Below are 113,311 nucleotides of genomic sequence, written 5' to 3'. Positions count from 1 at the left end.
TGCCTAAAGTCTTTAGGCAAATGCCTTTGAAGATTAGGTACGAGGGTCGGGGCGAGCCTCCTTGGCGAGGCGGGCGAGCCGCGCCCAGGCGTCCTGGTCGTACGGGCAGCGGGGGCGCAGGCTCACGCGCTCGCTCAGGAGCGTCCGCGCCAGGTCGTGGCGCCCGGCGCGCAGAGCGGCCTCGACCAGCGTCTTCTGCACGGCGTCCCGCTGGGCGTGGCTGCCGCCGAACGTGTGCAGACGGCGCCGCAGCGGCAGCAGCAGGTCGACGGCGTCCGCGTAGCGCCCCTGGCCGTAGGCGACGAGCGCGCGGCACACCGGCAGGCCGATCTCGGCGGTCATCGCCACGTTGGACAGGTCGGGGCGGCCGGTGCCGGTGGCGCGCAGCCAGGCCTCGCGGTCGCCGATGAGCCGTTCGGCGTCGGCGACGCGCCCGGCGCCCACGTGGGCCATCACGGCGTGCACGTCGTTGAAGGCGTAGTGGGCGCCGTCGCCCCGCCGCGCCCAGGCGTCGGCGAGGGCGGGCCAGCGCTCCCCGGTGTCGGCGCCCGCCAGGTAGAGCCGCCACAGCAGCGCGGCGGCGTCCAGGAGCTCCATGGCCGCGTCGGACGACTCCTGGTGGTGCACGGCGGTGTCGTACACGGCCAGGACCCGGTCCGTGCGGCCGGTCTCCAGGACGTAGAGGGCGTAGTGCCACCAGTTGTGCACGTTCAGGTAGTTGCCGCTCGCCCAGTCGTCGGCGCGGTCGTCGAGGAAGCGGATGCCGTCCTCGTACCGCCCCCGCATCTCGTAGGAGTGCACGACGGCGTGGATGCCCCACACGTCGCGGGGGTTGCGGCCGACGGCGTCCAGGCCCGCCTGCTCCGCCTCGGCGTAGTGCCCGGCCTCCTCTAGGCCGAAGGCGTACATGCCGCGCAGCAGGCCGTAGTGCGGATCGTCCGGGTCCCAGGCGGACAGGGCGCCGCCGACGCGGTCGCGCAGCAGCACCGCGTCACCCGTGAAGAAGTCGAGCTGGTGGCCGACGGCGAGGGCGAGGGCGTCCCTCGGGTACGCGACGGCGAGGTCGGCGAGGACGTCGGCCGCCCGGTGCAGCTCGCCGTCCAGCCAGTGCGCGGCGGCCGTGACGTGCAGCCGCTCGCGCGGGGTCAGGTCGGCGTCGGGCACGTCCGCGCGGTACGCCGCGAACGCCCCGGCCGCCTCGGCCGCGTCCTTCTCCTCCGTGCCGAGCACGCCCAGGTACGCCTGGAGGACGTGGCCCATGGCGGACCGGGGCGAGGCCGCGAGGACCGCACCGGCCTCCGCGACGACCTCCTCGCGGAAGAACAGCAGGTGGTCCAGGGCCTTCTCGTAGTGCCGCGCGGCGTCCGCGTCGGTGTACGTCATCGTCTGCGCGTGCCGGTCCGTGGTCACGGTGTCCTCCCGCCGGGTCGCTGCGTGCCGTGGTGATCCCTGCCCCCGCGCGGGACGCGGGACACCGGGGCGGCCGCCCGGCCCGGAGGCGGGCCCGGCGCGGGTCCTACGATGGCACCTGTCATCGATGTCAGGTTCCGGCGGCGAGGTGGACGATGCGGATCGGCGAACTGGCCCGGCGCACCGGGGTGAGCGAGCGCTCCCTGCGCTACTACGAGAAGCAGGACCTGCTGTCCTCCGAGCGCACGCCCGGCGGCCACCGCGAGTACGCGGAGAGCGCCGTTGACCGGGTCATCCGCATCCAGGAGCTGTACGCGGCGGGCCTGTGCAGCTCGAAGATCGCCGAACTCCTGCCGTGCATGCGGGACGTGGACGGCGGGCCGTCGGAGATCGCGACGCCGCTGCTCGTGCGGGAGCTGACGGCGCAGCGGGAGCGCATCAACCGGATGATCAGCGACCTGGTCCGGTCCCGCGAGGTCCTCGACGACGTGATCGACGCGGCGTCCGAGCGCTCCGGGAGGACCGTCAGCGCGGTACCAGAGCGCCCCGAAGAGGCACGGGGAACCGCGCGCTCAGCCACAACGTCGCCGCAGCTGTACGACGTCACGGCCCCGCACGGCCGACGCAGCGCTTAGGCGCCCCCGCGGCTAGGGGCCGCCGTCACCCCCACAGGGGCGCGGGGAACTGCGCGACCAGCCACGACGGCGCCGCAGCCGGACAACGGCACCGCACCTGCGGCGAAACGCTCAGAGCACCGGCGCCCGAGGACCGTCGGGCGCCGCCCGGCGGCGGTCCACCACGGACCGCGCGACCTCGGCGACCTCCTCCTGCGGCAGCTGCCGGTAGCCGTCCTCGGTGACGAGGGCCACCAGCGGGTACAGACGGCGCGTCACGTCGGGGCCGCCCGTGGCCGTGTCGTCGTCGGCCGCGTCGTACAGCGCCTGGACGGCGGCGAGGACGATGTCGCGCTCGGGCATGTCCTCGCGGTAGAGCTTCTTCAAGGAGCCGCGCGCGTACACCGAGCCGGAGCCGGTGGCGGCGATGGTCCGCTCCTCGCTGCGGCCGCCCGTCACGTCGTACGTGAACACCCGGCCCACGCCCCGGTCCAGGTCGTACCCGGCGAACAGGGGGACCACGGCGAGGCCGCGCATCGCCATCGCGAGGTTGCCGCGGACCAGCGTGGTCAGCCGGTTGGCCTTGCCGACCAGGGACAGGGCGGTGCCCTCGATCTTCTCGTGGTGGCGCAGTTCGAGCTGGAAGAGCTTGACGAGCTCCACGGCGAGGCCCGCGGTGCCCGCGATGGCGATGGCCGAGTGCTCGTCGGCCGGGAAGACCTTGTCGTACTCGCGGTGGGCGATGACGTTGCCCATCGTCAGCCTGCGGTCGCCCGCGACGAGCACGCCGTCCGCGTAGCGGGCGGCGACGATGGTGGTGCCGTGCGGCGCGTCGAAGCCGTCGTGCGGCGCGGGCGGGGTGCGGTGGGCGGGCAGCAGATCCGGCGCGTGGGCCGCGAGGAAGTCGACGAAGGACGAGGTCTCGGGCGCCAGGAAGGCGGGCGGGAGACCTCCGGTGCCGTGCGGACCGTTGCGCATGTTCCCTCCCGGGCGGGGCGGCGGACGACGGATCTTGAGGCGCACCCTACCCCCGGCCGCCAAGTGGCTAACCCCGGCGCCGAGTTGCGGGCCGCCCCACCCACGGCGGCGGACGGCGCACCCCCGACCGCCGCCGCACCAGCGCCCCGCGCCCACCGCCGTACAACCCTCCCGCCCCGCACGGCGTCGAACACAGGACCGGACGGCGACCGGGTCCCGCACCGGGCACCCCGCGCCGCCGTTCTCCACGGCGTCAACTCCGCACACCGTCAACAGGAGCCTTCCTTGCGCAAGAACCGATCGGCCGCGCTCACCGCGGCCTCCTTCCTGCTGCTGACCGGCGCGGCGGTCGCCGCCGCGCCCGCCGCCGTCGCGGGCACGCCGGGCAGCACCCGCGCCGACGACCGCAACAGCGACTTCAACGGCGACGGGTACGAGGACAGCCTGGTGGGCGCCCCCGACGCGACCGTGCGCGGCCACAAGGGCGCCGGGCTCGTCACCGTCCAGTACGGCTCGCCCACCGGCCTCGGCACCCGCGAGGTGGCACGGCTCAGCGAGGACAGCACCGGCGGCGACGGCACGCCCGAGGCCGGTGACGGGTTCGGCACGGTGGTGGCGAGCGGGGACCTGAACTCCGACGGGTACGACGACGCCGTGGTCTCCGCGCCGGGCGAGGACGTCGACGGGGTGCCGGACGCCGGGCGCGTCACCATCTTCTGGGGTACGAAGCAGGGCCTCAGGGCCGGTCTCAGCGACTGGCTGGAGGCCGAGGAGCCGCGCAGGGGCGAGCGGTTCGGCACCGCCCTCGCCGCCGCCCGGTTCAGCGGCGCCACCGAGGGCGACGTCCTCGCCGTGACCGACCGGGACGAGCTGGACACCTACACGTACGGCGACGGGCCGCACATCCCCGACAACGGCGCGGCGCCCCTGAAGCGCCGGTCCACCCACCGCCTGACCGCGCCGCCCGCCCGCGCGGCGGCGGCGCCCCGCACCATCCTGCCCGTGTCCCTGACCACCGGCGACTACGACAACAACGGCTACGCCGACCTCGTCGTCTCCGGCGTCACCGCGGGCGCCGAGCCCGGCCACGGCTGGTCGACGTACCTGTCGGGGCACAAGGAGGGCCTGACCAAGGAGCGGGACCTGCGCGGCGGGCCCGTCGCGGCCTCCGGCGACCTGAACAACGACGGCTACGACGACCTCGTGACCGGCGAGCCCGCCTCCCCCGACGACGGCGGCGAGACCCTCACCGGCGGCCTCGTGGGCGTGCGCCTCGGCGGCGCGAACGGGCCCTCGGCGGCGGTCAAGTGGTGGACGCAGGGCTCCGCGGGCGTGCCCGGCGCGGTCGAGAAGGGCGACCGGTGGGGCGCCGACCTGTCCGTCGCGGACACCGACAAGGACGGGTACGCGGACGTCGCGATCGGCGCCCCCGGCGAGGACGTCGGGTCGGTCGCGGACGCGGGCGCGGTGTGGGTGCTGCGCGGCGCGGCCGACGGGCTCACCACGCGCGGCGTCAGGTCCTGGACGCAGAACACCACGGGCGTGCCCGGAGTCGCGGAGCGCGGCGACCGGTGGGGCGCCCAGGTGCGGCTCGCCGACCCGGACCGCGACCGCCGCTTCGACCTGCTCGCGTCGGCGCCGGGCGAGAACGGCGGCGACGGCGTCGTGTGGTTCCTGCCCTCGGGCACGGGCGGCGTCGGCACGGCCGGGGCGTGGACGTACGGCGTGAAGTCGCTGGGAGTGCCCGTGGACGGCGCGGCGTTCGGCGCGGCCATCGACGAGTAGCCGAGCCGGCGGGAGGGGGCGGGCGGCGCGTCCGCCGGAGTTCCGACGCGCGGGGGCCGTGGGGCGGTTGGTCCGTACCGACTGCTTGACGGCCCCCTTCGGCTGCCGTAAGCCAAGTAGAGGCACCTCGGGTCTGTGAGCGCTCTCAGCGTTCACTTTCCGACGCCCACTTGTCATGCACACCCCCCACGCGAAGCGATGTGATGACCGTGCAGACGCTCCCCCGCTCCCGCCCGCTCCCCCGCTCCCTGTGCGGCGCCCGCCTCCCGCGCCGCCGCGCGCCCCTCGGCGCGGCGGCGCTCGCACTCGCCTGCTGCGCGCTCGCGGTCACCCCCGCCGGGGCGTCGGGCGCGGGCGCCCCGCCCGCGCCCGTGTCGCGCCCCGCCGCGTACGCCTTCTTTGACGACTTCGACGGCCCGGCGGGCTCGGCCGTCGACGGCGCCAAGTGGCAGACGGAGACCGGCGACAACGTCAGCAACCACGAGCGGCAGTACTACACCCCGGGCACCCGCAACGCCGCGCTCGACGGCCGGGGCAACCTCGTCATCACCGCGCGCAAGGAGAACCCGGCCGACTACCCGTGCTGGTACGGCCGCTGCGAGTACACCTCGGCGCGCCTGAACACCGCGGGCAGGTTCACGCGGACGTACGGCCACGTCGAGGCGCGGATCAAGGTGCCGCGCGGGCAGGGCATGTGGCCCGCGTTCTGGATGCTGGGCGCCGACATCGGCGGCGTCGGCTGGCCGGACTGCGGCGAGATCGACGTGATGGAGAACGTCGGCTTCGAACCCGGCACCGTCCACGGCACGCTGCACGGCCCGGGCTACTCCGGCTCCGGCGGCATCGGCGCCGGATACACGCTGCCCGGCGGCGAGGCGTTCGCCGACGCGTTCCACACGTTCGCGGTGGACTGGTCGCCGAACAAGGTCACCTGGTCCGTGGACGGGCACGTCTACCAGACCCGCACCCCGGCCGATCTCGGCGGCAGGAAGTGGGTGTTCGACAAGCCGTTCTTCCTGATCCTGAACCTGGCGGTGGGCGGCTACTGGCCCGGCGACCCGGACGGCTCCACGGCCTTCCCGCAGCGGTTGACCGTGGACTACGTCCGCGTGAGCTGACCCAGGGCCCGCCCAAACCCGCCATGACTTGGCGAAACACCCCGTCCAGTGCAGGATGCCCGCATGAAGAGCGACCTTTTCTCCAAGCAGCACCTGGCCGAGCCCGCCGTCTCCCCGGGCATGACGGTGCAGAACTCCAAGACCCTGCGGTACGTCGTGAACGGCGAGATGATGGCGCGTCAGGGCGCGATGATCGCCTTCCGCGGGAACCTCCAGTTCGAGCGCAAGGGCCAGGGCGTCGGCGGGATGCTCAAGCGGGCGGTCACCGGCGAGGGGCTGCCGCTGATGGCGGTGCGCGGGCAGGGCGAGGCCTGGTTCGCGCACGAGGCGCAGAGCGTGTTCGTCGTCGACCTGGAGCAGGGGGACGCGCTCACCGTCAACGGCCGCAACGTGCTGTGCTTCGACGCGTCCCTTTCGTACGAGATCAAGACCGTGAAGGGCGCGGGCATATCCGGCGGCGGGCTCTTCAACAGCGTGTTCTCCGGGTTCGGCAGGCTGGGCCTGATGTGTGAGGGCGAGCCGCTGGTGATTCCGGTGACCCCGCAGGCCCCGGTGTACGTGGACACGGACGCCGTGGTCGGCTGGAGCGCGAGCCTGGACACGTCGCTGCACCGCTCGCAGTCGTTCGGCTCGATGATCCGCGGCGGCTCCGGCGAGGCGGTCCAACTGATGCTCCAGGGCGACGGCTTCGTCATCGTGCGGCCGAGCGAGGCCCAGCCGCAGAAGCCGCAGCAGAAGTGAGCGGGGGTGGCCGGGCGCCGCGCGCGCCCGGCCACCGCCGTGCCGCCGGTCAGCAGGTGACGGCGTCCGGCGCGGTCGCGGGCGCGCCGGACGCCACCGCTCCGCGCTCCGCCCGCTCCAGGCGGCGGCGCAGCATCGGCAGGGCCCCTACGGTGAGCGCCAGCGCGAGCGCCCCGGCGCCGATGGAGACCGTCACCCCGGCCGTGGCGCCGAAGCGGTCGTAGACGACGCCGGTGACGGCCGCGCCGATGGCGACGCCGCTCTGGAGGCCCGCGATCATCCACGTCATGGCCTCGGTGAGGGCGTGCTCCGGCGTCGTACGCTCCACGATGCCCATGACGACGACCATGGTCGGGGCGAAGAACACCCCGGCGGCGAACACCACCGCGACCATGCCCGCGACGCCGTCCACCAGCAGGAACGGCAAGGTCGTCAGGGCCGTCCCGGTCACCCCGACGAGCAGCAGGCGCGGCAGCGGGACGCTCAGCCGCCGGGCGCCGAAGACGAGTCCGGAGACGCCGCTTCCGATGGCGTAGACGGCGAAGACGAGCCCGGCCAGGGACTTGTCGCCCGCGCGCTCGGCGAAGGCGAGGCCCATGGTGTCGACCATGCCGGGGATGGCGCCGCCGCACAGCAGGATCAGCGCGAGCACCAGGACGGGCGGCGACAGGATCGCCGACGCGCCGTCACCGTCGTGCACGCGCGGCTTCACCGGCGGCTCGGTGCTCTTCTGCGGGACGAAGAGCGCGACCCCGACGAGCAGCAGCAGTCCCGCGGCCAGGGGCGCGGCCTGCGGGAACAGGGCCGTGGACAGCACCACGGCGAGCGCCGGGCCGATGACGTACGTCAGCTCGTCGACGACCGACTCCATGGAGTACGCGGTGGTCAACTGGGGCGTGCCGCGGTAGATCTCGGTCCAGCGGGCCCTGACCATCGCGCTCATGCTCGGCATCAGGCCGGAGAGCAGCGCGAAGAGGAAGAGCGTCCAGGAGGGCGCGCCGGTCGAGGCGCACAGCAGCAGCCCGGCGAGGCCGAGCACGCTGACGCCGGTCGCGACGGGCAGCACGCGGCTCTGGCCGCGCCGGTCCACCGCCTTGGACACCTGGGGTCCGAGGAACGCCATGGAGAAGGTGAAGGTGCCCGCGACCAGTCCCGACAGCGCGTACGCACCGGTCGTCTCGGACAGCATCGTCAGGATGCCCATATGGGTCAGGGGCAGCGGGAGCCGGGCGAGCAGGCCTGCGGAGCTGAAGGCCCTGGTGCCCGGGGCGGAGAAGATCTCGCGGTACGCGTTCGGCATGACCTGTCCTGTGAGTCGCGTCGGCCCTGCGCCCGTGCGGGCAGGCGCGGCACCCCGGCGCGCGCCCGCCCGCACGGACAACAACTGGGACTATCGTTCCACTTTCTATCACGTCGGCGGCCGGACGCCGAGGCGCGGCCCGCGGCGGGCCGCGCTCCTCCGCTCCGCGCGCGGCACTCCACCTCGTACGCCGCGCTCCGCCTCGTACGCCGCGCACCACCTCGTACGCCGCGCACCGCCTCGTACGCCGCGCACCGCCTCGTACGCCGCGCACCACCTCGTACGCCGCGCACGCCGCCCGCCCTCGCGCGCACAGGCCAGGTCGCGTCGAACGCGAGGGCGAAAGGTCACCCATAGGGGCCCTCTCGGGGCGTGGGGCCTAACGCGTCGGTATCGCCGCACGACTCAGCGGGCGTGAAAGGACGAGAATTCACGCCTGTCCTCGGATGGGCGCCGAGCGCACTGCTGATCGCCGCCTACGGACTTCCGTGGACCGGCCTGTTGACGTGGGGGGCTGTGCTGGTGGTCGGGATGACCGGGGCCGAGTGGCAGCGGCGCCGCACGCTGCGATCGGTCCTTCAGGCGGCCCCGCCGGGCACCGTCGTCGACCTGGGAGCGGGGCCGGGAGGGCCGACCCTGCGCGTCCGGGTCGGCGCCCACGGCGACCCGCGCGCGCGGCGGCGGTGACGCGTGGCCGAGAAGCTCAGCCCGGAGGACCGGGACGGGATCGCCGCGCTGTTCGACGCCTGTTACGAACGGCTGTGCGCCTTCGTCTCCTGTCTGCCCGGCGGGCCCGAGCTGTCCGAGAGCCGGGACGTGGCGATGACCGCCTTCCAGGAGGCCATCAGGAACTGGCACACCATCGGCACCTGGGACCGGCCCCGCCAGCTGGCCTGGCTCAAGGCCGTGTGCCGCAACCGGCGCGTCGACGAACTGCGGCACCGGGTCGGCCTGGAGAAGCTGCTGCCGAACCTGTGCGACGCCGATGCGCGGATCGGCGATCCGGAGGAGATCGCCCTGGACCGCCTCGCCCTGGAGGCGTGCGCCGCCGCCCTGCGGCGCATGACCCCCTCGCAGCGCCAAGTGGCGGAGATGGCCTGGCTGTTGCAGCTGGCCCCGAAAGACATCGCCGCTCTGCTGGAGAAGAACGAGGGCACGATCCGCGCGCGCCTGTACCGAGCACGCGGGAAGCTCAGACGGGAGATCGGCCGCCAGCTGAGGTTCAGGCTCGCGGACGCGCCGCCCGGGCAGGACGACGAGGACGGACAGGACGAGCAGAGGAGGGAAGCGTGAGCCAGACGCCCGACGAGCGCGGCACCCTGCCGCTCGGTCCGCCGCCGCCCCCGACCGGTGAACGCCCCGCACCGCGGCCCGGACCGGACCGGACGGCCGAGGACCGGCGCACCCGGCCCGTGACCCCCGAGACGCTGCTGAGCCAGGCCGCCGAGCGCCTTGGCTCGCGCCCCACTCCGGAACAGACCGCCCAGGACCGGCGCACCCTGCTCGCCTGGCTGGACGACCCCGCGACGATGGCGGACACGGTCCACGACGCCTCGGCCGCGACGCTCCAGGCGACGGCACCCCAGGCGACGACATTCCAGGAGGCGGCGCCCCAGGAGGCAGCTCTCCAGGAGGCGGCACCCGTCCACGCGGAGGCCACCCGTCAGCCTGTGGCGCGCCGCGCCGCCGCCCGGTCCGGGACGCCCGCGGGAGGCACCGGCGCGGGGCCGGTGCTCCTCGCCGCCGACCGCCCGGCCCCGCCTCCGCCGCCCGCCGCCGGGGGCGGCGCGCGACCGCCCGCGCCCTCGTCACTGGACGAGCTGTGGCGGTCGTACAAGGCGACGGGTGACGGGCGGCTGCGCGAGCAGCTGATCCTGCACTACTCGCCGCTGGTGAAGTACGTCGCGGGCCGCGTCAGCGTGGGCCTGCCGCCCAACGTCGAGCAGGCGGACTTCGTGTCGTCGGGCGTGTTCGGGCTGATCGACGCCATCGAGAGCTTCGACATCGAGCGGTCGATCAGATTCGAGACGTACGCGATCACCCGGATCCGCGGCGCGATGATCGACGAGCTGCGCGCGCTCGACTGGATCCCCCGCTCCGTGCGGCAGAAGGCACGCAACGTCGAACGGGCCTACGCGACCCTGGAGGCGGAGCTGCGGCGCACCCCGTCCGAGAGCGAGGTGGCCGCCGAGATGGGCGTCACGGTGAGCGAACTGCACGCGGTCTTCAGCCAGTTGTCCCTCGCCGACGTCATCGCCCTGGAGGAGTTGCCGCACGTCGGCGGCGAGGGCGGCGACCGGCTGAGCCTGATGGACACCCTGGAGGACACCGCCGCGGACAACCCCGTGGAGCTGGCCGAGGACCGCGAACTGCGGCGGCTCCTCGCCCGCGCCATCAACACGCTCCCGGAACGCGAGAAGACCGTCATCACCCTGCACTACTACGAAGGGCTCACACTCGCCGAGATCGGCAACGTGCTCGGGGTGACCGAGAGCCGGGTGAGCCAGATCCACACCAAGTCGGTGCTCCAGCTGCGGGCCAAGCTGGCCAGCTTCGGGCACTGACCACCGGGCGGGCGGTACCGCGCCCGGCCTCACCCGCATGGCCCGGCCCGGATGCCCGCCGGTCCCGGGCCGCGCAGGATGGTGCACCCGACCCGGCGGAGAGGTGGGCCACGGCATGGGGACGCACGCGCGGCGCGCGCGGATGAGCGGCGTGCGCGAGGGCACGGCCGCGCGACTGCTGGCGCGCCTGGCCGTGCTCGCGGCGCTCGGCACGGTGGTCGTCCTGGTGCTCGCGCTGCGGGTGGGCGGCCTGGTGATCCTCGGGGCGGGGCTCCTCGGGCTGGTCGTCTGCGCCGCCGGGGCCTGGTGGTTCCTCGCGCACCGGGGCGTGGTGCGCCTCCTGGGGGCGCTCGTCGCGGTCGCCGCGCCCATCGCGGTCCTGGTGTACTTCGCGTACGACGGCCTGTGGCTCGCGGCGCTGGTCCTGATTGCCTGCTGGGGCGCGACGCTGCTGTGCGCGCGGGCCGCGCTGCGCCGGGCGGCTCCCCAGCCGCCCCGCCGGGCCCTCGCCGCGGCCCGGCCCCAGCACCCAGTGCTCATCATGAACCCGAAGTCCGGAGGCGGGAAGGTCGAGCGCTTCCACCTCGCCGAGCGGGCCGAGGAGTTCGGCGCGCGGGTGCTCCTGCTCGACCCGGCCGAGCCCTCCGACGTCGCCCTCCTCGCCCGCCAGGCCGTGGCCGACGGCGCGGACCTGCTCGGCGTGGCGGGCGGCGACGGCACCCAGGCGCTGGTCGCGGCGGTCGCCGCCGAGCACGGCCTGCCGTTCCTGGTGATCTCCGCGGGTACCCGCAACCACTTCGCCATGGACCTCGGCCTGGACCGGTCCGACCCGGCCCGCTGCCTCGACGCCCTGGCCGACGGCGAGGAACTGCGGGTCGACCTCGGCGACGTCGCGGGCCGGGCCTTCGTCAACACGGTCTCCTTCGGGGTGTACGCGGACGTCGTGCAGCGCCCGGAGTACCGCGACGACAAGGCGGGCACGGCCCTGAACCTCATGCCGGACCTGCTGGGCGGCGAGGGCACGCCCCCGCTCGACGCGCGCGCCGACGCCACCGAACTCACCGGCCAGCAGGCGCTGCTGGTCAGCAACAACCCCTATGGCTCCCCCGACGAACTCACCGGCGGCCCCCGCAGGGCCCGGCTCGACGGCGGTGAACTCGGCGTGCTCGGCCTGCGGGTGGAGGGCGCCGCGCAGGCCGCGGACCTCGCCGTGCGGGGGTCGCAGTCCGCGGGCCTGACCGTCCTGACCGCCCGGCGGGTCGAGGTGACCGCCGACGCCGACGAGATCCCCGTCGCGGTGGACGGCGAGGCGCTGCGGATGCCCACGCCGGTGGTGTGCACGCTGCGGCCGGGCGCGCTGCGGGTCCTGGTGCCGCGCGACCGCCCGGGCGTCGTACCGCCCGCGCCGCCCGTGAACTGGCGGCGCCTGCTCGGCCTCGCCCTCGGCCGCCCCGTGCGGACCCCCGGGCACCGGTCCCGCGACGGACGGAAGGCGCTCCCCCATGACTGACCGCGACCACGACCACGCGAACGGCCGGGGCTCAGGCCAGGAGCCCCTGACGGGCCGGGAGAACAGGCACGGGACCCCCACCGGCCAGCAGCCCGAGCCCTCCACCGGCCGGAGTTCCGGCGGGCCGCTCGCCCACCCGGTGGTCCGGGCCGCCGCCGCGGCCCGGGACGTCGTGCCCGCCGTGCTCAGGGACCTCCGCGCGGTCGACGGCGCGCTGTACGCCGCGGTGGCCGCCACGCCCACGCCCACGCTCGACCGGGCGCTGCGGCGGCTCTCACACGCGGCCGACCACTCGAAGATCTCGTTCGGCGTGGCGGCGGGCCTGGCACTGCGGCCGGGGCGCACCCGGCGCGCGGCGCTCACCGGGGTCACAGCGGTCGCGCTGGCGTCGGCGGCGGCGAACCTCTTCGGCAAGCGCATGGTCCGCAGGCGGCGGCCGGACCGGGAGCGCGCCCAGGTCGTCGTGGAGCGGCACGTGCCGATGCCGCGGTCGGCGTCCTTCCCCTCCGGGCACACGGCGTCGGCGACCGCCTTCGCCACCGCCGTGGGCGTGACGCTGCCGCTGGCGGCGGTGCCGCTCGGGGCGCTCGCGGCGGCCGTCGGCTACTCCCGCGTCCACACGGGCGTGCACTACCCCGGCGACGTCGCGGCGGGCGCGGTCCTCGGCTTCGCGGCAGCGGCGGTGTCCCTGGCCGCCGCGCGCGTCCCGCGAGGGGGTACCGTCGGCGGGTAGGGCGCGCGCACGCCGTGGGCGCGCATGAGCGCGGGAGAACCACCCTGAACGAGCAGAGCGGCGCACCGGCCACCGGCACGGTGCGCGAACCGGTCACCGACGGCCGCCGGGCCAAGGGCGAGCGCCGCCGCCGGGCGCTGATCGAGGCCACCGTGCGCGTCATCGCGCGCGAGGGCGCCGGGGGCGTCACGCACCGCACGGTGGCCCGGGAGGCGCAGCTGCCGACGACGGCGACGACGTACTACTTCAGCAGCATCGACGCGCTGTTGACGGCGGCGCTCACGGAGTGCATGGAGGAGGACTCCGCGCGCATCGAGGCGCTGGCCGCGGCGCCCGTCGGGCCCGCCGAGCGGCGCCGCTCCCTGGCGCTCCTGATGGCGGAGATCCTCAGTCCGCCGGGGCATCTGCTGGCCGAGTTCGAGCTGTGCCTGCTCGCGGCGCGCCGCCCGGAGCAGCGGGCGGCGACCCGGCGCTGGCAGGAGGCGCTCGCCGCGTTCGCCCGGCGGTTCACGGACGAGCCGCTGCGGGTGAAGCTGTTCGCGCACGCCTACGACGGGCTGCTGCTCCAGGGGCTGCTCGCCGACCGGCCGCCCACGCCCGACGAGTTCGAGGCGCTGCTGCGGGAGCTGCTGCCGGACCCCGAGGGCGGCTGACCGTCAGGCGCGGACGCCGTAGCGCAGGTACGCCGTGCCGTTGCCGAAGCGGCGCTCGTCGAGCAGGTCGAGCGCGAGCCGGACCCCGGCGGGGAACACCGGGTTGCCGCCGCCCACCACGGCCGGGGCCAGGTAGAGTCGGCACTCGTCGACGAGCCCGGCCGCCAGGGCGTGGGCGGCGAGGGTGGGGCCGCCGATGATGAGGTCGTGGTCGAGGTCCGCCTTCAGGCGGGCGACCGCCTCCGGGTCGAAGGTCCGCTCGACGCGGGTGCGCGCGGTGACGGCCCGCTCCAGCGTGGTGGAGTACACGACCTTGTCGGCGGCCCGCCAGATCTCCGCGAAGTCCCGTGCCACGGCGGGCTGTTCGGGCCCCGGCGGCTCGGTCTCCCAGGCGGTCATCATGGCGTACGTGCGCCTGCCGTACAGATGCGTCCCGAACGGGCGCATCGCGTCGTTGACGAACGCGTGGACCTCGTCGTCCGGCACGGCCCAGCTGAAGTCCCCGGCCTCGTCGGCGACATAGCCGTCGAGCGACGCGATCGACGAGTAGACGAGCCTGCCCACGGTGCCTCTCCCTTGCCTCCGCCCGGTCATGTGCCGCGCGGCACTCAGCCGTGCGCCGCAGTGGACCCTACCGGCCAGCGCAGCCACACGTAGGCCACCGGCTGGCGCGTGTTCCAGGCGGCGGCGTCCGCGGCGGGCACCGGGGTGAAGCCGACCGAGCGGTAGCAGCCGAGGGCGGCGGCGTTGTCCGGGTGGACGCGCAGGAACACCTGGTCGCAGCCCGTGCCGAGGGCTTCGGTGAGCAGCGCGCGCACCAGGGCCCGGCCGAGGCCGCGGCCCCGGGCGTGCGGCGCGACCACGATCCGGGCCAGCTCGATCTCGCCCTCGTGCTCGTCCCGCCACAGTTCGCCGTATCCGACGGGGTGTTCACCGCACAGCAGCAGCCGGGCCCGGACGTCGTCGTCCCGCTGCCAGGAGGCGACCGTGGCGGCGGGCACGGGGTGTTCGCGCACCCCGCACCACAGCACGGCCTCCTCGGCGGTCCGCGCCCAGCCCGCCACGGCGTGGGCGTGCCCGGCGGTGAAGGGGACCAGGGCGACGCTCAGGGCCGCACGCTGACCGTCACCCGCTGCGAGGCGCGCCAGCCCTCCGAGGTGCGGCCCACGAGATAGCTCACCTGCGCCGTGCAGGGCGTGGGCTGCTCGACGCTGAAGAGCTTGGCCCGACCGGCCTCTTCGGCTCCGATCGTCTGCCGGTCGACGCGCGACGTGCGCAGGACGCCCGTGTCCCACCTGAGTTGGATCTCGTCCCCCGGGGCCATCCCGGGGTAGGGAGCGACGCTCACCAGCAGTTGGCGGCCGTTCCCGTTCAGCGTGACAATCCCGTCCACCCCCGCGGCCTCAACTGACGGTGCCGCCAATGATTCTGACGTTGTGTCATTCACCTTCCGGCCCTCACCCGAATCGGCGTCCTGCCACCCGGCGGCGGCGACGCGCCGCACAGTATCCGGCCTCCATTCTTGGCGACGCACCCGCGACACACACTGCGTGCGGCGCACGTTTGCCCACTGTTTACCTCGAACGTGGGTCGCGGGCGCCGTCCGCGCGTGCCCGCCACCCTGGCGACGGCGCACGCGCCGGTCACGCGCGCGTGGCGGTCATGTACGCACGGCGGTCATGTACGCGCGGCGGTCACGCGCGCGTCGCGGTCCGGCGCTCGTCCAGGTACGCAGGGCCCTCAGGTGCGCGTCGCGGTCCCGCACTCGTCCCGGTCGGCCTGTCGCAGGCGGGCGTCCAGGGACCGGCTCCGGTCGTAGGGGTCGACCTCGGGGCCGTCGCCGGACCCGGTGTCGGCACGGTCGTCGGCGAACTGGGGGACGAAGTAGCCGGTGTCGTTGTCGCAGCCGCCGTTGGTGGCGTCCGACTTGTAGGACAGCAGCGTGAGCGTGCCCGGCTCGGTGCGCACCCGGGCCGGGTCGTCCCAGCTCATCACGGTCTCCCGGCGCACGATGGTGCGCGCGACCTCGTCGCTGCCGCCCTCGGCGCGGACCAGCGGATAGACGTACGTGACGTCGCTGACGACCTCGACGGCGCCGCGCCTGCCCTCGCGGAAGGTGATCCGGCCCCGGGTCTTGACCACGTCACCGGCGAGCCGCACGTCCGCCTTCGCGAACCGGCTGAACAGCAGCAGCGGGTCGTTCTCGCGGCTGGGCTCGCGGAACGCTGCCGCCACGTAGTCCTGGACGTCCCGCTGGTGCGGGTTGAGCAGTGCCAGGGCCCGTGTGGGCCGCTGGCCGCGCAGCACCCCGGGGTCGAGGTTGGCGGCGACGAGGAAGTCGCGGCTGCGGGTGAGCGTCCGCGCCACCTGCGCGCGGCTCATCCAGCCGGTAGCCCGGGCCTCGGGCAGGTGGATGCCCGCCGCCCCGTCGGCCCAGCGCGCCGCCGGGGAGCCGCGGAACGGATGCCGCACGGTGGGCCGCTGGTCCGCCGCGCCGGACGCGGGCGGCGCCGTCGGCCGCGTGGACTCGGCGGCGAGGGGGGTGCCGTCACCGCCGGAGCCGTCCGCGCCGCCGAACCATCCGGCGACCCGCCCCGGCGCGAGCGCGACGACCAGCAGGGCGGCGGCCGCCAGCGCCCCGGCCCCGTACCAGGCCTTCCTGCCCTTGCGCGGATCGGGCGGCCGGTGGGTGCGCCAGCCCTCCGGCCGCCCTGGGTCCTCCTGGAGCCGCCGCGCCACCATCCGCGCCCGCGCCGACGGCTCCTTCGGCGCCTCCCGCGACCCCGCCCCGGCCTCGCGCAGGAAGCGCTCCCACTCCTCGTCGGATATCGACCCGCCCTTGCTCACGACGCGCTCCCGTGCCTCTCGTCTCCTCGGCCCCCCAGGCCCTCGGCCGCCTACTCCATCACATGCCCGAGCGGCCGCGGCAGGCCCCCCGGCGGCTCTTCCCGCAGGCCACGGCCGGACCGCCGGGCGCGCCCCCGTGGCCGGGCGGCGCCGCCGTCCCCTCTGCGGCCACTTCCCCGAAACGGGCGCGGCGGCCCGCCGCGCCCCGGCAGGATCCCTCCATGACCATGGCGGACCTCGGCGCGCTCGCCGCCCTCCTCTCCCTGCCCGTCACCGTCCTCGCGGCCTGGTGGGCCAGGCGCGGCGACGAGCGGGCCACGGACGCCGTGCTCAGCACCGGGCACGGCCAGGCCGCCGCGTCCCTGACCGCCGTACGGCTCCAGGGCGAACTCCAGGGAGAAGGCGAGCGCGAGCGCTGGCACCGGGCCCAACTCCACGACGCGGCCACGGTGTTCCTGCGCGCCGTGGACGCCTTCGTCCGCACGGTGCGGGCCCTGCCGGGCGTCGCGCACGACCGGCGCCAGGCGCTGCTGGACGAGCACGCCAGGGCCGTCGACGACGCCTTCGCCGCGGTGGAACTCACGGCCCCGGCGCGTCTGCTGCCGCTCGCCGAGCAGGTGCGCGCCCGGTGCCGGGCCCTGGAGCGGCGGGCGCTGGACCGGGCCGTGCTGCGCTGCGCGCTCGCCGCCCTGGAGGAGGGCTGGTGCCAGGGCGACGACTCGCCGGAGACCTGTACCGACGAACGCCACGGCTCCGCCTGGGTCGCGTGGGACCTGCTCTCCACCTGGGCCGACAGGACGGACGAGGAGCGGCGGGCCGACCGGGACCTGCTCGACTTCTGCCTGCGCGACAGCGGCGCCCTCAGCGACGAGCAGGCCGACCTCGCCCTGGCCCTGGCCGACCGCTGCCCCACCGGCTGGGACCGGCTCGTCGGCGGGCTGGTCCGCGATCCCCTGCTCGACGACGCGGCGGCCGTGCGCGCCGCCTTCGTCGGCCCGGTGCGCTCGGAAACCCTCCCCGCCACGGAGGTGAACTCGCGCTGAACCGGCCCTGAAGAAACCCGCGGGGGACAACCAAGGGCGGATCCCGCAGGTCACATCTGGTTGTTGGGATCACATAACTTCTTGTCGGAGGTCCTCATGTCCTCTCGTTTCGGCACCGTGCGCGCGGTGGGCGCCGCGTCCGCCCTGTCCCTCGCGCTCGCCGCGCCGCTGCTGCTCCCGGGCGTGGCCGCCGCCGCGCCGCCCGCCGCCACCGCCTCGGTCGACGGCAAGCAGGTCACGTACCGGGCCGCCGACGGCCAGGCCAACCACGTGACCGTCACCGCGTCGAAGTCCGGCGCGGACGCCATCACGTACGTCATCGACGACGCCGTCACCATCACCGCGGGCGACGGCTGTTCCCACCCCAGCGCCGCCGACCGCACGAAGGTCACCTGCACGGTCACCACGCTGGAGAGCCAGGACCCGTACGCCACCCTGGAGATGGGCCTCGGCGACCGCGCCGACACCGTCACCTACACCAACAGGACCGACCAGGCGTACTACCACGCCGCCATCGACCTGGGCTCCGGCAAGGACAAGCTGACCGAGTCCAGCGGCACCCAGGGCAACAGCGTCAAGGGCGGCACGGGCGACGACACCCTCAGCGTGGGCCGGGTGACCGTGGTGTCCGGCGGCGACGGCAAGGACACGATCCGCGCGGCGGGTGGCAGCATCGCCCTCGGCGGCGCCGGGAACGACACCATCACCTCCACCGGCGCGGACAGCGCCGCCGAGGGCGGCGCGGGCGACGACGTGATCCGCGGGGGCGCGCACCGGCAGAGCCTGTCCGGCGACGACGGCGACGACACCGTCAACGCCGGTGCGGGCGACGACTTCGTGTACGGCGGCAAGGGCCGTGACGTGCTGTACGGCGACAGCGGCGACGACAAGCTGTACGGCAACAGCGGTGACGACAAGCTGTACGGCGGCCCCGGCCGCGACACCCTGTCGGGCGGCCCCGGCCGGGACGAGGTCCACCAGAGCTGAGGCGCCGGTGCCGCGGCCGCGTCCCGTCAGACGGTGGCGACGCGGGCGTAGCGCCGGGTGAGGTCGGGGTCGCCCGGCCCCGCCTCGCCGTGGTCGACGACCAGGGCCAGGTGGCCGCGGCTCGCGTGCAGCAGATAGCGCTCCCCGTGGGCGTGGTACGCCGTCAGGGCGCGCCGGAACTCCCGCGCCGTGCCGATGACAACGTCCGCCAGGTACGCCTCGGCGCCCTCCGCCGACAGGGGGTCCGCGCCGAGGCGTCCGAGCGTCGGCCCGTCCACCCGCGCCAGGGCCTCGGCGAAGAAGTCGGCGTACTCCTGGGCGCGGTGGGCGTCCGGCGCGATGATGTGCACCCCGCCGTAGAGGCGGGGCCGGTTCGCGGCGCTCCGTGCCGTGAGTCCGTACAGATGGCTCACCAGGAACACCGCGGCCAGCTTGTGCCGACCGCTCAGCGCCCGCGTCAGCTCCTCGTCGCCCCGGCACAGGCTGAGCGCGGCGGCCAGGACCGGCTCCGGCGGCGGATCGTCCTGGCCGAGGACGGCGGCACCGAGGGCGATGGCCTCCGTCCGCAGCTTCCCGTCGAAGTCGTCCTCCGTCAGCGTCTGGGCGTGCGCGGGCAGGCGCACCGAGGTGAGTCCCGCCACGCCGAGCGCGACCTGGCGCTCCCCCATCAGCCGCTGGAGCGCCGCCTCGGCGAACGGCCCGCGCACGTCCAGCTTCGTCGTCACACCGACGAGGACCTTCCCCAGGCCCCGCACCGCGCTGGACACCTCGTCGCGGAGCGGCACGTCGTGCCAGGCATGGGTGACGCTGTCCCCGTCCACGACCTCCACGGAGATCCGGTCCTCGTCGATCGTGGCCCTCAGGGCCGGAAGGGCGTCCAGGGTGAGCGACGCGGAGACCAGGGAGAGCCCGAGGCGGAGGTAGGGGTCGAGGGTGGCCGTGTGCCACTCTCCGCCGCCGTCCTTGCGGAGCAGGGCGCACTCGTACGACGGGTTGACCAGGAAGACCGGCAGCGCGCTCACGGCGGGCAGCCGCGCGCAGCCCGCCCGCCACGTCAGCCGCGCGCGCCCTTCGGGGCTGTCGAGCAGGTGGTCGTGCCATGCCGGGGGGCGGCAGCGCGGATGGTGCAGCGAGGCGGTGGCGAGTCCGTCCTCCTCCCCCACGTCGAGGGCGGGCGCGCTCCACCGCCCCAGGGGCCCGCCGCAGGTCTGGCAGTCGACGGCCCAGAGGTCGGCCTTGAGACCGGCGATGACGGCCGGGCCGAGCCGTGACCGGGTCGTCGCGTCGGTCCGCAACCGGGAAACCGCCATGGCTTCGCTCCCTCCGGGTGGGTCGGCTGCCGCGCGCCGGTCTGCGCGCATGCGGACACAGCGTCCCACGAGGCGCCCCGAAGCGACCCCCGTCACTGCCAACTACCCGCTCCCTGAGGCCTCTTGGCGCGCTCCCGGCGGCGGTGACGCGATCGTGCCGGTCAGCCGGTCACCGCCGGGCGCAGGACCTGTTCGCACCAGGTGCGGAACGTCGTGGGGCTCACCCCGGCGTCCGTGCGGCGGGCGCCCTCGTCGAGGCCCTCGTCCTTGGCGCGCATCATGTCGACCATGCCCTGGACGTACGCGGGACCGGCGCCGTAGCCGGTGAGCGCGGCGGCGAGGTCGTCGTACGACTGCCGTTCGTAGCGGACCGGCCGGTCGAGGACCTCGGACAGGACGCGGGCCATGTCGTTCGGCGAGAGGTCCTCGGGGCCGAGGACCGGGACCTCGTCCGTGCCGGTCCACGAGCGGTCGCTCAGCAGGCGGGCGGCGACGGCGGCGATGTCCCGGGTGCAGGCCGCCGGGGCCCTCAGGTCGGGGGCGAGGGTGCCGGTGAAGACGCCCCGGTCGCGGATCTGCTCCACCTGGCGCAGCAGGTTGTCCATGAACGAGGTGCAGGCGAGGGCCCGGTAGGCCGCGCCGGTGCTCGCGAGCAGGTCGTCCATGGCGAGCGACGCGGTGACGAACCCGGCGCGTCCGGCGACGGGCGTGCCGCGGCCGAGCGCCGACACGCCGACGACGTGTCCGACGCCGTGGGCGGTGAGGGCCCGCGCCGCGGCGCGGGTGAATCCGGTGTACGGGTCGTCGAGGGTCGGCATCTGGGGGTTCGGCGGGACGATCCACAGGACGGCGTCCGCTCCGGCGAAGGCCCGGTCGACGACCTCGGGGTCGCGGTGCGAGCCGGGGACGACGTCGACGCGCTCGCGCAGCGCCTCGGGCAGCCGGGCGGGGTCACGCAGCACGACGCGGAGCTTCTCGCCGTGGGCGAAGGTGTCGGGGGTCGCGGAGGTCGCGGGGGTCGCGGAGGTCGCGGAGGTCGCGGGGGTTCCGGACGCCCCTGGAGTCGCGGGGGTGTTCGGGGTCTCGCCGAGGAGGGTGAGCAGGACCTGGTGGCCGATGTTTCCCGTCGGCGCGGTGATGACGATCATGCGTTCAGTCTCGGCGGGCGCCGAACGCGCCGTCCAATACCCTTCCCGGCCGATTGATGCCCGCCGGACATCAGTGCGCGCCGGGCATTGATACGCTCCGGGCATGGATCTTGACTTGCGCAAGCTCCGCTACTTCGTCGCCGTGGCCGAGCACCGGCACTTCGGCCGGGCCGCCGAGCGGCTGTTCATCGCGCAGCCCGTCCTCAGCCGCCAGATCCGGGCGTTCGAGCGGGAGTTGGGCTGTGCCCTGTTCGTACGGACCACCAGGAGCGTGGAGTTGACGGCCGCGGGCGAGCGGCTGCACGAGGAGGCGCCCGGGATCCTGGCGGCCGTCGACGCGGCGGTGAGCCGGGTGCACGACGCCGACCGGGGCGTGCGGCGGCTCGTGATCGCCTTCTCTCCGGGTCTGTACGTGTCCGAGGCGATCGTCGCGTTCACGGCGAGCCACCCGGAGATGGAGATCGGCCTGGTCCCGTCGCGCTGGTGGGAGGGGGACGCGCCGCTGCGCGACGGCCGGGCCCAAGTCGGCTATCTGCGGCGGCCGTTCGACTCCTCGGGCCTGCGGACGATCCCGATCGGCCGTGAGCCGAGGGTCGCGTGCGTGCCGGTCCGGCACCGCCTCGCGCGCCGCCAGGAGCTGCTGTCGGCGGACCTCGAAGGGGAGCCGGTGCTCGACGCCCAGCGGCGGCGGACGTCGTCGGTCGAGGAGAAGTTCGAACTCATCGCCGCCGGGCACGGCATCGCGCTCGTCCCGCTCAGCGTCGCGCGCGCCTACCCGCGGCCCGACCTCGTCCACCTGCCCGTCACCGACGCCGAGCCGGTCGAGACGTGCCTGGTCGCCCTGAAGGAGCGGCGCGACCAGCCGCTGCTGGACTTCCTCCGGATCGCGGCCGGGGCGCTGCGCGGCCCGGGGCAGGAGAACTGACCCCGGGCAGCGCAGCGCCCCGCCGTGCCGCGCCGTCGGCCGGTCAGCCGGTCAGTGCGTGATCTCGGCGAACATGCCCGGCGCGTAGGAGCCGCCCCGGTTGTGCACGATCACGCCGAGCCGGTTGGCCGCGTTGATCTGGGCGACCAGGGCGACGAGCGCGGCGGTCAGGTCGTCGTCGTAGTGCGCGCGCACCTGCGCCCAGGTCGCGTCGGACACGCCGGGGTGGGCGTCGGCGATCCGGGTGCCCTCCTCGGCGAGCGCGAACGCGGCCCGCTCGGCCTCCGTGAACACGGTCGACTCGCGCCAGGCGGCGACCAGGTTGAGCCGCACCGCGGTCTCACCGGCCGCCGCGGCCTCCTTGGTGTGCAGGTCGACGCAGTAGCCACAGCCGTTGATCTGGCTGACGCGCAGCGCCACCAGCTCTTGGATGGACTTCGGCAGCGCCGACTGGAGCACGACCAGGCTCGCGGCGGCGAACCGCTTGCCGAACTTCGCGCCCAGTTCGTTGGCCATCAGGTCGAAACGGGGTTCCATGACTGTTCCCTCACTCGTGATGTGGTGTCACACGTGATGCGGGGTCACACGTGATGCGGGGTCATACGTGGTCTGGTGTGACCCGTGATCTGGTGTGACCCGTGGTGTGCTGCCGCACAGGACGACCAAGAGATGCCGCCGGGCCGGGCCGTGTGACGACCCCGCCGTGTGACGTACGCCACCGGGCCCGGCCGTCACACGGCGGCCGTGACCGGCGTCCTGTGTGCGTCAAGAGCGGCAGCGAGACACAGTCGGGAGTCGGCCATGGACGGACACGGCGAGCGGGACACGGACACGGACACGGCGGGGCCGGACGCGGCGGCGGCACCGGACGCCGCCGAGGGCCCCGGCGCCCCGCGCGGCGCCCGGACCGACGCGGCCACCGAGGCGTTCGTCGCCCACCGCAACCTGCTGTTCACCGTTGCCTACGAGATGCTGGGCTCGGCAGCCGACGCCGAGGACGTCCTCCAGGAGACCTGGCTGCGCTGGTCCGGCGTCGGCCTCGACGCCGTGCGCGACCGGCGTGCCTACCTCGTCCGGATCACCACGCGCCAGGCCCTCGGCCGGTTGCGGACACTCGCCCGTCGCAAGGAGTCCTACGTCGGGCCCTGGCTGCCCGAACCGCTGCTGACCTCGCCCGACGTCGCCGAGGACGTGGAGCTGGCCGACAGCGTCTCCACCGCGATGCTCCTCGTCCTGGAGACGCTCGCGCCCACCGAGCGGGCGGTGTTCGTGCTGCGCGAGGTCTTCGACCTGCCGTACGACGAGATCGCGGAGGCCGTCGGCAGGAGCGCGGCCACCGTGCGCCAGATCGCCCACCGGGCGCGCGGCCATGTCGCCGCGCGCCGCCCCCGCGCGACCGTCTCGGCCGCCGAGACCCGCGGCGCCGTCGACGCGTTCCGGCGCGCCGTCGAGACCGGTGACCTCCAGCGGCTGCTCGACACCCTCGCGCCCGACGTGGTGTTCCTCGCCGACGGCGGCGGCATCGCGCGCGCCGCGCTCGCCCCGGTCGTCGGCGCCGCCGAGGTGGCCCGCGTCCTGGCGCGGATCAGGGACACGATGGCGCTGGTCCCGGCCGAGGTCAACGGCTGCCCCGCGCTGCTGTTCCGGCAGCGCGGCGCGGTCGACACGGTCCTGACGCTGCGCGTCGCCGAGGGCCGCGTCACCGGCCTGTACGCCGTGCGCAACCCGGAGAAGCTGTCCCGTATCGAGCGGGAGCGGGCCCTGAGCCGCTGAGGAACCGCCCCGGTCACGAGATCGAGGTTGCCTCATTCGCTACCGCCTCAGCCCGCGCGCGCGGCCCTACGGTGTGGAGGGCGGCCAGGCGGGCCGCCATCCACACGTGCGGCCGGGACCCTGGAGGTGGCGTGACAGATTCCTGTGCGACGGGGGCACAACGTCTGCTGGACCAAGGTACGTTGACGGTCGGCGCCGAGGAGGAGTTCTTCCTGGCGGACGCGGTCACGCGTCAGGCGGCGCTGCTGGCGGGCTCCGTGGTCAAGGCCGCCAGCCGCATCGGGGGAGCCGTCATGTCGTACCGGAACTGGCGCAGACGCAGATCGAGACCATCGGCGGGGTGTGCGCCGACGCGCGGGAGCTGCGCGCGGAGACCGACCGGCTGCGGCAGTGCGCCGCGCGCGCCGCGCGGGAGGTCGGCTGCCTGCTGGTGGCCTGCGGCACGGTGCCGCTGGGCGACCCGGGCCCGCCGCCCGTCCTGGACCGGCCGCGCTACCACACCATCGCCGCGCGGTTCGGGTCCGTCCTGAACCACCTGTGCGTCAACGCCTGCCACGTCCATGTCGGCGTCCCGGACCGGGAGGAGGCCGTCCAGGTCGTCAACCACCTGCGGCCCTGGCTGCCGCTGCTGCTGTCCCTGACCGCCAACTCCCCCTTCGTACACGGCCGTGACACCGGCCACGCGAGTTGGCGCACCATGCTGTGGGACCGCTGGCCGACCGCGGGCCCGCCGCCCCGGCTGCGCTCCGTCGACCACTACGAACAGCTGGTGGCCACGCTCGTCGACAGCGGCGCCGCGGTCGATCCGGCCATGGTCTACTGGTCCGCCCGGCCCTCGCGGCATGTGCCGACCGTCGAGGTGAGGGCGGCCGACGTGCTGCCGGACACCGCGGACACGGTGGCGTTCGCGCTGCTCGTGCGGGCCCTGGTCGCCTCGGTCCTGGCCGACGTGCGCGGCGGCGTGCCCGCCCCGGGCCCGGAGGACGCGGTGCTGCGCGCCGCCGTGTGGCGCGCAGCCCGGCACGGCATGTCGGGCCGGACGCTGGCCCTGCCGCTGCCGGATCCCACGCGGTCGGTGCCCGTGTGGCAGCTGGCCGAGCACCTCGTCGGCCGGGTCGAGGAGCACCTGCGGGCCGCCGGGGACCTCGACACCGTACGGCAGTGGTTCGCGCGGCTGCGCGCCCAGGGCACCGGCGCCGACCGGCAGCGTGCCGCCTTCCAGCGCCACGGCGGCCTCCAGGGCGTCGTCGACCTGCTGGCGGTCCCGGTGCGCGAGGCCGCCGACCGCCCCGCCGACCTGGTCGGGGGCGACGGGCCGCCGGGGGCCGCGCCGCCCTCGACTACAGTGGTGCGCGGGCCGTGACTGGCGCTGAGGTGGAGCACCACCGGGGAGCGGCCTGACGCAGATGTCGATGCCGTGCGCCTGGGCGACTGGTCAACCACGCCTGGAGGCGGCCATGTCCCCGACCACTTCGACGTCCTCGGCCCAGCTCATGGACGGCACCGCCCTCGCCCGGCGCGTCGTCGAGGAGACCGCGGCCCGCGCCGCGGAGCTCACCCGGCGCACGGGCTCGGCGCCCTGCCTGGCGACGGTGCTCGTCGGCGAGGACCCCGCGTCGGTCACGTACGTGCGGATGAAGCGGAACCGCTGCGCGAAGGCGGGCATCGTCTCGCGGCACGTCGCGCTGCCCGCCGAGACCACGACCGGGGAACTGGTCGCCACCCTCGACGCGCTGTCCGAGGACCCGACGGTGCACGGCATCCTGCTCCAGCACCCGGTGGGGCCGCACATCGACGAGCGGGCGGCGTTCGAGGCGATCGCGCCGCACAAGGACGTCGACGGGGTCACGCTCAGCTCGTTCGCGGCGATGAGCTTCGGGCGGCCGGGCTTCGTGTCCTGCACGCCCGGCGGGATCATACGGCTGCTCGACGCGTACGACGTCGACCTCGCCGGGAAGCGGGCGGTCGTCGTGGGCCGCAGCGCGATCCTCGGCAAGCCCGTGGGGATGCTGCTGCTCGCCCGGGACGCGACGGTCACCTACTGCCACTCGCGCACCGCCGACCTGTCCGCGCACCTGCGTGAGGCGGACGTCGTCGTGGCCGCCGTGGGCCGCCCCGAGCTGATCCGCGGCGAGGACATCAAGCCGGGCGCGGTGGTCATCGACGCCGGGTACAACCCGGGCAACGTGGGCGACGTCGACTTCGACGGCGCCGCGCGGCGGGCCCGGCTGATCACTCCGGTGCCCGGCGGCGTGGGCCCCATGACGATCGCGGTGCTGCTGGAGCAGACGGTCCAGGCGGCTCAGCGGCAGCTCGGGGCGGCTTTCACCGGTCGTTGACCGGGCTTTGAGCCAGCGGGGCTACGGTCGTGGAGAAGGGTGACGACGCCCCGTCACCCGCGGGCCGAGCAACCGGTGATGGGGGTCTCCGGGGGCTCGTGGTCGGGCGGTGGACGAGCCGGGCGGCCTGGTTCCGCGCGTCGTCGAGCAGGCCCTTGGGGAGGCTGGCGCGTCCGCAGCAGCGCACCAGATCGCCGCGGGTGTAGCGGGGCAGCGGACGGCGGGAGGTGATGCCGAGGCGGCGATCGAGCAGGCGTCGCAGGAGCGGGAGGCGTCCGGGCAGGTGGGACAGGGGGGCTGTGGCTGAGCCGAGGCGGTTGGGGAGGCGGATCGTCGCGAGGAGCTGGGATCGTACCGGAATCCCGTGCTCGTCGTGGTGGTGCGCCAGGGCCTCCGCCTTCAGTGCGGCCATGTCCGCGTCCGGGGGCGCTCGCTTCTGCACGCCTCGCAGATCGGGCACAGGCCGAGGCTGGCATCAGGCACAGGCCGAGGCTGGCCTTGCGGTCCGTGAGCCGGGCGGCCCGGTCAACGTCCGCCCAGGGCCCGCGCCTTGACCGCCCACACACACGCCGTGACCGACGTGGGCCGCATGGCTACGAGGAGACGGTCAGGCCGGGAGGGGCGGCTGCCGACCGTTGAGCAGGGCGGTGCCGAGGGGGGTGAGGGTGTGGAGCACGGTGTTGCGGTGGCGTTGGCTGTGGATGAGGGACGCCTCGCGCAGGGCGGTGAGGTGTCGGCTGCCGTTGGCGGGGGTGGTGTGGATGCGGCGGGCCAGCTGCTGGGTGGTGGCCGCGCCGTCCGCCACGGCGTGCAGGAGCTGGGCGCGGGTGGTGCCGAGCAGCGCGGCGAGCGGCCTCGTCCTGGACGCGGGGCGGGCGGGGTCGGCCCAGCCGGGGTCGTGGTCGATGGGGTGGACGAGCACGGGCGGCAGCCGGGGGTCGACGAGGGTGGTGACGTTGTAGCGGCAGAAGAAGGACGGCTGGAGGACGAGGCCGCGCCCGTCGAGACGCATCTCCCGGTCCACGGGGTAGTCGAGTTCGAGCACCGGGTAGCTCCAGCGTGCCGAGGGGTGCAGGGTGCGGAACAGGGCTTCCCAGCCCCCGTGCGCGAGCAGCGCGACGCGGCGCGCCCGGTCGCGGTGCACGTGCGCGCGGACACGGTCCCAGTAAGGGGCAAGGCAGGCGTCGAAGTAGCTGTCCGCGGCGTCCGCGAGACGGCTCAGCGTCCGGGCGTCGCCGTCGGCGAGCTGGGTGCACCACGGCGGCAGCCGCAGCCGGGGGTTCTGTCGGCGGAACTCATCCAGGTCGGCGCGGACCGTCTGGCGGCCGGTGGAGCGCAGTGCGTCGATCTGGGCGGCGCGTGAGGCGCCCCGCGCGGGGGTGAGGAAGTCCGGGCAGTACCCCTTGGCCGGAGCCAGGGGCGACAGGAGCCGGACCGAGCGGGGCGTGCGGGGCAGGACCTGGGCGCGCCACGGCCCGAAGATCACCCCGGTGTCCCGGCGCTGGAGCCGGTGCATGCTGATGGACACCTCCCACAGCGCGTCGGGCTCGGCGGCGAGTGTGGTGCGTACCAGGTCGTCTCCGGTGAAGTGAATGCGCAGCATTGGCCCCCGCCCCCGTGGCTCGGTGTCCGTGCCTGTGCCTGTGCTTGACGTGCTTCTGCTTCCGCCCCTGCTTCCGCTCCCGGCCGTTCTCCATGCTCCGGGGCCCGGCGGACACGTCACCAGACGGTTTCTGGGCATCCCCGCGAAAGCAGCCGTTGGCCCCTTGCCAGGTCCCTGAGCTGGGACATTGCGCTCAGGCGCACGGAGATACCCGTGGGGGCGGGAGTTCGGGAAGGTTCTGTCACCGCACGGCACACCAGCCCACGCTGGACCGGCTACAGGAAGGGAAACCATGCACACGACACGCACCAGGCTCGCGACCATGGCGGCGGCGGTGGCTCTGGCGCTTCCCGGCACGGCGGTCGCCGCGGCCACGGCCACGGCCGCGTCGACCCAGGAGAAGACGCCTCCCTCAGCACCAGCTTGGTCTTGTTCCTCCGGCTATGTCTGCTTCTACACCGGGCTCAACGGCACGGGCCAGCGGTGCCAGTGGCGGGACGCGAGCACGGACCACCGCAGGGACTGCTCCTGGGCGGCGCGCACGAAGGTGAAGTCCATCTGGAACCGCGGTACGAGCGGCAGCTTCAGCGGCGTCACCTACTACCGGAGCACGGGCTACCGCGGCCCCATCGACTGTGTGCGCCAGGGCGACCGTGGCAACCTGCGCCCCTTCTACATCGTCCTGTCCCACAAATGGACCCGGGGCGCGTGCAGTTGAGCGAACAGCCCCGTGGTCCTCGGCCCGTCACCGCTCGGTGGCGGGCCGTTCCCGGCTGTTGGTCAGGGCCGCGCGGGTGTGCTGGATGAGGGCGCGGGCCGCCGGGTTGGCGGCCGCCTGCGTTCCCCAGGCCAGCAGGAGGCGGGCCCTGCGGGCCTCGGCGAAGGTCGCGGTGCGCAGCTCGGGGGCGTAGTCGCGGGCGGTGCACTCGGCGAGCAGGGCGACGCCGAGACCGCGGGCCGCGAAGCGGGCCACCATGTGCGGGTCCCCGGCCTCGAAGGCGACGTTCGGCCGCAGCCCGGCGGCGCTGAAGGCGTCGTCGACGCAGGCGCGCAGGCCGGTGCCCTGAGGCAGGCAGATCAACGGGCGGTCGCCCAGGTCGCGGGGGGTGATGTCGGCGCGCCCCGCGAGGGGGTCGCCGGGCAGGACGGCGGCGACCAGCGCCTCGTCGGCGATCACCTGCGTGGCCGTACCGGCGGGCAGCGGGGCGGGTCCGGTGATGACCACGTCGAGGCGGCCGTGGCGCAGCTCGTGCGCGAGGTGGTCCGCGGGGGCCTCGGTCAGCGAGAGGGCCACGCCCGGGTACCGCTCGTGGAAGGCCGCGAAGACCTCGGGCAGGTCGATGGGGGCGACGGAGGTGACGGCGCCGACCCGCGCCTTGCCCCGCACCAGTCCGGCGAGTTCGTCGACGGCGGCGCGGGCCCCGTCGACGGCGTCCAGGGCGGCGCGCGCGTAGGGCAGCAGCGCGGCCCCGGCCGCGGTCGGCCGCACGGCGCCCCGCTGCCGGTCGAGCAGCTTCTGGCCCATCTCTCGCTCCAGCTGCCGGATCTGCGCGCTCACGCCGGGCTGGGTGACGTGCAGACGGGACGCGGCCTGGGTGAAGCTCGCCTCCTCGATGACGGCGAGGAAGTACTTCAACTGCCGCAGTTCCATAACGCGGAATTCTATCAGGCAGAAGATCTGGTGCTTTTACTTGCTCCGGCTTCGCGGCGCAGAATCAGACGTGCGACGAACACGTTCAGTGCGGGAAAAGCGTTCAGCGCTAGGAACTCGTTCAGCGCGAAGCATGCGTACGGCGCGAAGAATGTGTTTAGCGCGAAGCATGCGTTCGCGCACCCCAGCACCGCACTCGGCACACGAGAGAACCGGCTCCGAAGGGACGTACTCCATGTCTCGATTCCGCGATCTGCGCGATTACATGGACCATTTGACGCAGGAACTCGGCGAGGAGGAGGTGCGTACCGTCCGTGGCGCGGAATGGGATCTGGAAATAGGCTGCGTCAGCGAAATGCTCGCCGAGCGGGAAGGGCCCGCGCTGCTCTTCGACGACATTCCCGGCCACCCTTCGGGATTCCGCGTGTTCACCAACTACATGGGGACCGCGGCGCGCTGCGCGGTGGCCCTCGGGCTGCCCCCGGACGCCTCGAAGCTGGACATCGTGCGGGCGTGGAAGGACACCAGCAGGCACCTGGAGCCGCTGCCGCCCCGGGAGGTCGACGACGCCACGGTCTTCGAGAACGTCCTGGAGGGCGAGGACGTGGACCTGACACTGTTCCCCGCGCCGCGCTGGCACGACGGCGACGGCGGCCGCTACATCGGCACCGCCTGCATGGTGATCACGCGCGACCCGGACACCGGCTGGGTGAACGTCGGCACGTACCGGGCTTGCGTGCAGGGCAGGGACCGCCTGTCGCTGTGGATGCTGGGCAACCGGCACGCCCGCGCCATCGCCACCAAGTACTGGGAGCGCGGGCGGAGTTGCCCGATCGCCGTGGTGGTGGGCTGCGATCCGATCCTCGCCATGACCGCCGCCATGGCGGCCCCGTCCGGGATGTCGGAGTACGACCTGGCGGGCGGACTGCGCGGGGCGCCGGTGGAGGTGGTGCGGGCCCCGGGCAGCGACCTGCCGATCCCGGCGCACGCCGAGATCGTCATCCAGGGCGAGATGCCCCCGGTGACGGAGGAGTCGGTCCAGGAGGGCCCGTTCGGCGAGTGGACCGGCTACTTCACCCACTCCGGGCCGGAGACCGTCATCCGCGTCCACCGGATCATGCACCGCGACGACCCGATCATCCTGGGCGCGCCCCCGATGATCCCCACCATCACGGCGGGCGACCAGGCCGTGCCGCTCTACGCGGCGAGCAGCACCTGGGACCACCTGGAGGCGTCCGGCGTGCAGAACGTCCGCGGCGTGTGGGCGTACGCCCGGCAGCTGATGATCGTCGTCTCGATCGAGCAGACCGGCCCGCAGGACGCCATGGCGGCGCTGCTCGCGGCGGCCGGGCGTCGCCGCCCCGGCGGCATGGAGCGCTACTTCGTCGTCGTGGACGAGGACATCGACGTCACCGACCTCAACCAGGTGCTGTGGGCGATCTGCACCCGGGTCGACCCGGGCACCTCCGTGCACACCGTCCGCTCCACCACCAGCGACATCGACCCGCGCCTCTCCCCGCGGCAGCGCGCCAGCGGCGACCACACGATGGGCGTCATGCTGATCGACGCGTGCAAGCCGTACGCCTGGAAGGACCAGTTCGCCCCCGCCAACCGCTTCGACGAGCCCTACCGCGCCCAGGTCCGCGAGCGCTGGGGCGCCCACCTGCCCCTGTGACCACGGCCCCCGGAGAAGAGCACCCCACCATGTCCGCAGCACCCCGCCGACGCCTGGTCGTCGGCATGACCGGGGCCACCGGGGCGATCATCGGGATCCGGCTCCTGGAAGCCCTGAAGGACCTCCTCGACGTCGAGACCCACCTCGTCCTGAGCAACTGGGCCCGCTCCACCATCGAGTTGGAGACGCCGTACACGGTCCGGCACGTGACCGGCCTCGCCGACGTCCACCACAAGGCGCACGACCAGGGGGCCACCATCGCGTCGGGCTCGTTCCGCACCGACGGCATGGTCGTCGTCCCGTGCAGCGTCAAGACCCTGGCCGGGATCCGGACCGGCTACGCCGACACCCTGCTCGGCCGCGCCGCCGACGTCACCCTCAAGGAGGGCCGCCGCCTGGTCCTGGTCCCCCGCGAGACCCCGCTGAGCCAGATCCACCTGGAGAACCTGCTCGCCCTGGCGCAGCGCGGCGCGACGGTCTTCCCGCCCGTGCCCGCCTTCTACAACCATCCGCGTTCGCTCGACGACATGGTCGACCACTTCGTCTCCCGCATCCTGGACCAGTTCGGCCTGCCCGCGCCGCGGGCCCGCCGCTGGCCGGGCCTGCCCGAGGCCCGGGCGCTCCCGGTCGACGCCGACGCCCCCGCCTGACGGCGGACGCACCCGCCCCACAGGGCCCTGACGCGTGAGCGTCAGGGCCCTGTCGCCGTGCCGGTGCCTGCTACGGCCATGTGAACAGCGTGTGGCAACGGCCCGCTGACCTCGCGGCCCCCGTTGACGCGCTCGAAAGTCCGGTGCTCAACTGTTCGCATGCCGTCCTCGCCGCCGCTGGTCTCGCGTGCGCACGTCGACCTCTGTCGCGTGTGTTCCGCGACGTGTTCTGGCGTGGGCGCCTTCAGCCGCTGAGTCGGCCCTTCGGGCCTCGTCCTCAATCGCCGGACGGGCTTTTCCGTCGGCCCTTCGGGCCTTGTCCCCACACGCCGGACGGGCTTTCCCGGCCCTTCGGGCCTTGTCCCCCATCGCCGGACGGGCTTCATGGGGTCGCTCACGCGCTTCTCTTCTCTCCCCGCACTACGAAAGGCTCACCATGCCGGTGGAGTTTCTTGGCATCGCCGCCACCAACGACGGGTCGGAGATCCGTCCGCGGTCCGGGGCCGCCTTCGACAAGCAGTACACGCTGCGGCTCGCCCGGGCCCACGAGGACCACGGGTGGGACCGGGTCCTCTTCGCCTACGGGTCGGGCTCGCCGGTGCCCGCGGCCGCCGCCGGGTTCCTCGCGGCCCGCGTCGAGACGCTCCAGATCCTGCTCGCGCACCGGCCCAACGTGTCGTACCCGACGTACGCCGCGCGGACGTTCGCGACCCTGGACCAGGTCAGCGACGGGCGGCTCACCGTCCACTTCATCACCGGCGGCAACGACCACGAGCAGCGCCGCGAGGGCGACACGCTCACCAAGGACGAGCGGTACGCCCGCACCCGCGAGTACATCGAGATCGTCAAGAAGGTGTGGACGCGGCACGAGCCGTTCGACCACGACGGCGCGCACTACCAGTTCCAGGACTTCGTGAGCGATGTCTTCCCCGTGCAGCAGCCGCGCCCCGGCGTCTCGTTCGGCGGCTCGTCGCCCGCGGCGTACGCGGCCGGTGGGGCCGAGGCCGACGTGTACTGCCTGTGGGGCGAGCCGCTCGCGCAGACCGCCCAGCAGATCGAGGAGGTGCGGCGGGCGGCGCGCGCCGCGGGCCGCACGGACACCCCGCGCATCCAGGTGGCGTTCCGGCCCATCATCGCGCCGGCCGAGGAGCTGGCCTGGGAGAAGGCGCACCGCGTCGTCGGCGCCATCCGCGAACGACGCGCGGGCGGCCAGCCGCTGACGCGGCGTCACTCCGGTTCCCCCGAGAACGTGGGCTCCCAGCGGCTCATCGCCATCGCCGAGCAGGGCGAGCGCTTCGACCGGGCCCTGTGGACGCCGACCGCCGCCGCGACCGGCGGCGCGGGCAACTCCACGGCGCTCGTCGGCACTCCGGAGAGCGTCGCCCAGGCCCTGCTCGACTACTACGACCTGGGCGTGGACATCCTGTCGGCGCGCGGCTACGAACTCCTCGACGACGCCGTCGACTTCGGCCGGTATGTGATCCCGCTCGTCCGCGAGGAGGTCGCGAGGCGCGACCGGGAGGGCGCCGAGCGCGGCCCGCACACCCTGGAGCGCACGCTGAGCGGCCTGGCGGTGGCGGGATGACATCCGCCGCGCCGCCGTCGGCGGCCGCCGCCGTGCCCCCGGTCAAGGACGCCGTGCCGGACGCCGAGTTGAAGGTCGTCCCGGTCCGGCACTACTGGCGCTGGGCCGCGGGCGCCGCCGTCCTCGTCGTGGCCGCGCAGTTCGCCCATGGCCTGTTCACCAACCCGGCCTGGGAGTGGGAGGTGTTCTTCCAGTACCTCACCGCCGACAGCGTGCTGCGGGCGGTGTGGGTGACGCTCCAGCTCACGGTGTACGGCACGGTCCTCGGCTTCGCGCTCGGCCTGGTCCTCGCCCTGATGCGGCTCTCCAGCAGCCCGCTGCTGTCCGGCGTGGCCTGGGCGTACGTATGGGCGTTCCGCTCCATCCCGCTCATCGTGCAGCTGCTGTTCTGGTTCAACCTGGCCTATCTGTACGAGGAGTTGGGGCTCGGCGTCCCCTTCGGTCCGGTCGTGTGGAGCTTCGGCACGATGCACCTGGTGGGGGCGATGTCCGCCGCCGTCATCGGCCTCGCGCTGCACCAGGCCGCGTACGCCGCCGAGATCCTGCGCGGCGGGTTCCTCGCCGTCGACCCGGGGCAGCTGGAGGCCGCCGCCGCGCTCGGCATCCCCCGGCTGCGGCAGCTGCGCCGCGTCGTGCTGCCGCAGGCGATGCGCTCGGTCCTGCCGAACGCCGCCAACGAGATCGTCTCCCTGTTCAAGGGCACCTCGATCGTGTCCGTCATGGCGATCGGCGAGCTGTTCTACCAGGTGCAGGTGATCTACGGGCGCAACGGCCGGGTGGTGCCGCTGCTGATGGTCGCCACCGCCTGGTACATCGTCCTGACGACCCTGCTGTCCATCGTCCAGTACTACGTGGAGCGGCACTTCGCGCGCGGCGCCGACCGCACTCCCCCGCCCACCCCGCTCCAGCGCGCCCGCGCCCTCGCCCGCGGGCTCAAGCACCCGCCCCGCCCGCAGAACCTGCCCCAGGAGACACGATGAGCACCGCCCCCGTGATGGTCGACGTCCGCGGCGTCCACAAGAGCTTCGGCGCGCACGAGGTGCTGCGCGGCATCGACCTCCAGGTCCGCTCCGGCGAGGTCACCGTGGTCATCGGCCCCTCCGGCTCCGGCAAGTCGACCCTCCTTCGCGCCATCAACCACCTGGAGAAGCTGAACCGCGGCTCGGTCAGCATCGACGGCGAACTGATCGGCTACCGGCGGCGCGGCGACAAGCTGTACGAGCTGAAGGAGCGGGAGGTGCTGCGCCAGCGCACCCGCATCGGCTTCGTCTTCCAGAACTTCAACCTGTTCCCGCACCTGACGGTCCTGGAGAACATCACCGAGGCACCCGTCTCCGCGCTGCGCCGCCCCGCCGCCGAGGCCAGGGACCGGGCGCGGGCGCTGCTTGAGCGGGTGGGCCTCGCCGACAAGGCCGACGCCTACCCCCGGCAGCTGTCCGGCGGCCAGCAGCAGCGCGTGGCGATCGCCCGCGCGCTCGCCCTGGACCCGCAGGTGCTGCTGTTCGACGAGCCGACGTCCGCCCTGGACCCGGAGCTGGTCGGGGAGGTCCTGGAGGTCATCAAGGACGTGGCCCGCGCCGGTACGACGATGATCGTCGTCACCCACGAGATCGGCTTCGCCCGCGAGGTCGCCGACACCGTGGTCTTCATGGACGGCGGTGTGATCGTCGAGCAGGGCCCGCCCGGTGAGGTCCTCGACCAGCCGCGGCACGAACGCACCAAGGCCTTCCTCTCCAAGGTCCTGTAGCCGCGCGCCTCCGCGGCCGTCCCGCCGCCGTTCGCCGCCCGTCGCCGCCGGTCGCTCCCTCCCCCACTACCGCGGCCGGTCCCGTCCCCCCACCGTCCGCCCCATCCCCGTACGCCCCGAGGAGCACCGTCATGTCCACCCCCGTCTCGCGCCGCGCCACCCTCACGTTCGCGCTCGCCTCCGCCCTGGCCCTGACCACCGCCGCCTGCGGCACGCCCGACGACGAGGAGACGGGTCCCGCGGGGAACGCCGGGCCCGGCACCAAGGGCCGGAAGGTCGATCTGAGCCCCGAGCAGAAGAAGCGCGTCCGGGCCGCGAAGGTCGGCGCGATCGCCCGGCTCGTGCCGGAGCGGGTGCGGTCGCGCGGCACGCTCGAAGTGGTCGCGTCCGCCGGTTCCGTGCCGCCGCTGACGTTCTACGCCACCGACGACAAGACCGTCATCGGCGTGGAGACCGACATCGCGCACCTGGTCGCGGACGTGCTCGGCCTGCGGGTCAAGCTGCACGCCGTCGACTGGGCGAACATCTTCGTGGGCCTGGACAGCGGCAAGTACGACGTGGGCTTCAGCAACATCACCGTCACCGAGGAGCGCAAGGAGAAGTACGACTTCGCCACCTACCGCCTGGACACCATCGCCTTCGAGGCGAAGAAGAGCCGCGGCTGGAAGGTGAAGGGCCCCAAGGACGTGGCGGGCCGCGTCATCGGCGTCTCGTCCGGCACCAACCAGGAGAAACTGCTCGTCGACTGGAGCAAGCAGAACGTGAAGGCGGGCCGGAAGGCCACCGAGATCAAGTACTTCCAGAACACCAGCGACTACTACCTCGCCCTCGGCTCCGGCCGCATCGACGCCTACCTGGGCCCCAACCCGGTCGCCGCCTACCACGCGGCCAGCACCGGGAAGTACGAGGTCATCGGCACCTTCTCCGGTGCGGGCGACCGCCTCCAGGGCAAGATCGCCGCCACCACGAAGAAGGACAACGGCCTGATCGAGGCCCTCCACAAGGCGCTCCAGCACCTCATCGACGACGGCGCCTACGCCAAGGTCCTTGAGCACTGGGGCCTGGGCGACGAGGCGGTCCGCGCCTCCGAGCTCAATCCGAAGGGGCTGCCCAAGACGTCCTGAACGCCGTGCCGGGCGCGGCCCCGCCCGCACGCGGGCGCGGCAGGCCGCGGTCGCGCCGGGGCGGGGCGGTGGACTCCCGCACCACCAGGGAGACCGGGAACAGGGACGGGCGGGCGGGGCGGGGCGCGTCCGGCGGGTCGGCCATGGCGTCGAAGAGCAGCCGGGCCGCCGCGGCGCCGATCGCGGCCTGCGCCACTCGCACCGTGGTGAGGGCCGGGCGCAGCCGGGACAGGAACGGCATGTCGTTGAAGCCGACGACGCTGACGTCCCCGGGGCAGCGCAGGCCGCGCTCGGCGAGGGCGTCGTAGCAGCCGAGGGCCAGCAGGTCGCTGGCCGCGACGACGGCCGTGCAGGCGGCGCCCGCGTCGAGCAGCCGCCGCAGGGCCGCCGCTCCGGCCGCCTCCGTCCACTGGCTGGCCTCGGCGCGCAGGGCGGGGTCGGCGGCCAGGCCCAGGTCGCGGACCGCGTGCCCGAAGGCGCGGGTGCGGGCCGCGCCCGTGGAGGTCGTGGCGGGGCCGCCGACCAGGGCGACGCGGAGGTGGCCGAGGGCGGCGAGGTGGCCGACGGCCTGGGCGATGCCGGAGGCGTCGTCGGGTGCGACGCTCGGCACGTCGAGGCCGTCGACGCGGCGGTTGACCAGGACCAGGGGGACGCCGTCGGCGTGCAGGGCGCGCAGGTGGGGGTGGTCGCGGCGGGCGGTGGCGACGATCAGGCCGTCGACGCGACGGGCGCACAGGGAGTCGATCTGGGCGCGCTCGCGCACCGGGTCGTTGTGGGTGTCGACGATCCAGGCGTGGTATCCGGCGGGTTCGAGGGCGCTCTCGATGCCGCGCACGACGGGCGGGAAGTACGGGTTGGTGAGGTCCGGCAGGACCAGGCCGACGGTGTGCGAGCGGGCCGTCTTCAGGCTGCGCGCGATCGGGTTGGGCCGGTAGCCGAGGTCCTCGGCGACGCGCAGGACGCGGCGCGCGGTGTCGGCGCTGACCTGGGCGCGGGTCGCCGGGTTGAGGGCGCGGGAGGCGGTGGCGGGGTGCACGCCCGCGGCGTCGGCGACGTCCCGCAGACGGACCTGGCGGGGCCTCAGCATGCCTGCGGGTCGAGCAGGCCGCGCGCGGGGTCGAGGGCGGTGGCCAGGGTGTCGTCGCCGGGGCGGTAGCGCAGGCGCAGGCCGAGGACGGTGTCCAGGGAGGCGCGGTCGGCGGCTCCGTCGGGCACGAGGCCGTCGGCGGGGTCCCACAGCCGCTGGGCGTACCGGGCGGCGAGGTCGGGCGGCAGGCCGAGCGCGTCCCGGGTCTCGCGCAGGACCAGCGGGTCGAGGACGCGGGAGACGATCAGGCGGGAGGTCTGCGCGAGCGCGGACGTCAGGGCGTGCGCGGCCTGGGCGCGCCGGGGGCCGACGGCGGCGAGGACGCCGCCGAGGTAGGGGCCGCACACGTCGGTGAGCCCGGCGAGCCGCACCGCTCCGGCGGCCTCGGCCCGCAGGTCGCTGCCCGCGCCGAGGACGGTGGTGGCGCAGCGGCCGTCGAGCAGCGCGGTGAGGCGGTGCGGGGTGGCGCCGAGGGGCACGACGGCGTAGTCGCCGGAGGGCGGGCCCGCTTCGCGGCGGCCGGGGTCGGTCGCCGCGTCGGCGGATTCGCCGGGCCACTTCAGGCCGAGGGACTCCAGGACCGCGTACAGGGCGAAGGCGAAGCCGGAGTCCGGGACGTCGACGCCCGCCGTCGCGCCGCGCAGCTGGTCGGCGCCGGTGATGCCCGGCGCCCCGTACACGCCGAGGCCCAGGCCCCGGTCGAGGGCGGCCAGGATGCGGACGTCGCCCGTGCGGCCCAGCGGGTTGTCCGGCACGAAGCGGTAGGCGAGGACGTTGTCCGGGCTGGTGTACGCCACGTCGATGGCGCCGTCGAACAGGGCGCGGAACTGGTCGGGCGAGGAGGCGACCGGCACCTCGTCGACGGTCAGTCCGTGCTGCTCGATCAGGCCCGCGGCGCGCGCGACGCGCAGCAGGACGGACGGGCTGAACACGCCGACGGTCAGGGAGCGATGGCGCATGGGGTGCGCTCCTGGAGGGCTCGGGCTCCGCGGTGGATGCCAGCGACGGAATCCCTGGACTTGGTTGAGGGACCCGGTTGAGGGACCCGGCTGAGGGGCTCCGTTGATGGACTCCCTGTGTGGACTCCATCGGTGTGCGGTCTGTGCGCAATCGATTGTGGAGACCCCGACGCGCCGGTGACAAGGGGGAGGCGGGGAAGACGCTGAAGTGACCGCGATCGGCTGTCGTCGGATGTCAGCGAAGGAGCACCCTGTGACGTACGAGTCGTACGAGGCTTCGGACGGCCTCATGGATCCGCCGGGCCTCAGCGTCGGCTGGGCCGGGACGGGGCGGATGGGGCTGGCGATGGCGCGTCGCCTCACGGCGGCCGGGGTGGCGGTGGCGGCCTGGAACCGCACCGCCGAGCGCGCCGCGCCGCTCGCCGCGGACGGGGCGGAGGTCGTCGGGTCGCTCGCCGGGCTCCGGTCCCGGGACGTGGTGTTCACGACGGTGGCGGACGAGGGGGCCCTGGAGCGGGTGCTGTTCGGCGCGGACGGGCTGCTCGCCGGGGAGAGGCCGGGGCCCGGCACCGTCGTGGACTGCTCCACCGTCTCTCCCGGCGCGTCGGCGGCGCTGCGGGAGGCCTGCGCCGAGCGGGGCACGGCGTTCCTGGCGGCGCCGGTGAGCGGCAACGCGAAGGCGGTCGCGGCGGGCCGTCTCAGCGTCGTCGCCTCCGGGGAGCGGGCGGCGTACGAGCGGGTACGGCCGCTGCTGCGGCTCCTGGGCCGCTCGGTGACGTACGCCGGGGACGGTGACAGCGCGCGCCTGGTGAAGATCGCGCACAATCTGGTCCTCGGGATCGTCGCTCAGGCGCTGGCCGAGACGGCGGTGCTCGCCGAGAAGGGCGGCGTGCCGCGCCGGGCGTATCTGGAGTTCCTCAACGGCAGCGTCCTCGGCTCGGAGTTCACGCGGTACAAGACCCCGGCGCTCGTCGGCCGCGACTACACGCCGACGTTCACGCCGGTGCTGCTGCGCAAGGACTTCGGCCTGGGCCTGGACGCGGCCCGCGCGCTCGGCGTGCCGCTGCCGCTGGCGTCGGCGACCGCCCAGCTCGTGCAGGCCTGCGTCAGTACGGGCCGCGGCGCGGAGGACTTCGCGGTGCTCCTCGAACTCCAGGCCGCCGCGGCGGGCCTCGCCCTCGCCGCGGACGAGGGCGCGGTGTCCGACGGGCTGGACGAGGTGCCGGACGGGTCGGGGGCGGGGGCGGACGGATAGCGGGTGCGCAGGCGGAGGGATGGGCCGGGGGCTGGGGCCGAGGGATTGGTCGGGGGGCGAACGGACGGTCCGGGGCGGGCGGGTGGTCCGGGGCGGGTGCGGGGTTCCCTACAGCTCGGACTCCGTCCACTCCTCGACGGTCACGTCGTCCCCGACGGAGACCTTCCCGGTGCGCAGCACGCTGAACTTCGCGCCGAGCGCGACGCCGCCCTGCGCGGCCCTGCGGTAGGTGGCGAGGGTCCGCAGCGGCTCGGGGCCCGAGCGCGCCCCGCGCTCCTGGTCGACGAGGGTGACGGCGCAGCGGATGGCGAGCTTGGCATAGGCCAGTTCGGCGTCGCCGATGGTCAGCCGCTCCGCGCGGTCCTCGGTGTGCGGTTCGGACCAGCCGTCGACGACGACGTTGGGGCGGAACCGGCTCATGGGCAGCGGGGCCGCGCCCCGTGCGGCCAGCCTCTCGTTGAGGGCCGCCAGGGTGGCGCGCGACATCAGGTGCAGGGCGCTGCTGTCGGCGTACCCGGACGCGCCCGGGGTCCGGCCCGCCACCACGCGGTCGTGCTCCGGCGGCACCCGCACCAGCCTGCTGGGCGCGCCGAGGACGCCGGTCAGCCAGGCGGCCACCGCGTCGCCCTGGTCGATGCCGGTGAACGGGGCGCCGAAGAGGTCCACGGGCCGTCGCGGCCCCGAGCTGTCCACGTCGAGGGTCAGCTCGTCGTGGCCGGGGGCCCGGAGCGTGAGGCGCCGCCCGTCGGGTGTGAGGTCGGGCCGGATCACGGCGAGGCGCGGGTCGCGGCGCTGGGTGCGGTAGACGCCCTCGTCGCTGACGACCATGAAGCTGCGGTCGTGGGCGAGTCCGGCGCGCGTCACCACCGCCTCGGCGACCGATGTGCCCGCGCACCCCTTGACGGGGTAGGAGATCAACTCGACGACACCGGCCATGACCCGCCCTCCACTTGCCCAGTTTCCCCAGGGAACGTACTAGGGGCGCCCGACGCCCTGTCAACCGGGCCCCTGATCGGGCGGCGGGGGCGGCTTCGGCGCGCCCGCCGGGGGCGCGATCTTCGCGTACGTGCCGGTGGGCCCGGCGTCGGCGCCGGGCGCGGCGGGCGGCGTCTCGGTGCGCGGAAGCAGCGCGTCGCGCCGGGCGCCCGGGTCCCAGCCGGTCTCCACCACGCGCTTCTGCACCACGATGGCCCCCGCGAGGATCACCGCCCCGATCAGCAGCATCAGTACGGCGCCGGTCACCGTCCCGGCCTTCGCGGCGTTGCCGACGAGCGAGCCGAACCAGCCGAAGTCCGCGTCGCCGAACGTCGTGTTCTCCTCGCCGAAGGCGCCGAGCACCTTCAGCAGCAGCGCGGGCAGGAACGTGATGAGGACGCCGTTGAGGAAGGCCCCGACGACGGCGCCGCGCCGCCCGCCGGTCGCGTTGCCGTAGACGCCCGCGGCGCCGCCGGTGAAGAAGTGCGGCACCAGGCCGGGCAGCACCAGCGCGAGCCCGAAGGCCGGTTCGAAGATCCAGGCGAGCAGGCCGAGGCTGGTCAGGCCGCCGATGAAGCTCGCGATGAAGCCGATGAGGACGGCGTTCTGCGCGTACGGGAAGACGATCGGGGCGTCCAGGGAGGGCACGGCGCCGGGCACCAGCTTGTTCGCGATGCCCTGGAAGGCGGGCACGAGTTCCCCGAGGATCGTGCGGACGCCGAAGAGGATCACGGCGACGGCGATGCCGAACTGGAGCCCCTGCATGATCGACTGCATGACGTACGCGCCGACGTCCGGCGCGGCGGGCCCGCCGTCGGTGGCGAACGCCTTGAACGCGGTCTCCTTGCCCGCCTTGGCGAGGAAGACCAGCGCCATGATCAGGTAGATGAGGACCATCGACAGGGCCGTGGCGACCATCGAGTCCCGCAGGAAGCGCAGCCCCTCGGGCAGCTTCATGTCCTCCGTGGAGCGGCTGCGCCGCCCGACGACCTGCCCCGTGGCACCGGCGACGACATAGCCCGCCGTGCCGAAGTGGCCGATCGCGACGGTGTTGTTGCCGGTGACGCGCTTGGTCCAGGGGTGGGCGAACGCGGGCATCGCCACGAGCATGATGCCGAGCAGCACCCCGCCGACGACGACCACGACCCACGACCTCTGTCCCGCCGTGGCGAGCACCGTCGTCAGGAGCGTGGCCATGAACAGCATGTGATGGCCGGTCAGGAAGACATAGCGCAGCGGGGTGAAGCGGGCGAGCAGCAGGCTCACCGCGAAGCCGAGGATCATCAGCCAGGCCACGCGCGAGCCGTACTCGGCCTGGGCGATGCCGACGATGGCCTCGTTGGTGGGGATCACGCCGTGCGCGCCCGTCGAGCCCTGGATCATCTCGCCGAGCGGCGCGAGCGCGGCCACCACGAGCCCGGCGCCCGCGCCGATGAGCAGGAACCCCAGGGTCGCCTTGATGGCGCCGCCGAGCACCTGCCCCGCGGACTTCCGCAACGCGACCAGGCCCGCCGCGGTGATGAGTCCGATCAGGTACGCGGGCTGGCTGAGGATTTCGTCGACCAGGAACTTCGCTACCGATACCAGCCAGTCCACGCTGCCTTGCCTCTCTCTGTCGTACTGTCACCAGGCGCCGTACGCGCCGCCTACACGTCGTAGGTGTCCCGCAGCACCCGGTCGGCCTCCGCGGTGGAGGTGAAGTCGTCGACGACCTTCACGGGAACGCCGATGTCGCCGAGGGTCCTGGCGATCTCACGGGACGTCAGGACGGCGACGGCCTCCGCCGCCTTGCCCTTGGCGGAGATGGTGTCGGTCGCCTCCACCGTCACGTACCGGCTCCAGCCCCAGCGGTCGAGGACCTGCTCCAGGGTGTTCTTCAGGAACAGGCTGGTGCCGAGTCCGTTGCCGCAGACGGTCAGGATCTTGTGGACGGCGGGCCCGGCGGCGGGCTGGGCACCGGTGGGCTGAGCGCTGGCGGGCTGAGCACTGGCGGGCCCGGCGTCGGTGGGGGCGGCCGCGGTGGGCGCGGTGTCCTGCTGCCGCTCTCCCGCGAGCAGCGCCCGCAGCGCCCCCGGCGTGGGCGCGCCCCGCAGGGCCCGGTCGGTGTCCGGGTCGGCGAGGAGCCGGGCGAGGGCGGCCATCGCCTCCGTGTGCCGCGAGGCGTCCGTCGCCGCGAGGGCGACGACGAGGTCCACCGGGTCGTTCGTCTCGTGCCCGAACTCCACGGGCCGGGCCAGGCGCACCCAGGACATGCCGGTGCGCAGCACGGCGGGCGAGGGCCGGGCGTGCGCGAAGGCGAAGCCGGGCGCGAGCACGATGTACGGGCCGTTCTCCTCGACACCGCGGATCATCTCCCCGGTGTACGCGTCCGTGCTGCTGCCGGTCGCCACGAGGAGGTCGCCCGCCGCGCGGACGGCGCCGCGCCAGTCGTCGGCCGTGACGTCAAGGCGGATCGCCTCGGCGGGCAGCAGTTCGCTCAGGGGCACCATGGGGGTGATCGTTTCACAGGCCACCGTTCTCGGCAGGGGGTGCGGTCCGAACGGACGAGGCGCCGGGCGGCTACGGCAGGGCCGCGCGCGGCGGCGCCGCCTTCTCGTCCGCGTCCGCGAGCCAGAAGTAGACCGGCGGGAGGGCGAGTTCGACGGCCGTCAGGGCGAGCTGGAACCACTGCGGCGAGCCGTGCGCGGCCAGCGAGAGCAGCCGCCCGGCGCCGCCGAGCAGGAAGATCCCGGCGAGCCACCGCACCGCGCGCGCCGGTACCGGCCGCTGCCGGGCCGCCCAGATCCAGGCGAGGCCGTAGCCGAGGAAGACCGCGTTGTAGAACCGCTCGCGGCTGTCGACGGTGGCGCCCGCCGAGCCCTCGCCCGGCACGGAGGCGACGCCCAGCGCGAGGTGGTACGCGCCGATCGCCACGCACGCGTACCCCATGAGCAGCGCCAGCGACTTGAGGAGTCCGGCCACGGTGTGACCACCGCCTTCCCGTTAGTAGACACACGTCTACTAACGGGACGCTACGAACGCTGCTGGACATGTGTCAAGTAACGTGTGCGGGGTGACCACGCGCCAGCGGCTCGACCCCGCCGAGCGCCGCGGGCGCCTGCTCGACGTCGGGGCGCGGATGTTCGCGGCGCGGCCCTACGACGACGTCCGCATGGAGGATGTCGCCGAGCGGGCCGGGGTCTCGCGCGCCCTGCTGTACCGCTATTTCCCGAGCAAGCGCGATCTGTTCGCCGGGGTGTACCGGCAGGCCGCGGACCGGCTTCTGGAGCGCACCCGGATTGAGCGGGGGGTGCCGCTGGAGCGGCAGCTGGCCGCCGGGCTCGACGCGCACATCGACTACTTCGTCGCCCACCGCAACACGGTGCTCGCGGCGAACCGCACCCTGGCCGGGGACCCGGTCATCCAGGCGGTGATCGCCGACGAGCTGTCCGAGCTGCGCTCCCGCCTGCTCGACGCGGGGGAGTTCGACGGCGCGGCGCGGGAGCTGGTGTCGGCGGCGCTGACGAGCTGGCTGGTGTTCGTCCGGACGCTGTGCGTGGACTGGCTGACCCACCCGGCGTACTCGCGCGCGCAGTTGCGCGCGGTGTGCGTGGGCGCGTGCCTCGGCGCGCTCGGCGCCGTGACGGGACCCGGCGGCGACGCCCCCGCGGGCGCGCCCTGAGACCGGGTCCCGTGCGACGTGCGACGCGGTCCGGTCAGGTGGCTGCGGACGCCTTGCGCAGGGCCGCGAGGCAGGTGCTGATGGCCTGCTGGAGCTCTTCGAGGCGCTGGACCATGTCGTCCTCGTAGATGTCGTCGAAGTCGGCGGCGTCGTCGAGGGTCAGCTCCTCGAACACCTTGGTCGCCTTCTGGAGGCTGCTGTAGAACTTCGTGCGCCGCTCCTGGACGCGCAGTTCGGGGTCGGCCTCCACGGTCTCGACGACGAGGGACTTGACCGTGTCGTAGGCCTCGGCGGCCCACTCACCGGCCTCTTCGGCGTCGTCCAGCTCGTCGATGAGGGACAGGTGCCGCTCGGCCTCCATGCGCAGCTCGGCGGGCGCGTCGATGGTCTGCCCCGCCGGGGTCCTGACCTGGCCCTCCTCGGCGATCTTGCGGACGTACTCGATGCGGTCGGCGGCCCGGCTCTCCCCCGCGACGGCCTTCTTCAGGTCGTCGGTGCGGGCGATGTCGCGGGCCAGCTCGGTCTGCAGCGCCGGGTCCTCCTTGAGCCGGTCGAGCAGCGCGTGCCGGGCGGCCTGGGCGGTGGAGGGGTCGGCGAGGATCGCGGCGCGCAGCGCGGTGGGGTTCTCGGCGACTTCGAGGGCCTTGGTCGGGCGGATGCCCTCGGCCTCGGCGGCGGCGGTGATGGCGGTGCCGCGCGCGGAGGTGGCGCTGGAGCGCGGCACGTAGTACGTGAGCCACACGTCGGCGTCCGGGAGTTCGACCTCGGCGCCCGGCGCCAGCGCCTCGAAGTGGGGCACCAGGCCGTCGTCCGCGGCGCGGTCCCACGCCTTGTAGTAGCGCATGACCCGCTCGGCGGAGCAGCCCGCCAGCTCCCCGAACTCCTTCGCGGACACCTTCGGCGTCTCCGCCGCGGACTGTCCGCCGGGGCGGACGCTGCGGGCCACCTTCAGGGCGAAGGTCCAACTGCCGGTACGGGCGTACGCCCCGAAGTCACGGGCGTCCCGGGTCACCAGGTCGCGGGCGGTGGGGGTGCCGGAGGTGGCGGGCGGGGCGTCTTCCCCGGCTGCCGGGGCCTCGTCCGGGGTTTCGAGCGGCGTCTCTTCCTGGGCTGCCGAGGGGGCGGGCACGGCGGCGGGCGGCGCGTCTTCCTCGGTGGTCAGGGCCTCGTCCGGCGCGGTGTCCGGGGCCTGCTCCTGGGTGGTCGTGGGTGCGTCATCGCGTACGTCCTGGGGGGTGGGGGTGGCCTCGGGGTGCGGGGTGGCCTCGGGGGACGGGGCGATCACTGCGGTCACAGATGACTCTCCGGGTACTTCGTAGTACTTCGTGAAGGAAAGAGGCCAGCCTATATCGGGCCTTTGGTGCGGGCCGTCGTCCCACGCGGGGCGCCCCGGACCCGCCCCTTTCCCGAAACCAGGGGCCGCTCCCCTGGCGCCCCCGCCGCCATCGGCCTGCGGCCTCGTCCTCAAACGCCGGACGGGCTCGACGATCGCGCTGCCGCGCTCGCCCTCAATCGCCGGGCAGGCTCAGTCGTCGGCCGCTTGCCGTAGCGGCTCGCGCTGCCGAGCCGGGCCGGGTTGCGGAGCGTCTTCGAGCCGCAGCCCTTGCGTCCCAGCATGTGGGCCCAGGCGTGGCGCCCCGTACCGCCTCCATCACAGCGGTCGACTGGGGGCAGTCGTTGGCGTCGCAGGCCTGACGGATCTCGCCGGTCAGGCCGCCCCGGGAGCGCCCGAGTGCGGGAGCGTGGAGCCCCCCTTCTCATCTCGGGCCCCGGCCGCGTGCCGACGCACCCGTACGACGGTGGAATCGACCGGCACCAGCCAGTCGATGCCGCCGACCGCATCCGCCTTGGCCTGCGCGGGCCGCGACATCCGCTCGAACGTGCCGCCCTCGCCCCAGCGCCGGAAGCGGGTGCGCGGCGTGGCCCACGCCCCGGACCGCCCCGGCACGTCAGGCCAGGCCGTCCCCGTACGGCACGTCCACACGATCCCGTTGAGGATCTGCGGCCCTCCATCCGCCTGCACCCCCGCAAGGAAGCGGACAGCAGCGGCCGAACGAACACTCCCGCTCCCCTCACCCCGGAGCTGCCCCGCCGTCGCACCCCGGCCTCGCCTTTGGAGACCGGAGCCGCTCCGCCACCAGCCCCACCCACCCCGTCAGCCGGACACGCTCGCCCCGACTCCTCGGACGACCGACGCGGCCCGACTTCGTGCCCGCGCTCCCCCTCGGGCGTCAGCCCGATCCCATCGCCCCTGCCCGGGCAGCCCCGGCCATCGCGTCCCGGCCTAGCACACCCCTCACTCAGCGCCGGGCTCCCGGCCAACTCGCCCCAGGCACCGCCCAGGACGGCTCCCATCGCCACAGGGACGGGTGGGACCCAGGGGTGCCGTGGGGTGCCGGTGGTCAAGGGGCCGCGCGGCGGCGGATCGCGGTCCAGAGCAGGAGCGCCGCCCCTACCGCCCCGATGGCGAGGTCGCACCACCCCGGCGCCCCGGCCTCCCGGAGCAGCGCGGTGACCCCGAAGCTCGTGTCCCAGCCCGCCTCGGTGACCGCCGAACCGAAGCCCTGCACGAACAGGATCACTCCCAAGAGCAGCATGGTGCCGTTCCTCTCCCACAGACATCTCACAGACATCCGCGTCTCGCGGGCATCCGCGTCTCGCGGGCATCCGCGTCTCGCGGGCATCCGCGTCTCGCGGGCATCCGCGAAACGTCAGCCGTTTTCCGATGCGAGTGCATCGTTTCAGGGGGATCATGCCTGCCCGGCGGATATGATGCAACCGCATCGAAACGCGGGCGGACCGGGAGGACGGCACAGGTGCCCAGACAGGTCGACTACGACGAGCGCCGACGCCGGATCGCGGACGCCGTGTGCGCACTGATCGCCGCGTCCGGCATGGAGGCGGTGAGCCTGCGGGACGTGGCCGCCCGCGCGCGGGTGTCGATGGGCGCGGTGCAGCGCTGCTTCCGCACCAAGGACGAGATGCTGCTGTTCGCCGTCGAGCACGTGGCGGACCGCGTGGGCGCGCGGGCGAAGGCACGGGTCGCGGCGGAGGCGGAGCCCCGCTCGGCCTCCGCGCTCCTGGAGCGCACGCTGTGCGCGATCGCCCTGCCCGACCCGGAGGACCGCACGGACGCGCAGGTCTGGCTGGCCTTCGTGGCCCACGCGGCTGTCAGCGCCCCGCTGGCGGCGGTGCTGCGCGAGACGTACACCCAGCTCCACGACCTGCTGGTGTGGCTGATCGGCTACGGCCAGGACACCGGCGAGTTCCACGCGGACGCCGACGCCGCGGACGAGGCGCGCGCGCTGCTCGCGCTCGCCGACGGCCTCACCGCGCACGTCGTCGTCGGGCACCACACGCCCGACGCCGCGCACGCGCTGCTGCGGCGGCACGCCGCGCGACTGCGCGCCGCGCCGTGAGCCGCGTCAGCCGGTGAGGCGCTCCAGGAGACGGACCGTGACCGTGTCGCCCTCCTGCTTGCCGATGGCCTTGCGGATGTCGGCCTTCACGGGCAGCTTGTGCGTGCCGTCGCCGAGCGCCATGAAGGAGCTGCGGAACGGGTGCCCGTCGATGGTGCCGCGCACCTTGACCAGGCCGCGCGTGCCGAAGTACGCCACGGATCCGGGCCACACCACATACGTCCAGCCGCCCGTGGCGGGGCTCTTGCGCAGTACTGCCGTGAACTGCTCGTCCATGGCGGGGCTCCTCTCGGTCGCGACCTCTGTGTGGTGGTGACCGGGAGGAGGCCCGGAACTCATCGGTGGCCCGTCCGCGCGGTCAGCGGCGCGCGGCGGTCTGGAGGGCCCTCGGAGCGCGGGGGGCCGGGCGGCGACGCGTGCCGCGGTGACCGCAGGCCACGTCCTGAGCCAGGGGGTGCCTCCTTTTCTCCGGGTTCTCCGGGTTCTCCGGGCCCGGCTGCGACCGGGGACCTAGGGCCCGCGGACGGGTGCGGCCTGTCCCGCGGTCGGTGGCCGGGGGCCTGCGGCGACGGGGAGACTGGGGCCATGGATTCCGCCCAGACCGACGCCTACCTGCGCCGCATCGGCGCCGAGCGCCCCGCGGCCGCCACCTCGGGGGCACTGCGCGCGCTGCACCTCGCCCATCTGCGGGCCGTGCCCTTCGAGAACCTCTCGATCCACCTCGGCGAGGAGGTGGACCTGACCGAGAAGGACCTCGTCGCGAAGGTCGTCGACGGCCGCCGCGGGGGCTTCTGCTACGAACTGAACGGGGCGTTCGCCGCGCTCCTGACCGCGCTCGGCTTCGACGTCGCACTGCTCCAGGCCCGGGTGCACCAAGGTCCCCGCGTCGGCATCCCCTACGACCACCTGGCGCTGCGGGTGCGCACCGCCGACGGCGGCGACTGGCTCGCGGACGTCGGCTTCGGCACGCACAGCCACCTGCCGCTGGACTTCGCCGCGCGCGGCGACCAGGCCGACCCCGGCGGCACGTTCCGCCTCACCGAGGCGCCCGGCGGCGACCTGGACGTCAGCAGGGACGGCGAGCCGCAGTACCTCCTCGACCTCAGGCCGCGCGCCCTTGAGGACTTCGCCGCCGGTGCGTGGTACCACCGCACCTCCCCCAAGTCGCACTTCACCCAGTCCCTCGTCTGCTCCCTGCTCACCGAGGACGGCCGAGTCACGCTGAGCGGCACCAGGCTCACGGTCACCACGGGCGACCAGAAGGACGTCACCGAACTCGCCACGGACGCCGAGGTCCTCGCCGCGTACGAGAGGCACTTCGGCATCCGCCTCACCGCCGTACCGCGGGTGGCGCCGCCCGTCCGCGTCGGCGGCGGGCGGTAGCGCGCCGGGGCACCGGCCACCGGCGTCCTTGCGACATGACACAGCACAGCACCGGCGCCGTGTCCAGAGCCATTGACGCGAAACCGACGCCCGCGCGGCCGGTGACGTTCATCGCGGCACGCACGGCGCGCGCGGACGTAGGCTGCCGCACTGTGAAGAGACACATACCTTTCGAGCGGCTGCACGACTTCCGTGACCTGGGCGGCTACGGCACCGAGGACGGCCGTGCGGTGCGGTGGGGCCGGATCTACCGGTCCGGCTCGCTGGGCGAGCTGCGGGACGCCGACTGGGAGCGCTTCCTCGGCCTCGGTGTCCGCACCGTCATCGATCTGCGCCGCCCGCGCGAGATCGAGGCGCGGGGCGCGCGCCCGAGCACGCGTCGCTCGCGTACCACCACGTGAACGTCGAGCCCCGCCCGTACGAGCGGGCCGCGTCGGGCGCGGACACCGGGCGCCGCCTCGCCGACCGGTACCTGCGCGTCGCCGAGGACGGCGCGGGGAACTGCGGCGGGCGCTCGCGCTCATCGCCGACGAGGGGTCCGGGCCGCTGGTCCTCCACGGCGCGTCCGGCAGGGACCGCACCGGGGTGCTCGCCGCGCTCGTGCTGCTCCTGCTCGGAGTGGACGAGGACACCGTCGTCGACGACTTCACCCGCACCGGCCCCGCCCGCGACCGGACCCCCGCCGCGCGGCACGCGGCGCAAGCGGCGGCGGCCATCCCCCGGGCCACGCCCCCGGGACGCGCACCGGCTCAGGCCATGCGGCTGTTCCTGGCCGCCCTCGCGCAGCGGCACGGGTCCGTGCGCGCGTACGCCGCCGAGCGCCTCGGCGCCGACAACGCGCTGGTCGCCCGGTTGCGGCACGCCCTGCTCGAACGGCCCGTGGACACGCTGTGCTTCCGGCGCGCCGACGCGGCCGACGTGCCCGTCCTCGTACGGCTGCGGGACGAGGCGGCGCGCTGGCAGATCGGGCGCGGGATCGCGCAGTGGAAGCCGGGCGAGCTGGGCGAGGACCACTTCCGGGCGCGCCTTGAGGACAGCGAGGTGTGGATCGCCACGCTCGGCCCCGAAGGGCCGGTCGCCGGTGCCTTCGAGCTGTGGTGGGAGGACCTGGCCGCGTGGGGGCCGCAGCCGCCGGTCGCCGGGTATGTGCACCGCCTGATGACGGACCGTCAGGTGGCGCCCGCGGGCACCGGGCGCCGGATGCTGGCCCACGCCGAGCGCCGCATCCTGGCCGCCGGGAGGACCCTGTGCCGCCTGGACTGCCGCGCCAACAACCCGCGCCTGCGCGCCTTCTACGCGTCGGCGGGCTACCAGGTCAGGGGCGAGCACCCGTTCCGGGACGGCGGGCCCGCGGGCCGGTTCGCGGCCACGCTCCTGGAGCGGCGGCTCACGTCGGACGTGGTGGCGCCGCCCGCTCTCGCGGGCACCCCGCTGGAGGCCACCGCGGCTACAGCGACGCCTTGATGCGGCGCGGCGCGTCGGCCAGGCGGCTGATCAGGGACACCGCGAGCGGCGGCTGACGGCTGACGTGCTGGTCGGCGTTGAGCACGTAGTAGATCTGCTCAAGGGACGGCGGGCCGACGGCGACGGTGCGCAGCGCCGCCTGGCTGGGCGTCGCCTGCCCGGTGCGCACCAGGTAGGCGGCGGTCATCGAGCCGGTGCGGCCCACGCCCGCGCCGCAGTGCACGAACACCGGGGTCCTGGCCGCCGCGACGACCCGCAGGAACCGGTCCACCTGGCTGCCCTCGGGCGTCTGCCCGTCGCGGACGGGCAGCCGTACGACGCGCAGGCCCGCGCGCTCGGGGCGGGCCAGTTCGGCGGCGCCCAGGTGCTCCGCCCTGAGGTCCACGATCGTGCGGATGCCGCGGTCGGCGAGCGCGCGGTACCCGGCGTCGGTCGGCGCGGAGCCGCGCCACAGGCGGTCGTCGACCTGCTGGAAGTGGCGGATGCCGGTGATCCGCCGCTCGTCGCCGACGCGTTCGCCCGCCCAGGCGGAGACGGCCAGGACGCCGACGCAGGTGGCGCCCCAGAACACGGCGTAGCCGAGCGCGCAGGCGCCGAGCAGCCGCAGGGCGCGGCGGACGGTGCGGCGCCGGGGAACTCGGGGCGCTGGGGGCGCGGTCCTCGCCGTACGGTCAGGGGCTTCCGGGCCGCGGCGCGCGCGGCGGCGAGCAGGGCGGCGGCACGGGAGGTGCGGGCATCGGAGAAGGCGGACAAGGAGGGGTCACCACCTGGGGGCGCGGGCGCGCCGAGGCGGCGCGGGGCAGGGCGCTGAGGGGACGTGAATCGCCGTCCAGGCTACCCGCGCCGCAAGTCCGACGGGCCGGGTCCGGCCACCCCGCGCGCCCCTCACACCCCATCAACTCCCCGCTGCACCAGGCCACTTCACCTCACCCACCGCACCACTCTCGCCCCGCGGAAGGCTCTCTCCCCGCTGATGGCCCCTCGCTCACGGAAGACCCCCTCACCGCTGATGGCCCTTCCGCCCACGGAAGACCCTCTCACCGCAGATAGCCCTTCCGCCCACGGAAGACCCTCTCACCGCAGATAGCCCTTCCGCCCACGGAAGACCCTCTCACCGCAGATAGCCCTTCCGCCCACGCAAGACCCTCTCACCTCCCCTGCCCCACCAACTCCACCTGGCTCTTGCCCAGCACCCGTGCCCGCGTGCGGTGTGCCGTCGCGTCGACCAGGCAGCCGCTGAGCCGCATCACGTCGTGGTCGGAGAGGGCGGGGCGGATGACTCCGGCCCAGACGTCGCCGCTGAGCCTGCTGAGCGGGGCGTGCACATTGAGGGCGGCGGTGGATCTGCGGCAGCGGTCCCACAGTTCGCGGGCGGCGAGCGCGCGGGCGCGGTCGTCGTCGGTGCCGTACACGTCGACCTGGTAGACGACGGTGGTCGCGGCCGCGGCGGGCCGGTCGCCGGGGCGGGTCTGGGTGGCGTCGGACAGGGTGTCGACGAGCAGGGCGAGCAGCAGCACACAGGCCGCGACCAGGGCGCCGGTCACCACGCCGCGCACGGCGCGGGGCCGGGGCACGGCCTCGCGGTCCTCCAACTCCGGTACGCGGCCCCGCGGTCCGTCGACGGGCGCGGCCAGGCCGGTGAGGCGGCCCGCGAGGCGGCGCTCGGCGCCGGGCCTGACGGTGGCCGCGGAGATCTTCTGCACCACCCAGGCGACCCCGGAGAGCACCGCCCCGGCCGCCATCAGGACGGGCACGAACACATAGGTGCGCCGGGCGCCGCCACTCCCGTACGGATCCAGCCAGCGGAACCGCGTGCCCTGCTCCGCGCGGGACTCCTCAAGGCGCCGCCACACGTCCTCGGTGCGCGCGCTGGAGTCGGCGATGCGCCGCTCCAGGCGGCCCAGTCGGCTCAGCAGCACGGTGCACACCAGCAGCACCTCGATCACCAGGAGCAGCACGCCGCAGATCAGGGCGCGCTGCCACTCCCAGCGGGTGAGGTAGACGACGCCGTACACGGCGGCCGCGGTGGCGGTGAGCCCGCCGAAGAGGTAGCTCACGTACTTCATGACGCCATGCCCTCCGTGCGGTCGGCGCCGCCGGTGGCGGGCGGCCCGTCGACGGCCGTCATCCGCACCACCTCGACGGCGCCCGTGCCGCCGTCCACGGTCAGCCGGGTCCCGGCCGGGAAGCGGTCCAGGGCGCCGGGGACGCCGACGGCCGTCGGCACCTGGTACTCGCGGGCGAGGACGGCCAGGTGGGACAGGACGCTGCCGGTCTCGGCGACGAGGCCGGTGAGGCCGGGCAGCAGCGGGGCGAGGGCCGGGTCGAGGGCCCGCACCACGAGGACCGGGAAGCGGGGGCGCTCGCCGGTGCCGTGCCAGGCGGTGCCGGAGCCGAACCCGCCGCCCGCGCCCTGCCCGGCGGTCGGCGCGCGGCGCCTGCCCGGCTCGGCGACCGGCCACCCCTGGGCGAGGCGGAAGGCGGCGGGCAGTTCGCCGCGGGGCGGGCGCGGCAGGCGTTCGGGCAGGTCGGCGGGGAGGCCCTGGCCGTCGCCCGCCGCGGTCAGCTCCCGCCAGCGCAGCAGGGCGACGCGGTCCGGGTCGTCGAGGAGGCCCCCGGCCGCCAGGCGGCGGGCCAACTCCCGTACGAGGCTGGCCTGCATCTCCTGCACCCAGCGGACGCGCAGGCGCAGCGCCTCGCGGGTGGGCAGCACGGCCGTGCCGCGCGGGGCGCTGGTCAGGGCGGGCGGCTCGGGCAGCGGTGGGCGGGGGCCGAGGGTCGGCGGCAGCAGCGCCAGCAGGACGGGGTGGCGGGCGGTCAGCCGGTCGTCGTCGGGTTCGGCGGCGCGCGCCTCGCAGAGCACGGCGAGGGCCTCGCCGACGGCGGTGGTGCCGGAGCCCTGTCCGAGCAGCGCGCCCGCCAGGGACTCCTGGGCGTGCAGCGCGGACAGCACGGCGCGGCCCCAGGACAGGGAGGCGAGCAGACGGCCGCTCAACAGCTCGGCGGGGGCGGGCAGTTCGGCCAGGTGGCGGTCGACGTCGGCGGTCAGGTCGAGGGCGAGCAGGGGCAGGGTGGTGCGCAGGCGGCCCATGCGCCAGGCGGCGGTGGCGCGGCGCGCGGCGGGTGCCGGGTTGAGCAGGCCGAGGTAGGGGTGGGCGGCGGGGGCGGCGCCGAGCAGCCGCAGGTCGGCGGCGGCGCGGCCGTCCACGGTGGTGACGGCGGGCGTGCGGCGCAGGCTCCGCCGGGGTGCCGCGCCCGCGATGTCGAGGGCGGTCGCGAGGCCGTGCGCCATGGGGGCGACCCACAGGTCCTCCTCCAGCGGCTGGAGCACCCCGGGGAAGGTCTCGGCGACCGGGCCCGGGCCGAGCAGCCGGGCGCGGCGCGGCGGCCGCGGCGGCATGGCGGTGATGGGGCGGGTCTGGAACAGCCACAGGCGGTCGTCGGCGTCGAAGGCGAACTCGATGTCCTGCGGGTCGCCGAACTCCCGCTGGGCGGCGTGCGCCAGGCGCAGCAGCCGCGCCAGTCTGCCGCGGGCGAGCAGCCGCCGCTCGGCGGGTTCGGGGGCTCGGTGCGCACCAGGCGGCCGTGGCGGGTGAGCTGGTAGCGGACGCCCTGCACGCTGCCGTTGACGAGTTGGTCGGGGCCGCCGGACACGGCGCTGACGACGACCCGGTCCCGGCGCCCGGCCAGCGGGTCGGCGCCGAACATGACGCCGCCGACGTCGGCGTACACCATCGGCTGGACCAGGACCGCCATGGCGTTGTCGTCCGGCGGCGGGCCGTCCGGCCGGGGGCGGAACGCGGAGCGCAGCACCCGCTGGACGGCGGCCGTGAAGTCGCTCCAGCCGCGCACGTCGAGGACCGTCTCGAACAGGCCCGCCAGGGACGACTCGGCGGTGTCCTCGTCCGCGGCCGACGAGCGCACCACCAGGGGGCGCACCCCGTCGTGGCTCAACTCCCGCCAGGCGCGGCGCAGTTCGCCGTCGCCGTGCGGCGCGGGGTCCTCGTCGCGCGCGGGCACCAGGACGAAGCCCGGCAGGACGGGCAGGCCCGCGCTCGCCGCGCGGGCCAGGTGGGCCGCCTTGGCGCCCGCGAGCCGGGGGTCGCGTGCCCGGCGCGCCGTGAGTTCCACCACCGCGAGCCGGTCCGTGTCGACGTGCGCTGACCCGATCATGGCCTACCTCCTCCGCCCGGCCGCGCCCCCGTCGCTGTCCGCGCGCGGCCTCTTCGCCCCGGCCGACGGCCCGCCCCTTCCGCGCCCGCGTCCGGTTCGCCCGCCGGGCGAAGCCCCCGGTCACGCGGCGCGGGTCCGGAACCGTCCCGCCCTTAGCACGGACGCGTGGACCGTCGCTTAAGTTGAGTTCACACCCACACGAACCGCGCCGAACCAGCCCTTCGGCTGGCCTTTCGGCCTCCCCGGACCCGGACCCGGCCCCGGACCCAGACCCGGCAGGGCCATGCCGAACGCCGCATGCCACCCTGGCCGCACACGAACCGCCAGTCAGTGCGCATCCCGTCAGGGAGGGGACAACGTGACAACCAGTCAGTTCGACCGGCTCGCCCAGGTCTACGAGGACTCCGCTGCCATGCCGTTCCGGCAGGGCCTGGAGTTTCCGACGGTCCTGCACCACTTGGGCGACCTGGCGGACAGCGCCGTGCTGGACTTCGGCTGCGGCAGCGGCGTGTACAGCAGGCTCCTCGCGCGCGGCGGCGCGCGGCGGGTGGTGGGCTACGACGTGTCCGAGGGCATGATCGAGCACGCCCGGCGCCGGGAGGAGGCCGACGGGCTCGGCGTGGAGTACGCCACCGGGGAGTTCCCGAAGGACCTCGAGGGCGCGTTCGACCTGGTGCTCGGGGTGTACGTGCTGCCGCACGCGACCTCGTACGAGGGTCTCGTCGCGATGGGCCGGACGATGGCGGCGGCGCTGCGCCCCGGCGGACGGCTGCTCACGCTGCCCATCCATCCGGATGTCCACCCGGATCCGGAGTACTACGCGGCGTACGGCTTCGGCCTGTCGGTGAGCGAGCGCGCCGACACCGCGCCGGTGGACTTCGGCTTCTCCGTCGGGGAGCAGAGCGCCCGCTTCACCGCCCGCTACTGGACGGCCGCGACGCTCGACGAGGCGCTGCGGGAGGCGGGGTTCGCCGCGCCCGAGTGGCGCAGGCACGTGGTGGCGGACACCGCGGAGCCGGGTCCGACGGACGGCTTCTGGGCCCCGTACCTGGACCGGCCGCACGCGGCGATCCTGGAGGCCCGCAAGGTCTGAGCGGACGCCGGTGAACGCGCGGTGGCCCGGCGACCGAGGAGGTCGCCGGGCCACCGCTGTGTCCGCGGGGAGTGCGGACGGCGCGGATGCGTCAGCGCATCGGCTGGAGCTCGCGCTCCGGGTCGGCGTCGGGCGTCTGCCCGCCGTCGCCGAGCTGCCGGTGGAGCTTCTCGCCCTCCACGTCGACGTTCGGCAGGATCGCGTTCAGCCAGCGCGGCAGCCACCAGGCGGACTTGCCGAGCAGGGCGAGCACGGCCGGGACGATCGCCATGCGGACCACGAACGCGTCGAACAGGACGGCCGCGGCGAGGCCGAAGCCCATCATCTTGATCATGTCGTCGTCCTCCAGGATGAAGCCGGAGAAGACGCTGATCATGATGATCGCGGCGGCGGCGACCACGCGTCCGCCATGGGTGAAGCCGGTGACGATGGCCTCGCCCGGGCGCTCGCCGTGGACGTACGCCTCACGCATGCGCGTCACGAGGAACACCTCGTAGTCCATGGCCAGGCCGAAGACCACACCGATCATGAAGATCGGCATCATGCTCATGATCGGACCCGGCTGGTCGACGCCGAAGACGTCGGCCAGGTGACCCTGCTGGAAGACCGCGACCACCGCGCCGAGTGCCGCGAGCACCGAGAGCAGGAAGCCGAGCGCCGCCTTCAGCGGGACCAGGACCGAGCGGAACACCAGCATCAGGAGCAGGAAGGCGAGGCCGACCACGAGCGCCAGGTACGGGATGAGCGCGTCGTCGAGGGTCTGCGAGAAGTCGATGGTCATGGCCGTCGCGCCGGTGATCAGGACCTCGGAGCCGGTCTTGGCCTCCACGTCGCTGATATCGGAGCGGAGCTTCTTGACTAGCTTCTCGGTCTCGGCGGCGCTCGGACCGGTCTTCGGCACCGCGGTCATGATCGCCGCGTTGTCGGCCTTGTTCGGCGTGGACGGGGTGACCGACACGACGCCGTCGAACTTCTTGAGGGTCTCGCCGACCTCCTTGGCGGCGGCGCCCGCGCCCTTGTCCTTGTCGACGACGACCGTCAGCGGGCCGTTGAAGCCCTTGCCGAAGGAGTCCGACAGCAGGTCGTACGCCTTGCGCTGCGTGGTGTCCGGCGCGTACGTGCCCTCGTCGGGCAGGCCGAGCTCCAGCTTGGCGGCCGGGGAGGCCACGGCGCCGAGGCCGACGACGGCGAACAGCAGGACGATCAGCGGGCGGCGCAGCACGAACCGGGCCCAGCGGGTGCCGAGCTTCGGCTTGGCGTGCGGGTCGTGGAACGGGACGCCGATCGGCTTCTTGCGGTCCTTGCGGCGCAGCACCCTGCGGGGGGCGATGCCGAGCAGCGCCGGGATGAGGGTGAGCGCGATCAGGACGGCGATCACGACGGTGCCCGCCGCGGCGAGGCCCATCTTGGTGAGGATCGGGATGTTCACCACGGCGAGGCCGGAGAGGGCCACGACGACGGTGAGTCCGGCGAAGACCACCGCGGAGCCCGCGGTGCCGACGGCGCGTCCCGCCGCGTCCTCCGGGAGGCGGCCCTCCGCCCGTTCGGCCCGGTAGCGGGACACGATGAACAGGGCGTAGTCGATGCCGACCGCGAGGCCGATCATCATGGCGAGCGTCGAGGTGGTGCTGGACAGCTCAAGGGTGGAGCCCAGCGCGGTGATGGACGAGATGCCGATGCCGACGCCGATGAGCGCGGTCAGGATCGGCATGCCCGCGGCGATCAGCGACGCGAAGGTGATGATCAGGACCACCGCGGAGACCGCGATGCCGATCATCTCGGCGCTGCCGCCCATGGACTGCTCGGTCGGGACGGCGTCACCGCCCGCCTCGACGGTCAGCCCGTCCTTGCGGGTGTCCTTGAGGATGTCGACCAGGGCGTCCTTGTTCTTGTCGGACAGCTCGGTGCCGGTGACCTTGTACGACACCGTCGCGTAGGCGGTGGTGCCGTCCTTGCTGACCGTGCCCGCCTTGTACGGGTCGTCGACCTTGGAGACCTTCGCGCCCTTGCCGAGGCGGTCGACGAGCTTCTCGACCGCCTTCTTGTTCTCACCGGCGGTGATCTTCTCGCCCTTGGGGGCGCGGACCACGACGCGGGCGGTGGCCCCGTCGGCGCTGGTCTCGGGGAAGCGCTCGTCCAGCAGGTCGAAGGCCTTCTGCGACTCCGTGCCGGGCATCGAGAACGTGTCGGCGGGCGGTTTGGGAGCCGACGAAGCAGCGACGCCCGCGCCGATGAAGAGCAGCACCCATATCAGTGCCATCCACCAGCGCCGTCTGAAGGCGAGACGGCCCAGTTTGTAGAGGAACGTAGCCACGGCGAAAGAGACTCCCGTCGGGTTCGGCAGGAAGGCCGACTTCCCGGCGGCACGGATGCGCACGTCAGGACGGGTCGGCAGGATCCTCTCCATGGTGACGTCCGCATTCCTGGCCGAAGTCAGACTGTGAGCCGGACTCTCGGCCCACGACTGATGTAGTACCGGGAAGGCCGAGTCATCCTCGGGTAGGAGACGCGAGGGGTACGTGTAGATCTCATGTACTAGGGGATGTCAAGGGGTGTGACCTGCGTCTCGCTGGCGGGGGCGCCCTGTGCTGGTCCGGTCGGCGCTTCGCGCCTCGTCCTCAAGCGCCGGACGGGCTGGAACGTCCCGCTTGCTCGCCGTCGTCGGCTCTCCGTGATCCGCCGCGGAAATCAAGCCCGTCCGGCGTTTGAGGACGAGGCCGCCAGGCCGAGGGGCGAGGCCGCCAGGCCGAGGGGCGAGGCCGCCAGGCCGAGGGGCGAGGCCGCCAGGCCGAGGGGCGGGGGTGCCAGGGGGCGGAGCCCCATGGTTCGGGGAGGGGTGGGTCTGGGGCGCCCCCGCGAGGGCTGACGGTGCGTCAACTTCCTTGTCTCGTACCAGCGCAGTACGAAAAGGCCGCGGAACCCTCCCCTCTGGGCGGATGAGCCCACCGGCCCCCCGTTGCTACCGTTCCGACGTCGGACCGGGGGAAGCACTCTGGGGGAACGGACACGTGCCGAAGTTTCGCCGCACCGGCGCCTGGCTCATCGACTTCGCGTTGGTCATCGCCGCGGCCTGGGCCCTGGGCGCCCTGACCTTCAACCGCATCGCCGCGCTCATCACGGACGTCCCCGAGCTGACGGCCAAGGGGAGCTGGCACTTCGTCACGTCCGGCGGCGACGCCCAGGGCGCGGGCGAGGAGCTCGTCGGCTCCCTGTGGAACGACGCCGTCGGCTACATCCAGCAGGGCTTCGCCGCCCTCGTCGTGGTGACGTTCCTGTACCAGTGGGCCACGCTCACCTTCGCGGGCCGCACCCTCGGCAAGGCCGTGCTCGGCCTGCGGGTCACCCCCCGCAGCCCGGCCCGCACGGCCGTGCGGGCCGCCGTCACCACGGTGGCCGACGTCGGCGCGTACGCGCTGGCGTGCTGTCTGCTCGTCCAGGGGTGGATCTTCCTGTCCGTGCTCTGCTGGCTGGGCGCGGTCGCGCTGTGGGCGTGCAACGCCCTGCCGGTCCTGTCCCCTTCGTCGCGCTCCCTCGCGGACCGGCTGGCGGGCACGTCGGTGGCCCAGTCCGCTCCGCCCACCCTGCCGGGCCCGCCCCGGCCCGCACCGCCGCGGGTGGACGCCACCGGCTGGTGACGGCGGCCGGGCGCCTAGGCCAGCGCCTGCTCCACGAGCCCCGCCGGTGACAGCACGCCCCGTACGATCTCCAGGGCGGCGACCCGCTCCGCCTCCGGCCAGCGGTCGGGGTCCGCGGCCTGGACGGCGGGGTGGGCGAGGTCTTCCAGGGCGCGCACGGTGCGGTAGTAGGCGAGCCGGTCCGGGTCGGGGTCGGCCACCGCTCCGTACCCCTCGAAGAACCAGCGCTGTTCGCGCGGGCCGACCGGGGCGAAGTAGAGCACGCCGCCCAGGACGAACATCAGGTCGCGCTCGCGCGGCGCGAGCACCGCGTCGTCCCAGTCGATGAGCCACACCCGGCCGGGACCGCCGCACAGGACGTTGCCGAGGTGTGGGTCGCCGTGGCAGACGACCAGGGGCGCGGCGGGCCGGGCGCGCAGCTCGACGCCGAGCGCGTCGGCTCGCTCAAGGAGCCGCGCCACGCGGTCCGCGGCGGCGCCCCACTCCGCCGCCACCGCCCGGTGGTGCGCGTCGGCGGCGGGCGGCGGGGCCGCGCGCAGCCGCTGGTCGACGTCCCGTACGAAGGCGGTGAGGCCCTCGTGGCGGTACTCCTCCTTCGGCAGGGCGCGGGCCAGTTCGTCCGTCACCGGGGTCGCGTGCACCCGGCCCAGCAACTCCCCGTACGCGACCCACAGTTCGGCGTCCATCGCCCCGTCGTCGAGAGCGCGGGCGTCGGACACCCAGGGCACCAGCGTCAGCCGGGCCCCGGCGTGCTCGCTCCACAGCCCGCCCCTGCGGGTGCGCACCGGCGCCGCGATGCCCGGCAGGCCGTGGTCGGCGAGCCGGGCGGTGACGACGAGCCCGGCCGGTGAGCCGCCGCCGCTGAGCTTCACGGCGTACCGCCGCCCGTCCGCGGCCGTGCCCCGCCACAGCGTCGCCGCCTCGTCGGCGCCGTCCGCCACCCGGTCCAGGCGGTCCAGGGCGATGCCGAAGTCCTCGCGCACCCAGGCCCGTACGCGCGCGTCGTCCGCCGGTGCGCTCGGCGCGGTGCGGGCGCCGCCCGTCGGTGTCCGGTCGCTTCCCGTCGGTGTCCGGTCGTCGCTGGTCTGGATCCGGTCGTCAGTCACCGGCGCATGGTCGCATCCGCGCCGGGCCCCGCGCCCGTGGTTTTCGGCGGTGGGCCTTCGGCGGTGGACCGGCAGGCGTCAGGCCCCGGCCGCCCCGGGCCCCGCACCACCTCCACCAGGCTCGCGAAGCTGTCCGCGCCGTGCCCGGCTGCCTTCGCCCGCTCCATGGCGGCCTTGAGCAGCCGGGGCAGCGCGTTGTCGAGGCCACGGTCGGCCGCCGCGTGCAGGAGGTGGTCGATGGCGGCGATCTGGACGTCGACGGTCGCGTCGTCGCCGGGGTAGCGGCCGTCGTCCACCTGGGCGGCGTACCGGGTGAGGAAGTGGTTCACCGTGCCGAGCCAGCGGACGGCGAGCGGGGTGAACTCACCGGCCCGCGCCCCGTCGGCGCCGACCAGGGCGGTGCCGTGCAGCCAGCCCGCCATCGTCGCCCACATCAGGCCGAGCAGCGCGGCGTCGTACAGCGAGGCGAGGCCGGGGTCCGTGCCGAGGTGCAGCGGGTCGCCGAGGGCGGTCAGGGCGGGCCGGTGGGCGGCGAAGACCTCGCGGGAGCCGCTGTAGAGGAACATCACCTCCGGGCTGCCGACACCGGGCGGCGTGGTCATGACGGCGCCGTCGAGGCAGTCGACGCCGTGGTCCGCGGCCCAGGCCGTGAACTCCCGCGCCTGCTCAGGCGATCCGGACGTGAGGTTGACCAGGGTGCGGCCCGCGAGCGCTTTGGCGGCCGGGTCGAGTACGGAGTGCAGCGCGTCGTGGTCGAGGACGCAGGCGAGCACCAGGCCGGACGCCGCCACCGCCTCCTCGGGGGTGCTCGCGACGCGGGCGCCGCGCTCGGCGAGGGCGCGGGCCTTGTCCGGGGAGCGGTTCCACACGGTGGTCGGGTGGCCGCGCTCGATCAGCGCGGTGGCGAGGGCGGTGCCCATGGAGCCGAGTCCGATGACGGTGACGGGCGTGGGGTGGTGCGCGTTCATGGTGTGCCGCTCCTTCTGCGTCCGCCCGCGGCGGACGCTCGTGTCGCTCTTGTGCGGACCACGTTCGCAGCGGGCGGGGGCACTCGACAGTGACGCCGCTGACGGCGGTCACCAAATTCCTGCCAGGTCGGCGGGGCGCCGTATTCTCGCCGCATGAGCGCTGGTTCCGTCGCGGTGGTCGTGACCGAGGAGATCGGGCTCCCGTCCTGGGACCTGTACGAACTGAGCATCCCCTGCACGGTGTTCGGCACGCCGCAGCCCGATCTGCACGACCCGTGGTACGACCTGCGGCTGTGCGGCACCGGCTCGCCCGAGGGGCCCGACGAGCCCGCTGAGCCCGTGGCCGCCGCCCGGTTCAGCCTGTCCCTGCGGACGCCGTACGGGCTCGCGGACCTCGCGGCGGCGGACACGGTCATCGTGCCGTCGGTGCCCGACGCGGTCGTCACGGACGGCGCCCCGCTGCCGCCCGGCCTGGCCGACGCGCTGCGCGCCGCCCACGAGGCGGGCGCCCGCGTGGTCTCCCTGTGCACCGGCGCCTTCGCGCTCGCCGAGGCGGGCCTGCTCGACGGCCGCCGCGCCACGGCGCACTGGCAGCACACCGGGCAGCTGGCCGCGCGCCATCCGAAGGTGCGGGTGGACGACTCGGTCCTGTACGTGGATGACGGCGACGTCCTGACCAGCGCGGGCCTGAGCGCGGGGCTCGACCTGTGCCTGCACCTGGTGCGCCGCGACCTCGGGGCGCACATCGCGAATCAGTTGGCGCGGCGCATGGTGGTGCCCGCCCACCGGCCGGGCGGGCAGGCCCAGTTCATCGACCTGTCGGTGCCCACGACCGACGACGCGGGCCTGGCCCCGGTCCTGGAGTGGGCGCGCCGCCACCTGGCGGAGCCGCTGACGGTGGAGGACCTGGCGCGGCGGGCGGTGATGAGCCCGCGCACGTTCTACCGCAGGCTCCAGGCGGCGACCGGCACGACGCCGCTCCAGTGGCTCCTCAACCAGCGGCTCGCGCGGGCGCAGAGCCTGCTGGAGGCGTCCGACCTGCCCGTGGAGAAGGTCGGCGAGCTGAGCGGCCTCGGCACGGCGAACAATCTGCGCCACCACTTCCTCAAGCACGTCGGGGTGTCCCCGAGCGACTACCGGCGGGCCTTCTCACGGGCGGAGGGCGGCCCGGGCCCGGGGAACGGGCAGGCGGCGGGCGGCGGTCACGGCACCGGCGAGCCGTCCGGCGGCGTGCGGCGGGAGGCCGTCCCGGCGCGCCGGTGAACCCGGGGCGCGTCGTCGCGCGCCGCGGTTCGAGCGGCGGTGACGCGGGCGAGCAGCGCGCGCCTGTCCGGCTTGCCGCTCGCCGCGACCGGGGCCTCGGCCAGGACGGTGAGCGTGGACGGCAGGCCGGTGACGCCGAGTTCGGCGGCGACGTGCTCGCGCAGGGCGGCCAGTTCGGGCGCCCTGCCGGGGGCCGGGACGACGAAGGCGTGCGCGGCCTCGCCGGTCTCGTCGTCCGGCGCGGCGACGACATAGGCCTGGTCGACGTCGTCGTGGGCGGCGATGGCGCGCTCGATGGGGCCGGTGTAGTGCACGATCGCGTTGACGATGACGACGTCGCGGGCGCGGCCGGTCAGGTGGAGGTGGCCCGCCGGGTCCAGGTGGCCGATGTCGCGGGTGCGCACCCAGTCGCCGCGCAGCACCTCGGCGCTCTCCTCGGGGTCGCGCCAGTAGCCCGCCATGGCGCAGGGCGTGCGCGCCCAGACCTCGCCGGTGGCGCCCGGCGGCAGCGGCTCGCCCTCGGCGTCGCGCACGCTCAGCTCGGTCTCGGCCCAGGGCCTGCCGACGGAGGTCAGGACGTCGTCGGTGCCGTGGGCGAGGTCGTCGGGGGTGAGCAGGGTGAGCATGCCGGTCTCGGTCTGGCCGTACGCCTGGTGCACGGCGGGGCCGATGCGCTCCACGGCCTCGGCGAGCTTGTGCGGGGCGAGCGGCGACCCGGCGACGATCGCCACGCGCAGGCCGCTCAGGTCGGTGGCGCGGGGGCCCTCGGTGCGCAGCGTGTCCAGGACGTGGTGCAGGCGGGGCACGGTCATCAGGAGCGCGGTGACGCGGTGGCGCTCGACGACCGCGGGGAACTCCAGGGGCGGGTCGGGGATGACGGCCGTGCCGCCGCCGAGCAGGCACAGGCCGAGGTGCTCGAACATGACGGCGCTCGTCAGGGTGCCGAACAGCAGGAAGCGCCGGTATCCGGCGGCGAGGCGGGTGATCCGCGTGTCCCAGCGGGCGGGCTGCCAGGCCCAGAACGCGGTCAGGGCGCGGTAGGTGACGGCGCAGCCCTTCGGGTGGCCGGTGCTGCCGCTGGTGAGGTGCACCAGGGCGATGTCGTCGGGGCGGCCGCGGGCGACGAGGCCGCGGTCGAGCAGGCCGCGGCAGGGCGGCTCGTCGCCGGGGGCGGGCTCCGCGAGCAGGTCGGTCTCCAGGCGCAGGACGGGGATGCCGCCCGGTGCCGCCGTTCGCCGCGCGGCGGCGAGGAGTTCGGGCCGCGCCGTGTCGGCGTCGGCGATGACCGCGTCGACGCCACCGGCCAGGACGTGGGCGAGCTGGGCCGGGGTCAGGCCCGGTCGAAGGCCCGTGACGCGGCAGCCGAGGAGGTGGGCCGCGATCTGCGCGGCGAAGCCCTCGGGAGTGACGCCGGTGGCCAGGGCGAGGGAGCTGGTGGGGCCGAATCCGGCCGCCCGGAGTGCGGCGACGCAGCGGCCGACGAGGGCCAGGACGTCTCCTCGGGTGACGGTGCGCGAGCGGTGCTCGAAGGCCGGGGACGCGGGGTGGCGGCGGAACGCGTCGACGAGTGCCTGCGGAAAGGGCGGTTCAGTCGAATTATCCACTTGTGGCCGCTCCGAGGAAGAGAGGGGGACCTGCCCTGAATTGACGCCAGGAATACCGAAGGCGTCAACAACTCCGGGCGCCCTGGCCGAATTTCGCGGCATTGTGCACCGACCGCCATGACGGTAGCGCCGAACGCGGCGCGAGCACTCCCCCATTCGATGTGACGCACGCCACAACGAGGCGGGGTGGCGACCCACTTGAAAACTCAATTACCTTGCGTACGCACGCAGTTGGAGACCAGGACCCACTCACCGGAGACGGGAGCATGGCGTGACTGACGGTGCGGCGGTCGACTATCTGATCGTGGGCGCGGGGCCCGCCGGGCTCCAGGCGGGATATTTCCTCCAACGCTCCGGGCACAGCTATCTCATCGTGGAGTCCGGAGCCGCTCCAGGTACGTTCTTCACTCGATTCCCACGGCACCGCAAACTCATATCGATCAACAAGGTGCACACCGGCTGGGACGACCCGGAGCTGCGGCTGCGCACGGACTGGAATTCGCTGCTTTCCGACGAGGGCGCCCCGCTGTTCACCGACTACACCCCTCGGTACTTCCCGGACGCCGACACCATGGTGCGTTACCTCGGCGACTTCGCGGCCGCCCACCGCCTCGCCGTCCGCCACTCCACCCGCATCACCGAGATCACCCGGCCCGGACCCCCGGCGGGCACCGGCGACTTCGTGGCCCGCGCCGCCGACGGCAGTGTCTTCCGCGCCCGGCGCCTGATCGTGGCCACCGGCGTGAGCCGCCCCTACGTCCCCGACATCGAGGGCGTCGAGACGGCCGAGCGGTACGCCGACGTCTCGGTGGACCCGGCCGACTTCACCGGGCAGCGGGTGCTGATCATCGGCCGCGGGAATTCGGGGTTCGAAACCGCGGACCAGTTGATCGAGACGGCCGCCGTCATCCATCTGGCCGGTCCAGGATCGCTGCGGCTCGCCTGGCAGACCCACTTCGTCGGCCATCTGCGCGCGGTGAACAACAATTTCCTCGACACCTACCAGTTGAAATCGCAGAACGCGCTCCTGGACGGCACGGTCCAGTCGATCCGGCTGCGGCCCGACGGCTCGTATCTGGTGGCGGTGAGCTTCGCCCGGGTGCGGGAGGTGGTCAAGGAGATTCGGTACGACCGTGTCATTCTCGCCACCGGCTTCCGGTTCGACGCCTCCCTTTTCGCCCCGGAATGCCGCCCGCGACTGACGATCCGCGACCGGTTCCCGGAGCAGACCGACGCCTGGGAATCCGTGAACGTGCCCGATCTCTACTTCGCGGGCACCCTCACCCAGCAGCGGGACTTCAAGAAATCGACCAGCGGATTCATCCATGGATTCCGGTACGGCGTCCGCGCGCTGCACCACATCCTGCGGCGGCGCTACCACGGCGTGCCCTGGCCCTCCCGGGAGCTGCCGCCCACACCGGAGGCCGCGGCCGACGCGGTGATCGCGCGCGTCAACCGCAGCTCCGCGCTGTGGCAGCTGTTCGCCTTCATGGCCGACGCCCTGCTCATCGGGCCCGACGGCACCGTGCGCCACCACGAGGAGGTGCCCCTCGCCCACCTCCACCGGGCGGTCGCCGACGGTGACTTCGGAGACGTCTCCCGCTACCTCGCCGTCACGCTGGAGTACGGCGCGGACCACGACCGGGTCAACCCGTTCGACGTCCAGGTCGGCCGGGTCACGCAGAGCGACACCAGCGGCCTCGACGGGCGCTATCTGCACCCGGTGGTCCGCGTCTTCGACGGTGGCTCCGCCGCGGGCACGCCCGTGGCCGAGCACCACCTGACGGAGAACCTGGAGAACGAGTGGGACAGCGAGGAGGTCCACCGCGCCCCGCTGCTGCGGTTCCTCCGCGCCCATCTGGCACCGGCGACCGCGGACCACCGGTGAGCCTCCCGGCACCCGGCGGACCACCGGCCCACGGGCCAGCGGCAAGGACCGCGCCCGCCAGTGCCCCATCCGCCAGCACCCCACCGACCAGTCCCCCACCGGCCAGCGCCCCTCCCGCAGGCACCCCCTCGGCAGGCACCCCTTCGGCAGGCGCCCCTTCGGCGCCCCCCACCCTGGCCGCCCTGCACGAGCGCGCCCGCGCCGCCCTCGACCCCGTCCACTACGACTACTTCGCGGGCGGCGCCGACACCGAGACCGCGCTCGCCGACAACGACCGCGCCTTCGCCGACCTCGCGCTGCTGCCCCGCGTGCTGCGCGGCAACGACCGGCGCGACACCTCCGTACGCCTGCTCGGCGACCGCGCCTCGCTGCCGGTGGTGGTCTCCCCCACCGCCTTCCACCGCCTCGCGCACCCCGACGGCGAGCGCGCCACCGCCCGCGCCACCGCGGCGGCCGGGACCGTCCTGGTCACCGGCGTGGCCGCGACGGTCGCCGTGGCCGACGTGGCGCGGGCCGCGCGACAGGTGCGCGCCGACGCGGCCCTGTGGTTCCAGCTCTACCCCCAGCCGGACGACGACGTCACCGCGGCCCTCGTGCGCCGCGCGGAGAAGGCGGGCTGCACCGCCCTGGTCGTCACCGTCGACTCCCCCGTGTTCGGCCGCCACACCCGGGACCTGCGCCACGGCTTCCACGAACTGCCGCCGGGACTCGCCCCCGAGAACATGCGCGACCTGCCCGGCACTCCCCCGGGCGGCACCCTGCGCATCGCCATGTCACCGGCCCTGACCTGGCGGCATCTGCGCCGCCTGCGCGACCTGACGCCCCTGCCGGTCGTCCTCAAGGGCGTGCTGCACCCCGACGACGCGCGGCTCGCCGTCGACGAGGGCGTGGCCGCGGTGTGGGTGTCCAACCACGGCGGCCGTCAGCTCGACGCCGCCCCGGCCGCCGTACGCGCCCTGCCGTCCGTGGCCGACGCCGTCGCGGGCCGCGTACCGGTCCTGCTCGACGGCGGCGTGCGCCACGGCGCGGACATCGCCGTCGCGCTCGCGCTCGGCGCCACCGCGGTCGGCGTCGGCCGCCCCGTCCTGTGGGGACTCGCGGCGGACGGCGAGGCGGGCGCCCGGCAGGTCCTCGACGTGCTGCGCGAGGAGTTCGACCACGTCCTCGCCCTGTGCGGCGGGCGCACCCCGGGCGACCTCACCCGCGACCAGGTCGTCAGCCGCGCCTGGCCGGGGCGGGCACCGTGACGCCCCGGCGGGCGGCGCTGCTCGGACTCGGGGCGGGGCTCGTCGCCCTGTCCACGCCCTACTGGCTGCCGCCGCGCGTGGTCGCCCTGCGCGCCCGGATCTTCGCCCGCGTCAACGGCGCCGAGGGCATCACCTTCCCCAACGACCAGGTGGGGCCCGACCGGTTCGAGGAACTGTACGCGCACCCGGCCGCCGTCGGCCGCAGCCGGGGCGCGGCGCTGTCCGACCTGTTCTGGTACTGGCTCGCGCCGGGGCCCGAGGTCCACCAGGAGCACCTGGAGTCCGGGCCCCGCTACGACGAGGTGGCCCGCACCACCCTGGCCGTCCTCGCCGGTTCCGCGCCGGAGCTGACGCGCGCGGCGGCCCGCTGCACCGCCGCCGTCCTGGACGAACTCGCCCCGGGGCGAGCGTCGTTGGTGCGGCTGCGCGACCTGATGATGCCGGTGTGGGCGGAGTTCTTCTACGAGCGGGTCTTCCGCGAGCCGTGCCCGCCGCGCGTGCGGCGGCTCATCACGGACAACGCCGACGACGTGGTGAGCGCCCTGAAGTGCGTCCGGCCCCGGCACCTGCGCCGCCGCCACCGCCTGACCCGCTACCTGGTCCGCCGCGTGGCCACCGGGTCCGTGCCGCACGCGCTGCCCGGGAGCCTGTCGGTGCGCGAGCGGGCGTACTACCTCCAGGGCACGTTCTTCAACACGGCCGTCGTGCAGCTCTCCGAGGCGATGGCCCATCTGCTGCTCGTCCTCGCCCAGCACCCCGACGCGCAGCGCCGCCTGGCGCGGACGCCCGACGACGACCGGTACCTCGGCCACGTCATCGACGAGACGTTCCGGCTCTACCCGCTGTTCGGCATCGCCCACCGGATCACCACCGCCGACATCGCGCTCGACGGGCTGCCCGCCATCCCGGCCGGTTCCGTGCTGTGCTTCAGCTATCCCGACTACCACGCCACCGGCTACGACGACCCGTGCTCCTTCGCGCCCGAGCGCTGGGAGCGGCTCGCGGCCAAGGACGCCCACCACATCCCCTTCGGCGTCGCCGCCAACCGCCCCTGCCCCGCGTGGCGCCTCGCGCCCCTGGTGATGCGCGCCGCGACCCGCGAGGTGCTGCGCCGCTACACCCTGGACTCGCCGGTCGCCCACACCCGGTCGCTGCCGCACCGGGCGCCGTGCCTGCTCGTGCGGCGGGGGCGGCCGCTGCCACGGCCGGTGGCGCTGGGCGCGCGGGCGTTCCTCCGGGTGCGGGACCGCTTCGAGGACGTGTGGCGTGCCCCGGCGCAGCTGTGCCTCGGCACCTGGATGGTGCTCGCGGCCCGCCGCCAGCGCCTGGCCACCCGCTACTTCGCCACCCACGACACCGAGGGCCGCCCACTGCCGGAATCCCCGTAGAAACCCCCTCCGCCGGGCCCCGGAAAGCCCGCCTGACGCCCCGCGAAGGCCCCGTACGCGGACGCGGGCACCCGGGTGCGGGTGCCCCCCACCCGGTCCCGCGCCCGCCCCGCACACACCCGGCCACGCCTTCACCAAACCCTCCTTGACCTGGGGTTTCGTACGTTCTCCCGGTACTGTTCGAAGCTCGTGAAAGGGGTGGAGATGGACCGGAACATCCGCGACGCGGACGACGTGCTGAGGCTCCTGGACGGGCTGTTCGCGCCGGAGGCCGACCGCTGGAGCGAGGGCGGCGCCGACTGGTGGGACGGCTTCTACGCCGACCGCTCCAAGGCGGTCCCGTTCTTCGTGGCGAAGCCCGACGAAAGCCTCGCCTCCTACCTGGACCGGGGCCTGATCGCCCCGGGCCGGGTGCTCGAACTCGGCTGCGGCCCGGGGCGCAACGCGCTGCACCTGGCGGCCCGCGGCTTCGACGTGACCGCCGTCGACCTGTCGCCCAAGGCCATCGACTGGGCCCGGGAGCGGGCCCGCGAGGCCGGGGCCGAGGTGCGCTTCCTCCTCGGGGACGCCTTCGCCCTCGACGTGGCGGCGCTCGGCGGCCCCTTCGACCTGGTGTACGACTCGGGGTGCTTCCACCACCTGCCGCCGCACCGCCGCGTCAGCTACCGGGACCTGCTCGGCCGGGCGCTGGCGCCCGGCGGCCACTACGCGCTCACCTGCTTCGCGGCGGGCGGCATGGGCTCGGAGCTGGACGACGCGGACTTCTACCGGCGCGGCGGGCTCCAGGGCGGGCTCGCCTACACCCCCCAGTCCCTGCGCTGGATCTTCGCCGACCTCACCGAGGTCGAACTGCGCCGCATGCGCGCCGAGCCCCCGCGGTCACCGCTGTTCGGCGAGGACTTCCTGTGGACGGCCCTGTTCCACCGCGAGCCACACGCCTGAGGGCCGGAGCGCCTGAGGATCCGGGGGCTCAGACCGTCGCCGTCACACACGCAGCACCTTCGGACCGAGGAGCGCGTAACGGCGGGCCTCGCTCTGCGGGAGTCGGATGTCGGTGACGATCGTCTCAAAGGCGCGCGCCTCGGCGAACCGGCAAAGGCTCACCGCCCCGAACTTGGCGTGCACCCCGCAGAACACCCGCCGACGCGAGACGCGCACGGCCTGCCGCTTGACCTCGCTGACGGTCGGGTCGGGGGTGGTGAGGCCGTGCTCGCGGGAGATGCCGTTGGCACTCAGATACGCCAGGTCGACGACGAACTCCGACAGCATCCGGGCCGCCCAGTGGTCGACGGTGGCCATCGTGCCGCCCCGGACCCGGCCGCCGAGGAGCAGGACCCTGACCCGGGGACGGGCCACCAGGGCTTGGGCGGCGGCGAGCGATGCCGTGATCACGGTCAGCGGACGGTCGTCGGGCAGTGCCTCAGCGACGAGCTGGGCAGTGTAGCCCTCGTCGACGAAGACCGTCTCGGCATCACGCAGGAGCCCGGCGGCGGTCGCCGCGATCCGCGTCTTCTCCTCGACGTGCGTGCGCGTGCGGGACTCAAGCGTCGTCTCGAACCCGGTGCTCCGCATCGGGTACGCGCCCCCGTGCGTACGCCGCAGCAGACCACGCCGCGCCAACCGGCTCAGATCGCGCCGCACCGTCTCCTTGGACACACCGAGGTCCGCGGCGATCGCGGTGACGTCGACGGATCCCGCCCGGCGGGCGGTGACCACGATGTGGCGGCGGCGCTCCTCGCCCTCTGTCACGGTCACGCGGCCTGTGGCTGTGCCGGTCATGTAGAGCCCTCCCCGTGTCAGCTCCGGCATCGGTCACGGCCGGACCCGAACCCGCCCTGGCGCGTCGGCCGCCCGACACCCCCAGGCCCCACACCGGTAGGAGGCGCAGGGCCGACTAGTGCGCACGACTGCCTCGCACAGGCGGCGTTGCGGCCGCCGTGGTACCGCGAGCGTAGAGGAGGCAGCGTGTCGAAAACGTGTCGAAAAGCCCTTGGCGGCAGCCCGGGCGCCTCCCGCGGCCGGACAGCCCGCCAGGCCCCGGGCCGGACAGCCCACCCAGGGCCCGACTAAAGTTCGTGCCTATGCGGTTCACGGTGCTCGGACCAGTCAGGGCATGGCACGGCAGGACCGAAGTGACGCCGAGTCCCCCCAAGCAACGAGCCCTCCTCGCACTGCTGTTGGTGCGCGCGGGTTCACCGGTGGGCCTGAGTGACGTGATCGACGTACTGTGGCCGCAGGGACCGCCACGGAGCGCTCCCAACGTGGTGCGCCACCACGTGAGTTCGTTACGGCGCCTGTTGAGCGCGGAGGGGAACGGCGGCGGAACCATACCGCTGACGCGCGGCTCCGGCGGCTACCGCCTCGACGTCGACGCCGACTGCCTGGACCTCCTGGTCTTCCGGCAGCTCGCGGAGCGGGCTCGGCAGGCCACGCGCGACGGCTCGCCCCCGACCGCGACCGGCTTCTACGCCGACGCCCTCGCGCTGTGGCGGGGCCCGGTGGCCTGCGGCATCGCCGCGGAGGTGCGGTCGCACCCGGTGTTCACGGCCGTGGACGAGGAATGCGTGAGCACGGTGCGCGCCGCCGCCACGGTGGCCCTGTCGGCGGGTGCGTCGGGCCGCGTCCTGGCCCCCCTGCGGCAGGCCGCCGCCGCCCACCCGTTGGACGAGTCCGTGCAGGCGCATCTGGTACTGGCGCTCTCCGCCACCGGACGCCAGGCCGAGGCGCTCGCCGCATACCGGGCCGTGCGGGAGCGGCTGGCCGAGGAGCTGGGCGTCGGGCCGGGCCGGGAGCTGACCGACGCCCAGCGGCGGGTGCTCGACCAGCACCCGGCCACCGTCCGCCCCGCCCCAGACACGGGCACGGGCACGGGCACGGGCACGGGCAAGGGCAAGGGCACGTATACGGATGCGGACACGACGGGCACCGCCGACCCGCCGACCCCACCCCCCACCCCGTCACCCACCACGCCGCCCCCACCCCGCCGCACCCCCCGAGTCCGCCCCGCACACCTCCCAGCCGACCTCCCGGTGTTCGCCGGACGTGACGACGACCTCACCCGCGCCCAGGCGCTGTCGACGCGACGCGGCCCCCACGGCGCCACCGCCTCCCCGGCCCCGACGATCACGGTGATCGAGGGGATGGCCGGGGTCGGCAAGACCTCCCTGGCGGTGCACTGGGCGCATGGCGTCGCCTCCCGCTTCCCCGACGGTCAGTTGTACGCGGACCTGCGGGGCTTCGACCCGGCCGGAGCCGCCCTGGAGAGCGGCGAGATCCTGTGTGCCTTCCTGTACGGCCTGGGCGTGCATCCGCAGGACATGCCGGTCGGACTGGACGCCCGAGCCGCGCTGTACCGGCATCTGCTGGCGGACCGGCGCGTCCTGGTCCTGCTGGACAACGCCAGGGACTCCGCCCAGGTGCGCCCCCTGCTGCCCGGAGCGCCCGGCTGTCACGTCATGGTCACGAGCCGCAACCGGCTCCAGGGCCTGATCGCCGCCGAAGGCGCCCGCTCGCTCATCCTGGGCCCGCTGAGCGAGACGGAGGCGCGCGAGGTCCTGTCCCGCCGCCTCGGCCCGCAGCGGATCGCGGCCGAGGCGGCGGCTGCCGAGGCCATCATCGGTCTCTGCGGCCGACTGCCCCTGGCACTCGCGATCGTGGCGGCCCGCGCCGGTTCGGGCCCCGGCTTCCCGCTGGCGTCGATCGCCGCCGAACTGCGCGAGGGCCACGGCGGTCTGGACGCCTTCTCCGGCGACGAGGCCGACGTCCGCGCCGTCTTCTCCTGGTCGCACCGGTACCTGACCCCCACGACCGCCCGTCTGTTCCGCCTCCTGTCGATCCATCCCGGCCCCGAGGTGTCCCGGCACGCCGCGGCGAGCCTGGCGGGCCTGGAGCCGCGCGAGGCACGCGCGGCGCTCGCCGACCTGACCCGCTCGCACCTCCTGACCGAACCCGCTCCGGGCCGCTACGCCTGCCACGACCTGCTGCGCGCCTACGCGGCCGAACGCGTCCGCGCCGAGGAGACCGAGCAAGGGCGCCGCGACGCCCTCGGGCGCCTCCTCGACCACGCCCTGCACACCGCGCAGTCCGCCGTCGACCTGCTGTATCCCCACCGCACCGAGCGCGAGCCCCCGCCCTCACGCCACACCGGCGCCACGCCCGCGCCCCTCTCCGGGCGGGAGTCGGCCACCGCCTGGCTCACCGTGGAGCTCCCGGCGCTGCTCGCCCTGGTCGAGTCCGCGGACACCGGCGGCTTCCTCACCCACGCCTGGCAACTGGCGCTCACCCTGGAGCTCTTCGCGGATCGCCGGGGGCTCAGGGACGAGCAGATCTCCCTCCAGCGCGCGGGTCTCGCAGCCGCCGAACGGCTGGGCGATCCGCTCGGCCGCGCCCACCTCCACCGCACCCTGGGCTTCGCCCTGCACCGCACGGGTGCGGACGCCGAGGCCCGCTCGCACCTGGACCGCGCCCTGCGCCTGTTCACCGCCCTCGACCACCGCGACGGCCAGGCCCGCACCCTGCGCAGCCTCGCTTTCCTCGCCAACAGCCGCGCCCGCTACGAGGAGGCCCTGGAGCACTACGCCCGGGCCTTGGCCCACTACCGGACCACCGCCAACGCCAGGGGCCAGGCCAACGTCCTCAACGAGATCGGCTGGACCCACATCCTGCGCGGCGACCACCACGAGGCGCTCACGCAGTGCGCCGCGGCCGTCGCCCTGCACCAGGACACCGGGGACGCGGGCGGTGAGGCCCGTGCCTGGGACAGCATCGGCTACGCGCACCACCACCTGGGGCAGTACACGCACGCCCTGTCCTGTTACCGGCAGGCCCTCGTCCTCTACCGCGAGATCGGCGAGCGCACGCTCGAAGCCGAGAGCATCGGCCACGTCGGCGACACCCTGCACGCCCAAGGGGATCACCGAGCCGCCCGGGCGAGCTGGGAGCACGCGGCGGCCATCCTCGCCGAGTGGGGCCACCCCGACGCAGACCACCTGCTGGAGAAGGTGCACGACGCGACCACGGGCCCCGCCTGAGCCATCCCGTACGAAAGGACGGGGACGGGTGCCCCTAGACGGGTCCCAGAGCCTGGTCCCAGTGGAGCGGTCGCGGCGCGTAGGAGCCGTATCGGCCGCCCAGGAAGACCATCGGGGGTCCCTGGCCCCCGACGCCCATCGCACGCACCAGACCCGTGACGAACCAGTGGTCGCCCGCCTCGGTCTGCGCGTGTACCGCGCAGTCGATCCAGGCGACGGCGTCGGGCAGGACGGGGCAGCCGGAGGGCGACCCCCGGTGGGGGACCTCCCAGCGGTGCGGCGACCTGGTGGCGAACGCCTCACACACGTCCCGCTGTCCGGCGCCCAGCACATTGACGCAGAACCGGCCCGCCGCCCGGATGCCCGGCCAGGTCGTCGACGTCCGCGCGGGCAGGAACCCGACCAGGGGCGGATCCAGGGACACCGAGGTGAACGTGCCGACGACCATCCCGAGCGGCTCCGCTCCCGGACCCCCCGCGGGTGCGGTGACCAGGGCGACCCCGGTGGGGTAACGCCCCAGTACCGTACGGAAGTCCGACTCCCGTAGCCCGCCTTCGGACCCCGCGAGGGGATCGCAGTCGTACGCCATGACGTCACCGGGCCGACGGCGGTCAGGTCGAGTAGTCGGCGTTGAGCCGCACATACCCCTCGGTGAGGTCACAGCCGTAGGCCGTGAACTCGCCGGGGGAGCGCCCGCCCACCCCGAGGTCGACGCTCAGGACGACCTCGTCGTCCTTCAGGAGTTCCGCGACGCGCGCGAGCCGCTCCGGGCCGGGCCTTGTCGGGTACACCTCCTGGTCCCCGAAACCGATCGTGACACGCTCGGGCACGATGTCCAGGTCGTCCTGGCACTTGCCCACCGCCATGGCGACCCGGCCCCAGTTGGGATCGGCGCCGTGTACCGCCGTCTTCACCAGTGGCGAGTTGACCACGGCCTTGGCCACCCGCTTGGCCTGCCCGGTGTCCCTGGCTCCGGTGACCCGCACCTCGATGAGCTTCGTGGCGCCCTCACCGTCGCGGGCGATGTCCTTCACCAGGTCCAGGGCGACGGCGTCCAGGGCCTCCTCGAACGCCACCAGGTCCACGGGACCCGCGAGCCCGTTGGCGAAGATGGCCACCGTGTCGCTGGTGGACGTGTCGGTGTCGATGCTCAGCGCGTTGAACGTACGGTCCATGACGCGGCGGAAGACGTCGTCGAGCACGACCGGGCCCACCCGCGCGTCGGTGCAGAAGAACGTGAGCAGCGTCGCCATGTCCGGCTCCATCATGCCCACCCCCTTGGCGATGCCGACCAGCGTCGCGTCGCCGCACCGCGCGCGGCGGACCTTGGGCCGGGTGTCGGTCGTCATGATGGCCGTGGCCGCCGCGTCGAAGTCCGCGCCGGGGAACGGCCACCGCAGGGACGCGACGTGGGAGCGCACACGGGGCATGGGGTAGCGGTGGCCGATCAGTCCGGTCGAGGCGATCAGCACGTCGTTCTCGTCCGCCCCGATCGACGCGGCCACATGGCGGCGGACCTCTTCGGCGTCCTTCAGTCCCTCGGCTCCGGTGGCGACGTTGGCGTTGCCGGAGAGGACGACGACACCGCGGGCCGACCGGTCCGCGACCGCTTCCCGGCTGATCAGGACGCTGGGGCCAGCGAAGCGCGAGCGGGTGAACACCGCGCTCACGGACGCGGGCACCTCCGAGGCGATCACGGCGAAGTCCGGATCCGCCTCCTTGATGCCGACTCGGCCGTGGTGGATGCGGAAACCTTGCGGAGAAGAGGCGTGCATCGGACTGGAGTTCCCTTCCCGAGGAGCGGATGCCGACCATTGCGTGCGCCGACGGCGGGCGCGGCCCGTGCCCCACGGAGCCGCGGCACGAGCCGTGGCGCGGCGTGGCGTGCCGCGTGCGCCATGTCCGCCGCCCGCGGAGCCACCGTGACACACATCGCTTGCCGTTCGCTTGAACTACCTTGAACTACCTGAACTATCGGGAACGGGCGACAGCTCGACCGGCGCCTGTCAGCCAGCGTCTGTCAGCGTCCGCCTAGTCGGCGGACGGCGTCCGCACACCGTCGGCGGCGGACGCGACCGCACGCGCGCTCTCCACGTCGTACCAGACCGCCTCGCGCACCAGCGGGTGGACGAAGCGCAGCCGGTCCGCTCCAGAGGAGGCGAACTCCAGCAGTCCGCCGTGCACGGCCGTCAGGAGGACGTCCGTGGGGACGCCTTCGCGGCGCAGCACGGCCTCGATGACACGGGGCGCGCAGCCCTCCTCGCTGACCGCGCAGAGTTCGAGGGCACGGCGGACTCCGGGAGGAAGGCCCGCCAGGCGTTGCAGCACGACTCCGGCCAGCTCATGGGGGATCGCGGCGTCCAGACCCCCGAGAGCCCCTGCCGCCGCGCGTGCAGCAGATAGCTGAGGAAGAAGGGGTTGCCCACGGTGCGCCGGTGGAGCCTGTCCAGGAGGTGCGGTGCGGGGATCTCGCCCAGCGTCGACTCCACGAGCGAACGGGTGGCCGGGAGGTCAAGGGGCTTGAGCGGGATCCGGCGTGCGTCGGGCGACTGGAGGATCACCGCCGCCGCGCGCCGCAGCGCGCCGTCGTGGGCGAGGCGGAAGGTGCGGGAGGTGACCACGAGGAGAACGGGCACGGTCCGCGCCTGCTCGACGAGCAACCGCAGCACGGCGAGTGACGGGGCGTCGGCCCGGTCCACGTCCTCGACGACGAGGACCGTCGGCTCGCGGACGGTGCAGAGCAGCGTCTGGCACACCGCGTCATGCAGGGTGAACCGGGCGTCCCTGGTCAGCGGCCCCGGCACCGGTCGCGGGTGCGGCACATCGCCTCCGTCCGACGCGAGTTCGGGCAGCAGGCGGGCGACGCTGTGGCGCACCCAGCCGGGCAGTCGTCGCACCCGTTCGGGCCAGAGCCGGTTCCAGCGGCGCAAGAGCGTCGTCCACGGCCAGTAGTCCGGCTTGTCCTCACTCTCCGAACAGGAGCTCCACACCACGTGTACGCCGTGCGGGACGGTCCCCGCGAGTTCGGACACCAGCCGTGTCTTGCCGCTGCCAGCCTCTCCGACGACGAACGCCACCCGGCCGGAGCAGTGGAAAGCACCCGTGGCGGACTCCGACAGGGCCCGCACCTCCTCGTCCCGCCCGACGAGCACCGGTCGCGTGCCGCCGCACCCGCGCGGACGCGCTCCCGCGTCGCGGCCCCGCCCGGGGCGGGGGCGGGGCGGCGGGATCGTGATCCGGCCCGGTTCGGTGCCGGTCGGGGACCGGGGCGCGACCGCCGCGACCGTCGCGGTGGAGCTGTGGCCGCCCGTCGCGACGGTGGCGGTGGCCCCGGGCGCGGTGGCGAGGGCGCCGGGCGCGCGGTCGAGGCAGCCGTCCTGCCGCAGGATCGCCGCGTGCAGCGCCGCCAGCTCCTTGCCGGGGTCGGCACCGATCTCGTCCGCGAGGGCGCGGCGCGTCCGCTCGTACGTGCACAGGGCGTCCGCTTGCCTGCCGAGCCGGTACTGGGCGTGCATATAGAGCCCGATCAGCCGCTCGCGCAGCGGGTTCCGCCGCACCTCCTGAGCCAGGGCGTGCAGCACGTCCTCCTCCCCGCCAAGACCCAGCGCACACTGGGCCCACGCCTCCAGGGCGCTGAGCCGCAGTTGTTCGAGCCGGGCGGCTTCGTGCACGGCGAAGTCGTACGCGTTCAGCTCGTCGTACGGCGCTCCGTGCCAGTCGTCCAGGATGGGGCTGAGCAGCGCGTGCGCCTCCTCGACGCGCCCTTCCTGTGCCAGCCGGACACCGACGCGCGCTGAGCGCTCGAAGCTGTGGACGTCGACGTGCTCCGGGTCGATCACCAGCTCGTACCCCGGTTGCCGGTAGTGGAGTCGGGGCCGCGAGCCGTCGGGGAGTACGCAGTCGGCGAGGAGCTTCCGGAGGCGGGAGACATACGACTGCAGGGTCGCGTGGGCGGCTGCCGGTGGGGTGTCACCCCAGATCTGGGTGATGATCGAGTCGACTGACACCACGCTGCCCGCGCTGATCAGGAGCAGGGCGAGGACGGCCCGCTGGCGTGGCGGTCCCAGTTCCAGGGGCCGACCGTGGACGCGCACGGACAGACAGCCCAACGTGCCGATCGGTGGTGCTCCGGCCCGATCGCGTAGCCCGGCACGGGGTTCACAGCTCGTCGGCTTCACTGCGTCATCCGGTCCTCTCTGCCTGGCGCGGCGGACCGCCCCGCTCCACGGCGCCGTCACTCTGCCGTCCCCCACCTTCGCCCGACGACGGCGCCCGCCCCTCGCCCGGAACCGGGCGCCTTGTGCCTGACCCTGACCGACTGCCGGGCTCCGGTTGGCTGACCCGGCGGCCCCGGCGTCCGTCACCGGGTCGCGCGGGAACGGTGCAAGGGAACCGTCCACCCCCCTGCAAGGCGCGGTCGACACAGTGGCCCAGTGAGCGCCGAAGAGCCCCTCGGCTCCCGCCACCCCCGTGCCGGGATCACGACCGGCGCAGCCGCCATCCGCATCGACGCAGAGGAACCGCCATGTCCCGTGTGTCCACCGGCCCCCGCACCACCCAGACCACCGCCCACGCCCTGCTGCGACGGCTCCACGACCACGGCGTACGCACCGTGTTCGGGGTGGTCGGCCGCGAGGCCGCGTCGATCCTCTTCGACGAGGCGGACGGCGTCGACTTCGTGCTGACCCGGCACGAGTTCACCGCCGGTGTCGCGGCGGAGGTACTGGCCCGCATCACCGGTCGGCCCCAGGCGTGCTGGGCCACGCTGGGCCCCGGCTTGACCAACCTGGCCACGGGCGTCGCCACCGCCGTCCTCGACCGGTCGCCGGTCATCGCGCTCGCCGCCCAGTCCGAGTCCCACGACCTCTTCCCCAACGACACGCACCAGTGCCTCGACTCGGTCTCCGTCATGGGCCCGCTGACCAAGTACCGCGTGGAACTCCGACGCCCCGACGACATCACCGACCTGGTGGACTCGGCGGTGAGCGCGGCGATGACCGAACCGGTCGGGCCCAGCTTCATCTCCCTGCCCGTCGACCTGCTCGGCAGCGAGGTCGACACCACACGGCCGCACCCCGGGGCCAGGGCCCTGGCCAAGCCGGTCGGCGCGGTCGAGGACGGCTGGCGGGAGGCCGCGCTGCGGGCGGCCGAACTGATCGGGTCGGCGCGCCACCCCGTCCTGGTCGTCGGCGCCGCCGCGATCCGCTCCGGTGCCGTGCCCGCCATCCACGCCCTCGCCGAGCGGCTGAGGACGCCGGTCATCACCACGTACACCGCCAAGGGCGTGCTGCCGCACGGCCACGAGCTGGACTACGGCGCGGTCACCGGCTACATGGACGGCATCCTGGACTTCCCCGCCCTGGACACCCTCTTCGGCCCCGCGGACCTCATCCTCACCCTGGGCTATGACTACGCCGAGGATCTGCGCCCCTCGATGTGGCAGCGCGGGACGGACAAGACCACGGTCAGGGTCTCGCCCACGGCCAACCCCGTACCGCGGGTCTACCGCCCGGACCTCGACGTCGTCACCGACGTACGGGAGTTCGTGGAGCTCCTCGACCAGGGCACCGCCGGACTCGCCGCGAAGACCCCGCACGACGTCTCGCCGCTGCGGGAGCGCATAGCGGAGTTCCTCGCCGACCCCCGCCAGTACGACGACGGCCTGCGCGTGCACCAGGTGATGGACTCCATGAACACCGTCATGGCGGAGACCGCCGAAGCGGGGGAAGGCACCATCGTCTCCGACATCGGGTTCTTCCGTCACTACGGCGTCCGCATCCCGGCGGCCATCGGCGCGCAGCTCGCCCGGCCCGGACAGCCGACCTTCCTCATCGCCGGTGACGGCGGCTTCCACTCCAACAGCGCCGACCTGGAGACCATCGCCCGGCTCAACCTGCCCATCGTCACCGTCGTCGTCAACAACGACGCCAACGGCCTGATCGAGCTGTACCAGAACATCGGCCACCACCGCTCCCACGACCCCGCGGTGAAGTTCACCGGAGTCGACTTCACCACGCTCGCGCGCGCCAACGGGGTGGAGGCCGTCCGGGCCACCACCCGTGAGGAACTGCTCGCGGCGCTGCGCAAGGGCGCGGGCCTGGGTCGGCCGTTCCTGGTCGAGGTACCGGTGAGCTACGACTTCCAGGCGGGTGGCTTCGCCGCCCTGACCATCTGAGCCATGGAGGCGACACTTCCCGCCGCCACCGGCTTCCAGGCGGAGGTCCGCCTCGACGGCGACGGACCCCTCGCACCGGACTTCGCCTCCCACGGCTCCCGGGCCCGGTGGCACGAGCGGACGGCCGACCGCGCACTGCACGCCGTCCTCCTGCACTCCGGGGCACCCGACCAGGCGTGCGCCCGCCACCAGGACAGGACCCTTGTCCTCGCCGGAGAGCTGTACCACCAGGGCGAACTGCTCGGCCTTCTGCCCGGCCGCGCGCTGCCGGACAGCGACGCCGCCCTGGTCCTGGCCCTCTTCGACCTCTACGACACCCACGTCTTCCGGCTCCTCAACGGGCGGTTCGCCGCGCTGCTCACGGACTCCCGGCGCGCCGTGCTCGCCACGGACCACGCGGGGTCGGTGCCCCTGTACGTCTCCGTCGCCCCGGGCCGGGTCCTGGCGGCGACGGAGGCGAAGGCGCTGCGGACCACCCCTCGGGGGCGGCCCGCCCCGGCCCGGCCGGTGCGCGGACGGCTCGGCATCCACCAGGTCCCGGCGGGCACGGCCCTGGACATCGAGGTGGCCACCGGGACGTGCGTCACCCACCGCACCTGGGCGCCGCCGTCGGCCCGCCGGATCCTGCCGGAGGACGAAGCGGCCGAGGCCGTCCGCCGCACCCTGGAGCGCGCGGTGGCGGCCCGCACGGGTGCGGGCACGCCCCTGGTGGTGCTCTCGGGCGGCATCGACTCCTCATCGGTCGCGGCGCTGGCCGCCCGCCGGTCGCCGGGCCCCATCGACACGGTCTCCATGGGCACCGACGAGGCCGACGAGTTCCCGCAGGCACGCGTCGTCGCCCGGCACATCGGCTCCACGCACCAGGAGATCACCATCCCGACCCCGGAGCTGCTGCGGCAACTGCCGTACGCGGTCTGGGCGGCGGAGTGCCTCGACCCGGACGTCGTCGAGTACCTGCTGCCGCTGACCGCGCTGTACCTGCGCCTCAGCGGCACGGGAGCCGACGGCACCGCCGGTCGGCGCGTGCTCACCGGGTACGGGGCCGACATCCCGCTCGGCGGAATGCACCGGGAGGGCAGGCTCGCCCACCTGGAGGAGGCCGTCTGCCGCGACATGAACACCTTCGACGGCCTGAACGAGATGACACCGGCCCTCTCCGCGGTGGCTGGCCACTGGTCGACCCACCCCTACTGGGACCGCGACGTCCTCGACCTCCTCGTGTCGGTGGAGGCCGGGCTCAAGCACCGCCACGGGCGGGACAAGTGGGTGCTGCGCGCCGCCATGAGCGGCGTCCTGCCCCACGAGGTCGTCGTCCGCCCCAAACTCGGCGTGCACGAGGGGTCGGGCACCACGTCGTCGTTCACCCGGCTCCTCCAGGACAGCGGTGTCCCGCAGGACCGTGTGCGCCCGGCCAAACAGCGGATCGTCAGGGAGATCTTCGACCAGGTCGTCGTCGGCGGACGGCACCCGGACGAGGTGGCCGTCGACGCGATCGCCTGCCTCGTCGCCGACCGGGAGCCGCGCGGCGCCCACCCGGTCCCACGGTGACCGCGCACGCGATCGCCGCACCCCCTTCGGCCGCCGCACCCCCTTCGATCGCGGCACCACCACGAACCGCCCGCGACCGACCAGCACCTCGCCCAGGAAGGAAGGGACCGCACCGTGGACCGCATCGACACCACCGTCTCGCCGCGCTACGCGCAGATCCCCACGTTCATGCGCCTGCCGCACGACCCGGCACCGCACGGCAAGGACGTCGTGGTGATCGGCGCCCCTTACGACGGCGGCACCAGCTACCGGCCCGGCGCGCGCTTCGGCCCGCGCGCCGTACGCGGCGAGTCCGGGCTCATCCACGGCGTCGGCATCGACCGGGGGCCAGGCACCTTCGACCTCGTCGACTGCGTCGACGCCGGTGACATCGACCTGACCCCGTTCAACATGCACATCGCCATGGCCACCGCCCAGGACAGGCTGAGCGGCCTGCTCGCCGGCAACGCCGCCTTCCTCATGATCGGCGGCGACCACTCGCTGACGCTGGCCGCGCTGCGTGCCGTCGCGGCCCGGCACGGGCCGGTCGCCGTCCTGCACCTGGACGCCCACTCCGACACCAACCCCGCCGTCTACGGCGGCGAGTACCACCACGGCACGCCCTTCCGGCACGCCATCGAGGAGAAGCTCGTCGACGCGGCACGCATGGTGCAGATCGGCATCAGGGGCCACAACCCGCGGCCCGACTCGCTCGACTACGCCCGCGGGCACGGCGTGCGGATCGTCACCTCCGACGAGTTCTGCGCCCTGGGGCCCGAGGACGCCGGGCGGCTGGTCCGCTCCCTCCTCGACGACGCACCCGTCTACGTGTCGGTGGACGTCGACGTCGTGGACCCGGCGTTCGCCCCGGGCACCGGCACCCCCGCCCCGGGCGGCCCCACCTCGCGCGAGGTGCTCGCCCTGCTGCGCCACGTCGGCGCGCTGCGGCCCGTGGGCTTCGACGTGATGGAGGTCTCGCCGCCCTACGACCACGGCGGCATCACCTCCCTCCTCGCCTCCGAGATCGGCGCCGAGCTGCTCTACCAGTACGCCCGCGCACACACCCGAGAAAGGACCTCCCCATGACCGAGCTCGACTGCTCCCCGTACTCCGCGCGCCTGCTGGAGCTGGCCGCGCGGCTGCCCCGGGTCCCCCGCAGGGACCTCCACGGATTCCTCGCCGCGGCGGGCACGGCCGCCGACGCGCTGCCCGCTCCGCTGGCCGGGACGCTCGACGCCTTCCGAGCCGACGGAAACCGCAACGGATACCTCCTGCTGCGGGGCCTGCCGGTGGAGGACGACGACGCCCTGCCGCGCACCCCCGACAGCACGCCCGCGCCCGTGGACCGGCCGCTCCTGAACCAGGAGGCCATGCTCGCCGTCGTCGGACGCCGCCTCGGCCTGCACACCGGCTACCGGGAACTGCGCTCCGCCACCGTGTACCACGACGTCTACCCGTCACCGGGCGCGCACTACCTCTCCTCCGAGACCTCCGAGACCCTGCTCGAGTTCCACACCGAGATGGCCTACCACGTGCGTCAGCCGAACTACGTGCTGCTCGCGTGCTCCCGGGCGGACCACGAGCACACGGCGGCCACCCTCGTCGGCTCCATCCGCAAGGCGCTCCCCTTGCTGCCGGACGCCGTACGCGACCGCCTCTTCGACCGGCCGCTGCCCTGCTGCGTGGACGTCGCCTTCCGCGGGGGCGCCGACGACCCCGGCGCCCTGGCGAACGTCAAGCCGCTCTACGGCGACCCGCGGGACCCGTACCTCGGGTACGACCGCGAGTTGCTCGCCCCCCAGGACGCCGCCGACATCGAGGCCGTCACCACCCTCTCCAAGGCCCTCGACGAGATCCGCGAAGCCGTGTACCTGGTCCCCGGCGACCTGCTCATCGTCGACAACTTCCGTACGACACACGCCCGTACCCCCTTCGTACCGCGCTGGGACGGCAAGGACCGGTGGCTGCACCGGGTCTACATCCGCACCGAGCGCAACGGGCAGTTGTCGGGCGGGGAGCGAGCCGGTGACGTGGTGGACTTCGTGCCGCGCCGCTGATCCGACGCGCACGTGTGGGGGCGCCGGTATCGGCGCCCCCACACGTGCGCGTCGGGCCGGACCACGGCCGTGACGGCGCTGTCAGACGCGCTGTCGTCGCCAGCGGGCTCACTACGAGAACAGCAGCGGCTTGCCCGTGTAGTAGTCGACGACCGCCTCGCTCATGCTCATCCGCGAGGGGGGATGGAAGACGACGGCCTGCGCGGCGGAGGCCAGGCACGCGATCCTCGGCGAGGTGACGAAGGCCATCCCGCCCAGCATCTCGACCGCCTGGGAGACGGCCCGGGTGATGATGTCCTGCACGGAGAAGCGGGTGAACAGGGAGGCGGCGGCACAGTCGTTGCCGAGGTCGCCGTCCATGATCCGGCGGGCCACCCCCTCCACCAGGGACGCCGCGGATTCGATGAGCAGACACAGCTGGGCCCGCTCCCCGGCAGGGCCGCGCCGCTCGCGCAGGACGAGATCGACCAGCGCGCTGGCCACGCCGGTGTACGAGGCGGCCACGATCATCTGGAACCAGATCACCCCGGCCTCGTTGAGCTCGTCAAGCTTCTCGGCGGCGTTCGCCGGGGCCCGCAGGACGTGCTCCGCCCGGGCGAACACATCGGTGAGGCGGACCTCGTGGCTCTCCGCTCCGGCCAGCGGGAACGTCGACCAGAACTCGTGCACGGAGATGCCCGGCGTGGCGGCGGGAAGCACCAGAAGACCCATCCCGGTGTCCCCGTCGCGCCCGGGCAGCGCGACGCTCGCCGTGAGGAAGTCCATCGAACGCGAGAGGCTGCACGGCTTCTTGGAGCCACTGACGAGATAGCCACCGGCCGTCTCGCGGGCCTCGACGGTGGGGGTGAGGATGCCGCGCCCGGAGCGCCCCTCCGCGTAGCCCGACGCGATGAGCGAACGGTTCTTCGCGACCACGTCGAGCACGGACGTGTGGATGCTGGTGCCGCTCTCGTAGAGCGGCCCCACGGAGAACAGCATGCCGACCGAGAAGTGGTGCATCGCGGTGGCCACCGCAAGGGACGGGGCGAGCGACGCCAGCGCGCGGATCACCCTGACGGCGTCGAGCGCGCAGGCGCCGATCCCGCCGTAGTCGCGGGGGACCAGGAGGTTGGTGCCGCCGTACTCCTTGAACAACGCGATGGCCGGGCTCGCCGGGGACTCCAGCTCGTCGAACGGCACACCGGCGAGACGGTCGGCGAGGCCGGGCAGGAGCTCTTCACAGACCTCGTGGTCGAGTTGCAGGAATCGCACGTTCTCGTTCCTCCGCTCGTGCCGGGAAGGCGGCTCAGTTGTCGACGAGCCGCATCAGGAAGGGCGGATACCGCTCGCCGTGGACACCCGCGGCCGACACCGCGCTCTCCACGGTCCGCAGCTCCTCGGCGGTCAGCGCGACGAAGGCGGCGCCCAGGTTCTCCGCCAGGTGGTCGCGGCGACTGGTGCCCGGGATGGGCACGACGTCGTCGCCCTGGTGGTGGAGCCAGGCCAGGGCGAGCTGGGCGACGGACAGGCCGCGGCTCGCGGCCAGGGGCCGCAGCGCGTCCACGACCGCTTGGTTGCGTACGAGGTGGACAGGCTCGAAGCGGGGCAGGGTGCGCCGGAAGTCCGCCGCCGGGCCGAGGTCGGCGACCGAGGCGATGTGTCCGGTCAGCAGCCCGCGCCCCAGCGGGCACGACGCGATGACGCCGATGCCCAGCTCCCGGCAGACGGGCAGCACCTGGGCCTCGATGCCCCGGCTCACCAGCGACCACTCACTCTGGACGGCGGTGACGGGGTGCACCGCGTGGGCGCGGCGGACGGTGTCGGCACAGACCTCGGAGAGGCACAGATGCCGCACCTTGCCCTCCGTGACGAGTTCCGCCAGGGCGCCGACCGCCTCCTCCACCCGCTCGCCGGGAGCCGCCCAGTGCTTGACGTAGAAGTCGAGGTGGTCGACGCCCAGACGGCGCAGCGAGGCGTGGCAGCGCTCCCGGATGTACGCCCGGTCGCCCCGTACGCCGAGGAACCTCCCGTCGCGGTCGCGTTCCAGACCGACCTTCGTGGAGATCAGCACGCGGTCCCGGCAGCCCGCGACCGCCTTCCCGAGCAGTCGCTCGCCGTCGCCGAGTCCCTGCACGTCCGCCGTGTCCAGCAGGGTGACGCCCCGGTCGATGGCGTGCCGCACGGTGGCGACCGCCTCGGCGGGGTCGGCCGACGCGTAGAAGGAGGTCATGCTCAGACAGCCAAGGCCCTGCGCGGGCAGCGTGAGTCCCCCGAGTGCGCGATTCGGCAGGGGTGATCCGTCGTCGTGCCTCATGGGTGGGTTCCTCCGCCTACCACGTGTCCACGTGGAGCACCTGGTCGAGGGGCTGCCGCGCGGCGGGCCTGAACTGTGTGCCGAGGGAGAACGCCGTCGGGATGAGCGCCGCCTGGACGACGCCGTCCGGCAGGCCGAGCAGCTCCGCGATCTCCTTCTCGTACATCAGGTGCAGGGTGGTCCAGGCGGTCCCGAGCCGACGCGCCCGCGCGGCGAGCATGTAGCTCCACGCGGCTTGGATGATCGAGCCCCACTTGCCCGCCTCGTTGTACTCGGGAGCGCCGTTCACGTCGAGGCAGGGGATGACGTGGACGGGCACCTCGGCCATGTGCTCGCCCAGGTGGGCGACGCTGTCGCCCACGCGCCGCTGCACCGCGTGGCGTGCCGGGTCCTCGGGGAACAGCGACGCGCAGCTCCCCTCCGACCGCAGGTACTCCCGCACCGCACGCCGGTAGTAGCCGCCGATCAAGGCCCGCTGCCGTGCGTCCGTCACGACCATCCAGTGCCAGCTCTGCCGGTTGCTGCCCGTCGGGGCCTGAAGGGCGACGCGGACGCAGTCCTCGACGAGTTCCAGCGGGACCGGCCGGGTCAGGTCGAGCCGTCTGCGTACGGAGCGGGTGGTCGTGAGCAGTTCGTCCGGGGTGAGGTCCAAGAGCGTCATGGGGTGTTCCTCCGATCCAGGGGCGAGGGGCGGACGACGGGTCGGCCGTCCGCGGGGCCCAAGGGCCTGTGTGGGGCCGAGGGCTCAGGGCCGGACCTGGCCGTCGGGTCCGACGCGGGCGAGGACCGCGTGGAGTCCGTCGGCCAGTTCGTCGGCCTCGGCCCGATTCAGCACCAGGGGCGGATTGATCAGGAGGGACCGCGGGTTGCCCCGCAGGACGATGCCCGCCTCCTCGCGCAGTGCCTGTGCCACCGGGGCCGTGCCGGTGGGCAGTTGCGTCCGCGTCGTCTTGTCCGCGACCAGCTCGATGCCCAGCATCAGACCGAGCTGGCGCACCTCGCCGACGACAGGCAGCTCGGACAACGCGGCCAGCCTGTCAGCCAGGTGGCCACCGATCGCCGTCGCGTTGTCGAGGAGCTTCTCGCGTTCGATGAGGTCCAGGTTGGCGAGCGCGACCGCACAGGCGGTGGGATGCCCGGTGTACGTGAAGCCGATCGGGAACCCGTTGGCCGCGGTCACCGCGGACGCCACCTCCTCGGTGACGAGCACCGCGCCGTGCGGGACATAGCCGGAGGTGAGGCCCTTCGCCGTCACCAGCAGGTCCGGCCGCACTCCGAAGTGCTCGGCGGCGAACCAGTGCCCGGTCCGCCCGTACGCCGTGACCACCTCGTCGAAGATCAGCAGGATGCCGTGCGCGTCAAGCAGCTCGGCGACCCGGGGCCAGTAGTCCGGCGGGGGGACGACCGCGCCGCCGACGCTCATGACCGGTTCGCCGATCATGGCCGCGATCCGGTCCGGCCCGATCCGTTCGATGGTCTCCCGCAGTTCACGCAGGCAGAACTCGGTGACGTCCGCACCCTCGTACCCGACGCCCTGGTACGGGTCGGGGGCCGTCAGGTGGTGCACGTGCGGCAGCGAGGGCCCGAAGCCCTCGTGGTACACGGGCAGCCCCGAGACGCTTCCGGCGCCGTAGGCGATGCCGTGGTAGGCCGTCTTGCGGGACAGGATCCACGTCCGCTCGGGCTCGCCCCTGCGGTGGTGGAAGAACCGCGCCATGCGCAAGGCGATCTCATTGCCCTCCGCCCCGCCGCTGGTGAAGAACACCCGGTCCAGACCCGTGGGGGCGAGGTCACCCAGCCGCACGGCCAGCTCGATCGCCTTGGCGTTGCTCATGGACTCCCAGAGGTGGAAGCACTCCAGGGCGCCCATCTGGGCGGCGGCGGCCTTGACGATCTCATCCCGCCCGTGCCCCACCTGCATCATGCCGAGCACCGCCGCGGCATCCAGATACCGCCTGCCCAAGCTGTCGCGTACGTAGCACCCCTGCCCCTCGACCATCACGGTGCGCTCCGTGACACCGCTCGGGAGATTGGGGTGGATGAGCCGGTCACGGTCGGCACGGACCCATCGCGCGGTCCGGTCCGAGCCGGGAATCCGTGCCGCCGAGGATGTGGACATGAGGCAAGCTCCTTCGCGGATGGCCATCGGCACACCGGCGTCCGCGGCGGGTCACCGCCCCTGGAGGTACCCGGGGCAGGACGCGGCCTCGACGAGCGGTTGCCGGATCTCACGGGGAGACTCGCAGCCGGGGGTTGCGTCCGACTGGCACGGAACGCGAGCGAACCGTCAAGCGAGCCGCAAGCCCTCAGTTCAGGAGGGCGTCCGCACCGCTCTGCCCGCGCCAGAACAGCGGCCGGTTCGGGCTGGCTCGACAATCACTACAGCCGCGTCTCACGACGATGACGATGACGAGGGGTACGAACGAGGGGAAGCGCACCGGCGGCGAACTTGCTGCCGAGGCAGGGCGACCAGAAGCGGGCCCCTCCTCGCCCGCGAACGCCACGAACCGCAGGGCGTGCCGGTGCGGCGCCCCCGCCTCCGCTAGGGCCTGTCGTCAAGTCCCCCGCCGTTCGCCCGGCAGGCGGGGGATGTGACGACAGGCCCTAGGCGCCCAGGCACTCCCGTACCGCCGTCACCAGCCGGTTAGCGCGGGCGTCGCCGTGGCCGACCATCCGGTTGGCCACGTACGCGAAGCCCACGCCGAACTCGTCGTCGCCGAAGGCGAACTGGCCGCCCGCGCCGTCGTTGCCGAAGCTGCGGGCGCCCAGCATGGGCCGGAACGCCGAGTCGAGCAGGAAGCCCGAGCCCCAGCGCACGCCGAGGTCGGGGAAGCCGGACCAGGTGGCGCCGGACGACCGCTCGGCCAGCGCGTCCGTGAGGGTGTCCGGCGCGAGCAGCCGGGCCGAGCCGTCGACTCCCGTGGCGGCGGCCGCGTACAGCGTGGCCAGGCCGCGCGCCGAGGAGACCGCGCCCGCGCCGGGAACCTCGGCGCGCAGCAGCTCCGGGTCGTTCCAGCCGTGCGGCTCGTCCAGGCCGGGGAAGGCGAAGGCGCCGTTCATGGTCACCATGCGCATGATGAGGGACTCCGGGCCGGGCATCGGGGGCCGCCCCTCGGCCTCGGCGAGCCGCGCCAGGCGCCCGGTCTCCGCTTCGGGCAGGCCGATCCAGGTCTCGGCGCCGGGGCCACCGAGGCCGGGGGCGACCGCCTCGCGGAAGTAGGCGCCCGGGGTGAGTCCGGTGACCCGGCGGATCAGTTCGCCAAGGAGGAAGCCGAACACGTGCGCGTGGTACTCGAACGCCTCGCCCGGCGCCCACAGCGGCCGCTGCTCCTCGATCGCCCGGACCACCGGGGTCCAGCGGGCGATCTCCTCGAAGGTCAGGGTGCGGTCGAGGACGGGCAGGCCCGCGCGGTGGCCGAGGACCATGCGGGGCGTGACGGCCTCCTTGCCGTGGGCGGCGAACTCGGGCCAGTACCGGGCCACCGGCGCGTCCAGGTCCAGGCGGCCCTCCTGCGCGAGCAGATGCGTACAGAGGCTGACGACCCCCTTGGCGCAGGAGAACACCGGCACGACCGTGTCCTGCTGCCAGGCCCTGCCGGTGCGCTCGTCGGCGACGCCGCCCCACAGGTCGACGACCTTGCGGCCGTCCACGAACACGGTGACCGCGGCGCCGAGTTCGGGGAACTCGGTGAAGTTCCCCGCGAAGGCGTCCGCGACCGCCCCGTACCGCTCGTCGACCCAACCGTTGTGCTCCACTGCCCTGCCACTTCCTGGTGAGACGCCGCTGACCTGGGGCGATGCCCGGCCAGCCGAGATGACCGCGCCACCGTACGCGGCCCGGCCACCGGGAGCCACCGGATTACCGCTCCGGCCGCCCCAGCCACTCGCTCTCGTACGCCGCGTACGTCCCGTCGTGCGTCGCCAGGTGCACGAACTGGTCGACGTACTCCTTGAACTGCTCGTCTCCGCGCGGCAGCGCGTAGGCCTTCTCGGCGAACGTGAAGGGCTTGTCGGGGTGGAGGGAGCACAGTTCGGGGTGGAGCCGCGCCTGGTAGCGGGTCTCGCTCGCGTCCGTCATCATCACGTCGGCGCGGCCGTCGACGATCTCCTGGAAGATCGTGGTGTTGTCCGGGTGGACGGTGATCGTGGCCCGCTTCAGATGGGCGCGGGCGAACTGCTCGTTCGTGCCGCCGGGGTTGACGACGACGCGGGTGCCCGGGGTGTCGATCCGCTCCAGGGTGTCGTACTTCTCCTTGTCGGCGCAGCGCGCGATCGGCGTCTTGCCGTCCTCGCGGGTCGGCTCGCTGAAGTACACCGCGCGGGCGCGCGGCAGGGTGATGGAGACGCCGCCGACGGCGATGTCGCAGCGCCGGTCCGCGACGTCGTCGACGATCTCCTTCCACGTCGTGGCGACGAACTTCGGCCGCGCGTCGAGGGACTTGGCGAGGTCGCGGGCCATCTTGATGTCGATGCCGCTGTACGAGCCGTCGGCCTCGCGGTGGGTGAAGGGGCGGTAGTCGCCGGTCGTGCAGACGCGCAGGACGCCCGTTCTCGGTACGGAGTCCAGGAGGACCCCTTGGCGCCCGGGTGCCGCCCGCCCGACTGGGGCGGGGCGGCGGGCGCGGCGGCGGTGACGGCGAGCAGGCAGACCAGGGCGGACAGCGTGGCGGCGCGCTTCATCTCGGGCGGTTCCTCTCTGGGGGCTGATCTAGGTGGGGACGGATCTCGGCGGGGGCTGATCACGTGAGGCGATCATGGGGGGGATCATGGGTGGGATCATGGGGGGATCACGGGGGAAGAGATCTCCGACCGAGCTGAGGGTGTCTCAGGAGGTCAGCGGGGGCAAGAGGGCCGGGGTCAGGGCGGGGCCCGCGCCGTCGTCGTACGCGTCCTCGTCGAACGGGTGCAGGGGGCGCTCCACGCGGTGGTGGCCGAGCCGCACGGCGCGGGACCACCGGGTCGCCCGCCGCTTCCCTCCGGCGGCGCCTCGGCTAGCGTCGGCCCTATGAACGACACAGCGCGCACGGAGGCGGCCCCCGGCGACGGCGTGTCCCTGGCCGCGGCCCTCGCGCGGGGCCCCCTGGTCCTCGACGGCGGCCTGTCCAACCAGCTCCAGGCAGCGGGGTACGACCTGTCGGACGACCTGTGGTCGGCGCGGCTGCTCGCCGAGCACCCGCAGGCCCTGCGGGACGCGCACCGCGCGTACTACGAGGCGGGCGCCGACGTCGTCATCACCGCCAGCTACCAGGCCACCTTCGAGGGCTTCGCGCGGCACGGCGTCGACGCGGTCAGCACGGCGGAGCTGCTGCGCCTGAGCGTGCGCCTGGCGCGGGAGGCCGCCGCCCTGGCCTCGGCGGACCGCCCGCTGTGGGTGGCGGCGTCCGCGGGCCCGTACGGGGCGATGCTCGCCGACGGGTCCGAGTACCGCGGCGACTACGGCCTGGGCGTCGCCGACCTGGAGCGCTTCCACCGCCCGCGCCTGGAGGTCCTGTCCGACGCCGCCCCCGACGTGCTCGCCCTGGAGACCGTCCCGGACACCGTCGAGGCCCGCGCCCTGCTCCGCGCCGTCCGGGGCCTCGGCGTGCCCGCCTGGCTCTCGTACAGCGTCTCCGGGGACCGCACCCGCGCGGGCCAGCCCCTGGCGGAGGCCTTCGCCCTGGCCGCCGACGCCGACGAGGTCATCGCGGTCGGCGTCAACTGCTGCGACCCGCGCGACGCGGACACCGCCGTGCCCCTGGCGGCCCGCGTCACGGGCAAGCCGGTCGTGGTCTACCCCAACTCGGGCGAGACCTGGAACCCCGCGACCCGCGCCTGGCAGGACCCGCCCCGCTTCACGGCCACCCAGGTCAGGGCCTGGTACGAGGCGGGGGCCCGGTTGATCGGCGGCTGCTGCCGGGTGGGTCCCGGAGAGATCGCCGAGGTGGCGCGGCAGCTGGGTCCCGTCCGCGGGGCGCGGCGCGGAGAAGGGGCGGGCGGGTGAGCGACCCCTCTGACCAGGGCGGCCGTGTCGTCCGGGGGTGAATGTCAGACCCTCCGTGCAGACTGAGCCGTACCTGAGACAACGTCGTCCAGAAAGGCGCCGGCCATGGCCAACGTCCTGCTCACCATCGGCACCCGCAAAGGTCTCTTCGTAGCCCGCCGCACCAACGGCGCATGGGAGTTCGACGAGGCGCCGTACTTCAACGCGCAGGCGATCTACTCGATCGCGATCGACACGCGGACGGCGACGCCCCGCGTCCTGGTCGGCGGCGACAGCGCGCACTGGGGACCGTCGGTGTTCCACTCCGACGACCTGGGCCGCACGTGGAGCGAGCCGTCGAAGCCCGCGGTGAAGTTTCCCCAGGACACCGGCGCCTCCCTGGAGCGGGTCTGGCAGCTGCACCCCGCGGCGGCCGAGCCGGACGTGGTGTACGCGGGCACGGAGCCCGCCGCGCTGTACCGCTCGGAGGACCGCGGCGAGAGCTTCACGCTGGTCCGCCCGCTGTGGGAGCACCCGACGCGCTCCCGGTGGCAGCCGGGCGGCGGCGGTGAGGGCCTGCACACGATCCTGACGGACGCCCGCGACAAGGACGCGGTGACGGTCGCGGTGTCCGCGGCGGGCGTGTTCCGCACGCGGGACGGCGGCGCGACCTGGCAGCCGTCGAACGCGGGCGTCTCCGCGGTCTTCCTGCCCGAGCCGGACCCGGAGTTCGGGCAGTGCGTGCACAAGGTGGCCAGGGACGCGGCCGACCCCGACCGCCTCTACCTGCAGAACCACTGGGGGGTGTATCGAAGCGACGACGCGGGCGCCCACTGGACCGACATCGGGGAGGGCCTGCCGTCGGACTTCGGCTTCGCCGCGGTGGCCCACCCCCACCGCGGCGACACGGCGTACGTCTTCCCGATCAACGCGGACGCGGACCGCGTCCCCGCCGACCACCGCTGTCGCGTCTACCGCACGCAGGACGCGGGCAAGAGCTGGGAGCCGCTGAGCGCGGGCCTGCCCCAGGGCGACCACTACGGCACGGTGCTGCGGGACGCGATGTGCACGGACGGCGCGGACCCGGCGGGCCTGTACTTCGGCAACCGCAACGGCGAGGTGTACGCGTCGGCGGACGACGGCGACACCTGGCGGGAACTGGCCTCGCACCTCCCGGACGTGCTGTGCGTGCGCGCCGCCGTCGTCGGCTGAACGGCCGCCGCGCCGACGCCCGGAGGCACCCCGGGGCCGACGGTACGAACGGCCGTCGGCCAGCGGTTGATCCGGCCCGCGTGTACGGCAGTAGAGTGACGCTCCGTGGCACCACGACCCTTGCATGAAATCGTCGAAGCCGGTTGGGCCAAGGCCCTGGAACCGGTGGCCGACCGGATCGCCTCCATGGGTGACTTCCTGCGCGCGGAGATCGCCGCGGGCCGCACCTACCTGCCCGCCGGAGCGAATGTGCTGCGCGCCTTCCAGCAGCCGTTCGACGAGGTGCGCGTGCTGATCGTCGGCCAGGACCCGTATCCCACCCCCGGGCACGCGGTGGGCCTGTCGTTCTCGGTGGCCCCCGACGTCAGACCGCTGCCCGGCAGCCTGATCAACATCTACCGGGAGCTGCACACGGACCTGGGTCTGCCCCAGCCGTCCAACGGCGACCTGACGCCGTGGACCCAGCAGGGCGTCCTGCTGCTGAACAGGGCCCTGACGACGGCGCCGCGCAAGCCGGGCGCGCACCGCGGCAAGGGCTGGGAGGAGGTCACCGAGCAGGCCATCCGCGCGCTCGCGGCGCGCGGCCGCCCGCTGGTGTCGATCCTGTGGGGACGGGACGCGCGCAATCTGCGGCCGCTGCTCGGCCAGTTGCCGTCGGTGGAGTCCTCGCACCCGTCGCCGATGTCGGCGGACCGCGGCTTCTTCGGCTCCCGGCCGTTCAGCCGGGCCAACGACCTGCTGGTGCGGCAGGGCGCGCAGCCGGTGGACTGGCGGCTGCCGTGACGGAACCCGGCGCTGTCCTCGGCGTGGACTCGGGCGGCTCGGGCCTGCGCGTCGCCCTCGCCGTGGCGGGCGACGGCCCCCTGCCTCCGGGGCCGCTGCGGTCCGACGTGCCGGTGCGCACGGGCCCGCGCGGCATCGACGCCGGGCACATGCTGGAGCAACTGACGCCGATGGTGCGGCGGTTGCTGGACGCGGCGGGCGGCGCGCGGCTGGCCGCCGTGGCGGTCGGCGCCGCCGGGATGGGCTCGCTCGGCGACGACCTGCGCCAGCGGCTGCCGTCCGCCCTCGCGGAGGCGTTCGGCGTGGACCGGGTGGCGCTCGCCGCGGACGCCGTCACCGCGTACGCGGGCGCGCTCGGCCAGCGGCCCGGCGCGGTCGTCGCCGCGGGCACCGGCCTGGTCGCGCTCGGCACGGACCTGACGGCGTGGCGGCGCGCGGACGGCTGGGGCCATCTGCTGGGTGACTGCGGCGGCGGCGCGTGGATCGGGCGGGCGGGCCTGGAAGCAGCGATGCGGGCGTTCGACGGGCGGCGCGGCGGCTCGGCGGCGCTGCGGGCCCGCGCGGAGACCCGGTTCGGCCGCCCCTGTCGGGCCTGCCGGGGGCGCTGTACCCGCGGCCCGACCGGCCCGCGGTCCTGGCGTCGTTCGCGCCCGACGTGGGGTACTGCGCGGCGGAGGGCGACCCGGTGGCCGCCCGGGTGCTGCGCGAGGCGGCGGGGCACATCGCGGACGCGGCGGCGGCGGTCTGCCCGGGTGCGGGGCCCGGCTCCGCTCCCGGACCCGATGGCCTTGGCCAAGGGTGCGAAGTCGCCCTGACCGGCGGCCTGTTGAAGCTGGGCGACGTGCTGGTCGGCCCGCTGGAAGCGGAACTGACGGAGCGTCTTCCGGGTGCGCGGCGCGTCGCGGCGGCGGGCGACCCGCTCAACGGCGCCGTCCGGATCGCCGTGGACCTGGCCAACGGGACCCTCAAGCTGCCGCGCGATCCGCACCTGTTGTACGTGAGTGAGTGACCGGTTCGCACGGGACGGAGTGCCCGGTCACGGTGACCGGCCGCACCTGACGGACCGACCGGCCCGCGCGCACGCCGTACGGCGTGCGCGGGCCTTGGACCAGGCATGTTGTTGACAGCGACACCACTCCCCCGACAAAGCGGACTTATGCCGCTGACCTGCACCCTCCCCGAACGTGGAGGCCCCTCAAGCCAGTAGCATGCGGCGCCATGAGCTCCCCCAATGGGCCCGCATCCGGCCTGCCCGTACGAATGCCGCGTCCCCGCCAGCCGGGGCGGCACCGACGTCCGGAGCCCGTCGTGGCTCCCGAGGGCGCGCCCGCGCTCGTCCTCGCCGTGCCGGGCGTTCCCGGTACGACCACGCGCGGCCTCGCCGAAGAGGTCGCCAGCATCGCGCGCTCCGAGCTGCCCGGCCTCGACGCGAGAATCGGCTTCGTGGACGGGGAGGACGCCGATTCCACCGAGTTCCTGAGCCCGCGCACCGAGTTCCCGAGCCTGAAGGCCGTGCTCGCGCACGCCGCCGCCCAGCGCACCGCCCGCTACGAGCAGGCGCTCGCCGCGGGCGTCGAGGCCAGCGCCCCCGAGGGGCCCGTCGCCGTCGTGGTGCCGCTGCTCGCGGGCCCCGACAGCGCGCTGACCGCGCGCGTCCGTGAGGCCGTCGCGGCCAGCGGCGCCGCCGCCGAGGTGACCGACGTGCTCGGCCCGCACCCGCTGCTCGCCGAGGCGCTGCACGTGCGGCTGTCCGAGGCCGGTCTGGCCCGCGCCGACCGCGCCCGCCTGTTCACGGTCGCGACGGCGGCCGACGGCATCGTCCTGGCCACCGTCGGCGGCGACGAGGCCGTGCAGGCCGCCGGGATCACCGGCATGCTGCTCGCCGCGCGCCTCGCGGTGCCGGTGATGGCGGCCGCCCTGGACGCGGAGGGCTCGGTCGCGGCCGTGGCGGAGCAGCTGCGCTCCTCCGGTTCGGCGCAGCTCGCGCTCGCCCCGTACCTGATCGGCCCGGAGGTCGACGGCGGCCTCCTCGAAGTGGCGGCGAAGGAAGCGGGCTGCGCCGTGGCCGAGCCGCTCGGCGCCTATCCGGCGATCGGCAAGCTGGCGCTGTCCATGTACACGACGGCCCTGGGCATCGCGCCGCAGCAGCGGCCGGGCGCCCCGGTGCGCTGACCGGTACGGACACCGCGGTACGACCGATGGGCCCGCCCCTGCTCCGGGGGCCGGGCCCTTCGCCGTGTCCGCGCCGCGCGCGGGCGGGTCAGCCGAAGACCACGCAGGACGCGGCCGGTACGTCCACGGAGCCTCCGCGCCGCGGCAGGCCGGTGTCCGGGTCGACGGTGAACCAGGTGACGTCCCCGGAGTGCTCGTTCGCCGCGTACAGGAAGCGCCCCGAGGGGTGCACGGCCAGGTCGCGGGGCCAGCGGCCGCCGCACGGCACGGTGGCGGTGAGCCGGGCGGTGCCGTCGGCGTCGAGCGCGAAGACGGACACGACGTCCTCGCCGCGCGTGGCCGCCCACAGGAAGCGGCCGTCGGGCGCCACGACGACCGCGGAGGGGTAGGCGTCGCCCGCGGGCGCCCCGGGCAGCACGGAGGTCTCCGCGAGCGGCTTGAGGGCGCCGTCGGCGGCGTCCCAGGCGCAGGCGGTGACGGTGGGCGCCAGCTCGTTCAGGACGTAGGCGAGGTCGCCGCGCGGGTGGAAGGCCAGGTGGCGGGGGCCGGAGCCGGGCCGCAGGGCGATCTCGCGGTGCAGGGTGAGCCCGTCCTCGCCCAGGGCGCACACGCGGACGGAGTCCGTGCCGAGGTCGACGCTCACCGCCCAGCGGCCGCTGGGGTCGGGCTGCACCTGGTGGGCGTGCGGGCTCTGCTGGCGCTGCGGGTGCGGGCCCGCGCCCTGGTGGGCGAGGACGCCCGTGGGGAGCGGGGCGAGGCTTCCGTCGGCGCGCACGGGGACGGAGGTGACGCTGCCGGAGCCGTAGTTCGCGGCGAGCAGGTGGCCGCCGTGGAGCGCGAGGTGCGTGGGCGCGTCGCCCTGCACGGGCACGGGTGCGCCGAGGGGCTCCAGGGCGTCGCCGGACACCCGGAAGGCGGCGACCGCGCCGTCGCTGGTCTCGCTCACCGCGTACAGCGTGCCGGTGTCGGGCGCGAGGGCGAGGTAGGAGGGGTCGGCGACGGCGTCCGTGGCGGCGAGGGGCGTGAGGGCCCCGGTGTCCGGGTGCAGGGCCGCGACCACGACGCCGCGCCCGCCCGCCGCCGTGAACGACCCGATGTATGCCCGCCGGGCCTGGCTCTCGGTCACTGCTCGCCCCTCTTCCTGCGCCCCACCGTGGCACGCGCGCCTGACGCTAGCAGCTGGTCTGGACCAGATGGAGGGGCCGGGGGAAATTCGATCTCCGGGGGACGTCTACGGGGACACGGCGCGGCCCGCCGGGCACGGCAGCGCCCAGGGGCCCCGATACGCGGACGCACCCAGGGGCTCCGACACGCGGCGGCGCCCCCGTGCCTCCGGCAGGTACGACTCCGCCACGTGGGCGCGATCAGCCGCGACGGCGCCGCGGCCGGACGTGGAGGCGGCGCGGCACACCCGGCGGAGCGCTCACGCCCCCGGCAGCGGCGTCCGCGTGGGCGCCTGCAGCGGCTCCGCGAGCTGGACCAAGGCCCGCTCCAGGCCGTGGACGTGGGCGAGCGCGCCCTCGACGACCCCGCCGTGGTGCGCGGCAGGGTCGCCGATCGCGGCGCCCGGCGTCGTCAGCGCCTCCACGGCGGCCTCCACGCGCCAGCACGCGGCGGTGAGCCGCTCGTCGTGGGAGGCCTCCGCGTCGGCGGCGATCGAGGCGAGGCCGCGCACCTCGCGGGCACAGTCGTCCAGGAGCGCGAGCACCCGCCGGGCGCGTGCCTTGCGGGCGGACAGCGGGTTGAGCGGGTGCAGCAGCGGGGCGAGGGAGAGGCGCACCTTGCCGAGCAGCGCCTCCAGCTCGGCGACGTGCGGGGCGGGGTCGGCGTCCGCCGCGCCGCGCAGCCGGGCCGCGGCGGTCGCCGTGCAGGCGTGCACGCTGCGCAGGGCGCACTGGATCCACGCGTCGGTGGTGGCGTGCGTGGTGACCGGCAGGACGAGGAGCACCGCGAGGGCCGCGCCCACCGCGCCGACGGCGGTCTCGGCGACGCGCAGGGCGAGGAGCGCGGGGTCGAGCACGCCGAGCAGCCCGTACAGCAGGCCCGCCATGACCGTCACGGACAGCATCATCCAGGTGTACGAGACGGCGGCGGTGTAGAAGATCCCGAAGACGCAGACGGCGATGAGGATCGCGCTGGGCACGGGGGCCGCGTGCAGCGGCACCGCGACGACGAGGCCGATGACGACGCCGACGACCGTGCCGAGGACCCGGCGGAAGCCGCGGACGAGGGTCTCGCCGCGCGAGGTGGTGTTCACGAACACCCACCAGGTGGCGCCGACGGCCCAGTACCAGCGCTCGTGGGACAGGGCCTGGCCGAGGGCGAGGGCGAAGGCCGCGCCGACGGTCGCCTGGACGGCCTGGCGGGTCGTCGCGCGGGCGAGGCCCCGGCCCGGCTCGGGGGCGGGGGTCACCGCGGGCGGCAGACGCCGCTCGTAGCACCACAGGCCGAACCGGACGGCCGAGGAGGCGCACAGGGACAGCGCGATGGCGGCGTACAGCTCGGGCAGCTGCGCGAGCCGGGCGTGCAGGAACTGGGCGGCGAAGAACATCATGAACGCGAACACGCCGAGCGAGTGCCCGCGCGGCCCCCACCGGCGGGCGTACACGCCGAGCCCCGTGACGGCGAGGAACGCCGCGTCCCGCGCCAGCGGGTAGTCGTGCAGTCCGGCGGCGAGCGCCAGCACCGGAAGGCCCGCGGCGGGCAGCAGCGCCGTGGTCACGGCCTGTCCGCGCACCGTCGGGTCGAGGACGGTGAACAGGGCGAGCAGCGCGGCGAGGCCGCCGATGACGGCCGCGACGAGGGAGTGCCCGACCAGGCCGCACAGCGCGACGGCGGCCCCGATGCCGAGAACGGCCCGAAGGCCGCTGCGCAAACGGATCCGGCCCGGATCCGGCGCGACGAACGCTGTCTTCAGCACCAGTGTGGCTTCCCCTTTCCGTATCGGCGACGTCATCCGCAGGACACATTTCCGGCCCGCATGACAAAGGCGCCGCGGAATCCGCAGCGCCATCGATGGGACCATCACATCACCCGGAGGCCCGTTGGCTCAACTTGACCCGGACCGACTGGGCCATTGGCACAGGTGGACGTCCCCGTATCCCGTCGGGAACGGGCCAACGGGCTAGGCGGGCCCGCGGGGTGCCGGGCGGCCGGGCCTGACGGCGTACGACACGGTGGTCACCGCCACCGAGGGCAGCTCCTCCAGGCCGCGGGCGAGGCGTGCCACGGAGCCGTGGTGGAGCAGGCGGCCGAGGAACGAGCGGTAGGCGCGGTGCGGGACGAGGAGGGTCAGGGCGGTGCGGCCGTCGGCGGTGGTGTCGGCGGCCAGGTCGAGCAGGGTCCGCTGGACGCGCCGGTCGGGGCAGTCGACCAGTTCGAGCGGCACGTCCGTGGCCCGGGTGCGCTCCCAGCGGGCCGCGAGCCGCTGGGCGTGGGGGCCGTCGACGGCGACGTGCACGGCCCGCACCTCGTCGGGGCGCAGCTCGTGCGCGTACCGCAGCGCCTGGAAGACGGCCGGGTCGAAGGCGTCCACCAGGATCTGCACGACGTGCCGCTGCCAGCGCGGCCGGTCGCTCTCCTCGGCGGGCGGCAGCGCCTCCAGGGCGGCGGCCTCGGCGCGGTACTCGCGGTTGATCCGTACGAGGATCCACACGCCGAGCGGGAAGACCACGACGACCAGCCAGGCGCCCTCGGTGAACTTGGTGACCGCGAAGACCAGGACGACCGCCGCGGAGACCACCGCCGCGGCGAGGTTCACGGCGGCCTTCCAGCGGCGGCCGGGCTCGCGGCGCCGCAGGTGGTAGGCGGTCAGGCCGGAACCGGCCATGGTGAACGCGGTGAACACGCCGATCGCGTACAGCGCCACCAGCTTGTCGACGTTGGCGTTCGTCACCAGGAGCAGCGCCAGGGAGACCGCGGCCAGGCTGAGGACGCCGTTGGAGAAGACGAGGCGGTGGCCGCGCCGGGTGAGCTGGCGGGGCAGGAAGCGGTCCTCGGCGACGAAGCTCGCCAGGTGGGGGAAGCCCGTGAACGGCGTGTTCGCACCGGTGTAGAGGATCAGCGCGGTGGCGAGCTGCACGAACACCAGGCCCGCCGTGCCCGCCGCGCCGTCGCCGAACACCAGGTGGGCCTCCTGCGCGATGACCGTGGGCGTGCCGTCGGCGTACGGGATCGCGTGGGTGACGTGCGCCAGCCAGGAGACGCCGAGGACCAGCGCGCCGAGCACGCAGCTCATCGTGACGAGCGTGCGCCGGGCGTTGCGGCCCTGCGGCTCCCGGAACACGGAGACGCCGTTGGAGATCGCTTCGAGCCCGGTGAGCGAGGAGCCGCCGTTGGCGAAGGCGCGCGCCACCATGAACAGCGACGCCCCGTACAGCCAGCCGTCCCCGGCTCCCCGAGCGGCACGGCGCCCGCGGCCCGCACGTTCGCGTGCGGCAGCTCCCCCAGCGCCCAGCGGGCCGCACCGACGGCGAGCATCAGGCCGACCGCGGCGAGGAACAGGTAGGCGGGCACGGCGAAGACCCGGCCCGCCTCCCGGAGCCCGCGCAGGTTGCCGTACGCCAGGAGCAGCACCACGCCGACGCTGAACGGCAGTTGGAGGTGGTCGATGCCGGTCCAGTCGCCGCCTGCCAGGTGCGCGAGGGAGATCAGGGCGTTGGTGCCCGCCGAGGCCTGGACGGCGACCGTGACGACGTAGTCCACGAGCAGCGCCACGGCCGCGATCTGGGCGACGTCCGGGCCGAGGTTCTCGCGCGCCACGACGTACGAGCCGCCCGCCCGCGTGTAGATCGTGACCACGTCGCTGTAGCAGAGCGTCAGCAGGACCAGGATCAGCAGGATCGCGCCGGTCACCGGCATCAGCAGCGTGAACGCGGCCACGCCGACGACGGGCACCAGGACGCGCAGCATCTCCTCGCTGCCGTACGCGGAGGAGCTGACGCAGTCCGACGCGAGGACGCCGAGCGCGGTGCGGTTGTCGAGCTTCTCCTCGCGGATGCGGGCGGTGACCAGGGGCGGGCCGAGGAGCAGCTTCTTCAGGCGGTAGGAGAGGGGTTCGGGGATGTCGGCGGGGGCGCCCGGGGAGCGGCCGGTCGTGGACATGTGACCATGACACCGGCGGGCGCTCCCGAAACCGAGCGGCCACCCCGCCCGGCGGCCGATCGGGCTACCAGGGGATCGCGTCATCGTTGCCGGGTACCGGCGCGTCCCCCGTCCACGCGCCGGGAAGCCGCCCGCCGTGGGGAGTGCCGCGCAGCCGGGCGGCCGGGCGCCCGGCGCGCCGTCCGCCTGCCCGGCGTCCGCGCGCTGACCTGGGCCGTTGGTACAGTCTGCGCCGATCAGTCCGCGCAGTGGAGAGACCGGGACCATGGCCGTCGACGAACTGGACACCCGCATCCTGCGGCTGCTGCTCGAGCAGCCGCGGACGAGCGTGCGCGAGCTGGCCCGGGTGCTCGGCGTCGCGCGCGGCACGCTCCAGGCGCGGCTCGACCGGATGGAGCGGGACGGCGTGATCACGGGCACGGGGCCCTCGCTGTCCCCGCCGCGCTCGGCCACCCGGTGCTGGCGTTCGTGCACATCGAGGTGACGCAGGGGCACCTGGACGAGGTCGGTGACGCGCTGGCCGAGGTGCCGGAGATCATCGAGGCCTTCTCGATCACGGGCGGCGGCGATCTGCTGACGCGGGTCGCGGCCCGGGACAACGGCCATCTGGAGGACGTCATCCAGCGCCTGGTGCAGATGCCGGGCGTGGTGCGCACCCGTACGGAGATGGCCCTGCGCGAGCGCGTCCCGCACCGGCTGCTGCCGCTCGTGGAGTCGGTGGGCCGGGCGGCGTCCACGCGGCGGTGACCGGCGGCCCCCGCACGGGTTCCCCCTCCCGCCCCTCCGTCAAGATCAGCCGCTTGGCATGCTGGACCGCATGAGCACCCTGAGCCACACCGCAGTCATCTTCGACCTCGACGGCACCCTGGTGGACAGCGAGCCGAACTACTTCGAGGCGGGGCGGCAGCTCCTCGCCGGGCACGGCGTCACGGACTTCACCTGGGAGGACCACGAGAGGTACGTCGGCATCTCCACCCAGGAGACCGTGACCGACTGGAAGGCGCGCTACGGCCTGTCCGCGCCGCTGGAGGAGCTGGTCGCCGAGAAGAACCGCCGCTATCTGGAGCTGGCCCGCACGTCCACGCGGGTCTACCCGGAGATGGCGGCGTTCGTTGAGCTGCTGGACGACGCCGGGGTGCCGATGGCGGTCGCGTCCGGTTCCTCGCGCGCGGCGATCGCGGCGACGCTGGAGGGGACCGGCCTCGACGCGCGCCTGAAGACGTTCGTGTCGGCGGACGAGGTGGCCCGGGGCAAGCCCGCGCCCGACGTCTTCCTCGCCGCCGCGCGCCTGCTCGGCGCGGAGCCCGCGCGCTGCGTGGTCCTGGAGGACGCGGTGCCGGGCGCGCTGGCGGCGCGGGCGGCGGGCATGCGGTGCGTCGCCGTTCCGTACGTGCCCGCGCAGGCCGACGATCCGGCGTTCGCGGCGGCGGACCTGCTGGTGCGCGGTGGCCAGGCGGCCTTCTCGGCGCGGGCGACGGTGGACTGGCTGAGCGCAGCGCGCTGACGCCCCCCCGGGCGAGGCCCGGGCGCGCTGACGCCCGCCGGGCGGGGCCCGGCTCCCACCGGGCCCCGGGCGGCCCCCCGGGCTCAGTCCGCGAGCTGCTCCCGTACGGCCCCGGCGAGGCCGGACACCGCGCGGGTCAGCTCCGCCTGGGGCAGCCCGCCGCCCTGGGCCACCTCGTCCGAGCCGCCGCCGCGCCCGCCGAGGAGCCGCTTGACCAGGGCGGAGGCGGAGAGTCCGGCTGTGCGGGCCGCCTGGTTCAGGGCCACGACGAGCACGGGCTTGTCCCCGGTGAGGGTGACGGCGGCGACGCCGGGCCGGTCGGTCGCGAGGCGTCCGCGCACGTCCAGGGCGAGCGTGCGGGCCGCGCCCGGGTCGCCGTCCGTGGTGGCGGTGACGACGCGGGCGTCCGCCACGTCGACGGCGCGCCCGGCGAGTTCGGCGGCGCGGGCGGCCAGGGCCGACTGGCGCAGCCGCTGGTTCTCGCGGTCGGCGGCCTTGAGGCGGTCGAGCAGCGCGGCGATGCGGTCGGGCAGTTCGGCGCGGGGCGCCTGGACCTGTTCGGCGATGCGCGTGACCAGGTCGCGCTCGCGGGCGAGGTGGCCGAAGCCCTCGATGCCGACGGCGGCCTCCAGGCGGCGCATGCCCGCGCCGACGGACGACTCGGCGGTCAGCGCGACGACACCGATCTGCGCGGCGTGCTCGACGTGCGTGCCGCCGCACAGCTCGCGCGACCAGGCGCCGCCGATCTCGACGACGCGGACCTGTTCGCCGTACGTCTCGTCGAACAGGGCGAGCGCGCCGAGCTGCTTGGCCTCGGGCAGCGTCATCCAGCGGACGTCGACGGGCAGGTCGCGGCGCAGGGCGCGGTTGGCGGCCTCCTCGACCTCGCTGCGGACGGTGGCGGACAGGGCGCCGCGCCAGGGGAAGTCCAGGCGGAGGTAGCCGGGCCGGTTGTAGGAGCCGGACTGGAGGGCGGTCGGGCCGAGGATCTCGCGCAGGGCGGCGTGCAGGACGTGGGTGCCGGAGTGGGCCTGGCGGGCGCCGAGCCGCCACTCGGCGTCGACGGCGGCGTGCACGGCGTCGCCGACGGCGAGTTCGCCCGCGGTGACGCGGACCTGGTGGACGACGAGGCCGGGCAGGGGCCGCTGCACGTCGAGGACGTCGGCCTCCACGGAGGCGCCGGAGAGGTGCCCGGCGTCGCTCTCCTGGCCGCCGGACTCGGCGTAGAACGGGGAGCGGTCCAGGACGACGGTGACGATGTCGCCGTCGCGGGCGACGGGGACGGGCCCGGCGGGGGTGAGGAGGGCGAGGACCCGGGAGTCCGTGGCGAGCGCGGACCAGGCGCGCCAGTCGGTGGGCCCGTGCTCGTCGAGGACGGCGCGCAGGGCGGTGGTGTCGGCGGTGCCGCCGGACTTACGGGCGCGGGCGTCGGCGCGGGCCCGCTCGCGCTGCTCGCGCATCAGGGCGGTGAAGCCCTCGCGGTCGACGTCGACGCCCTGCTCGGCGGCCATCTCCAGGGTGAGGTCGATGGGGAAGCCGTAGGTGTCGTGCAGCAGGAAGGCCTGCGCGCCGGGCAGTTGGCGGCCGCCCTCGGCCTTGACCTGGGAGACGGCGGTGTCGAGGACGGTGGTGCCCTGCTTGAGGGTGGCGCGGAAGGCGTCCTCCTCGCCGCGGGCCTGGTCGGCGACGCGGGCGAAGGACGCGGCGACCTCCGGGTAGCTCGGGGCCATGCGGTCGCGGGCGACGGCGAGCAGGTCCGTCAGGGCCGGGTCCTCGTACCCGAGCTGGCGCATGGAGCGGACCGCGCGGCGCAGGATGCGGCGCAGGACATAGCCGCGGCCCTCGTTGCCGGGGGCGGTGCCGTCGGCGAGGAGCATCAGGGCGGTGCGGACGTGGTCGGCGACGACGCGCAGGCGTACGTCGGCGGTGGCGTCGGCGCCGTAGCGGACCCCGGCGAGTTCGGCGGCGCGGTCCAGGACGGGGCGGGTCTCGTCGATCTCGTACAGGTTGTCCACACCTTGGAGGAGGGTGGCCATGCGCTCCAGGCCCATGCCGGTGTCGATGTTGCGGCGGGGCAGTTCGCCGAGGATGGGGTAGCCGGACTTGCCGGGGCCCTCGCCGCGCTCGTACTGCATGAAGACGAGGTTCCAGAACTCCATGTAGCGGTCCTCGTCGACGGCGGGGCCGCCCGCGCGGCCGAAGGCCGGGCCGCGGTCGTAGTACAGCTCGGAGCAGGGGCCGCAGGGGCCCGGGACACCCATGGACCAGAAGTTGTCCTCGTCGCCGCGCGCCACGATCCGCTCGTCGGGCAGCCCGGCGACGCGGCGCCACAGGCCGCGGGACTCGGTGTCGGAGTGGTGCACGGTGACCCAGATCCGCGCCGGGTCGAGGCCGAAGCCGCCGTCGGCGGTGGAGCGGGTGCTCAGGTCCCAGGCGAACGTGATGGCGTCTTCCTTGAAGTAGTCGCCGAAGGAGAAGTTGCCGTTCATCTGGAAGAAGGAGCCGTGCCGGGTGGTCTTGCCGACCTCCTCGATGTCCAGGGTGCGCACGCACTTCTGGACGCTGGTGGCGCGCGGCCAGGGCGGCGCGGCCTCACCGGTCAGATAGGGCTTGAACGGCACCATGCCCGCGTTGACGAACAGCAGCGTCGGGTCGGGGGTGGGCAGCGGGGCGCTGGGGACGACGGTGTGGCCGCGCTCGCCGAAGAAGTCGAGGAAGCGGGCGCGGATGTCGGCGGTACGCAAGTCGTGCTCCGGGGCGTGAGGGGCTACGAGGGGCTACGAGGGGCTACGAGGGGCTACGAGGGGCTACGAGGGGCTACGAGGGGCACAGTGCCGGGAGGGCGGGGTGGTCGGGGCCGAGGAAGGCGACCGTCTCGTGCCTGTCCGGCGCGGGGCGGGCGGCCTGCCGCCAGCCGAGCCGCCGGTAGAAGCGGACGGTGGCGTCGGCCCTGCGGGAGGTGAGCAGCCAGCAGCGGCCGTCGGGGGCGTCGTGGGTGACCGCTTCGAGGAGCGTACGGCCGAGGCCGCGGCCGTGCGCGTCGGGCGCGACGGCGAGTTCGTCGACCTCGCGGGCGCCGCACAGCCACGCGGTGGTGCGCTCGGCGCCGAGCGTGGCGGTGACCCGCGGGTAGGCGCGCTCGGCGGGCAGCGGCGTGGCGGACGTCCAGGCCGTGGCGAAGCCGAGGACGCGCGTGCCGTCGAGCGCGACCGCCGCGGTGAACCCGGGCCGGGCCAGGTCACCGGCGAGGCGGTCCACGTAGGCGTCGGCGTCGGCGGGCACGGTGTGCCAGGGCGGGGCGGCGAACGCGGCGGCGAAGACGGCGCGGACACCGTCGCGGTGGGCCAGCAGGTCGGGGCCCGGCAGGCGGTGCACGGCGGCGGCCATCAGGCGGCCCTCGCGACGGCGGCCACGGGGTGGAGCGCCGCGTGCTCCAGGGGCGCCGACGGGTCGATGGACACGTCGAGCGGCGCGGGCTCGGCGCCCGCGCGCACCAGCAGGTCGCCGACGGCGGCGATCATCGCGCCGTTGTCGGTGCACAGGCCGAGCGGCGGCACGCGCAGGGTGATCCCGGCGGCCCGGCAGCGCGCCTCGGCGAGCGCCCGCACCCGGGAGTTGGCGGCGACGCCGCCGACCACGACGAGCGTGCCCACGCCGTGCTCGGCGCAGGCCGCGACGGCCTTGCGGGTGAGCACGTCCGCGACGGCCTCCTGGAGGGACGCGGCTCCGTCGGCGACGGGCAGGTCCCGGCCGCGGTGGCTCTCGGCCCAGCGCGCCGCGGCGGTCTTCAGGCCGGAGAACGAGAAGGCGTACGGGTCGTCGCGCGGCCCCGTCAGGGGGCGGGGAAGGCGACCGCGTCCGGGGAGCCGTCGCGGGCGGCGCGGTCGACGGCGGGACCGCCCGGGTAGGGCAGGCCGAAGACGCGGGCCACCTTGTCGAAGCACTCGCCCGCGGCGTCGTCCAGGGTGTCGCCGAGGTGCGCGATGGGGTCGCGGGCCAGGTCGCGGACGAGCAGCAGCGAGGTGTGGCCGCCGGACACGATGAGGACCACGCACGGGTCGGGCAGCGGGCCGTGCTCCAGGGTGTCGGCGGCGACGTGCCCGGCGAGGTGGTGCACGCCGTACAGCGGCACGTCGAGGGCGTAGGCGAGGCTCTTGGCCCCGGCGAGGCCGACCTGGAGGGCGCCGGACAGGCCCGGCCCGGTCGTCACGGCGACGGCGCCGATGTCGCGGGGGCCGAGGCCCGCCTGGTCGAGGGCGCGGCGGACGACCGGGGTCAGGGCGTGCACGTGGGCGCGGGCGGCGATCTCGGGGACGACGCCGCCGTAGCGGGCGTGCTCGTCCATGCTGGAGGCCACGGCGTGCCCGAGCAGCCGCCCCTCGCAGACCAGGCCCGCGCCCGTCTCGTCGCAGGACGACTCGATCCCGAGGACGATCCGTGGGGGTGCCATGCGTGTTCTCCCGCCTTCTGGTGGCGTGCACGCCCACCGGACGCACTATTGCGTCTTAATTGTAGTTGCGAGCTATGTGCAATAAGGCGCCAACCTCCGTGCTGGCCCCCGTGCTGGCCCCCGTGGCGGTCCCCGTGATGGCACCTCTGGGCAGGCGGGACCGGCCGCACATTGGCCCAGACCTATTGACGACAGGTCTATACCTACTTACCGTCGGGGCCCAGCACCCCCGTACTTCCCCCACCCGTAGCAAGATCTCCCGAGGGAGCACGCGATGATCGGTCGTACGGTACGTCTGTTGGGAGCGACCCTGGCCCTGGCGTTCGCGGCGCAACTACCGGCCGCCGCCGTGCCGGACACGCCCAGAGCCGCGCAGGACGAGACCTGCGCGGTGAAGTCGAAACCCGCGGGCAAGGTGCTCCAGGGCTACTGGGAGAACTGGGACGGCGCCTCGAACGGCGTGCACCCGCCGTTCGGCTGGACCCCGATCACCGACTCCCGCATCGGCGCCCACGGCTACAACGTCCTCAACGCCGCCTTCCCGGTGATCCGCTCCGACGGCACCGTCCTGTGGGAGGACGGCATGGACTCGACGGTGAAGGTCGCCACGCCCGCCGAGATGTGCCAGGCGAAGGCGAACGGGGCCACGATCCTGATGTCCATCGGCGGCGCGGCGGCGGGCATCGACCTCAGCAACAGCGTGGTCGCCGACCGGTTCGTGCAGACCATCGTGCCGATCCTGAAGAAGTACAACTTCGACGGGATCGACATCGACATCGAGACCGGCCTGGTCGGCAGCGGCAACATCAACCAGCTCTCGCCGTCCCAGACCAACCTGATCCGCATCATCGACGGCGTCCTCGCCCAGATGCCCTCCAACTTCGGCCTGACGATGGCCCCCGAGACCGCCTACGTCACCGGCGGCAGCGTGGTGTACGGCTCGATCTGGGGCGCGTACCTGCCGATCATCAAGAAGTACGCGGACAACGGCCGCCTGTGGTGGCTGAACATGCAGTACTACAACGGCAGCATGTACGGCTGCTCCGGCGACTCCTACTCCGCGGGCACCGTCCAGGGCTTCACCAAGCAGACCGACTGCCTCAACAAGGGCCTGGTGGTCCAGGGCACCACGATCAAGGTGCCCTACGACAAGCAGGTGCCCGGCCTTCCGGCGCAGGCGGGCGCGGGCGGCGGCTATATGTCACCGTCACTGGTCTCGCAGGCCTGGAACACCTACAACGGCGCCCTCAAGGGCCTGATGACCTGGTCCCTCAACTGGGACGGGTCGCGCAACTGGACGTTCGGCGACAACGTCAAGCGCCTGCAAGGGCGGTGAGGCGACGGCGCCCGCGCGGGCGCTGAGGCGCGGGCGCACCGGTACCCCCGTCACCAGTGCGCCCGCCTCCCCCGCACGTCGGCCCGTCACCTGCCGGGCACGGGCGTGACGTTCTTGACAGGGAGCTTCTTGGTGGCCCCCTTGACGTAGTAGTCCTTGGGCGCCGAGAAGACCACGAACTCCCGGTCGTAGCCCCGGATCTTGGCGCGGACGGTGAAGTTGCCCCGCGCGTCGGCGGTGGTCTTCGCGTTGTACGCCGACTCGTAGTACGTGCGCAGCAGGACCCGGGTGCCCTTGACCGGGCCGTGTCCCGCGGGCCACTTGACCTTGCCGGTGACGACGAGGGTGTCGCCCTTGCGCACCTTCTTCTTGTTGACCTTGTACGTGAGCGTGCTGGTGACCGGCTTGACGCGGACGTCGCGGTGGGCGAAGTAGATCTCGTTGTCGTCGGGGTCGCCCGGGTCGTACGAGGCCTGGAACTCCACGACGTGGCGCGGGAACAGGTGGATGCTGGGCTCGCTCTGCCAGCGGTCCGCGGTGACCTTCTTGAGCGCGAAGCGGCCCTGCGCGTCCGTGCGGACGGTGCGCAGGGCGCGGGTCTCCCGCTCGGTCGGGTCGATGGGGTCGCCCCAGGGGTTCCAGGTGTCGTACTCGACGGACTTGAGCAGTTTGACGGGCGCGTCCGCGACGGGGGTGCCGTCGGCGCGGGTCACGGTGCCGGAGAGGTCGACCTTGCGGTGACCGTAGTCGGTCGTCGGGGTGCTGCTGTCGAGGGTGATGACGAACGCGGGGTCCGCCGGGCCTCTCGCCGCGGTGTCCGAGGCGAGGGCGGACGGCGTCGCCGCCGCCGTGGCGGCCAGGGCGAGCGCCGCGGTCGCGGCGAGTCCCGCGGCCGGAAGTCGTGAACGCATGGCTGTGTGAACTCCGTTGCTGTCGTGGGCGGTTCGCAGGGTTCGACACCCGGAGCACCGGTGGCGGTTGTACGGGGAGCGCGGAGTGCATCCGTCGTACACGCGGAGTTCCACGGCGGCTCACCCACTCGTCGACAAAGGGCCTCGTCGGGTTCAGGCGCCCTCGGGCACGGCCGCCTCGCGCCGCGCGGCGAGCACCTCGGCCGCGCGCAGGCACCACTCCCGGGTCTCCCGCTCGAAGGCGAGTCCGCGCAGGCACGTCAGATAGGGCCCGACGCGCTTCCCCGAGCGCAGGAAGGACCCCTCGTCCCGGTCTCCGCGCAGCGTGCGCAGCAGCGCCGCCAGGGCCTCCGCCTTGCCCTCGGCGACCGCCGCGCGCTCGCGGAGCTGCTCGATCACCGGCGCGGCGTCGACTCCGTCGACGGCCTGCACCTTGACGAGCAGGTCGTCGCGGATGAAGGACGGCTTGGCGGCCGCCGCCGCGAACCGCTCCAGCTCGGCGAAGCCCGCGTCCGTCACCCGGAACAGCCGCTTGTTCGGCCGTCCGTCCTGCACGACCTCGCGCCCGGCGACCAGGCCGTCGCCTTCGAGCCGGGCCAGTTCGGCGTAGAGCTGCTGCGGCAGCGCGTGCCAGAAGTTGGCGACGCCGATGTCGAAGGCCTTCGCCAGCTGGTAGCCGCTGAACTCGCCGTCGAGCAGCGCCGCGAGCACCGCGTGCCTCAGGGCCATGGCCCACCACCCTCTTCCCTCTCGCCCGCTCTTCCCTTTCGGGCGCTCTTCCCTTCCGGGTTCCGGGCACCCACCATAGTCAAGAATCTGAGTAGTCAGATTCTTGACTATGCGGAAAGCCTTGCGCAGGAACCCCTTGTGCCGGAATCCCTCGTGGAGGACCCCTGATGGCCACAGAGCCGCTCGCCCCTACCGCCGACCGCTTCCGCGCCGCCGTCGAGAAGCGCGACCTCTCCGCCCTGGAGGACCTGTTCACGCCCGGCGTCCGCTTCTACAGCCCGGTGAAGTTCCGGCCCTTCGAGGGGCGCGAGATGGTCATCGGGCTCTTCGGGGTGCTGCTGCGCCTCTTCGAGGACTTCCGGTACGTCGGCTCGTACGAGGGCACGGCGCGGACCAGCGCCGACGGGACCGGGGCCGCGTCGGCGGCGCTGATGTTCCGGACCACCGTGCGCGGCAGAGAGGTCCACGGCGTCGACCTGCTGCACTTCGCCGAGGACGGCCGGATCAAGGAGTTCACCGTGATGGTGCGCCCGCGGTCCGCGGTCCAGACGCTCGGCGAGGCCGTGTACGCGGGTCTGGTCGCCGACGGCCTGGTGACGCCGCTGCCCGAGGCGCCCTGACGCGCCGGGGGCAGCCTCTTCTCGACGGCGGCGCCGTGCCGACGTCCGCTACCGCGCCCGTGCGCCTCGCCGGGCCCGCCCTCCAGGGCCGAGTGCGCTGACGGCCGGTCAGGGGTCGGCCGGACGATGGACTCCGTCACCTGCCCGGGGGCCGTCGGCATGCGCCGGGAGCTGACGGCACGTTGGCTCGACGTCAGGTAGCACGGGCGTTTCCCGATCCCGGCGGCGCATGGGACGTACCGCCTCCCGTGCCGCCGGAGGGCAGACTCATGCGTACCACTCAGATAGCGATCCGCTCCGGCCTGACCGTCGCCGCCGTCGCGCTTCCGCTGGCGCTCACCGCCCCGGCGGCCCTCGCGGCACCGGGGATCACCGTGACCGTCACCGGCAGCACCGTACGGGTGACCACGGACGCCTGTCCCAACGGAGGCAAGGCCGCGCTGCTCGGCAAGGGCGCGGCCAACTTCGCCCAGGGCGATCAGGTGCCCATGGCGGGCGGCGCCGCCGCGTGGCGGAACGTCAGTCCCGGCACCCATACGGTGGCGGTGGTCTGCCAGGACGGCTCGGCCGCGGGCTCCCAGACCATCACGGTCGGGGTGCTGCCGACCGCGCCGACCCCCGTGACCACGCCCACCACGTCCTCGACGGCGGCCCCCGCGCGCGGTGTGCGCGGCGGCATCGGCGGCGGCGTCGAGGACTACGGCACGGTCACGATGGCCGCGGGCGGCGCCCTGGTGGCAGCGGCCCTGGGCGGCGGGGCGTGGTTCCTGCGCCGCCGCTCCGTGCGCGGGCGCCCGTAGGCCCGGGTCCGGTCCCGGCACGCCAGCCGGGGCCGGGCCGCGCGGCCGTGCCCCTGTCCCTCTTGTGAGTGCGTCCCGCGCACCCTACCGTCCTCCCAGCCGACCGGGGAGGACCGCCATGGCACGTCCGCTCAGCGTTCAGCTCTACTCCGTACGCGAAGAGCTCGCCGCCGACCGGGCGGGGACCCTCGGCCGCCTCGCGGAGATGGGGTACGGGGCGGTGGAGGCGTACGACGTCACGGACGACCCGGCCGGACTCGGACGGATCGCCGACGGCCTGGGGCTCGTCGTCTCCGGCGCGCACGTCGGGCAGGTGCTCGGCCCGGAGCCGGGGCCCGTCCTCGACGCGACCGCCGCGCTCGGCTGCGAGCTGGCGATCGTCCCCGCCGGTTTCCCGCACGCGGACTTCGCGGCGCCCGACGGCCTGGCCCGCGTCGCCGACCGGCTCAACTCCCTCGCGGACAGGGCGCGACGGCACGGTCTGCGGCTCGGCTACCACAACCACTGGTGGGAGGTGGAGCCGCGCCTGGACGGCCGCCACGCCATCGAGGCCCTCGCCGACCTGCTCGACCCGGCGGTGTTCCTCGAAGTCGACACGTACTGGGCGGCGGTCGGCGGCGCCGACGTGCCCGCGCTGCTCGGCCGCCTCGGGAGCCGGGTCGAGGCCCTGCACCTCAAGGACGGCCCCGGCACCAAGGAGGACCCCAACGTCGCGGTCGGCGGCGGCACCATGCCGGTGCCCGAGGTGCTCGCGGCGGCGCCGGACGCGTGGCGGGTCGTCGAGTTCGACGCGTGCGCGGGCGACCTGCTGGGCGAGCTGGCGGCCAGCCGCCGCTACGTCGCCGCGCTGGAGGCGGTGTGAGCCCCGCCCCGGCCGACACCCCCGGAGCGGGCCCGGACCGCGCCCCCGGCACGGGCCCCGTCGGCGTCGCCATCGTCGGGGCGGGCGTCATCAGCGCCGAGTACCTGCGCACCCTGAGCCGCTTCCCGGACGTCCGGCTCGTGGCCGTCGCCGACCTCGACGTCGCGCGGGCGGCCGCCGCGGCCCGCGCCCACGGCATCCCGCTCTCCGGGGACCTGCCCACCGTGCTCGCCGAGCCCGGCGTCGAACTCGTCGTCAACCTGACCGTGCCCGCGGCGCACGCGCGGGTCGCCGCCGCCGCGCTGCGGGCGGGCAAGCACGTGTACGGCGAGAAGCCGCTCACGCTGACGCCCGCGGAGGCCGAGAAGCTGCTCGCGGAGGCGACCGAGCGGGGGCTGCTGCTCGGCGGCGCGCCGGACACGTTCCTCGGCGCGGGCCTCCAGTCGGCGCTGCGGGCCGTCCGCGCCGGGCACATCGGCGCGCCGGTGGCCGCGACGACGGCCGTGCAGAGCCTCGGCCCGGAGTCCTGGCACCCGGACCCGGCGTTCTTCTACCAGCCGGGCGCGGGACCGCTGTTCGACCTCGGCCCCTACTATCTGACGTCCCTGGTGGCGCTGTTCGGCGGCGTCGCGCGGGTCGCGGCGACGGCCGCCCGCGCGCGTCGGCGGCGCACGGTCGGCTCGGGGCCGCGCGCCGGGGAGTCCTTCCCGGTCGACGTGGAGACGCACGTCTGCGCGCTCCTTGAGTTCGCCTCCGGCGTGCGCGCCAACTCGACGTTCAGCTTCGACAGTTCGCTGCCGCGGACACGCTTCGAGGTCACGGGCACGGAGGGCACCCTGGCCGTGCCGGACCCCAACACCTTCCGGGGCCCGCTGCTGCTGCGCCCGAACGGCGCCGACGACTGGCGCGAACTGCCCGTGCGGGGGCGCACGGACGGGCGGGGCCTCGGCGTCGTGGACATGGCCCGGACGATCCGCGCCGACCGCGTCACGGCGATCGAGGGCGCGCTGAGCACCCACCGGGCGTCGGGCGCGCTGGCCCTGCACGTGCTCCACACGATGACGGCGGTCTCCCGGTCGGCCGACAGCGGCACGTTCGTCACCCTGCCCGCCCAGCCCCTGCCCCCGGCGCCGCTTCCGGAGGACTGGGACCCGACGGCCGCGACGCTCGGCGCGGGCTGACGTCGGGGACCGAGGGCCGCGACGCCCGGCGCGGGCCGGACTCAGGCCCCGTCGGCTGCGCGCGGCGCGCTCGGAGCGCCGCCGTGCGGAGCGCCGTCCGGGGCGCTGTGCGGATGGGTGCCCAGATAGCTCGCCAGCGCGTCCCGGCTGCGCTGGAGGCCGTCGATGCGCTCGTCCATGGCGGCCAGCTCGCGGCCGAGGACGGCCCGCAGCTCCGCGCACCACT

99 protein-coding genes, 7 pseudogenes and 1 riboswitch (1 of these 107 only partly in view) are annotated in these 113,311 nt (G+C 74.4%); of the genes and pseudogenes, 54 read left to right on the top strand and 52 right to left on the bottom strand.

The genetic code is table 11. From position 1 onward, the window contains the following. Positions 1–33: 33 nt before the first annotated feature. Positions 34–1,410: a tetratricopeptide repeat protein gene (locus ACOBQU_RS34950; protein ID WP_423632885.1), complete on the bottom strand. Its 1,377-nt coding sequence runs from the start codon at positions 1,408–1,410 to the stop codon at positions 34–36. A gap of 155 nt (positions 1,411–1,565) precedes the next feature. On the opposite strand from ACOBQU_RS34950, the pseudogene ACOBQU_RS34945 reads away from it, so the two are divergent. Then, a pseudogene (locus ACOBQU_RS34945) lies at positions 1,566–1,917 on the top strand (MerR family transcriptional regulator); the annotation flags it as partial. Between the two features lie 239 nt (positions 1,918–2,156). On the opposite strand, the gene prcB reads toward ACOBQU_RS34945, so the two are convergent. After that, positions 2,157–3,002, bottom strand: a complete 846-nt coding sequence (gene prcB, locus ACOBQU_RS34940) for a proteasome subunit beta (RefSeq protein ID WP_423632883.1) — start codon at positions 3,000–3,002, stop codon at positions 2,157–2,159. Between the two features lie 285 nt (positions 3,003–3,287). Between prcB and ACOBQU_RS34935 the strand changes: the two genes are divergently transcribed. From ACOBQU_RS34935 to ACOBQU_RS34925, 3 genes are all read left to right on the top strand, one after another. Next, the gene (locus ACOBQU_RS34935) at positions 3,288–4,787 is read left to right on the top strand and encodes an FG-GAP repeat protein (protein WP_423632881.1); all 1,500 of its coding nucleotides are present in this window, start codon (positions 3,288–3,290) and stop codon (positions 4,785–4,787) included. Between the two features lie 203 nt (positions 4,788–4,990). Beyond that, the gene (locus ACOBQU_RS34930) at positions 4,991–5,905 is read left to right on the top strand and encodes a glycoside hydrolase family 16 protein (RefSeq protein ID WP_423632879.1); all 915 of its coding nucleotides are present in this window, start codon (positions 4,991–4,993) and stop codon (positions 5,903–5,905) included. A gap of 63 nt (positions 5,906–5,968) precedes the next feature. Next, a complete protein-coding gene (locus ACOBQU_RS34925; protein WP_423632878.1) occupies positions 5,969–6,646 on the top strand; it encodes an AIM24 family protein in 678 nt (225 codons plus the stop codon). A 49-nt stretch (positions 6,647–6,695) separates the two neighbouring features. Here ACOBQU_RS34925 and ACOBQU_RS34920 read toward each other — a convergent pair whose 3' ends face one another. Then, on the bottom strand, positions 6,696–7,946 hold the full coding sequence (locus tag ACOBQU_RS34920) for an MFS transporter (protein WP_423632876.1): 1,251 nt from the start codon (positions 7,944–7,946) through the stop codon (positions 6,696–6,698). Between the two features lie 531 nt (positions 7,947–8,477). Between ACOBQU_RS34920 and ACOBQU_RS34915 the strand changes: the two genes are divergently transcribed. From ACOBQU_RS34915 to ACOBQU_RS34890, 6 genes are all read left to right on the top strand, one after another. Beyond that, positions 8,478–8,633, top strand: a complete 156-nt coding sequence (locus ACOBQU_RS34915) for a hypothetical protein (protein ID WP_423632874.1) — start codon at positions 8,478–8,480, stop codon at positions 8,631–8,633. 3 nt (positions 8,634–8,636) lie between these two features. Next, positions 8,637–9,239: an RNA polymerase sigma factor gene (locus tag ACOBQU_RS34910; RefSeq protein WP_423632872.1), complete on the top strand. Its 603-nt coding sequence runs from the start codon at positions 8,637–8,639 to the stop codon at positions 9,237–9,239. A gap of 437 nt (positions 9,240–9,676) precedes the next feature. Beyond that, the gene (gene whiG, locus ACOBQU_RS34905; protein WP_423634915.1) at positions 9,677–10,510 is read left to right on the top strand and encodes an RNA polymerase sigma factor WhiG; all 834 of its coding nucleotides are present in this window, start codon (positions 9,677–9,679) and stop codon (positions 10,508–10,510) included. Between the two features lie 115 nt (positions 10,511–10,625). Next, positions 10,626–12,020 carry a diacylglycerol/lipid kinase family protein gene (locus tag ACOBQU_RS34900; protein WP_423632870.1) on the top strand — a complete coding sequence of 465 codons (1,395 nt, stop codon included), beginning with the start codon at positions 10,626–10,628 and terminating at the stop codon, positions 12,018–12,020. Next, positions 12,013–12,753, top strand: a complete 741-nt coding sequence (locus ACOBQU_RS34895) for a phosphatase PAP2 family protein (RefSeq protein ID WP_423632868.1) — start codon at positions 12,013–12,015, stop codon at positions 12,751–12,753. Before ACOBQU_RS34900 ends, ACOBQU_RS34895 begins: the two co-directional genes overlap by 8 nt. An 80-nt stretch (positions 12,754–12,833) precedes the next feature. Beyond that, positions 12,834–13,406, top strand: coding sequence for a TetR/AcrR family transcriptional regulator (locus ACOBQU_RS34890; protein ID WP_423634914.1), 573 nt, complete (start codon positions 12,834–12,836; stop codon positions 13,404–13,406). Positions 13,407–13,409: 3 nt separating this feature from the next. Here ACOBQU_RS34890 and ACOBQU_RS34885 read toward each other — a convergent pair whose 3' ends face one another. The 4 genes from ACOBQU_RS34885 to ACOBQU_RS34870 all read right to left on the bottom strand — a co-directional run bounded on the left by ACOBQU_RS34885 (position 13,410) and on the right by ACOBQU_RS34870 (position 16,253). Next, complete coding sequence (locus ACOBQU_RS34885) at positions 13,410–13,970, bottom strand: dihydrofolate reductase family protein (protein ID WP_423632866.1); 561 nt, start codon at positions 13,968–13,970, stop codon at positions 13,410–13,412. Between the two features lie 44 nt (positions 13,971–14,014). Then, complete coding sequence (locus ACOBQU_RS34880; protein WP_423634912.1) at positions 14,015–14,503, bottom strand: GNAT family N-acetyltransferase; 489 nt, start codon at positions 14,501–14,503, stop codon at positions 14,015–14,017. An 8-nt stretch (positions 14,504–14,511) separates the two neighbouring features. Beyond that, positions 14,512–14,799 carry a hypothetical protein gene (locus tag ACOBQU_RS34875; protein WP_423635051.1) on the bottom strand — a complete coding sequence of 96 codons (288 nt, stop codon included), beginning with the start codon at positions 14,797–14,799 and terminating at the stop codon, positions 14,512–14,514. A gap of 347 nt (positions 14,800–15,146) precedes the next feature. Further along, on the bottom strand, positions 15,147–16,253 hold the full coding sequence (locus ACOBQU_RS34870) for a hypothetical protein (protein ID WP_423632864.1): 1,107 nt from the start codon (positions 16,251–16,253) through the stop codon (positions 15,147–15,149). Positions 16,254–16,474: 221 nt separating this feature from the next. On the opposite strand from ACOBQU_RS34870, the gene ACOBQU_RS34865 reads away from it, so the two are divergent. Beyond that, on the top strand, positions 16,475–17,296 hold the full coding sequence (locus ACOBQU_RS34865) for a hypothetical protein (protein WP_423632862.1): 822 nt from the start codon (positions 16,475–16,477) through the stop codon (positions 17,294–17,296). Between the two features lie 96 nt (positions 17,297–17,392). Then, positions 17,393–18,283, top strand: a complete 891-nt coding sequence (locus ACOBQU_RS34860) for a calcium-binding protein (RefSeq protein WP_423632860.1) — start codon at positions 17,393–17,395, stop codon at positions 18,281–18,283. A 26-nt stretch (positions 18,284–18,309) separates the two neighbouring features. Here the strand turns inward: ACOBQU_RS34860 and ACOBQU_RS34855 are convergent, their stop codons facing one another. Together ACOBQU_RS34855 and ACOBQU_RS34850 are read right to left on the bottom strand one after the other, a co-directional pair. Continuing rightward, positions 18,310–19,593: a hypothetical protein gene (locus tag ACOBQU_RS34855; protein WP_423632859.1), complete on the bottom strand. Its 1,284-nt coding sequence runs from the start codon at positions 19,591–19,593 to the stop codon at positions 18,310–18,312. A gap of 161 nt (positions 19,594–19,754) precedes the next feature. Further along, positions 19,755–20,741 (bottom strand): NAD(P)H-binding protein, encoded by a 987-nt coding sequence (locus tag ACOBQU_RS34850; RefSeq protein ID WP_423632857.1) that lies wholly within the window; start codon positions 20,739–20,741, stop codon positions 19,755–19,757. Between the two features lie 103 nt (positions 20,742–20,844). On the opposite strand from ACOBQU_RS34850, the gene ACOBQU_RS34845 reads away from it, so the two are divergent. After that, positions 20,845–21,666, top strand: coding sequence for a LysR family transcriptional regulator (locus ACOBQU_RS34845; protein WP_423632855.1), 822 nt, complete (start codon positions 20,845–20,847; stop codon positions 21,664–21,666). Between the two features lie 51 nt (positions 21,667–21,717). On the opposite strand, the gene ACOBQU_RS34840 is transcribed toward ACOBQU_RS34845, so the two are convergent. Continuing rightward, the gene (locus tag ACOBQU_RS34840) at positions 21,718–22,203 is read right to left on the bottom strand and encodes a carboxymuconolactone decarboxylase family protein (protein WP_423632853.1); all 486 of its coding nucleotides are present in this window, start codon (positions 22,201–22,203) and stop codon (positions 21,718–21,720) included. Between the two features lie 264 nt (positions 22,204–22,467). Between ACOBQU_RS34840 and ACOBQU_RS34835 the strand changes: the two genes are divergently transcribed. The 3 genes from ACOBQU_RS34835 (at position 22,468) to ACOBQU_RS34825 (ending at position 25,778) form a co-directional block, all read left to right on the top strand. Continuing rightward, positions 22,468–23,439, top strand: coding sequence for an RNA polymerase sigma-70 factor (locus ACOBQU_RS34835; protein WP_423632852.1), 972 nt, complete (start codon positions 22,468–22,470; stop codon positions 23,437–23,439). A gap of 73 nt (positions 23,440–23,512) precedes the next feature. After that, entirely contained in the window at positions 23,513–24,802 is a 1,290-nt protein-coding gene (locus ACOBQU_RS34830; RefSeq protein ID WP_423632850.1) for a carboxylate-amine ligase, read from the top strand. Continuing rightward, positions 24,789–24,875, top strand: a riboswitch (ZMP/ZTP riboswitch). (Overlaps the previous gene by 14 nt.) Positions 24,876–24,896: 21 nt before the next feature. Further along, positions 24,897–25,778, top strand: a complete 882-nt coding sequence (locus ACOBQU_RS34825; protein ID WP_423632849.1) for a bifunctional 5,10-methylenetetrahydrofolate dehydrogenase/5,10-methenyltetrahydrofolate cyclohydrolase — start codon at positions 24,897–24,899, stop codon at positions 25,776–25,778. Here the strand turns inward: ACOBQU_RS34825 and ACOBQU_RS34820 are convergent. Together ACOBQU_RS34820 and ACOBQU_RS34815 are read right to left on the bottom strand one after the other, a co-directional pair. Beyond that, positions 25,765–26,238 carry a hypothetical protein gene (locus ACOBQU_RS34820; RefSeq protein ID WP_423632848.1) on the bottom strand — a complete coding sequence of 158 codons (474 nt, stop codon included), beginning with the start codon at positions 26,236–26,238 and terminating at the stop codon, positions 25,765–25,767. The two genes, ACOBQU_RS34825 and ACOBQU_RS34820, sit on opposite strands and share 14 nt — an antisense overlap. 147 nt (positions 26,239–26,385) lie before the next feature. Next, a complete protein-coding gene (locus ACOBQU_RS34815) occupies positions 26,386–27,381 on the bottom strand; it encodes an ArsR/SmtB family transcription factor (protein ID WP_423632847.1) in 996 nt (331 codons plus the stop codon). Positions 27,382–27,673: 292 nt separating this feature from the next. On the opposite strand from ACOBQU_RS34815, the gene ACOBQU_RS34810 reads away from it, so the two are divergent. Beyond that, positions 27,674–28,099 (top strand): peptidase inhibitor family I36 protein, encoded by a 426-nt coding sequence (locus tag ACOBQU_RS34810; protein ID WP_423632845.1) that lies wholly within the window; start codon positions 27,674–27,676, stop codon positions 28,097–28,099. A 27-nt stretch (positions 28,100–28,126) separates the two neighbouring features. Here ACOBQU_RS34810 and ACOBQU_RS34805 read toward each other — a convergent pair whose 3' ends face one another. After that, entirely contained in the window at positions 28,127–29,032 is a 906-nt protein-coding gene (locus tag ACOBQU_RS34805; protein ID WP_423632843.1) for a LysR family transcriptional regulator, read from the bottom strand. A gap of 235 nt (positions 29,033–29,267) precedes the next feature. Between ACOBQU_RS34805 and ACOBQU_RS34800 the strand changes: the two genes are divergently transcribed. The 7 genes from ACOBQU_RS34800 to ACOBQU_RS34770 all read left to right on the top strand — a co-directional run bounded on the left by ACOBQU_RS34800 (position 29,268) and on the right by ACOBQU_RS34770 (position 35,813). Beyond that, positions 29,268–30,707: a UbiD family decarboxylase gene (locus ACOBQU_RS34800; protein WP_423632841.1), complete on the top strand. Its 1,440-nt coding sequence runs from the start codon at positions 29,268–29,270 to the stop codon at positions 30,705–30,707. A 29-nt stretch (positions 30,708–30,736) separates the two neighbouring features. Beyond that, entirely contained in the window at positions 30,737–31,357 is a 621-nt protein-coding gene (locus tag ACOBQU_RS34795; RefSeq protein ID WP_423632839.1) for a non-oxidative hydroxyarylic acid decarboxylases subunit B, read from the top strand. Positions 31,358–31,516: 159 nt separating this feature from the next. Next, positions 31,517–31,612 carry a putative leader peptide gene (locus ACOBQU_RS34790; RefSeq protein ID WP_423632837.1) on the top strand — a complete coding sequence of 32 codons (96 nt, stop codon included), beginning with the start codon at positions 31,517–31,519 and terminating at the stop codon, positions 31,610–31,612. A gap of 181 nt (positions 31,613–31,793) precedes the next feature. After that, positions 31,794–32,942, top strand: a complete 1,149-nt coding sequence (locus tag ACOBQU_RS34785; RefSeq protein ID WP_423632835.1) for an LLM class flavin-dependent oxidoreductase — start codon at positions 31,794–31,796, stop codon at positions 32,940–32,942. Beyond that, complete coding sequence (locus tag ACOBQU_RS34780) at positions 32,939–33,922, top strand: amino acid ABC transporter permease (protein ID WP_423632833.1); 984 nt, start codon at positions 32,939–32,941, stop codon at positions 33,920–33,922. The genes ACOBQU_RS34785 and ACOBQU_RS34780 overlap by 4 nt, the downstream gene beginning before the upstream one ends. After that, the gene (locus tag ACOBQU_RS34775; protein ID WP_423632831.1) at positions 33,919–34,689 is read left to right on the top strand and encodes an amino acid ABC transporter ATP-binding protein; all 771 of its coding nucleotides are present in this window, start codon (positions 33,919–33,921) and stop codon (positions 34,687–34,689) included. The genes ACOBQU_RS34780 and ACOBQU_RS34775 overlap by 4 nt, the downstream gene beginning before the upstream one ends. A gap of 131 nt (positions 34,690–34,820) precedes the next feature. Next, positions 34,821–35,813 carry an ABC transporter substrate-binding protein gene (locus ACOBQU_RS34770; RefSeq protein WP_423632829.1) on the top strand — a complete coding sequence of 331 codons (993 nt, stop codon included), beginning with the start codon at positions 34,821–34,823 and terminating at the stop codon, positions 35,811–35,813. Here ACOBQU_RS34770 and ACOBQU_RS34765 read toward each other — a convergent pair. Beyond that, positions 35,782–36,900, bottom strand: a complete 1,119-nt coding sequence (locus ACOBQU_RS34765) for a LacI family DNA-binding transcriptional regulator (protein ID WP_423632827.1) — start codon at positions 36,898–36,900, stop codon at positions 35,782–35,784. The two genes, ACOBQU_RS34770 and ACOBQU_RS34765, sit on opposite strands and share 32 nt — an antisense overlap. After that, the gene (locus ACOBQU_RS34760) at positions 36,894–37,859 is read right to left on the bottom strand and encodes an ABC transporter substrate-binding protein (RefSeq protein WP_423632825.1); all 966 of its coding nucleotides are present in this window, start codon (positions 37,857–37,859) and stop codon (positions 36,894–36,896) included. The genes ACOBQU_RS34765 and ACOBQU_RS34760 overlap by 7 nt, the downstream gene beginning before the upstream one ends. 253 nt (positions 37,860–38,112) lie before the next feature. Here ACOBQU_RS34760 and ACOBQU_RS34755 point away from each other — a divergent pair, with 253 nt between their 5' ends. After that, on the top strand, positions 38,113–39,114 hold the full coding sequence (locus tag ACOBQU_RS34755; RefSeq protein ID WP_423632823.1) for an NAD(P)-dependent oxidoreductase: 1,002 nt from the start codon (positions 38,113–38,115) through the stop codon (positions 39,112–39,114). A 108-nt stretch (positions 39,115–39,222) separates the two neighbouring features. On the opposite strand, the gene ACOBQU_RS34750 is transcribed toward ACOBQU_RS34755, so the two are convergent. The 4 genes from ACOBQU_RS34750 to ACOBQU_RS34735 form a co-directional block, all read right to left on the bottom strand. Further along, positions 39,223–40,050: an MOSC domain-containing protein gene (locus ACOBQU_RS34750; RefSeq protein ID WP_423632821.1), complete on the bottom strand. Its 828-nt coding sequence runs from the start codon at positions 40,048–40,050 to the stop codon at positions 39,223–39,225. A 60-nt stretch (positions 40,051–40,110) separates the two neighbouring features. Continuing rightward, a complete protein-coding gene (locus tag ACOBQU_RS34745) occupies positions 40,111–41,685 on the bottom strand; it encodes a PTS ascorbate transporter subunit IIC (RefSeq protein WP_423632819.1) in 1,575 nt (524 codons plus the stop codon). Between the two features lie 50 nt (positions 41,686–41,735). Then, positions 41,736–42,578 carry a PTS sugar transporter subunit IIA gene (locus tag ACOBQU_RS34740; protein ID WP_423632817.1) on the bottom strand — a complete coding sequence of 281 codons (843 nt, stop codon included), beginning with the start codon at positions 42,576–42,578 and terminating at the stop codon, positions 41,736–41,738. Between the two features lie 70 nt (positions 42,579–42,648). Continuing rightward, positions 42,649–43,050, bottom strand: coding sequence for a DUF4345 domain-containing protein (locus ACOBQU_RS34735; protein ID WP_423632815.1), 402 nt, complete (start codon positions 43,048–43,050; stop codon positions 42,649–42,651). A 91-nt stretch (positions 43,051–43,141) separates the two neighbouring features. Here ACOBQU_RS34735 and ACOBQU_RS34730 point away from each other — a divergent pair, with 91 nt between their 5' ends. Continuing rightward, positions 43,142–43,750 (top strand): TetR/AcrR family transcriptional regulator, encoded by a 609-nt coding sequence (locus tag ACOBQU_RS34730; RefSeq protein ID WP_423632814.1) that lies wholly within the window; start codon positions 43,142–43,144, stop codon positions 43,748–43,750. Positions 43,751–43,784: 34 nt separating this feature from the next. Here the strand turns inward: ACOBQU_RS34730 and ACOBQU_RS34725 are convergent, their stop codons facing one another. The 3 genes from ACOBQU_RS34725 to ACOBQU_RS34715 form a co-directional block, all read right to left on the bottom strand. Further along, positions 43,785–44,765, bottom strand: a complete 981-nt coding sequence (locus tag ACOBQU_RS34725; RefSeq protein ID WP_423634911.1) for a hypothetical protein — start codon at positions 44,763–44,765, stop codon at positions 43,785–43,787. A gap of 693 nt (positions 44,766–45,458) precedes the next feature. Beyond that, positions 45,459–45,773 carry a transposase gene (locus tag ACOBQU_RS34720; protein ID WP_423632812.1) on the bottom strand — a complete coding sequence of 105 codons (315 nt, stop codon included), beginning with the start codon at positions 45,771–45,773 and terminating at the stop codon, positions 45,459–45,461. A gap of 379 nt (positions 45,774–46,152) precedes the next feature. Then, complete coding sequence (locus ACOBQU_RS34715) at positions 46,153–46,347, bottom strand: hypothetical protein (protein ID WP_423632810.1); 195 nt, start codon at positions 46,345–46,347, stop codon at positions 46,153–46,155. A 219-nt stretch (positions 46,348–46,566) separates the two neighbouring features. Between ACOBQU_RS34715 and ACOBQU_RS34710 the strand changes: the two genes are divergently transcribed. Further along, positions 46,567–47,169 carry a TetR/AcrR family transcriptional regulator gene (locus ACOBQU_RS34710; protein ID WP_423632808.1) on the top strand — a complete coding sequence of 201 codons (603 nt, stop codon included), beginning with the start codon at positions 46,567–46,569 and terminating at the stop codon, positions 47,167–47,169. Between the two features lie 6 nt (positions 47,170–47,175). Here the strand turns inward: ACOBQU_RS34710 and ACOBQU_RS34705 are convergent, their stop codons facing one another. Beyond that, a complete protein-coding gene (locus tag ACOBQU_RS34705) occupies positions 47,176–47,445 on the bottom strand; it encodes a DUF1905 domain-containing protein (protein ID WP_423632806.1) in 270 nt (89 codons plus the stop codon). Positions 47,446–47,754: 309 nt separating this feature from the next. On the opposite strand from ACOBQU_RS34705, the gene ACOBQU_RS34700 reads away from it, so the two are divergent. The 3 genes from ACOBQU_RS34700 (at position 47,755) to ACOBQU_RS34690 (ending at position 50,016) form a co-directional block, all read left to right on the top strand. Continuing rightward, positions 47,755–48,552: an arylamine N-acetyltransferase family protein gene (locus ACOBQU_RS34700; protein ID WP_423632804.1), complete on the top strand. Its 798-nt coding sequence runs from the start codon at positions 47,755–47,757 to the stop codon at positions 48,550–48,552. A 152-nt stretch (positions 48,553–48,704) separates the two neighbouring features. Then, positions 48,705–48,953, top strand: a complete 249-nt coding sequence (locus ACOBQU_RS34695) for a tyrosine-protein phosphatase (RefSeq protein ID WP_423632802.1) — start codon at positions 48,705–48,707, stop codon at positions 48,951–48,953. After that, positions 48,862–50,016 (top strand): GNAT family N-acetyltransferase, encoded by a 1,155-nt coding sequence (locus tag ACOBQU_RS34690; RefSeq protein ID WP_423632800.1) that lies wholly within the window; start codon positions 48,862–48,864, stop codon positions 50,014–50,016. The genes ACOBQU_RS34695 and ACOBQU_RS34690 overlap by 92 nt, the downstream gene beginning before the upstream one ends. On the opposite strand, the gene ACOBQU_RS34685 is transcribed toward ACOBQU_RS34690, so the two are convergent. The 5 genes and pseudogenes from ACOBQU_RS34685 to ACOBQU_RS34665 form a co-directional block, all read right to left on the bottom strand. Continuing rightward, positions 50,000–50,587 carry a fused DSP-PTPase phosphatase/NAD kinase-like protein gene (locus tag ACOBQU_RS34685; protein WP_423632798.1) on the bottom strand — a complete coding sequence of 196 codons (588 nt, stop codon included), beginning with the start codon at positions 50,585–50,587 and terminating at the stop codon, positions 50,000–50,002. The two genes, ACOBQU_RS34690 and ACOBQU_RS34685, sit on opposite strands and share 17 nt — an antisense overlap. 577 nt (positions 50,588–51,164) lie before the next feature. Beyond that, entirely contained in the window at positions 51,165–52,082 is a 918-nt protein-coding gene (locus ACOBQU_RS34680; protein ID WP_423632796.1) for a hypothetical protein, read from the bottom strand. Beyond that, on the bottom strand, positions 52,079–53,347 hold the full coding sequence (locus ACOBQU_RS34675) for a PEP-utilizing enzyme (protein ID WP_423634909.1): 1,269 nt from the start codon (positions 53,345–53,347) through the stop codon (positions 52,079–52,081). The genes ACOBQU_RS34680 and ACOBQU_RS34675 overlap by 4 nt, the downstream gene beginning before the upstream one ends. Positions 53,348–53,470: 123 nt before the next feature. Then, positions 53,471–53,521 (bottom strand): annotated as a pseudogene (locus ACOBQU_RS34670) (hypothetical protein); the annotation flags it as partial. A gap of 140 nt (positions 53,522–53,661) precedes the next feature. Continuing rightward, a pseudogene (locus tag ACOBQU_RS34665) lies at positions 53,662–54,189 on the bottom strand (PEP/pyruvate-binding domain-containing protein); the annotation flags it as partial. A gap of 358 nt (positions 54,190–54,547) precedes the next feature. On the opposite strand from ACOBQU_RS34665, the gene ACOBQU_RS34660 reads away from it, so the two are divergent. Next, positions 54,548–55,282, top strand: a complete 735-nt coding sequence (locus ACOBQU_RS34660; RefSeq protein WP_423632794.1) for a class I SAM-dependent methyltransferase — start codon at positions 54,548–54,550, stop codon at positions 55,280–55,282. Positions 55,283–55,373: 91 nt separating this feature from the next. On the opposite strand, the gene ACOBQU_RS34655 is transcribed toward ACOBQU_RS34660, so the two are convergent. Then, a complete protein-coding gene (locus ACOBQU_RS34655; protein ID WP_423632793.1) occupies positions 55,374–57,596 on the bottom strand; it encodes an MMPL family transporter in 2,223 nt (740 codons plus the stop codon). 694 nt (positions 57,597–58,290) lie between these two features. Here ACOBQU_RS34655 and ACOBQU_RS34650 point away from each other — a divergent pair. Further along, complete coding sequence (locus ACOBQU_RS34650) at positions 58,291–58,917, top strand: RDD family protein (RefSeq protein WP_423632791.1); 627 nt, start codon at positions 58,291–58,293, stop codon at positions 58,915–58,917. Positions 58,918–58,931: 14 nt separating this feature from the next. Here ACOBQU_RS34650 and ACOBQU_RS34645 read toward each other — a convergent pair whose 3' ends face one another. Then, positions 58,932–60,023, bottom strand: coding sequence for a phosphotransferase enzyme family protein (locus ACOBQU_RS34645; RefSeq protein WP_423632789.1), 1,092 nt, complete (start codon positions 60,021–60,023; stop codon positions 58,932–58,934). Further along, positions 60,020–61,081 (bottom strand): NAD(P)-dependent oxidoreductase, encoded by a 1,062-nt coding sequence (locus tag ACOBQU_RS34640; protein WP_423634907.1) that lies wholly within the window; start codon positions 61,079–61,081, stop codon positions 60,020–60,022. Before ACOBQU_RS34640 ends, ACOBQU_RS34645 begins: the two co-directional genes overlap by 4 nt. A gap of 84 nt (positions 61,082–61,165) precedes the next feature. On the opposite strand from ACOBQU_RS34640, the gene ACOBQU_RS34635 reads away from it, so the two are divergent. Next, positions 61,166–62,254 (top strand): GlxA family transcriptional regulator, encoded by a 1,089-nt coding sequence (locus ACOBQU_RS34635; RefSeq protein ID WP_423634905.1) that lies wholly within the window; start codon positions 61,166–61,168, stop codon positions 62,252–62,254. Here ACOBQU_RS34635 and ACOBQU_RS34630 read toward each other — a convergent pair. After that, a complete protein-coding gene (locus ACOBQU_RS34630) occupies positions 62,194–63,858 on the bottom strand; it encodes a class I adenylate-forming enzyme family protein (RefSeq protein WP_423632787.1) in 1,665 nt (554 codons plus the stop codon). The two genes, ACOBQU_RS34635 and ACOBQU_RS34630, sit on opposite strands and share 61 nt — an antisense overlap. Before the next feature lie 271 nt (positions 63,859–64,129). On the opposite strand from ACOBQU_RS34630, the gene ACOBQU_RS34625 reads away from it, so the two are divergent. The 4 genes from ACOBQU_RS34625 (at position 64,130) to ACOBQU_RS34610 (ending at position 69,323) form a co-directional block, all read left to right on the top strand. After that, positions 64,130–65,746, top strand: a complete 1,617-nt coding sequence (locus ACOBQU_RS34625) for an NAD(P)-binding domain-containing protein (protein ID WP_423632785.1) — start codon at positions 64,130–64,132, stop codon at positions 65,744–65,746. Between the two features lie 173 nt (positions 65,747–65,919). Further along, positions 65,920–66,993, top strand: a complete 1,074-nt coding sequence (locus ACOBQU_RS34620; protein WP_423634903.1) for an alpha-hydroxy acid oxidase — start codon at positions 65,920–65,922, stop codon at positions 66,991–66,993. After that, positions 66,990–68,381, top strand: a complete 1,392-nt coding sequence (locus tag ACOBQU_RS34615; RefSeq protein ID WP_423632783.1) for a cytochrome P450 — start codon at positions 66,990–66,992, stop codon at positions 68,379–68,381. Before ACOBQU_RS34620 ends, ACOBQU_RS34615 begins: the two co-directional genes overlap by 4 nt. A gap of 204 nt (positions 68,382–68,585) precedes the next feature. Next, entirely contained in the window at positions 68,586–69,323 is a 738-nt protein-coding gene (locus tag ACOBQU_RS34610; RefSeq protein WP_423632781.1) for a class I SAM-dependent methyltransferase, read from the top strand. A gap of 42 nt (positions 69,324–69,365) precedes the next feature. On the opposite strand, the gene ACOBQU_RS34605 is transcribed toward ACOBQU_RS34610, so the two are convergent. Beyond that, positions 69,366–70,160 carry a DeoR/GlpR family DNA-binding transcription regulator gene (locus tag ACOBQU_RS34605; RefSeq protein WP_423632779.1) on the bottom strand — a complete coding sequence of 265 codons (795 nt, stop codon included), beginning with the start codon at positions 70,158–70,160 and terminating at the stop codon, positions 69,366–69,368. Positions 70,161–70,462: 302 nt separating this feature from the next. Here ACOBQU_RS34605 and ACOBQU_RS34600 point away from each other — a divergent pair, with 302 nt between their 5' ends. Next, positions 70,463–73,411: an AfsR/SARP family transcriptional regulator gene (locus ACOBQU_RS34600; protein ID WP_423632777.1), complete on the top strand. Its 2,949-nt coding sequence runs from the start codon at positions 70,463–70,465 to the stop codon at positions 73,409–73,411. Between the two features lie 34 nt (positions 73,412–73,445). Here the strand turns inward: ACOBQU_RS34600 and ACOBQU_RS34595 are convergent, their stop codons facing one another. The 4 genes from ACOBQU_RS34595 to ACOBQU_RS34580 all read right to left on the bottom strand — a co-directional run bounded on the left by ACOBQU_RS34595 (position 73,446) and on the right by ACOBQU_RS34580 (position 77,505). After that, a complete protein-coding gene (locus ACOBQU_RS34595) occupies positions 73,446–74,000 on the bottom strand; it encodes a flavin reductase family protein (protein WP_423632775.1) in 555 nt (184 codons plus the stop codon). Between the two features lie 22 nt (positions 74,001–74,022). Then, on the bottom strand, positions 74,023–75,186 hold the full coding sequence (argJ, locus tag ACOBQU_RS34590) for a bifunctional glutamate N-acetyltransferase/amino-acid acetyltransferase ArgJ (RefSeq protein WP_423632773.1): 1,164 nt from the start codon (positions 75,184–75,186) through the stop codon (positions 74,023–74,025). 256 nt (positions 75,187–75,442) lie between these two features. Beyond that, entirely contained in the window at positions 75,443–75,640 is a 198-nt protein-coding gene (locus tag ACOBQU_RS34585) for a hypothetical protein (protein ID WP_423632771.1), read from the bottom strand. Continuing rightward, positions 75,601–77,505: a BTAD domain-containing putative transcriptional regulator gene (locus ACOBQU_RS34580; RefSeq protein WP_423632769.1), complete on the bottom strand. Its 1,905-nt coding sequence runs from the start codon at positions 77,503–77,505 to the stop codon at positions 75,601–75,603. The genes ACOBQU_RS34585 and ACOBQU_RS34580 overlap by 40 nt, the downstream gene beginning before the upstream one ends. A gap of 431 nt (positions 77,506–77,936) precedes the next feature. Here ACOBQU_RS34580 and ACOBQU_RS34575 point away from each other — a divergent pair, with 431 nt between their 5' ends. From ACOBQU_RS34575 to cs1, 4 genes are all read left to right on the top strand, one after another. Continuing rightward, the gene (locus ACOBQU_RS34575; protein ID WP_423632767.1) at positions 77,937–79,586 is read left to right on the top strand and encodes a thiamine pyrophosphate-binding protein; all 1,650 of its coding nucleotides are present in this window, start codon (positions 77,937–77,939) and stop codon (positions 79,584–79,586) included. A gap of 3 nt (positions 79,587–79,589) precedes the next feature. Then, positions 79,590–81,134: an asparagine synthase-related protein gene (locus ACOBQU_RS34570; protein WP_423632766.1), complete on the top strand. Its 1,545-nt coding sequence runs from the start codon at positions 79,590–79,592 to the stop codon at positions 81,132–81,134. A gap of 114 nt (positions 81,135–81,248) precedes the next feature. Next, entirely contained in the window at positions 81,249–82,199 is a 951-nt protein-coding gene (gene speB, locus ACOBQU_RS34565; protein WP_423632764.1) for an agmatinase, read from the top strand. Next, positions 82,196–83,170, top strand: coding sequence for a clavaminate synthase Cs1 (gene cs1, locus ACOBQU_RS34560; protein WP_423632762.1), 975 nt, complete (start codon positions 82,196–82,198; stop codon positions 83,168–83,170). The genes speB and cs1 overlap by 4 nt, the downstream gene beginning before the upstream one ends. Positions 83,171–83,281: 111 nt before the next feature. Here the strand turns inward: cs1 and ACOBQU_RS34555 are convergent, their stop codons facing one another. The 6 genes from ACOBQU_RS34555 to ACOBQU_RS34530 all read right to left on the bottom strand — a co-directional run bounded on the left by ACOBQU_RS34555 (position 83,282) and on the right by ACOBQU_RS34530 (position 90,003). Further along, a complete protein-coding gene (locus ACOBQU_RS34555; protein ID WP_423632760.1) occupies positions 83,282–84,421 on the bottom strand; it encodes an acyl-CoA dehydrogenase in 1,140 nt (379 codons plus the stop codon). 34 nt (positions 84,422–84,455) lie between these two features. Continuing rightward, on the bottom strand, positions 84,456–85,463 hold the full coding sequence (locus ACOBQU_RS34550; protein WP_423632758.1) for an aldo/keto reductase: 1,008 nt from the start codon (positions 85,461–85,463) through the stop codon (positions 84,456–84,458). A gap of 16 nt (positions 85,464–85,479) precedes the next feature. Continuing rightward, complete coding sequence (locus ACOBQU_RS34545; protein ID WP_423632756.1) at positions 85,480–86,124, bottom strand: nitroreductase family protein; 645 nt, start codon at positions 86,122–86,124, stop codon at positions 85,480–85,482. An 84-nt stretch (positions 86,125–86,208) separates the two neighbouring features. Then, entirely contained in the window at positions 86,209–87,582 is a 1,374-nt protein-coding gene (locus ACOBQU_RS34540) for an aspartate aminotransferase family protein (protein WP_423632754.1), read from the bottom strand. Between the two features lie 485 nt (positions 87,583–88,067). Next, positions 88,068–89,219: a serine hydrolase domain-containing protein gene (locus ACOBQU_RS34535; RefSeq protein WP_423632752.1), complete on the bottom strand. Its 1,152-nt coding sequence runs from the start codon at positions 89,217–89,219 to the stop codon at positions 88,068–88,070. 103 nt (positions 89,220–89,322) lie between these two features. Next, entirely contained in the window at positions 89,323–90,003 is a 681-nt protein-coding gene (locus ACOBQU_RS34530) for a transporter substrate-binding domain-containing protein (protein ID WP_423634901.1), read from the bottom strand. Positions 90,004–90,468: 465 nt separating this feature from the next. Between ACOBQU_RS34530 and mmuM the strand changes: the two genes are divergently transcribed. The 5 genes and pseudogenes from mmuM to ACOBQU_RS34505 all read left to right on the top strand — a co-directional run bounded on the left by mmuM (position 90,469) and on the right by ACOBQU_RS34505 (position 95,589). Then, on the top strand, positions 90,469–91,443 hold the full coding sequence (gene mmuM / locus ACOBQU_RS34525) for a homocysteine S-methyltransferase (protein ID WP_423632750.1): 975 nt from the start codon (positions 90,469–90,471) through the stop codon (positions 91,441–91,443). Between the two features lie 105 nt (positions 91,444–91,548). Then, the gene (locus tag ACOBQU_RS34520; protein WP_423632748.1) at positions 91,549–92,634 is read left to right on the top strand and encodes a WD40/YVTN/BNR-like repeat-containing protein; all 1,086 of its coding nucleotides are present in this window, start codon (positions 91,549–91,551) and stop codon (positions 92,632–92,634) included. A gap of 105 nt (positions 92,635–92,739) precedes the next feature. Further along, positions 92,740–93,417 (top strand): uracil-DNA glycosylase, encoded by a 678-nt coding sequence (locus ACOBQU_RS34515; protein WP_423632746.1) that lies wholly within the window; start codon positions 92,740–92,742, stop codon positions 93,415–93,417. Then, positions 93,414–94,426: pseudogene (locus ACOBQU_RS34510) on the top strand (N-acetylglucosamine kinase). Before ACOBQU_RS34515 ends, ACOBQU_RS34510 begins: the two are co-directional and overlap by 4 nt. A 209-nt stretch (positions 94,427–94,635) precedes the next feature. Next, positions 94,636–95,589 (top strand): hypothetical protein, encoded by a 954-nt coding sequence (locus tag ACOBQU_RS34505; protein WP_423632744.1) that lies wholly within the window; start codon positions 94,636–94,638, stop codon positions 95,587–95,589. Between the two features lie 88 nt (positions 95,590–95,677). Here ACOBQU_RS34505 and ACOBQU_RS34500 read toward each other — a convergent pair whose 3' ends face one another. The 3 genes and pseudogenes from ACOBQU_RS34500 to ACOBQU_RS34490 form a co-directional block, all read right to left on the bottom strand. Continuing rightward, complete coding sequence (locus ACOBQU_RS34500; RefSeq protein ID WP_423632743.1) at positions 95,678–96,715, bottom strand: lactonase family protein; 1,038 nt, start codon at positions 96,713–96,715, stop codon at positions 95,678–95,680. A 297-nt stretch (positions 96,716–97,012) separates the two neighbouring features. Further along, positions 97,013–98,509 (bottom strand): FUSC family protein, encoded by a 1,497-nt coding sequence (locus ACOBQU_RS34495; RefSeq protein WP_423632741.1) that lies wholly within the window; start codon positions 98,507–98,509, stop codon positions 97,013–97,015. A 204-nt stretch (positions 98,510–98,713) separates the two neighbouring features. Then, positions 98,714–100,692 (bottom strand): annotated as a pseudogene (locus tag ACOBQU_RS34490) (APC family permease). 265 nt (positions 100,693–100,957) lie between these two features. On the opposite strand from ACOBQU_RS34490, the pseudogene ACOBQU_RS34485 reads away from it, so the two are divergent. Both ACOBQU_RS34485 and ACOBQU_RS34480 read left to right on the top strand, forming a co-directional pair. Next, a pseudogene (locus tag ACOBQU_RS34485) lies at positions 100,958–101,439 on the top strand (Lrp/AsnC family transcriptional regulator). 70 nt (positions 101,440–101,509) lie between these two features. Beyond that, the gene (locus tag ACOBQU_RS34480) at positions 101,510–102,196 is read left to right on the top strand and encodes an HAD family hydrolase (protein WP_423632740.1); all 687 of its coding nucleotides are present in this window, start codon (positions 101,510–101,512) and stop codon (positions 102,194–102,196) included. 83 nt (positions 102,197–102,279) lie between these two features. Here the strand turns inward: ACOBQU_RS34480 and alaS are convergent, their stop codons facing one another. The 3 genes and pseudogenes from alaS to tsaD all read right to left on the bottom strand — a co-directional run bounded on the left by alaS (position 102,280) and on the right by tsaD (position 106,646). Next, positions 102,280–104,940: an alanine--tRNA ligase gene (gene alaS, locus ACOBQU_RS34475; protein WP_423632738.1), complete on the bottom strand. Its 2,661-nt coding sequence runs from the start codon at positions 104,938–104,940 to the stop codon at positions 102,280–102,282. 73 nt (positions 104,941–105,013) lie between these two features. After that, the gene (locus tag ACOBQU_RS34470; protein WP_423632736.1) at positions 105,014–105,583 is read right to left on the bottom strand and encodes a GNAT family N-acetyltransferase; all 570 of its coding nucleotides are present in this window, start codon (positions 105,581–105,583) and stop codon (positions 105,014–105,016) included. Further along, positions 105,583–106,646 (bottom strand): annotated as a pseudogene (gene tsaD / locus ACOBQU_RS34465) (tRNA (adenosine(37)-N6)-threonylcarbamoyltransferase complex transferase subunit TsaD). The gene ACOBQU_RS34470 and the pseudogene tsaD overlap by 1 nt, the downstream one beginning before the upstream one ends. Positions 106,647–106,920: 274 nt before the next feature. Here tsaD and ACOBQU_RS34460 point away from each other — a divergent pair. Next, on the top strand, positions 106,921–107,982 hold the full coding sequence (locus ACOBQU_RS34460) for a chitinase (RefSeq protein WP_423632734.1): 1,062 nt from the start codon (positions 106,921–106,923) through the stop codon (positions 107,980–107,982). 86 nt (positions 107,983–108,068) lie between these two features. Here ACOBQU_RS34460 and ACOBQU_RS34455 read toward each other — a convergent pair whose 3' ends face one another. After that, positions 108,069–108,893 carry an acyl carrier protein gene (locus ACOBQU_RS34455; RefSeq protein ID WP_423632732.1) on the bottom strand — a complete coding sequence of 275 codons (825 nt, stop codon included), beginning with the start codon at positions 108,891–108,893 and terminating at the stop codon, positions 108,069–108,071. Between the two features lie 153 nt (positions 108,894–109,046). Continuing rightward, entirely contained in the window at positions 109,047–109,622 is a 576-nt protein-coding gene (locus tag ACOBQU_RS34450) for a PadR family transcriptional regulator (protein ID WP_423632730.1), read from the bottom strand. Positions 109,623–109,789: 167 nt separating this feature from the next. Here ACOBQU_RS34450 and ACOBQU_RS34445 point away from each other — a divergent pair, with 167 nt between their 5' ends. From ACOBQU_RS34445 to ACOBQU_RS34430, 4 genes are all read left to right on the top strand, one after another. After that, the gene (locus ACOBQU_RS34445) at positions 109,790–110,242 is read left to right on the top strand and encodes a nuclear transport factor 2 family protein (RefSeq protein ID WP_423632728.1); all 453 of its coding nucleotides are present in this window, start codon (positions 109,790–109,792) and stop codon (positions 110,240–110,242) included. A 269-nt stretch (positions 110,243–110,511) separates the two neighbouring features. Next, positions 110,512–111,042 (top strand): hypothetical protein, encoded by a 531-nt coding sequence (locus ACOBQU_RS34440; protein ID WP_423632726.1) that lies wholly within the window; start codon positions 110,512–110,514, stop codon positions 111,040–111,042. Between the two features lie 118 nt (positions 111,043–111,160). Further along, positions 111,161–111,904, top strand: coding sequence for a sugar phosphate isomerase/epimerase family protein (locus ACOBQU_RS34435; protein WP_423632724.1), 744 nt, complete (start codon positions 111,161–111,163; stop codon positions 111,902–111,904). Further along, entirely contained in the window at positions 111,901–113,085 is a 1,185-nt protein-coding gene (locus tag ACOBQU_RS34430; protein ID WP_423632722.1) for a Gfo/Idh/MocA family protein, read from the top strand. Before ACOBQU_RS34435 ends, ACOBQU_RS34430 begins: the two co-directional genes overlap by 4 nt. Before the next feature lie 41 nt (positions 113,086–113,126). On the opposite strand, the gene ACOBQU_RS34425 is transcribed toward ACOBQU_RS34430, so the two are convergent. Continuing rightward, positions 113,127–113,311, bottom strand: the final stretch of a protein-coding gene (locus ACOBQU_RS34425) for a MerR family transcriptional regulator (RefSeq protein WP_423632720.1). 235 nt of this gene lie beyond the right edge of the window; the window shows 185 of its 420 coding nt (coding positions 236–420); its start codon lies beyond the right edge, outside the window; its stop codon occupies positions 113,127–113,129.

This window comes from Streptomyces sp. G45 (genome assembly GCF_049542095.1).
Lineage (GTDB): Bacteria > Actinomycetota > Actinomycetes > Streptomycetales > Streptomycetaceae > Streptomyces.
Note: the sequence above shows the minus strand (reverse complement) of the source record. Positions and strands in the feature narration are given on the sequence as shown.

Excerpts from the sequence above, each read along its gene's own strand:
- ACOBQU_RS34850 (WP_423632857.1), bottom strand. The coding sequence starts at position 20,741 with ATGATCGTCATCACCGCGCCGACGGGAAACATCGGCCACCAGGTCCTG.
- ACOBQU_RS34550 (WP_423632758.1), bottom strand. The coding sequence starts at position 85,463 with ATGAGGCACGACGACGGATCACCCCTGCCGAATCGCGCACTCGGGGGA.
- ACOBQU_RS34765 (WP_423632827.1), bottom strand. The coding sequence starts at position 36,900 with ATGCTGAGGCCCCGCCAGGTCCGTCTGCGGGACGTCGCCGACGCCGCG.
- ACOBQU_RS34775 (WP_423632831.1), top strand. The coding sequence starts at position 33,919 with ATGAGCACCGCCCCCGTGATGGTCGACGTCCGCGGCGTCCACAAGAGC.
- ACOBQU_RS34865 (WP_423632862.1), top strand. The coding sequence starts at position 16,475 with ATGACCATGGCGGACCTCGGCGCGCTCGCCGCCCTCCTCTCCCTGCCC.
- ACOBQU_RS34790 (WP_423632837.1), top strand. The coding sequence starts at position 31,517 with ATGCCGTCCTCGCCGCCGCTGGTCTCGCGTGCGCACGTCGACCTCTGT.
- ACOBQU_RS34540 (WP_423632754.1), bottom strand. The coding sequence starts at position 87,582 with ATGTCCACATCCTCGGCGGCACGGATTCCCGGCTCGGACCGGACCGCG.
- ACOBQU_RS34840 (WP_423632853.1), bottom strand. The coding sequence starts at position 22,203 with ATGGAACCCCGTTTCGACCTGATGGCCAACGAACTGGGCGCGAAGTTC.
- ACOBQU_RS34570 (WP_423632766.1), top strand. The coding sequence starts at position 79,590 with ATGGAGGCGACACTTCCCGCCGCCACCGGCTTCCAGGCGGAGGTCCGC.
- cs1 (WP_423632762.1), top strand. The coding sequence starts at position 82,196 with ATGACCGAGCTCGACTGCTCCCCGTACTCCGCGCGCCTGCTGGAGCTG.
- ACOBQU_RS34700 (WP_423632804.1), top strand. The coding sequence starts at position 47,755 with ATGGATTCCGCCCAGACCGACGCCTACCTGCGCCGCATCGGCGCCGAG.
- ACOBQU_RS34705 (WP_423632806.1), bottom strand. The coding sequence starts at position 47,445 with ATGGACGAGCAGTTCACGGCAGTACTGCGCAAGAGCCCCGCCACGGGC.
- ACOBQU_RS34860 (WP_423632860.1), top strand. The coding sequence starts at position 17,393 with ATGTCCTCTCGTTTCGGCACCGTGCGCGCGGTGGGCGCCGCGTCCGCC.
- ACOBQU_RS34770 (WP_423632829.1), top strand. The coding sequence starts at position 34,821 with ATGTCCACCCCCGTCTCGCGCCGCGCCACCCTCACGTTCGCGCTCGCC.
- ACOBQU_RS34925 (WP_423632878.1), top strand. The coding sequence starts at position 5,969 with ATGAAGAGCGACCTTTTCTCCAAGCAGCACCTGGCCGAGCCCGCCGTC.
- ACOBQU_RS34520 (WP_423632748.1), top strand. The coding sequence starts at position 91,549 with ATGGCCAACGTCCTGCTCACCATCGGCACCCGCAAAGGTCTCTTCGTA.
- ACOBQU_RS34835 (WP_423632852.1), top strand. The coding sequence starts at position 22,468 with ATGGACGGACACGGCGAGCGGGACACGGACACGGACACGGCGGGGCCG.
- ACOBQU_RS34815 (WP_423632847.1), bottom strand. The coding sequence starts at position 27,381 with ATGCTGCGCATTCACTTCACCGGAGACGACCTGGTACGCACCACACTC.
- ACOBQU_RS34505 (WP_423632744.1), top strand. The coding sequence starts at position 94,636 with ATGAGCTCCCCCAATGGGCCCGCATCCGGCCTGCCCGTACGAATGCCG.
- ACOBQU_RS34785 (WP_423632835.1), top strand. The coding sequence starts at position 31,794 with ATGCCGGTGGAGTTTCTTGGCATCGCCGCCACCAACGACGGGTCGGAG.
- ACOBQU_RS34440 (WP_423632726.1), top strand. The coding sequence starts at position 110,512 with ATGCGTACCACTCAGATAGCGATCCGCTCCGGCCTGACCGTCGCCGCC.
- ACOBQU_RS34470 (WP_423632736.1), bottom strand. The coding sequence starts at position 105,583 with ATGGCCGCCGCCGTGCACCGCCTGCCGGGCCCCGACCTGCTGGCCCAC.
- ACOBQU_RS34750 (WP_423632821.1), bottom strand. The coding sequence starts at position 40,050 with ATGGCCGGTGTCGTCGAGTTGATCTCCTACCCCGTCAAGGGGTGCGCG.
- ACOBQU_RS34610 (WP_423632781.1), top strand. The coding sequence starts at position 68,586 with ATGGACCGGAACATCCGCGACGCGGACGACGTGCTGAGGCTCCTGGAC.
- ACOBQU_RS34915 (WP_423632874.1), top strand. The coding sequence starts at position 8,478 with ATGACCGGGGCCGAGTGGCAGCGGCGCCGCACGCTGCGATCGGTCCTT.
- ACOBQU_RS34795 (WP_423632839.1), top strand. The coding sequence starts at position 30,737 with ATGTCCGCAGCACCCCGCCGACGCCTGGTCGTCGGCATGACCGGGGCC.
- ACOBQU_RS34855 (WP_423632859.1), bottom strand. The coding sequence starts at position 19,593 with ATGGCGGTTTCCCGGTTGCGGACCGACGCGACGACCCGGTCACGGCTC.
- ACOBQU_RS34780 (WP_423632833.1), top strand. The coding sequence starts at position 32,939 with ATGACATCCGCCGCGCCGCCGTCGGCGGCCGCCGCCGTGCCCCCGGTC.
- mmuM (WP_423632750.1), top strand. The coding sequence starts at position 90,469 with ATGAACGACACAGCGCGCACGGAGGCGGCCCCCGGCGACGGCGTGTCC.
- ACOBQU_RS34450 (WP_423632730.1), bottom strand. The coding sequence starts at position 109,622 with ATGGCCCTGAGGCACGCGGTGCTCGCGGCGCTGCTCGACGGCGAGTTC.
- ACOBQU_RS34435 (WP_423632724.1), top strand. The coding sequence starts at position 111,161 with ATGGCACGTCCGCTCAGCGTTCAGCTCTACTCCGTACGCGAAGAGCTC.
- ACOBQU_RS34920 (WP_423632876.1), bottom strand. The coding sequence starts at position 7,946 with ATGCCGAACGCGTACCGCGAGATCTTCTCCGCCCCGGGCACCAGGGCC.
- ACOBQU_RS34740 (WP_423632817.1), bottom strand. The coding sequence starts at position 42,578 with ATGGTGCCCCTGAGCGAACTGCTGCCCGCCGAGGCGATCCGCCTTGAC.
- ACOBQU_RS34805 (WP_423632843.1), bottom strand. The coding sequence starts at position 29,032 with ATGGAACTGCGGCAGTTGAAGTACTTCCTCGCCGTCATCGAGGAGGCG.
- argJ (WP_423632773.1), bottom strand. The coding sequence starts at position 75,186 with ATGCACGCCTCTTCTCCGCAAGGTTTCCGCATCCACCACGGCCGAGTC.
- ACOBQU_RS34460 (WP_423632734.1), top strand. The coding sequence starts at position 106,921 with ATGATCGGTCGTACGGTACGTCTGTTGGGAGCGACCCTGGCCCTGGCG.
- ACOBQU_RS34480 (WP_423632740.1), top strand. The coding sequence starts at position 101,510 with ATGAGCACCCTGAGCCACACCGCAGTCATCTTCGACCTCGACGGCACC.
- ACOBQU_RS34455 (WP_423632732.1), bottom strand. The coding sequence starts at position 108,893 with ATGCGTTCACGACTTCCGGCCGCGGGACTCGCCGCGACCGCGGCGCTC.
- prcB (WP_423632883.1), bottom strand. The coding sequence starts at position 3,002 with ATGCGCAACGGTCCGCACGGCACCGGAGGTCTCCCGCCCGCCTTCCTG.
- ACOBQU_RS34895 (WP_423632868.1), top strand. The coding sequence starts at position 12,013 with ATGACTGACCGCGACCACGACCACGCGAACGGCCGGGGCTCAGGCCAG.
- ACOBQU_RS34680 (WP_423632796.1), bottom strand. The coding sequence starts at position 52,082 with ATGAAGTACGTGAGCTACCTCTTCGGCGGGCTCACCGCCACCGCGGCC.
- ACOBQU_RS34810 (WP_423632845.1), top strand. The coding sequence starts at position 27,674 with ATGCACACGACACGCACCAGGCTCGCGACCATGGCGGCGGCGGTGGCT.
- ACOBQU_RS34595 (WP_423632775.1), bottom strand. The coding sequence starts at position 74,000 with ATGGCGTACGACTGCGATCCCCTCGCGGGGTCCGAAGGCGGGCTACGG.
- ACOBQU_RS34800 (WP_423632841.1), top strand. The coding sequence starts at position 29,268 with ATGTCTCGATTCCGCGATCTGCGCGATTACATGGACCATTTGACGCAG.
- ACOBQU_RS34845 (WP_423632855.1), top strand. The coding sequence starts at position 20,845 with ATGGATCTTGACTTGCGCAAGCTCCGCTACTTCGTCGCCGTGGCCGAG.
- ACOBQU_RS34760 (WP_423632825.1), bottom strand. The coding sequence starts at position 37,859 with ATGCGCCATCGCTCCCTGACCGTCGGCGTGTTCAGCCCGTCCGTCCTG.
- ACOBQU_RS34930 (WP_423632879.1), top strand. The coding sequence starts at position 4,991 with ATGACCGTGCAGACGCTCCCCCGCTCCCGCCCGCTCCCCCGCTCCCTG.
- ACOBQU_RS34545 (WP_423632756.1), bottom strand. The coding sequence starts at position 86,124 with ATGACGCTCTTGGACCTCACCCCGGACGAACTGCTCACGACCACCCGC.
- ACOBQU_RS34825 (WP_423632849.1), top strand. The coding sequence starts at position 24,897 with ATGTCCCCGACCACTTCGACGTCCTCGGCCCAGCTCATGGACGGCACC.
- ACOBQU_RS34445 (WP_423632728.1), top strand. The coding sequence starts at position 109,790 with ATGGCCACAGAGCCGCTCGCCCCTACCGCCGACCGCTTCCGCGCCGCC.
- ACOBQU_RS34715 (WP_423632810.1), bottom strand. The coding sequence starts at position 46,347 with ATGCTGCTCTTGGGAGTGATCCTGTTCGTGCAGGGCTTCGGTTCGGCG.
- ACOBQU_RS34900 (WP_423632870.1), top strand. The coding sequence starts at position 10,626 with ATGGGGACGCACGCGCGGCGCGCGCGGATGAGCGGCGTGCGCGAGGGC.
- ACOBQU_RS34600 (WP_423632777.1), top strand. The coding sequence starts at position 70,463 with ATGCGGTTCACGGTGCTCGGACCAGTCAGGGCATGGCACGGCAGGACC.
- ACOBQU_RS34575 (WP_423632767.1), top strand. The coding sequence starts at position 77,937 with ATGTCCCGTGTGTCCACCGGCCCCCGCACCACCCAGACCACCGCCCAC.
- ACOBQU_RS34605 (WP_423632779.1), bottom strand. The coding sequence starts at position 70,160 with ATGACCGGCACAGCCACAGGCCGCGTGACCGTGACAGAGGGCGAGGAG.